Here is a 111,880-nt window from a genome sequence, read left to right on the forward strand (position 1 = left end):
GCGCTCACCACGGTTGTACGACGGACGCTCGTTCCGGTCCGGACGGTTCTCACCGCGGTTGTACGCGGGGCGGTCGGAGCTGCGTGCGGCAGGAGCGTCATAGCGCTCGTTGCGTGGCGCGCGCTGTTCGCGCGGCTCGTCCGAGTGACGGCGGGCGGCACGCTCGTCGGCGTTCCAGCGCGCCTTCTTGGGGGCGTCACCCTCGACGGGGCGGTACCCGCGGTGTCCGGCGCTGCGGCTGCCCGGAGCTCCTGCGGGTCCACCACTCTTGCGGGCGTAGCCGGGATCGAAGTTCTTGGCGGGGCGTCCGCCAACTGGCTTGTTGTTTTTAGGCATAGTACTTTCCGGGTTTTAGATATGCATGAATCGCAAGCGCGCGCAGAAAAACCGCGGCATTCTTATACCCGAGCAGTCGATGGCCGGGACCGTTTCACATCGTGTGAATACGTACGCGTTATCGCGACGTACAACCGGCCCACCAGACTTACAAACCCTTCCGCGGTACATTCCGCGGTGTCCAGAGCCGACCCGGCAATATTACCCGAGTTCGACCGTCCTGTCACGTGAAGAACCCAAATAGACCCGAAAGATCACATATTCGCGGCGAATCCCCAGAATCGGGGCCATCAGCGGTATCCTTCAGTTACACCCGCCTAACCCGGCGGCGAACCCGAGTCCCGGGCTCGGGACGACGTACTGAACAAATGGAGGTGGAGCTTTGAGCTTCCTCGCGTTTCTTCTACTCGGTCTGATCGCTGGTGCGATCGCCAAGGCCATCCTTCCTGGCAGGCAGGGCGGTGGCTGGTTCATGACGCTGCTGCTCGGTGTCGTCGGAGCTTTGCTCGGCGGCTGGCTGGGCGGGCTACTGTTCAATGTCGACCTGCAGGAGTTCTGGAGCATCCAGACCTGGCTCGTCGCCATCGTCGGTTCCATCATCGTGCTCCTCATCTACGGACTGCTTACGCGTAACTCGCGGAAGGCCGCGTAACTCGCGACCTACTCGACGGATGCCTCCCCGCACACAGCGGGGAGGCATCCGTTTTCTAAGCCTTCATGTGCTGGATGTTCATGTGAATGGCCTCCGAACTCAGCCGAGATGTTGAGATCGGCAACGTGGTGCGGAAGGGTGGGACACTTCTATTCGCCAACCGGAAGGACGCACATGCTCACCCTCACCGAGAACGCAAGCACGATCGTACGAACCATCACCACCCAGACCGCCGGAGCTGAAGAGGGCGGACTGCGCATCTCCAGCCCCGCACCCGAAAGCACCGACCTCGCCGTCGCCGTCGCGCCGGCCCCCGAGCCGCAGGATGAGGTCGTCGAGGCCTCCGGTGCCCGCATCTTCCTCGAGGAGAACGCCGCAGCCCTGCTCGGCGACAAGATCCTCGACGCCGACGTTGATGAAGCCGGAGCGGTTCGCTTCGCGATCGGCGAGCAGACCGCCCAGGCGTAAGCCAGCAGCTGCATATCGAGGGCGGCCCCGCGTTCAGCGTGGGGCCGCCCTCGTGCGTGCGGCCAGCACTTTCGGACAGCACCGCGCCCACATGTCGTCCGCTGGTCTGACACCGGCGATACCTGCGGTGGACTCTCCAGAACTCCCGCATCTCTAGCGTCGAAGACATGGACTTGATCTCCGACGCCATCCTGCAGACAGTCGCCTCCCCCTGGATCTACGCGATCGTCTTCGCCGTCGTCGTGATCGACGGGTTCTTCCCGCCCGTGCCCAGCGAGACCGTGGTCGTCGCGGCAGCGGCACTGGGCGTGTCCACCGGCGCACCGAACCCCTGGCTGATCGTCGCGGTCGCTGCCGTCGGAGCGGCCATCGGTGACAACATCGCGTTCGCGCTTGGCCGATCGATCGGTACCCGGCGGTTCGCGTGGATGCGGCATCCCCGCACCGTGCGCGCCTTCGACTGGGCGGCTCGTGGCATCCGGCGCCGGCCTGCCGCACTCATCCTGACCGCTCGGTACATCCCGGTCGGCCGGATCGCCGTGAACATGACCGCGGGGGCCGTTGGGTTTCCCCACCGCCGGTTCTGGCCGCTCACACTAATCGCAGGGGCCACCTGGGCCGTGTACTCCGTACTCATCGGCGTCCTGGCCGGTCACTGGGTGAAGGACCAGCCGCTCCTCGGCGCCGCCATCGGCGTGGTACTCGCCATCGTGCTCGGGATCCTCGTCGACCGCGTGATGATGCGGATATCCCGCAGACGAGAAGAACGCGCCACTCAGGACCGGCCGCTGATCCGACGGGACAACTCGGACGCCGCTGCCGAGACATCCCCCGCGAGCCCGGACGGCTCATGGCCGGAGGGGAAGGTCACGGCGATGGCAGCGGCCGGCCAGCCGACGTGGTCGGTGACGGCAGCGGCGACGGATGCCATCCCTTCCGTCACTTCTCCATCCTCCGTCGCGATCCCGCCCGCGCCGACGGCATCGAGCAGTGACCGCAACTCGCGATAGCGGCTGGGGCCGACCCCTGTGCGGTCGACGAAGGCGGCGGCATCCGGGAACAGTGCCCGGACCTGCTGCCTCGGGAGCCGCGCGAGCATTGCCCGGCCGGACGCCGTGAGGTGCGCTGGAAGCCGGACTCCGACGTCGGTGACGAGGTGGGGCCTTCGCGGAGCGCGCTCCTCGACGAGGTAGAGCACGTCGCGTCCGTGGAGCACCGCGAGGTGGGCGCTTTCACCAACCCGGTCGACGAGCTCGGCGAGCAACGGATGGCCGAGCCGGCTCAGCGGCTGCTGCCGTGCGAAGCCGCCGGAGAGCTCGAACGCGGCGACACCGAGCCCGTACCGGCGTGCTTCGGGCAGGTGGACGACGAACCCGCGCTCCTGAAGCACAGCGAGCAAGTGATAGACCGTTGACCGCGGCAGCTCGAGCGCCGCGGCGATGGACGCCGCCGCGACCGGACCCCGCTGGGTTGCGAGGTGGCTGAGAATGCGCAGCGTGGCATCCGCAGCCGGTACCTTCGAGTCGGTCATGGACGCCCCTATCGTCTGGGATTCCGGACTCCTCCGAGCATACGGCTGTTGCCGCGTGCCCGACGGGCTGGTCGACTCGAATCATGCTCAGCACCACAGATTCCGCCGCAACCTCGACGCGCTCCGTCACCATCGGAGTCGGCGGCGTCTCGTTCGACGAGATCGTCGCCGTCGCCCGCGGCGGAGCGCGCGTCGAGCTCGATTCGGCCGCGCTCGACGGCGTCAGCGCCACCCGCCGGATCATCGACGACCTCGCCGCCGACCCGAAGCCGCACTACGGAATCTCGACCGGTTTCGGCGCACTCGCGACGACATACATCGACGCCGACCGGAGGGCACAACTGCAGCAAAGCCTCATCCGCTCCCACGCGGCAGGCTCTGGCGCCGAAGTGGAACGGGAAGTCGTGCGCGCGCTCATGCTCCTTCGCCTCTCGACCCTGATGACCGGACGCACCGGAGTCCGCCCGACGACCGCCGAGGCTTACGCCGCGATGCTCAATGCGGGCATCACCCCGGTCGTACGCGAATACGGCTCGCTCGGCTGCTCGGGCGACCTCGCGCCCCTCGCCTCCTGTGCCCTGGCCATCATGGGCGAGGGTGACGTCCGCGACGCGGCGGGCGCTCTGGTTCCCTCAGTTGTCGCCCTCCGCGCCGCCGGCCTGGCACCCGTGCAACTCGCCGAGAAGGAGGGGCTGGCCCTCATCAACGGCACCGACGGGATGCTCGGCATGCTGGTGCTCGCCCTCGCCGATCTGCGGATGCTGCTCACGACCGCCGACATCGCCGCAGCGATGAGCGTGGAGGCACTCCTCGGAACGGATGCCGTCTTCGCGGCGGACCTGCACGCGTTGCGACCCCAGCTGGGGCAGTCGCTGTCGGCGGCCAACCTCCGATCGCTCCTCGACGGTTCCGCGATCACCGCCTCCCACGCCGGACCGGAATGCACGACGGTCCAGGACGCGTACTCGCTGCGCTGCAGCCCGCAAGTGCACGGAGCCGCTCGTGACACCGCCGACCACGCAGCCACCATCGCGAGCCGCGAACTGGCGAGCGCCGTCGACAACCCGGTGGTGACCGTCGACGGACGGGTCGAGTCGAACGGGAACTTCCATGGCGCCCCGATCGGGTATGTGCTCGATTTTCTTGCGATTGCCGTTGCCGATATCGCGTCAATGTCCGAGCGTCGCACCGACCGGCACCTCGACGTCGCGCGCAACAAGGGCCTGCCGCCGTTTCTCGCCCACGAAGCCGGTGTCGACTCCGGGCTGATGATCGCCCAGTACACCGCAGCGGGCATCGTGTCCGAGCTCAAGCGGCTCGCGGCCCCGGCCTCCGTCGACTCGATCCCGTCATCAGCGATGCAGGAGGATCACGTCTCGATGGGTTGGGCCGCCGCCCGGAAACTGCGGCGCTCGATCGACGGGCTCGCCCGCGTCCTCGCCATCGAGGCGATGACGGCGGCACGTTCGCTCGACCTGCGTGCTCCGCTCACGCCTGCGCCTGCGACCGCCGCTGTGCGGGACGCCATCCGCACGGTCGCTGCCGGACCCGGCCCCGACCGCCACCTCTCCCCCGAGATCGAGGCCGTGTACGACCTCGTCCGCACCGGATCGATAGCGGATGCCGCGGCATCCGTCACGAAAGGACTCGCATGAGCACGCCCCGCCCCGTCCGCGCTGCCCGCGGTAACACCCTCTCGGCGAAGAGCTGGCAGACCGAGGGCCCGCTCCGGATGCTCATGAACAATCTCGACCCGGACGTCGCCGAACGCCCCGACGACCTCGTCGTCTACGGCGGTACCGGGAAGGCGGCGCGCGACTGGGCCGCATTCGACGCGATCGTGCGCACCCTCGAGTCGCTCGAGTCCGACGAAACGCTCCTGGTGCAGTCGGGCAAGCCGGTCGGGGTCTTCCGCACCCATGAGTGGGCACCGCGCGTACTCATCGCGAATTCCAATCTCGTCGGCGATTGGGCCACCTGGCCGGAGTTCCGTCGGCTGGAGTCGCTCGGGCTGACCATGTACGGGCAGATGACCGCAGGATCGTGGATCTACATCGGAACGCAGGGAATCCTGCAGGGCACCTATGAGACCTTCGCCGCCGTCGCCGCCAAGCGGTTCGGCGGTTCCCTCGCCGGCACCCTCACCCTGACCGGCGGCGCTGGTGGCATGGGCGGCGCCCAGCCCCTCGCCGTCACGATGAACGACGGCGTCGTGCTTCTCGTCGACGTCGACGTCACCCGGTTGCAGCGCCGCGTCGACCACGGCTACCTCGATGAACTCGCCCCATCGCTCGACACCGCTGTCGAGCGTGCACTAGCGGCGAAGGCATCCAGGACCCCGCTGTCGATCGGCGTGGTCGGCAATGCAGCGACGGTGTTTCCCGAGCTGCTCGACCGCGGCGTGCCGATCGACGTCGTGACCGACCAGACGAGCGCTCACGACCCGCTCTCATACCTGCCCGAGGGTGTCTCGGTCGAAGCGTGGCACGCTCTCGCCGCAGAGGATCCGGCCGCATTCACCGAGCGTGCCCGGGCGTCGATGGCGAAACACGTCTCCGCGATGGTCGGATTCCAGGACGCCGGAGCCGAGGTCTTCGACTACGGCAACTCGATCCGCGCGGAGGCACGGCTCGGTGGATGCGAGCGGGCGTTCGACTTTCCCGGGTTCGTGCCCGCGTACATCCGTCCCCTCTTCGCGGAAGGCAAGGGCCCGTTCCGCTGGGCGGCGCTCTCGGGCGACCCCGCCGATATCGCCGCGACTGACAGGGCAGTGCTCGACCTCTTCCCAGACGACGAACACCTGCACCGCTGGATCACGAAGGCGCAGGAAAAGGTGCAGTTCGAAGGGCTGCCGGCCCGCATCTGCTGGCTCGGCTATCAGGAACGGCACCTCGCCGGGCTCAGATTCAACGAGATGGTGGCGTCGGGCGAGCTCTCGGCACCGGTCGTGATCGGCAGGGACCACCTCGACTCCGGGTCCGTCGCCTCGCCCTATCGGGAGACCGAGGGAATGGCAGACGGCTCGGATGCGATCGGCGACTGGCCGCTTCTCAACGCTTTGCTCAACACGGCATCCGGGGCGACCTGGGTCTCGATCCACCACGGCGGGGGCGTGGGCATCGGCCGGTCGATCCATGCCGGACAGGTGATCGTCGCCGACGGCACCCCGCTTGCCGCGGAAAAGATCGCGCGGGTACTCGTCAACGACCCAGGCACAGGGGTCATGAGACACGTCGATGCGGGATACGACCGAGCGGCAGAGGTCGCGCGCGAACGCGGGCTGAGGGTGCCCATGCTGGAGTCGGAATGAGTGAGCTCCTCACCGGCATCGGGCAGCTCGTCACGAACGATCCCGATCGAGGCGGCACCCTCGGCACGATTTCCGACGCCGCCCTGGTGATCGAGAAAGACCGCATCGCCTGGGTCGGGCGAGCGGTCGACGCTCCGGCAGCGGATACTCGAACGGATGCCGGGGGCGCTGCGGTCATGCCCGGTTACGTCGACAGTCATACCCACCTCGTGTTCGGCGGCGACCGCGCGGCGGAATTCGACGCTCGCATGACCGGGCAGCGGTACTCGGCCGGCGGCATCCGCAGTACCGTTTCGGCGACCCGCGCCGCGACGGACGACGAGCTTCGCGCCCGCCTGGCCGGATTCGCCACGGAACTGCACGCCCAGGGAACCACGACCGTCGAGATCAAGAGCGGGTACGGGCTCAGCGTCGCCGACGAGGAGCGGCTCGTCCGGCTCGCCGCAGAGGTCACGTCCGAGGTCACCTTGCTCGGGGCGCACGTGGTCGCCCCGGAGTTCGCAGGCCGGGCAGACGACTACGTCGACCTCGTCACCGGTGCCATGCTCGACGCGTGCGCGCCACACTCCCGCTGGATCGATGTGTTCTGTGAGACCGGGGCGTTCACGGTGGAACAGTCCCGCCGTGTGCTCGAGGCCGGAGCCGCTCGGGGGCTCGGCGTGCGCGTGCACGCCAACCAGCTGGGGGCGGGTGGCGGGGTGCTCCTCGCCGTGGAACTCGGCGCCGCGAGCGTCGACCATTGCACCGTGCTGAGCGAAGACGATGTGGCCGCACTCGCGGCATCCGACACCGTGTGCACGCTGCTGCCCGGCGTCGAGTTCTCGACGAAACAGCGGTATCCGGATGCCAGGCGACTGATCGACGCGGGCGTGACCGTCGCGCTCGCGAGCGACTGTAACCCCGGCTCGAGCTTCACGTCGTCGATGGCGTTCTGCATCGCGCTCGCCGTTCGCGAGATGGGGATGACGCCGGAGCAAGCGGTCTGGGCGGCGACGGCCGGTGGAGCGGCCGCACTGCAGCGGACGGATATCGGGCGGATCGGGCCGGGGGCGCGTGCGGACGTGCTGCAGCTGCGTGCCCCGTCCGTCGGGTACCTCGCCTACCGGCCTGGTGTGCCGCTCGTCGCGCGGGTCTGGAAGGACGGAGCGCTCGTCGTCGGCTGATCCGCTCAGCGAACCGTGAGTCCCGCTGCCACCTCGAGCACGCACAGGGCAGCAAGCCGGACGGTGCGGCCGTCGGGGGCATCGGCGAGCGCGTCCACCTCGGTGATATCGACCGAACGCACCCGGGGGTCGGCGCCGGCCGCACGGGCAGCCCACCGCAATTCGTGTGCAGCGATACCGCCGGGAACGGATGCCGGGCAGCCGGGAGCGACGGACCGGTCGCAGACGTCGACGTCGAGATTTACATGCACCGGCCCTCCCCCCGCCCCGGCGATGTCGAGAGCTTCGGCCATCACGTCGGCCATCGGTCTGGAGTGAAGGGCGCCTCGCGGGACGACGGTGATCCCGAGGTCGCGCGCGCGCTCGGTATAGACCCGCGAGTTCGCGAAGTCGGCGATGCCGACCTGCACCACCCGCCGTCCGTCGAGGCCAGCCTCGATCAGTCTGCGCACCGGCGAACCGTTCGAGATTCCATCCCGCAGGTCATGGTGGGCGTCAAGGGTCACCAATCCGGCGGAGCGGATCGTGTCACCCCACGCCCCGAGAGCCGCGGGAACGGTGGCGGCGTTGTCACCGCCGAGCGCGACCGTCACCCTCGATCGTGCGACAGCATCGGCCATGAATCGGCGCGCAGTCGGTTCCCCGTCCGGACCGTCGGGTTCGACCGCATCCCCGAAATCGGCGAACACGAGCTCGTCCACGTTCCGCCCGTCCGCCGTCGCGGCGAATGGGGTGAACCGGCGGAGCGCCGCGCGAACCGCGGCCGGGGTGGCGTGTGCAGAGGTGGGCGACAGCGATGTACGCCAGGTCGGGATTCCGATGAGCGCGAGATCGATCGGTCCGTCGACGTCGCGCGGCCAGTCGCCCGCGCGCGGCCAGAGCGGATCGGTCGGCAGCGCGGGAGTAACCATGGGGGAACGTTAGCAATCGGATGCAGCGCCGCGACAGCATCCGTTCGTCACCCGCGTCTGCGATCCCGGACGGTGAGCAGGAACCGGCCCGCCCCCGAACGCGGTCCTCGGCCCACCGCATTCGAGGCCCTAGGCTGCGGTCATGGACGCAACGGTGCAGCCGCTCGATCGGAGAACCCTCGCGAGGTATGCGATCGGTTCGCTCGGAACCGGTGGGTTCGCGACCCTTCCAGGACTCGTGCTCGTCTACTACCTGACGGACACTCTCGGTGTCGCCGCGCTCGCCGCCGGCCTTCTCGTCGCCGTCGCGAAGATCTGGGACGTCGTCATCGACCCGGTGATCGGAAACCGGAGCGACCACAGCCTCGCGACGACCGGATCCCGGCGACGGTTCATGCTGATCGGCGCGCTTGCCCTTCCGGTGTTCTTCGCGCTCACCTTCGCGGTACCTGCCGCACTCAACCCGGCAGCGTCGATGGCCTGGGTCGCGGTCGCGTTCCTCGGCTGTGCGACGGCATTCAGCCTGTTCCAGGTGCCGTACATCGGTCTGCCCGCCGAACTCACCCGACGGTACGACGACCGGACCCGGTTGCTCACCTGGCGCGTGGTCGTCCTGACCATCGCCATCCTCCTCTTCGGAGCGGGAGGACCGATCCTCCGCGGGCTGAGCGACGATCCGCGCGTGGGGTACCTGCTCATGGCCGTCGTGGCTGGGGTCGTCATCGGAGCCGGGCTCCTCGTCTCGACAACGATCGCACCCCTGAATCCACCGATCGCACGCCGCTCGCCGAACGCTCCCCTCGCCGAGAGCTACCGCGCCGCTCTCGCGGCGCTGCGGCGCAGTGTTCCGTTCCGCACCCTGCTGGGAACCTTCGTCCTGCAGGCGGTCGCGACCGGAATGATGCTCGCAGGCGCCCAGTACGTCGCGACGTGGGTCCTCCGCTCCGAGGCTGCGGTGACCCTGCTGTTCGTCGCACTCATCGCTCCCGCCCTGCTGTGCGCACCGCTGTGGGGCCGGTTCGCCCAACGGGTCGGCAAGGAGCGAGCGTTCGCCCTCTCCAGCACCGTCTTCGCGGTCGCAGCGCTGTCCCTTCTCGGCATGCTGGTGGTGCCTGGCTCGTGGGTGTACGTGCCGGTGGCCGTGGCCGGTGCCGCGTACGCTGGCATGCAATCGCTGCCGCTCGCGATGCTTCCCGACGTCATCTCGGCGGACGCCAGGACCTCGGGCGACGGTCACGCGGGAACCTTCAGTGGGGTCTGGACCGCGGGCGAAACGATGGGGATGGCCTTCGGCGCGACGGCGCTCACGCTCGTCCTCGCCGTCACCGGCTACGCCGAACGGATCGCAGGCGAGACCGTCGAGCAGTCCGGCACCGCGGTCACCGGGATCATTCTGAGCTTCAGCGTCGTTCCCGCGCTGCTCATCGTCACGAGCCTGCTTCCGCTCCGCCGGTACCGCCTCCGCCGGGCGGACATCGACACCATCGCCCCACTGAACCGCCAACGGAAAGACGCTTCATGACATCCGCCCTGTCCGACCGATCCACAGACATCCTCGCCCGGCTCACAGCACTGAGGCAGGCCGATGCTCCGACCCACGGCGGCCGGGTCCTCTCCTACGTCTATGACTCCGGGCTGGCAGAACTGGACGAACTCGCGGCCGAGGCGATCCGCATCATGCAACCCGTGAACGGACTCGACCCGACCACCTTTCCGTCGGTCGCGGCGATGGAACGCGACCTCGTGGGGTTCGCACGACGGATGCTGCACGGGGGCGACGACGTCACCGGCTCTGTCACCTCCGGCGGCACCGAAAGTTGCCTTCTCGCCGTGAAGACGGCGCGTGACGTGTGGCGCGCCGCCGGAGGCGCGGGTGCGCCTCGCCTGGTCGCACCCGTCACCGTGCACGCCGCGTTCTCGAAGGCAGCGCAGTATCTCGGTCTCGATCTCGACCTCGTGCCGGTCAGCGCAGACGGCCAGGTCGCCGCTGACGCCCTCACCGCACGGTTCGGTCCGGATGTCGCGCTCGTCGTCGTGTCCGCACCCGCATACCCCCATGCGTCGCTCGACCCGATTGCCGCGGTGGCCGCGGCTGCCCAGGCGGCTGGCATCGCGTGCCACGTCGACGCCTGCATCGGCGGCTGGGTGCTCCCGTGGTGGTCGCCGGACGACCCCCTGCCGACGTGGGATTTCGCCGCCCCCGGAGTCACGAGTATCTCTGCCGACCTGCACAAGTTCGGGTACGCGCCGAAGGGAGCATCCGTTCTGCTGCATCGCGGCCGTGACCGCCATCGGGCCCAGTACTTCGCCACGAGACGCTGGCCCGGTTATCCCGTCGTCAACGCGACGATGCTCGGATCCAAGTCGGCGGGCGCGCTCGCCGCCGCGTGGGCGATCGTCGAGCGGCTCGGCGAATCCGGTTTCGCGGAGCTCGCCGCCTCCTGTCGCCGGTCGACGGATGCCGTCACCACCGCGATCGACGCCATCGACGGTCTCCGTGTGGTCGGCTCCCCCGTCGGGCCGCTGTGTGCGGTGGCGACGGACGAGTCCCTCCCCGCCCAGCGGCGCGTCGATCCCCACCACTGGGCCGACCGGGTCCGTTCCCACGGCTGGTTGCTGCAGTTGCAGCCGGGGCATCTGCAGTCGGACGGCAGCCGGCTGCCCCACACCACCCACCTCACCATCACACCGGTGACCGAGTCGGTGCTCCCCGACCTGGTCGCTGCCCTCCGCACCGCAGCCGATGAGGTTCGCGGGGTGCCTGCGGTGACCGCGGACGACGTGCTCGGTGCCCTGCCGGTGGGGTTCGGCGACGTGCTCGGAAGTCTCGCGAACCGGAGCCGGCCGATCGACTCGGCCGAGGCATCCGCTCTGCTCGCCGGGATCGGAATTCGTTCCGGCGGCGCGCTCCCCGAGCGGATGGCGCCGCTGCTTGCGCTGCTCGAATCCCTGCCCGCACCGCTGACCGAGCGCCTGCTCGTGGAGTTGCTCGCGGGCCTCGTCGACCCCTGAGCGCGCCCGCAGAGCCGGCGTTTTCACTCCTCCCGGACCGGAACACCCGGTACGCCGGGTGATTCCGTCCGGGACGGGTGAAAACGTGCGAGCGGATGCCGCCTACGCGTCTCGCGCGGCCCGTCGCGCGAGACGTCGCTCGCGGGCGCCCTCGACGAGGTTGTAGAGCGTCGGCAGCACGATGAGCGTGAGGAACGTCGACGATACGAGCCCGCCGATGACGACGATCGCGAGCGGCTGCGAGATGAAGCCGCCGTGACCGGTGATGCCGAGAGCCATGGGCACGAGCGCGAAGATCGTCGCCAGCGCGGTCATGAGAATCGGGCGGAGCCTGCGGCTCGAACCGTGTCGAACCGCATCGGCGACGGCCATGCCCCTGTCCCGGTACTGGTTGACGAGGTCGACGAGCACGATCGCGTTGGTGACGACGATTCCGATGAGCATGAGCACACCGATGAGGGATGCCACGCCAAGCGGAACACCGGTCAGCACCTGCAGGCCGATCGCACCGGTTGCCGCGAACGGCACGGACACGAGCAGAAGCAGCGGCTGCCGCAGCGACCGGAAGGTGGCCACCATGACGACGTACACGATGAGGATCGCGGCGAGCAGGGCGAGTCCGAGCTGCTGGAATGCGGTCGACTGGTCGGCCGTCACGCCGCCAAGGGTCGCCGTGGCTCCGCCATCGAGGTCGAGCTCGTCGACCGCTGTGGCGACCTCCGCGCTCGCTGTGCCGATGTTGTCGCTCGCCGGTGTGATCGCGACGGTTGCTGACCGCTGCCCGCGCACCGTCGTGATCGACGACGGTCCATCGACCTCGCCGACGGTCGCGAGCGAGTCGAGACGTACCGGGCCGAGCACCGTCGGAACGGTGAGGGCCGAGAGCTCATCGACGGACGCGGGCGGGTCCTCGCTCGCGAGGTAGATGCTCACGGTGGTCTCGTCGATGACGACGGTACCGATCGTCGACGGCTGCATCGCGGCAGACACGAGTCCGCCGAGCGCGACCTCGGAGTAGCCGGCCTCTGCGGCGCGAAGCCGGTCGACCTGCACCGCGATGTATGGCCGCGAGTCGCTCAGGTTGTTGGTGACCTGGCGCATCCCCTCGAGGTCTCGCGCCGCTTCGGTCACGGCATCCGTCGCCTCGCGCAGGGTCTCTTCGTCCGGAGCGGTGATGTCGACCTCGATGTCGCTGGACGCACCGAACCCACCGGATGCCGCCACCTCGATCTCGCCAGCTCCCTCGATCTCGGCGAGCTCATCGCGCACGCGGGACTGAAGGGCTTCCTGGTCGGCGTCTTCGTTCGTGGTGATCGAATAGGTGATGCTTCCTGAGCCTCCGCCGACGAAGGCGTCGCGGATCGAGCTGCCGGAGGACCCGATCGAGAGCTGGACGCTTTCGATGTCGTCGATGTCGCGCAGGGCGTCCTCGACGAGGGTCGCCGCGGCATCCTGCGATTCGAGGCTCGCGCCGACCGGGAGGGTCTGCGACACGTTGAGCGTGTTCTGACCCGAGTCGCCGAGGAAGTTGGTCTTCATGAACGGCACGAGAGCGAGGGTCCCGCCGAGGACGAGCACGGCGAGGAGAATCGTCACGACCGAGTGCTGGAGCGTCCAGTTGAGAACCGGGAGGTAGCCCTTCTGCAGTCGCGTCGGCGAGTCGAGTTCGTCATCGATGTCACCGCCGTTCCTGCGGCCGCGGCGCGTGACGGCGCCCGAGGGAGTCGCGGACGCGGTTTCATCGGCGGAGAGCACGGCGACGGCGGGCGACTCGGAGTTCGTTGTCGCCTCGGCCGCAGCGGCAGCACCGGTGCGTTTGGGTGCCGTCAGGTGCTCGTCACCGACGATCGCCGGTGACGCGAAGACCCCGGCGGGAAGGTCGCGCGCGGTCTCTGCGGCCGGCTCGACAGGTGCGGGGGCGGCATCCTCTGCGCTCGCCGTGGCCTTCGCGACCGTCGCGGCCTTCCTGGCCTCGGCGCGGGAGACGCGCGCGGGGCGGACCCCAGTAGCCTCGCCCTTCGACTCTTTGGCGCGGAGGAACCAGTACGCGAGTACCGGCACGATCGTGAGCGAGACGAGGAGCGACGCGAGCAGTGCGATGGTCACGGTGAGCGCGAACGGGCGGAACAGTTCCCCGGTCATGTCGCCGACGAAGGCGAGCGGGAGGAACACCGCAACGGTGGTGATCGTCGACGCGGTGATCGCGCCGGCGACCTCACGCACAGCGGTGAGAATCGAGAAAGCACGGCCGTCAGGGCTGCGGTCCCTGGCGTTGGACATGTGGCGCTTGATGTTCTCGATGACGACGATCGAGTCGTCGACCACCCGGCCGATCGCGATCGTGAGAGCACCGAGCGTCAGGATGTTGAGGGTGTAGCCGGTGGCCTGCAGGCCGATGAACGTGATGAGCACCGACGTCGGGATGGAGATGGCGGTGACGAGCGTCGCGCGGACGTCGAGGAGGAACACGAGGATGATGAGCACCGCGAACACGAGGCCGAGCAGCCCCTCGGTCGCGAGAGCTTCGATCGATTCCTCGATGTACGGCGCCTGGTCGAAGACGATGGCGAGTTCGACGTCACTGCCGAGCGATTCTTCAAGGCCGGGGATGAGAGCGCGGACGCCTTTCGACACATCGACGGTGTTCGCTGCGGGGAGCTTCGTCACCGCGATGGTGAGCGCTGGCTGCCCGTCGACGCGCGAGATACTCGTGACGGGGTTGTCGGTGAGGGCGACGGATGCCACGTCGCCGAGAGTGCGGACCTCACCCGACGACTGTCCGACGAGCGGCAGGGCGGCGATGTCCTCGACGGAGCCCAGCTTCGACCCGGTCTGCACGGCGAAGGTGGTGTCGCTCTCGGTGATGTCACCGGCCGGCTGGAGAACACCGTTCTGCTGGAGGGTTCGGCTGATCGCCGCGGTGGTGAGGCCTGCACCCTGCAGCTCGGCGGCATCCGGGGTGATCGTGACACGCTGGCCGACGTTGCCGACCACGGCGGCTTCGCGAACGCCGTCCACGTCTTCGATGTCGGGAACGGCGGTACGGGCGAGAGCATCGGAGAGGGCGTCCGTGTCGCCATCTGCTCCGGTGGCAGCGAGCTGCAGCACGGGGAGATCGTCGAGGCTGCCCGACAGGACCTGGGGGTCGACGTCGGCGGGGAGCTGGGACTTGATCCGGTTGATCGCCTGGTTGATCTTCTGCTCAGCGGTCGCGAGATCGGTGCCGTAGGTGAACGTCGCTGAGATGAGGCTGAGGTTCGTCGACGATGTGGCCGCTGTCGATTCGAGGCCGGCGACGCCCTGGATGGCCGTCTCGATCGGCGTGGAGACGTCGTCGTTGACCACGGCCGGCGCTGCACCGGGGTAGTTGGTGATCACGGCCAGCTGCGGGAACTGCACGCTGGGTGCGAGCTCCTGCTTGAGGCTCGTCAGCGCGATACCGCCGAACACGGCGGCGACGATGGTCACGAGCGCGATGAGCGCACGGTTTTTCATGCTCAGAACAGCGAGGGCGTGCACGATTCTCCTGAAGGCCAGCGAAGGATGCCGCGATCGCGACGGAGCGAGCGATCTTTCGGCCGCTCAGCCTGTAAAAGTCTGTCACAGCGGCGGGTCGGCCCAGCACCGTTTGCCCGGCGAATCCGGTACCTCAGGGGATGCTCCCAGTTCAGACCATCTCGGAGAGGAGCGCTGCGTCCGGAACCGGCGCCCGCATGATGGATTGCCAGGCACCGGCGAGGGCGTCGAGGGCGCGTTCCGTGTCTCCGACGGCATAGGTGATGGGGATGCGAAGGAACCTCTCGAAGGCACCGTCAACACCGAATCGCGGACCCGCCGCGATGAGAAGGCCCTGGCTGCGGGCCGCGAGGACGAGTTGCGAACTCACCGGTGCGCCGAGGCTCGTCCAGATCGCGAGCCCGCCCTGCACGTGCGGAACATCCCAGTGCGGCAGACGGTCGGCGAGGATCTCTTCGACGCGGTCCCTCGTCGCCGCGAGCTGCCTGCGCCGACCGGCGAGGATCGCATCCATCTCTGGAAGCAGTTCGAGCACGGCGAGTTGCTCGAGCACAGGCGTTCCCAGGTCACCGACGCTGCGGGCGGCGACGAGTTTTCGGATGACTCCCCGATCGGCGCGGATCCAACCGACCCGGAGTCCGCCCCAGATGGTTTTGCCGACAGACCCGATGGTGAGGATCTTCGCCCCGGCATCGTCGGAGGCGGCGAACGGGACGAACGGGGTCCCCCTGTCGATGTCGAGTTCGGCCGTGGTTTCGTCGATGACGAGGACGGTGCCCTGGCGTGCGGCCGCGCGGCATACCCGCCGTCGGGTTCCGGCGGGCATCGTCGCGCCGGTGGGATTGTGGAAGTCCGGCATCAGGTATGCGAGCGTCGGTGACGACCGGTCGATCGCCTGCTCCAGCTCATCGGTGTCCCAGCCGCCGTCGGTCGTCACCGCAACGGGAACGAGGCGGGCTCCCGCCGACCGCAGCGCGTCGTGCGCATGCGGATAGGTGGGATGCTCGATCACGGCACGGTCTCCGCGCGAGAGGTGCGTCCTCGCGATCAGGCCGATCGCGTGCTGGGCGCCGAGGGTGACGAGAATCTCGTCCGGCGAGGTCGGCAGCCCGGCGTCGATGTACCGCTCGGCGATCGCCGCTCGAAGTTCCGGGAGCCCGATCGTGTCGTAGTCGAAGGAATCGAGGTAGTGCGGCAGCTTCAGCGCGGCGCGTTGCGCGGCCTCCACCAGGCGGGGATCCGCCGGGAGCGCCGCCTTGCTGAAGTCCAGATACCCGAAGGCACTCGACGGCCCTGGTCCCGGTCGCGCTCCTGGCAACTGGGCAACGCTGCCTGATCCGCGCACGCTCTCGAGGTAGTCGCTGTCACGAAGTTCGCGGTACGCAGCCGTGACGGTCGTCCTCGAGACGTCGAGACGCTCGGCGAGGTCGCGTTCGGCGGGAATACGGGTACCAGCGGGAATCCGCCCGTCTACGATGAGGAGACGGATGCGACCGGCCAACGAACGATAAGCGGCTTCGTCGTCGGTGCGCCACCTCCCCAGAAGGGCGGCGAGCGCTCGGGCCGTGATGTGGACCTCTGACATGAGGCCACTCTAGATCGATTGGCCTCTTGTCGAAAGGCCAATTTTGAAATTGGATTGTGATCATGCTCCGACGCGCCCTCCAACTGCTGATTGGCCTCTTCCTGTACGGCATCGCGCTCGCGTTGATCGTGCGCGCCGCCATCGGCGTCGCCCCGTGGGATGTCCTGACGCAGGGTCTCTCGCTCAAGACCGGCTGGGGCTTCGGCGCGCTGACGATCGTGATCGGCGTGATCGTCCTCGTTCTGTGGATCCCGCTCAAGCAGAAGCCGGGAGTGGGAACCGTGCTCAACGTGCTGCTCGTCGGCCCGGCCGCCGACTTCGGGCTCTGGTTGATTCCCGAGGGCCTCGACCTGTGGCTCCGCATCCTGATGTTCCCTGCGGGACTGTTCGTGCTGGCTCTCGCAACGGGCCTCTACCTTGGTGCCCGTTTCGGCGCCGGCCCGCGCGACGGCCTCATGACCGGCATCCACGAGCGGACCGGGTGGCCGATCTGGGTCGGTCGCACGCTCATCGAAGCCTCGGTGCTCGCCGCCGGCTGGGTTCTCGGCGGCAACGTCGGTGTCGGAACCGTGCTGTTTGCTCTTCTCGTCGGACCGCTCTGCAACATCACCATCCCGTGGTTCCGGATCGAGCTTCCCCGCGAGGAGAAGCGGGAACTCGAAGGCTCCGTCAAGCCGAGCGAACCGTTCGTCGACTCCCCCGCCAACTGAAGCGGCATCCGCTCGTCGCGAGGAAGAACGGATGCCGCTCGCCCCGACTCCTACAGGTGGCGGTCTGCGTACACCGCGAGGGCATCGCGCACGAATTCGGCGCCGGCGACCCCGCCGTAGTTCGCAGCGAAGCGCTCGTCGGCGACGTACATGTCGCCGAGGCCCGTCACGTATTCCTTCACCGCTCCCGGGGTTCCGGGAATCGATGAGAGCCACTGGACGTGACGCTCGGCAAGAGTCTGGGCACCATCGCTGTCCGGGGCGATGCCGGATTCCGCTGCCGCCGCCCAATCTGAGCCGAGAGCGGAGACCCGCTCCTGCCACTTCGCCTTCTCCGCGTCACTCATCGAGCGCCACCACGCGTCGCTCGTCGCGTAGGCCTCCTTGCCCCAGCGTTCTTCGACCTCTTCCTGGTACTGGGTGTGGTCGAATCCGTCAAACATTTTCTCTGCCATCAGTTGTTCACCTCCCTTCAGTGCTTTCAGGGTTTCCTCAACGGCTGCGATTTGGCGCGCGAGCCTGTCTCGCTCGCGGCGTAACCAGTCCAGATGGGTCCCAAGCGCAGCGACCGGTTCCGTCGACGCCGTCAGTACGCCGGCAATCGCCGGCAGCCCCAGCCCGAGATCGCGAAGGAGCAGGATCCGCTGGAGCTTCACGAGCGCCTGCTCGTCGTAATAGCGGTACCCGTTGGATCCGATGCGGCTCGGCGCCAGCAATCCGATGTCGCCGTAGTGCCGCAACGCCCGGCTCGTGGTTCCCGCATGGCGGGCGATCTCCTGGATGGACCAGTCCATGGCATCCCTCCTCTCTGTTCCTCCGACGATAAAGGTTTACGCTGCGTCAAGGTCAAGTGAGGCTGCAGAATTGCGGATGCGTGTCCGCTCACGAATAATCACACGGACACCCCTGCAGATTGGACACCATGGACACCATCACCGTCGCCGAGCTCGCCGCCCTGAAGGACGCTGCCATCATCGACGTGCGCGAGCCAGATGAATTCGCCGCTGTCCGGGCGGTCGGCGCCGTCAGCATCCCGATGAGCCAGTTCGTTGAGCGCATCGGCGAGCTTCCCGCCGACGAAACGTTCTACCTCATCTGCGCGTCGGGCGCACGAAGCGCACGGGTGGCCGAGTACCTCGAGGATCGCGATTACCGCGCCGTCAACGTCGAGGGCGGAACTCACGCCTGGCAGGACGCGGGGCTTCCCACCAGCCAGGGCTGACCCCGTTTCCTGAGTCTTCCTCGATACCTCTTGATGTCCCGCTATTCGCGATATATCGTGTCTGTCAACGTTGCGATATATCGTGACTTCGAATTCGGCCGTCGGCCGGCACAGAAGGAAGAACAATGGCATTGGAAAAATGGGTCATCCTCCCCGGGGAATCCCGCGTCATCGACGTTGAACTCGTACGGAAGCTCAAGGTCGGACTCATCGGGGGCCAGATCGACATCATCGGCCACGACGAGGACTCAGCTCGCATCGAAGTGCACAGCGTCACGGGAAAAGACCTGAAGATCTCCATCGACGGCGACGTTCTCGAAATCGACCACCCGCAGCTCGGCTGGGAGAATTTTCTCGACGTCTTCAAGTCGTTCGGGCAGAACTCAGCAAAAGCCGAAATCAGCGTCCTCGTTCCGCGCCGGGTGGCGCTGACATTCGGGATGGTGTCGGCGAACGCGCTGGTCTCCGGCCTGACGACGAGCGCCAGGCTCTCGACGGTGAACGGCGAGCTCCAGGTCGAGGGGATCACGGGCGACCTCGACCTCAACAGCGTCTCCGGCGAGATGAGCGTGCAGTCCCACACCGGAGCGATCAACGCCCACACCGTCTCCGGCGACATCACGGCATCGGGCAACATCTCGAGGTTCTCGAGCGACGGCGTCTCAGGCGACGTCTTCGTCGACGCCCAGGGGCACTGCGACCGGATTTCGACCAACACGGTCTCCGGCCACCTGACCGCGCGCCTGTCGGCCGACGTCGGCACCCGCTACGTCGTCAACACGGTGTCCGGAAAACTGCAACTCGACAGCTCGGTGATCAAGGGCACGCGTGGGCGTGGATTCAGGAGCACCACGGAGGGTGACGGCAACTTCTATACCGATGTCGTCGCCAATTCCGTCTCCGGCAACGTCACGGTCATTCGCCGGGCGGATACCTCTTCGGCCTCTACCGACGACGCTTTCTCGACGGAAGGCATGGCATGAGCCCCGTCTTCAGCCACGGCAGCCTTCGCCTGTACCTGCTGAGCCTCCTCGCCGAGGGGCCGAAGCACGGCTATGAACTCATCCAGTCGCTGTCCGAACGATTCGGTGGGACATACTCACCGAGCGCAGGCACGATCTATCCGCGTCTCGGCAAGCTCGAAGAAGAGGGGCTCGTGACGAAGGAAAGCGACGGGCGCAAGACCGTCTATTCGATAACGGATGCCGGCCGTCGCGAGCTCGAGGAACGCCGCGGCGATCTCGATGCGATCGAACTCGAGCTCACCGATTCGGTCCGCCGGCTCGCCGATGAGGTCAGAATAGGGGTCACGGATGCGATGCGGAGCCTCAAAGCGGATCTCGCGTCCGCCGCGCGGCAAGCCACCCAGGCAGCTTCGGGAGCTCCGTCCGTCTCGACCGAAGAGCCCGACCTCCGCACGCGCAGCCGGATCGCCCTCCACGATGCGGATACGGTCATCGCCCAGTTCCGCCAGCAATTGCGCTCAGACCTGCGCGGGCAGGTGGAGACCGGTGCACTGACGGATGCTACGGTTCGGCAGTTACGTGACGATCTCGATCGCGTGCGGAACGGCATCCGAGCGACCTTCGGAACGACGACCGAATAGCATCGCGTCCACCAGCACGCGCTCAGGCCGGGATCCGGGAGGGTTCCGGCCTGCGCCTGTTCCGCCGCGCACCGCCCAGCAGCGGCCTTTCACGGCGGGCCGTCATGCTAAGATCGAGGTTAGTCTTTATCGTTCCCTGGTGGGTGAAAACCATAGGGCGGATCTTCACCGCCCCGCTACTAATTCGTAAGGGGGTCTCGCATGGGGCGTGGCCGTCAGAAGGCAAAGCACACCAAGATCGCGCGTGAGCTGAAGTCGTTTAGTCCTGATGTGAACTACGACGCTCTTGAGCGCGAGCTCACGGGCCATTCACACGACGACACTTACAGTGACGAAGCGGCGAAGTGGTCGGAATACACCGACGACTTCCCCGCGGGCGAGCCCAAGCGGGCCTGATCTCGGCGTTGCCTGGTTACTGAGCCTGTCGAAGTACGATCACCGGGGCGCCCTATGCTCGGGCCGTTTTCCGGGAGTTCCACCATGCCCAGAAACGGGCGAGGAGTCGCTTGAGTGCGTTCGCGGCCCGTTTGGCCCAGCGGAACTCTGTTCCGAGGATGGCGAGACCGAGGAACACCACGAGCCAGCCCGGTCCAGGCAACGGCACGAGTAAGAGCCCGAGAAGCGCGATGCCTCCGCCGAGGATCCCGACGGTGAGTCGGTAGATGCTCCTGAGGCGGGGCCGGGTGTCGATCCAGGTGCGGAGTCTCCGGAGCGACCTGCGAAGGGGCCGGTCAGGGCTCTCGCCTGCGGCGATGTCGTCGTTCAGTTCGGCTTGGGAGACCATGGCCTCACGCTAGAGCGTGGAACTGGGATTTTGCGGCGAGATCAGGCTGTCGTCGCGACGACGGTCCAGGCGATTGCTGTCGCGACCGAAAGGATGCCAGTAGCGCCCGCTGCGACCATCAGGAGTTCGTCCCGTGCGGCCTCGCGCACCTCGCTGAATACGCTCGTGCGTCGTTCGTTGTGCCGTGTAATGATGCTCATGTGTCCTCACTCCCTCGTAAACGACTGTTTCACGATTGAGGAGCATCACCGCAGCATTGACAGTGGAGCGATCTTTACGATACGGCTCGCGCCGAGCCGTTTTCGCCGCTAGGAGAGCTGGTTGCGCTCGACCCACTCGAGGTATTCAGGGGTCACGGTTCCGGTGACGTAGTCACCGGTGAAGCAGCTCATCTCGAGTTCGGTGACAGAGGATCCCTGAATGATTGCCTGCTTCATGTCCTCGACCTCCTGGTAGATGAGGCGGTCAGCGCCGAGTTCGCGGGCGATCTCCGGGATCTTGCGATTATGGGCGACGAGTTCCGACCGCGACGGCATGTTGATGCCGTAGACGTGCGGGTAACGCACGGGAGGGGCGGCCGAGGTGAACGTCACTTTGTTGGCGCCTGCCGCGCGGGCCATGTCGACGATTTCTTTCGACGTCGTGCCGCGCACGATCGAGTCGTCGACGATGAGGATGTTCTTGCCCGCGAACTCCGTCGACATCGCGTTGAGCTTCTGCCGCACGCTCTTCTTACGCTGCGCCTGGCCGGGCATGATGAAGGTGCGGCCGACGTACCGGTTCTTGTAGAACCCTTCGCGATACTCGATGCCGAGCTTCTGGGCGACCTGCATCGCCGCCGGCCGGGATGAGTCCGGGATCGGCATGACGACGTCGATGTCGCCCATCGGCGTGTACTCGGCGATGGTGTCCGCGAGCCGGTCTCCGAGGCGGAGCCGCGCTTCGTAGACCGAGATGCCGTTCATCACCGAGTCGGGACGGGCAAGGTAGACGTACTCGAACGAGCAGGGTACGAGCCGCGGGTTCTTGGCGCACTGGCGGGAGTACATCTCGCCAGACGTCGTGATGAAGATCGCTTCGCCCGGCGCGACCTCACGCACGACTTCGTAGCCGGCACTTTCGAGCACGAGGGACTCCGAGGTGACGATCCACTCGTCGCCGAGCAGACCGGCGGCGCGGCGGCCGAGGATGAGCGGGCGGATGCCGTACGGGTCACGGAAGGCGAGCAGACCGTGGCCGGCGATCATGGCGATCGCCGCGTACGACCCCTCGACGCGCTCGTGCACCTGCGACACCGCGGTGAACACCTGGTCCGGGTCCAGCTCGAGCCCGGTGATCTGGGACTGGAGTTCGGTGGCGAGCACGTTCAGGAGCATCTCCGTGTCGCTCGTGGAGTTCACGTGACGGCGGTCGATGTGGAACAGGTCATCAGCCAGTTCGCGGGTGTTCGTGAGGTTCCCGTTGTGCACGAGGATGATGCCGTACGGCGCGTTCACATAGAACGGCTGGGCTTCCTGCTCGTTGTCGGCGAGGCCCTTGGTGGCGTACCGCACGTGGCCGAGGCCCATCTTGCCCTGGAGCGAGCGCATGTCCCGCGTGCGGAACGCCTCCCGCACCTGGCCCTTGGCCTTGTGAATGTGGAAGGTGGGGCCGTCAGCGGTCGCGATCCCCGTCGAGTCCTGGCCGCGGTGCTGCAGCAGCAGCAAAGCGTCGTAGACCTGCTGGTTGACCGGTTCCGGTGAGACGATTCCGACGATGCCGCACATACCTAGCGGACTCCTTGCGTGGGGGTGATGTTTCGTGGGGTGATGTTATTGGGAGTAGCTTCCGACGAGGCGCACGGCGCCGCCGTCGACACCCTTCGCGCCCTGCTCGAAACCGGTGAGGTCCCTGGTCGAGGTGTGTACCGTTCCGACCTGCCAGGCGGGGATACCGCCTGCGGTGAGATCCGCGGTGATCGCACTCGCGGCATCCGCGGAGACCACGGCGAAGAATCCGATGCCGAGGTTCCAGGTCCCCTCCGCGCTTTCGAGCGTGGAGCCGGCGAGGTCGCTGAGCGCCCGGAAAACGGGAGCGGGCGACCAGGTGGTGCGATCGACCTCGACCCAGCTCCCGACGGGAAGCACCCGCGCCAGGTTGGCAGCGATACCGCCGCCGGTGACGTGGGAGAGCGAGTGGACGGCACCCGGGTGACGGCCGATCAACTCGAGCAGCGGCGAGGTGTACAGGCGCGTCGGCTCGAGGAGCACTTCGCCGACGACACCGCCCAGCTCGGCCGACGTGTCGGTGAACGAGATGTTCCGTTCGGCGAGGATGTGCCGCACGAGCGAGTAGCCGTTGGAGTGGAGCCCGGAGGATTCGAGCGCGATGACCGCGTCCTGGTCCCTGACCAGGTGGGCACCGAGCAGGTCGTCTGCTTCGATCACGCCGGTGGCTGCGCCGGCAACGTCGTAGTCATCGGGGCCGAGGAGGCCGGGGTGCTCGGCCGTCTCGCCGCCGACGAGGGCGGTGCCCGTTGCTGAACAGGCGCGGGCGATGCCGGCGACGATGTCGGCGATCCGCTGTGGGACCACCTTGCCGCACGCGATGTAGTCCGTCATGAACAGCGGCTTCGCTCCGACGACGACGATGTCATCGACGACCATGCCGACGAGGTCCTGTCCGATGGTGTCGTGCTTGTCGATTGCCTGGGCGATCGCGACCTTTGTGCCGACACCGTCGGTCGAGGTGGCGAGCAGCGGCCGCCGGTACGAGGTGAGGAACGAGACGTCGAAGAGACCGGCGAATCCGCCCACTCCGCCGAGGACCTCGGGGCCGTGGGTATTCGACACGGCCGACTTCATCAGCGAAACGGCGAGGTCACCGGCGGCGGTGTCGACACCAGCCTGCCGATAACTCGAGGAGGAGTCGTCGGCCGGGGTGGATGTGCTCACGCTTTGCCCTCGTTCGTGGTGGGGTATGCCTGCGGGGGATTGTGCTCGATGGCCGGTGCGTCTGCCGCGTCGACGGCATCCGTTTCGATGTCGGCGGACGGGACGGGAGCCTCGCGCACGTCCACCCTATCCGCTTCGACGTAGCGCCTCTTCTTGCTGCTCCTGCGATCGAGCAGGATCGCGATCGTCAGCGCGATGGCGATGCCGACGACGACGCCGATGAGAAGAAGGAAACCGAAGATCTGCATTTGCGAGTATTCGGCGAAGCCGTTGGCGCGGGCATACTCGAGATCCTGGGGAATCGACACGGTCAGGATGAAGGCAGCCACAGCGCCGAGGAGAGCACCGAGCATGGCGAAGTTGGCGAACTTCGGTGAGCGCCTCACGGCCACACGCTGACGACCCTCCGGAATACCGGAGCTGTTCGATGATGCGGGTGGGGAGTCTGGCGCAGGACGGGCTGGCTCAGTGTTCATACTCCTATTGTCGCCCATGAAACCGAGCGTGCGCTCCGCCGGGCGCTACCCTGATTCCATGACGGGCACGACGACCAAGACCGGGTTTCTGGCCGGCTTCAGCATGGGCATCCGCCTGCTCGGACGGGGCTTCAGGGTGTGGAGCACGTCACCGCGACTGATGTTCATCGGCGCGATCCCCGGGCTCGTGACGCTCGTCCTCATCCTCGCGGCAGCGACGGTGCTCGTGCTCAACCTGCAGAACATCGCGACGACGGTCACTCCGTTCGCCGAGACCTGGGACGAGGTGTACCGGAACGGGATCCGGGTGCTCGTCATGGCAGCTCTCGCCGGCGCGGGCCTCCTGATCTTCGTCTACAGCTATACGGCGATCACCCTGCTCATCGGCCAGCCGTTCTTCGAGAGGATCTCCGAGCGGGTGGAACAGTCACTCGGTGGCGTCCCGCACGAGGTCGCGGCACCCCTTCTCGCGTCGATCGCCCGGGGAATCGGAGAGTCGCTTCGGGTCCTCGTCGTCACCGTCGCGATCGGCCTCGGTCTCTTCCTGCTCGGGTTCATTCCCCTGATCGGGACGATCCTCGCCTGGATTCTGGGCGCGATCACCGGCGGCTGGTTCCTCGCCCTCGAACTGTCGACGCCGGCGTTCGAACGCCGCGGCCTTGCGCTCAAGCAGCGACGGACGGCACTCGGCGCCCAGCGCTCCACGACGCTCGGCTTCGGGATCGCCGTGTTCCTGCTCTTCCTCGTGCCGTTCGGTGCCCTCGTCACCATGCCAGCGGCCGCAGCGGGAGCGACGCTTCTCGCCCGCCGTTCGCTGGGAGAGACGCACAAACCCTGAGTGCTCGCCCGTTATGTTGCGATGCCGCGCGCAACGGGGATGTGACCGGTGAGGTCGGCGCGCGAGCCGGACGCCAGCACGGATCCGGATGCCGCGGCGTCCGTCCACGACAACGCCCCGGTCGCGAGTGCGAGCCAGGTCTCGGCATCCGTCTCGATCACATTCGGCGGGGTACCCCGCGTGTGCCTGGGCCCCTCGATGCACTGGACGGCGCCGAACGGGGGAACCCGCACCTCGAGGGTGTTTCCGCTCGAACGCTCGGCGAGCAACTGCAGGGTGTAGCGAACCGCCGTCGCGATCTCATCGCGCGACGCTGCCTCGCGAACGGCCCGATCGACCGCCTCGCGCCCCACGTCATCAGGAATACGGGCACGTGCCATGCGCTCTAGGCTAGTACTCGTGAAGATCCTTGTCCTCGGCTCGGGTGCGCGAGAGCACGCCATCATCCTGTCCCTCCTCGGCGAAGAGGAAGGACACGACATCGTCGCTGCCCCGGGTAACGCGGGTATCGCGCAGGTCGCCGAAACCGTCGCGCTCGACCCGAATGATCCCGTCGCCGTCGCGAACTTCGCGATCGCCGAAGCCATCGCCCTCGTCGTGATCGGGCCGGAGGCCCCCCTCGTCGCGGGAGTCGCTGACGAACTGCGGGAGCAGGGAATCCCCGTCTTCGGCCCCGGCCGGGCCGCCGCCGAGCTCGAGGGCTCCAAGACCTTCGCCAAGCGAGTGATGGATGAAGCCGGGGTTCCGACCGGGCGGGCCCGTCGCGCGGGAACGCTCGCCGAGGCAGAGGCGGCCATCGACGAGTTCGGTTCGCCCTACGTGGTGAAGGCGGACGGCCTTGCCGCCGGCAAGGGCGTCCTTGTCACCACCGATCGCGACGCAGCCGTCGAGCATGCCCGCACCTATCTCGATTCCGGCAGCGTGCTCGTCGAGGAATTCCTCGACGGCCAGGAGGTGTCGCTGTTCTTCGTGAGCGACGGGCACACCGTTGTCCCGCTCTCCCCCGCGCAGGATTACAAGCGCCTCGCCGACGGCGACGAAGGCCCGAACACCGGCGGCATGGGTGCGTACTCACCGCTCCCCTGGCTCGATGAGACCTTCGGCAGCGAAGAAGCCTTCGTCACCGAGGTTCTCGAGACCATCGCGAAGCCCGTCATCGCGCAGCTCGCAGAGGAGCAGACGCCGTTCATCGGCCTGCTGTACGCCGGACTCATCCTGACCTCGCGCCGCGAGAATGACGCTGATCGCGGCATCCGTGTCATCGAATTCAATGCTCGCTTCGGTGACCCTGAGACCCAGGTCGTCCTGCCCCGCCTCACGTCGCCCCTGTCGTCACTCCTCTACGCAGCCGCGACCGGAACCCTTGCCCAGAGCGACCGTCCGACCTTTGCGGCAGCATCAGCCGTGACCGTCGTGCTGGCGAGCGAGAACTATCCGGGAACCCCCGTCACCGGACGTCCGATCAGCATGCTCCGCGATGCGGATGCCGTTCCCGGCGTTCATCTTGCCCACGCTGCAACCGCGCAGTCGGGCGACAAGCTCGTGTCGACAGGCGGCCGTGTACTCAGCGTTGTCGCGCTCGGCGACGACTTCGCCGAGGCTCGGGCCCGTGCCTACGACGTGATCGGCAACATCTCACTCGAGGGTTCCCAGTACCGGACCGACATCGCGGCCCGCGTCGCCGACTGACCCGCTGCTACCGGCCGGCAGTCGAGCGGCGAGCGGCGACGGCGCTGAGCCCGATGACCAGCCACAGGCCCCCGCCCCACCACACGGCGAGCACGAGGAGCCCGGCGTCGAAGACGGCAAGCCCCATGATCGCCACACCGAGCACGCCAACGGTGACGTCGATGAACCGCACCCGCAGTGCGAACAGCACGCTCACGCCGATCGCCAGGATCGTAACGATCCAGAACGGTGCGCCGGGGTCCAAAAACGTTCCGGTCAGGGCACCGCCGATGCCGAGAAGCGCGGGCGCGACCATCAGGAGCGCACCGACGATGCGCCACGAACGCCCAACCACAGGGGATGCTCCGCGACGGATCCACAGGGGCACGAGAACCGCGGTCCACATCAGGAGAGCAAGCGGGACGAAGAATCCGCCGATCGATAAACCAGCAACGATCGAGAAACCCGTCACAAGCACCGCGCCCAGCCACGAGACCGGCAAGCGGAGTGAACCGGAGAGAAGTGGGAGTAGCGCGAGGAGCGCAGGCACAAGCGGCAGCAAGGCAACCCCGAGGCCGTACTGCTCGAACAAGCCCGTCGCCGTTTGGAGAGTGGAGCCGGTGGAATCACTACTGACGCCGCCCTCTTCGGTGGCGTAGGACGGCAGGATGAAGGCAACGAACACAGCAGTGACGACGGCGAGAATGACCGCGGCTCTGTGCAGCATCCGTGAGGCACGATCGGCAGGATTGTCCTGCCTGGACGGATCGGCGCTGATCCCGAACTGCTCCCGTGCGTCTCGCGCGACGTCCTTCGGGCTACCGAGGGCCGCAAGCACTTCATCGGGTTCACGGCCGGCGTCGACCGCATCCGCGACGTGGGCTCGCACGTCGTCGATGATCGTTTCGCGGGATGCGTTAGGCACGCGCTGAAGCTCGGAGTTGAGAGCGCGCAGGTACCGCTGAATCGCGGGGTGTTCCTGGATCATGATTCCTCCTGCAATAGGGCGCCGACCTGCGGCACGATGGTGCGCCAGACGTCTGCGAACGCACGCAGTTGGTCATGGCCGCGAGCGGTGATTGTGTAGTAACGACGTGCGCGGCCGACATCCGGAGCGTTCCACCGTGTATCGACGGCACCTGAATCGCGGAGCCGTGCGAGCAGCGGATAGAGACTTCCCTCGCTCGCGGTCAGGCTCCGTCCGACGAGCTCATTCGCGAGCTCGAGTCCATACATCTCCCGGCGAGCGAGAAGCCCGAGCACGCAGAATTCGAGCACTCCCTTACGGATGTTGGTCGCGATCCGCTCCTCGTCTTCGTTCATGATCGAGACCATACCTTGTATAACAAGGCTTGTACAGCATGGGCTCCGATCGGGTGCGTAAGTGCAATCTCGCCGGCGCCCTCGCCGGCGACCGCACACGCGATAATGGAGGGGTGAGCACATCGACGAACCTGCCCGGCTGGACCCACCTCTACTCGGGCAAAGTCCGTGACCTCTACGAGCGCCCGGACGACTCCGATGCCCTTCTCGTCGTCGCGAGCGACCGGGTCAGCGCGTTCGACCACGTGCTCTCCCCCGGCATCCCCGGAAAGGGCGAACTGCTCACCGCGCTCAGCCTCTGGTGGTTCGACCGCCTCGACGTACCCAACCACCTCCTCGCCGAGAAGATGCTTGGTGACGACGACACCATGCCCGGCCTCATCCCGGCGGAGGTGGCCGGCCGCGCGATGCTCGTGAAGAAGCTCGAGATGTTCCCGGTCGAGTGCGTCGTGCGCGGCTACCTCACCGGCTCCGGCTGGAAGGAATACGTCGCTTCCCGGAGCGTCTGCGGCATCCCGCTCCCGGACGGCCTCCAGAACGGCGACCGTCTGCCCGAACCCCTCTACACCCCGGCATACAAGGCTCCGATGGGCGAGCACGACGAGAACATCTCGTTCGAGCAGAGCATCGAACTTGTCGGCGAAGCGGATGCCACGGCGCTGCGCGACACGTCCCTCGCGATCTACGCACAGGCATCCGCCATTGCCGAGGAACGGGGGGTGATCCTCGCAGACACCAAGTTCGAATTCGGTCGCGACCCGGTCAACGGCGTCCTGACCCTTGGCGACGAGGTGCTGACCTCGGACTCGTCGCGGTACTGGGACGCAGACATCTACGCGACAGCGGGAACCGCCGAGGACCGCATGGCGAGCTTCGACAAGCAGATCGTGCGCGACTGGCTCGCCGCGAACTGGGACCAGGTCCAGGACCCGCCCGAACTGCCGAACGAGATAGTCGAAGAAACGACGGCGCGCTACCGCGAATTACTGGAGCGACTGACGGCGTAAGGTTTCGAGAGATGTCTGAACTCTCTCCAAACGAAGCAAGCGCCAACCGCGTCAAGTGGGAAAGCTTCTGGGTCTGCGCCGGTGTGGCGAGCCTCACGATCCTCGACCTGTCCAAGGTCAACGTCGGACTGCCGTCGATCGAGGAGTCCCTCGGCGGCGGTGCCACCGAGTTGCAGCTCATCGTCGCGGGCTACGCGCTCGCGTTCGGCCTCGCTCTCGTTCCCGCCGGCCGACTGGGTGACATCCGTTCACGACGCAACATGTTCCTCATCGGCCTGACCTCGTTCATGCTCGCGAGCCTGCTGTGCGCGATCGCCCCCACCATCGAGGTCCTCGTGATCGGCCGGATCCTGCAGGGTGTTGCCGCGGGTATTCAGATGCCTCAGGTCCTCGGCCTCATCCAACAGTTGTTCCAGGGCAGGGAGCGCGGCAAGGCGTTCGGGCTTTTCGGCGCGACGATCGGGCTGTCAACGGCCTTCGGGCCAACGATCGGCGGTCTGCTCATCGCGGTCGGCGGACTGGAGAACGGCTGGCGGCTCCTGTTCTGGATGAACATCCCGCTGGGGCTCATCGCCATCTGGTTCGCCTGGCGACTCCTGCCGCGCCAGCAGGTGCACGACGCGGACGTGAAGAGTCTCGACGTCACCGGCATCCTTCTCCTCGGTGCCGCGACCTTCAGCCTCATGCTGCCGTTCGTGCTGACCACGGGAGGGCCCGATGACGATCCGAACCGCTGGTTCTGGCTGATCGGCTTCGTCGTCGCAGCGGCCACTTTCGTCTGGTGGGAACGCCGGTACCTGCGCATCGGGAAGTCACCCGTCGTGCACTTCGGGCTGCTGCGTCTCTCGTCGTACCGGAACGGCATCCTCATCGCCACCGCTTACTTCGCAGCGATCCCGGCGATGTTCCTCATCGTCACGCTGTTCCTTCAGCAGGGGCTCGGGCTCGAAGCGGTGTTCGCCGGCATGGTCTCCATCCCGTTCGCGCTCGCCTCCGCCGTCACGTCCTGGCTGGGTGGGCGCATGGTGAACACCTACGGCCGCCCCATCGTCGTCCTCGGTGTTGCGCTCGCCGGAATCGGTATCGGCGCCACCCTCCCCATCGCGGCTTTCGCCTCCGAAGAGTGGACGCCGTGGCTCATGGCCGCCGTACTCACCGTCGCGGGTGCCGGTGGCGGATTCGTCATCTCGCCGAACCAGACCCTCACCCTTCAGGATGTCCCGGTCACCCAGGGCGGCGTCGCCGGCTCCGTTGCGCAAGTCGGCCAGCGGGTCGGAACCGCGATCGGTGTCGCGGTCGCGTCGAGCACGTTCTTCGCAACGCTCTACGCCGAGCAGGGACTCGCCAACCCTGTGACGATCTACCGGGATGCCTACGGGCGCGGGACCGCGATCATCGTCGCCCTGCTGGCGCTCGCGTTGATCCTCAGCCTGCTCGACGTGCGTAAACGCGCCGCGGCTTCGGCCTGACCTTGCCTTGCCGAACGAATCGCCACTCGTCGTTGTCCGCCGCGAGTACTCCCACCCGGACACACGGGAACTGATCCGTCGGCTTCAGGAGTTGTACACCCGGATCTATGGTGGTCCGGATGGCAGCCCGATCCACGAAGCCGAGTTCGTGCCGCCTCGCGGGGCCATCGCTATCGGATACGTCGACGGCGAAGCGGTGGCCATGGGCGCGTGGAGGCGGGTCGGCGAGGGACGGGGCGAGTTGAAGCGCATGTTCGTCGACGACCGACATCGGGGAACAGGCCACTCCCGCACCCTGCTCCACTGGCTCGAGGACTCGGCGCTCGAGCACGGAGTCTCGTCCATGATCCTTGAAACCAACGAGAACCATCCGGAAGCGATCGCCCTGTACCGCTCAGCCGGCTATGCCGACATCCCGAACTACGGCCACTACGCCAACAACCTGAAAACGGTGTCGCTCGGCCGGGAGCTTCGGTAACAACGCCGGGGCTTGCTAAATGTTGTTGCTACAACTATTGTAGATGACATCATGAACACGACACCGACCGCAGACAAGCTCGCCGCCGACACCGCGATGGGACCCGTGACCCTCCTCGTGGCCGACCTCGACGCGATGACGACCTACTACACGGATGCCGTCACCCTGCGTCCCCTCTCGTCGACCGGAAACACCGTGACGCTCGGTCGCGGCGGCGTACCGGCCGTGATCCTGGAACACGCCCCCGAGCTCAAGCACGCCGCTCCCGGCTCTGCGGGCCTGTTCCACACCGCGATCGTTTTCGAGACCCAGGCAGCACTCGCTGCCGCGCTGTACTCGGTCGCCCGCAAGTCACCAGGAACCTTCACCGGCAGCGCCGACCATCTCGTCAGCCAGGCGTTCTACTTCACCGACCCCGAGGGCAACGGTGTCGAACTGTACTGGGACCGCGACCGCACCGAATGGAGCTGGGTCCACGGCCAGGTCGAGATGGCCACGCTGTACCTCGACCCCAACGAGTACCTGTCCGAGCACCTCACCGAGCAGGGGCAGACCGTCCCCGGCGATGAATCCGTCTTCGGCAGCGCCCGCATCGGGCACGTCCACCTCTCCGTCGGCGACGTCGCATCCGCCCGGTCCTTCTACGTCGACACGCTGGGCTTCGACGCCACGGCGTCACTCGGCAACCAGGCCCTCTTCGTCTCCGCCGGCGGCTACCACCACCACATGGCGATGAACGTCTGGAACTCGCGCGGCGCAGGCCCTCGCATGCCGGCGCTCGGACTCGGCCGCATCGACATCCAGGTTGGCGAGACGGATGCCGTCGGCGAACTCGCCGAGCGGCTCACGCATCACAGAATCCAGACCCGCGATGACGGGCGCACGCTGAGCTTCGACGACCCGTGGTCGAACCTCATCCGCGTGACCGTCTAGACCGGCCAGCCTTCCATTACACCCGCGGGTCGATCCCGACCCGCGGGTGCGGACCGGACGCCGCGCACTCGAGGGCGTCGTCGAGCAGCGCGAGCGGGAAGGTCTCCCCGACGAGATCCGCAAATGGATGACTGTGCCAGGCATCGCTGAGATAGTCGATCGCCTGCTGCAGGTTCCTGCCCGAGTAGTTGTGCACGCCACGCACCGTCAACGCGTTCCGCACGAGCACCTCCGGATCGAGGGTGACCTCGGCTCCGGGAGACACACTCCCGACGAGCACGACGATCCCGCCGATTCCTACTGCCCGAAGGGCGGAGCGGAACGCCGCGGGCGACCCGGACGTCTCCAGAACGACGAGCGGTTCCGCGGCACCGGCAGCGGCGGATGCCGCGAGCACTCCCCCGAGCCCGGTGACCGCGAGGTAGCCGACCCCCGGGTCCGCGACCGCAGCCGCCCCGAAGTCGAAGGCAGCGCTCCTGCGCGCGGCAACCGGGTCCGACACGATCACGTGCGCACCGGCATCCGTCGCCATCGCGGTCGCAGTGAGCCCGGACATCCCGGCGCCGAGAACGAGCACGGTAGCGCCGCGAAGAGGAGCGTGAGCGGATGCCGCCTCGAGCGCGGCAGCCACGGTGGCGGTCGCACACGACGCCGGCGCTGCGACACGGGCGGGCATGCTCTCACCGACGAGCACAACGGCGGATCCGGCACGCACCTGGACGTGGCTGGCGAAACCCCCGCTCAATTCCCACCCACGGTGCACACGGTCGTGGCCGTATCTGGCAAGTGTGCGGCACTTCTGCGTCAGGCCGCGCGAGCACCGATCGCAGTTTCCGCAGCTGACCGTGACCGACCAGGCCACGCGCATCCCCGCGACAATCGGCGTTCCCGTCCAGGTGACGGCACCCTCCCCGACCGCGACGACCCTGCCGACCTGCTCGTGCCCGAGAATCACGGGCGCCGGCCCTTCCCTCTGGCCGAGCACGGTGTGGACGTCTGAGCGGCAGATGGTCGCAAGTTCCACCTCCACCAGCAGCTCGCCTGGACCGAGCGCCACCCCGGGAACGGCGAGCGCCTCGTGCGGCGAACCTTTGCCCTGCCACACCATCGCGAACGGTGACGGGCGAACGAGAACGTCGCGCCCCACCTCAGAAATCAGTTGCCGCGTCATTGCGATCTCCCCCCTTGTTGCACATCACGCTAGACAGCCCGGCCCAACGGCACCTCATCATCGGGTAAAGCGCCGGTGAATCAAACGAGACGTCTCGGCGTCAACCGGCCCTGCCAGACGGACCGGGGTTGATACTGTCGAACCCCACGAGATGAAGGGGAACCCGTGCCACTCGATCCGTACTTCCGCGACATGTACCTGGCCCGGCGGCGCGACATGATCGCCGAGGCACGAGGCGTCGTCACCGGATTCCTGGCGGCTGCTGCCGCGCGACTGGCCCCCTGGCGGCGAGGTGCCTCCAGGCGTGCGCTCGTCGAATCGCCGTCGCGAACCGTCGGAACCACAGCGGCGGGGACAGCGGTCGCCGGCGCGGAAGCATCCCGGGCACCCGCCGGCAGTGGGCCGAAGCCCCCGCTCTCGCCCGAAGAGAAAGCGAAGCGCAAGACTCCCGGGTGGAAGAGACGCAACGCGAAGAAATGGGATACCAAGCTCTACGGCCGCGTCGGCCTCACCCCACCAGACGTCGACATGACGGATGCAACGGTGGACGTACGCGGTTACCCCGCGGTCCGGGTGCGGGTCTACCGCCCGCTCGGCAGCGGGAATGAACGTTTGCCCGCTGTGCTGGCATTCTTCGGCGGGTCATTCCAGCTCGGAGGGGTCGACTACACCAGCGTCGACGCGACGTTCCGGATGCGCACCGCCGACGCCAATGTCGTCCACGTCGCTGTCGACTACGCGCTGGCCCCCGAACACCGGTACCCGACCCAGATCGAGCAGGGTCATGCCGCTCTTGACTGGTTGTTCCGCTCGAGCGACGAGCTCGGCATCGATGCGGAACGAATCGGGATCAACGGCACGTCGTCCGGAGGCAACATCGCGGCGGCGGTGACGCTGCTCAACCGGGATCGTGCGAACCACCCCCTGCGGCTCCAGATCCTCGAAGTGCCGGTCACCGACCTCACTGGCCGGAGCATCGACCTCACCCCGATCCGCGAGATGCGCATCCCCGTGATCCTCGCCCGTCGCGAACTGGTTCAGGTCGCCAACGCGTACCTCGGTGACCGGTCGCGCGCCCGGCAGCCGTATGCCTCGCCGCTTCGGGCGTCGTCGCACGCCGGCTTGCCGCCCGCTGTGATTCTCACCTCGGAATATGACGCGCTCCGCAAGGATGGTGAAGCCTACGCGGTCGCCCTCCGCTCGAGCGGAGTCGAGGCAAGCGCCGTCCGTTACGCGGGCGCAACACACGAGGCAGCGATGTACACGAAGGTCGTGCCGCTCGCCCGCCGTTGGCACGCTGACGTCGTCACCGCCCTGCGCACGCTGCACGGCTAAGCGGTTCAGGCGGGTCGGATGTAGCCGCGTTCGCGAGCGGATGCCACGGCAGCGGTTCGCGACGAGACCTGCAGTTTCGTGAAGATGTGCACGAGGTGACTCTTCACCGTCGCCTCGGACAGGAACAGGGTGCGGGCGATATCGCGATTGGAGCGTCCATCGGCAACGAGGCCGAGCACTTCCGCCTCCCGGCTGGTCAGCGCTTCGTTCGCCGAGTTCTGCCGCGCTTCGAGCCGGCCGGCGACGGCGGGGGCGAGCGCGCTCTCGCCGCTGGCGGCGGACCGCACGGCTGCAATGAGTTCGACGGGAGGCGCGTCCTTCAGCAGATAGCCGGACGCGCCGGCCTCGACCGCCCCGAGGATGTCGGCATCCGTGTCGTAATTCGTGAGCACGAGGACGTGCGGCGCTCCCGGCGCTTCGCGGATGCGGCGGGTCGCCTCTGCGCCCTGCATGCCCCCGCCGAACTGCAGGTCCATCAGGACAATGTCGACGCCCGTCCTGCTTTGCTCGACGGCGTTCTCGCCTGTCGCTGCTTCCCCGACGACGTGGAGGTCGGGTTCGGTGGCGAACAGGGCTCGAAGACCGGCACGCACCACGGGATGGTCGTCCGCGATCAGCAACCGGATCATGCGCGAACTCCCGGCAGGGACGAAGAAACCGGGGCGGTCTCACGGACCGGGACGGTCACAGCGATGGCGGTGCCCTCGCCGGGGACGGATTCGACGCTGAGAACCCCGCCGAGCGAGTCGACGCGCTGGCGGATGGCGCGTAGACCGAACGAATCATCGGTGTCGCCGACGGGAGCAGCGCCCGGATCGAACCCGATGCCGTCGTCCACGATGTCGAGCGACACACTGTCGGACTGGTAGGTCAGGGTGATGTCCGCCCTGGTCGCTCGCGCGTGCCGTACGACGTTGGCGATCGCGCCCTGAGCGATCCGCAGAAGTGTGGCGTTGACGTTCATCGGCAGCGGCGCAGGAGCACCCTCGAGCTGGAAGTTCACCGCGGCGGGTGTTCCGGATGCACGCAGGGTGTCAGTGGCGGAGCCGGCGAGCCGCGCCAGAGCCCCGGGCAACGTGCGATCGTCGAGCGCGGGCGGGGTGAGTTCCCGGATGATCCTTCGGGTGTCGACGAGAGACTCAGCGGCCGTCTGACGGGCGAGCTGCAGTTGCTCGAGCCCCGGCCGATCGCCGTCGAGCCGTTCGGCGGCGTGGAGGAGGAGCTGGATGCTCGACAACCCCTGGGCAACGGTGTCGTGGATCTCGCGGGCAAGTCGCTCACGTTCAGCGAGCACCCCCGCGGCTCGCTCGGCGGCGGCCAGTTCGCCGCGGGTGTCGACGAGTTCCGTGATGAGCTGCTGGCGTTCCTCCGCCTCACGGTACAGCGAGCGGTACCCGAACCCGATGGCAACGGCGACACCCGCCCCGATCATCGGGCCGATCACGCCGCCGATCACGAACTCCGAATGGAGACCGATCGCGACGATCGACAGGGCGGTCGATACGGCAACGGCGCCAAGAGCCACCCGGGAAGGAAGTAACTGCAGATAGAGGAAGAAGAGCGGGAAGACGATGAATGCGGCATCCGGAGTCAGCCACATCAGGCAGACCCAGAGCCCGCTCAGCGCCCCGACCCAGAGCCAGGGAATCCACCGCGCCGAGCGGATGGTGGCCGGCCGCAGGTGGGCGAGGAGGGAACCACCGAGGTACACGGCGAGAAGCGTCGCGGCGAGGGCGTGGATCTGGGCGCTGTTCGGCGCATCGGTGAGAACGGAGCGCACGAGAACCACCGCGATGAGTGCGATCAGCAGCGAGTGCAGCGACCAGCGCAGGCCCGCGAAAACGGGAGTGAGGGCGGAGTGGTTCATGGTCTCCCTTTCTCCGAGAGCTTACGTGTGGGAGCGTCAGACGGCATCCATCGATAGTTCGAGGTGCCGGTAGGATGAGAAAACCCCCTACCTCGAACACCCGGGAGTCACGCCGTGCCCACAATTCTCGTCGAAGTCATGCCCAAGGCTGAACTGCTGGACCCGCAGGGTAAGGCCGTTTCAGGTGCACTGACCCGGCTCGGCAAGTCCGAATTCACCGACGTGCGGATCGGCAAGCGCTTCGAACTCACCGTAGACGGCCCGATCACGGATGCCGTTCGGAACGATGTGCAGAAGATCGCCGATGAGATCCTGTCGAACTCGGTCATCGAAGACGTCGTGGCGATCACGTATCCGGAGGCCGAGTAGTCATGCGCATCGGCGTCATCACTTTTCCGGGCTCGCTCGACGAGCGTGACGCCCAGCGGGCGATCCGCATCGCCGGTGCCGAACCCGTCGCTCTCTGGCACGGCGAGCACGACCTGCACGGCGTCGACGCCCTCGTTCTTCCCGGTGGATTCAGCTACGGCGATTACCTGCGTGCCGGTGCGATCGCATCCGTGTCCCCGATCATGGCGGAGGTCATCGACGCCGCCAACAAGGGGATGCCCGTGCTCGGCATCTGCAACGGATTCCAGATGCTCACCGAGGCACACCTGCTGCCCGGCGGGCTCATCCGCAACGAGAGCGGCCACTTCGTCCGTCGCGACCAGAAACTGCGGGTCGAAAACGCCGACACAGCGTGGACGGCCAACTTCACCGCGAACGACGAAATCGTCATCCCGCTGAAGAACGGCGAGGGCGGCTTCATCGCGTCCGAAGACGAACTCGACCGGCTCGAGGGCGAGGGCCACGTCGTCTTCCGCTATCTCGAGAAGAACCCCAACGGTTCACTCCGCGACATCGCCGGCATCACCAACGACCGCGGTAACGTCGTCGGGCTCATGCCTCACCCCGAGCACGCCGTCGAACCCGGTTTCGGCCCGGACACCACGGATGCCATGCGTTCGGGAGTCGACGGACTCACGCTGTTCACGAGCGCGATCGCTCAGCTCCAGGCGGTCTAGAGCGCCTCACGCAGACACCGCAAAGGGCTCCCTGCCCGCGACTTCCGTCGTGGCAGGGAGCCCTTCTCGCGTTGTCGTGACCTACGTCACGTCACGCTTCCACGACACGAAGTAGCCGAGCACGGTGAGCACGAGCGCGAGGGTACCGAGCAGAAGGCCGCCCTGCCACCACTCGAGCGGGTCCGGACCTCCGGCTGCCATGCCGGCGTTGAAGAGGCTGGGCGCGCCGACCAGTGCGTCGCTCGCTGCGCCGGGCAGGAAGCGGCCGAGGGACGCAGCCCAATCGGCGAACATGACGACCGCCCGAAGGGTTGGCTCGACGAACTGCGTGAACGCGAGGATCACAACGATCGCCGCGACCTGGTTCGGGATGAGCGCCCCGAGACCGACTCCGATGATCGCCCATAGAGCGAGGGCGAGCACTCCCCTCCCGATCATCGCCCAGGTATCACTGTCGCCGAGCTGCGTGTCGAGGTCGAAGAGCGCGAGCGCTCCCGCTCCGAGACCCACCGATGCGATGACCCCGATCAATCCATAGAAGAGCCCGAAGAGGAAGAGCGCGAGAGACTTCGCGCCCAGCACGATGCCGCGCTTGGGTGTCGCAAGGAACGTCGGCGTCAGCAGCTGGTGCCGGTATTCGGTCGTGACGGCCAGGGCGCCGAGCAAAACAGGGAAAACGTAGCCGAACGTGCTGACCGATCCGTAGAGCATCGGAGCGAGGAACTCCGTCGGAGGCGCCTCATCCCCCATGCCGGATCCTTCCGACGTGGTGAAGAACCCGAACAGCGCCCCGATCCCTCCGGAGACAGCACCGATGTAGAGGAACAGGATGATGGCGAGAATCCACCAGGTCCTGGTGGTGAGAAGCTTGGCGATCTCGGCACGGAAGGCCGCGAAGAACATGCTCACAGCGATCCCCCCTCTCCGACCAGCGCGAGGAACGAGTCCTCGAGTCCCGACTTCTGTCGGTGCAGCGAACTCACCTCCACTCCTGCCATGAAAGCGATATGGCCGACCTGCCCCGGTTCGAGACCGGAGACGAGGATTCCGGCACGCGCGACCTCGAAGGTGGCGGATGCCGCGGCGAGCGCCGCCATCAGGGCCTCCCGGTTCGGAGAATCAACGATCACCCGGGTGGCGGCTCCTTCGATCTCGAGGCTCGACAGCGGACCACGGTGAACGAGTTCACCGCGGGCGATGATGACGACCTCATCGACGCTCTGCTGCACTTCGCTCAGCAGGTGCGACGAGATGAGCACGGTGCGCCCCTCGTTGGCGAGTTGCCGGAGGAACCCACGGATCCACTTGATACCTTCGGGGTCCAGACCGTTGATCGGCTCATCGAGCACGAGCACGCCCGGGTCGCCGAGGAGGGCGAAAGCAAGACCGAGTCGCTGGCGCATACCGAGTGAGTAGCCGCCGACCCGACGTTTGCCGTGTTCGCTGAGTCCCACGGTGTCGAGCACCACGTGAACGCGCTTCGGATCGATCCGCGCCGCCTTCGCGTACACGGCGAGGTGATCGTGCGCTGTCCGGCCGGGGTGGAAGCTCGCGGCTTCGAGGGCGGAACCAACCGACCCGAGCGGTGACGGCAGGTCCTTGTAGCGCACACCACCGATGGTTGCCGAGCCGGCCGACGGCGCGACGAGACCGAGCAGCATCCGGAGTGTTGTCGTCTTCCCGGCGCCGTTCGGGCCGAGGAAGCCGGTGACGCGGCCCGGTTCAACCGTGAAGCTGAGGTCGTTGACCGCGGCGACCTGGCCGAACCGTTTCGTGATTCCGGCGAATTCTATGGGGACTCCCGTTGGCATTCTGCTCCTGAAGTAGATGGGCGGGGGTGCGCTTCTACCTTGGCAGGGTTCTTCGCTCCCGAACATCCCCCGCGCGGCGGAGATGACGGCGGATGCCGCCAGCTCCGTCTTTCGGACGACGCGACGCCCGCTGCGGCCCTGCGAGAATGGAGTCATCCCGACTGCCGCGCCCCGTGGCATCCGCTCTGCCCCACCTCCCTGGAGTTTCTTCCGTGTCTCCCCGCCTCTTCTTCCGCACGCTCGCGATCGCTGAGGCGGTGACCTGGACGCTCCTCATTCTCGGGCTGCTGATGAAGTACGTCTGGCAGCTCGGTGAGCTGGGCGACCTGGGTGTGCGAATCGGCGGAACGATCCACGGGTTCGTCTTCCTCGCCTACGGCATGACCGCCGTCCTTGTCGGCCTCAACCAGCGCTGGAAGATCCCGACCATCGCGCTGGGCGTCGTCACAGCGGTCGTACCGTACGCGACGATCCCGTTCGATCTGTGGGCAGACCGCACCGGACGGCTCGACGGTTCCTGGCGCAGGGTCGAGACCGACGACCCGCGCGACAAGACCTGGGTCGATCGTCTTCTGCGCTGGTTCCTCACCCACCCGGTGCTGCTCGCCGTGATCTTCGTCGTCGCACTCGTCGCCATCTTCGCGACGCTTCTCGTGATCGGCCCTCCCGGCGGCGACCACTGAGAAAGAGGGCTGCCAGACGGCATCCGTTCGCCCGGATAGAATCGAGGCATCCGGCATCCCTCGATCTAGGAGCCCTTTCCCCGTGAGCATCCCCGCAACTTCGGTCGCCGACACCGTCTCCAACGCCATCGCCACTCCTGAAAAGGAGCAGCCGTACGCGGCACTCGGGCTCAAGCCCGACGAGTACGAGAAGATCAAGGAGATCCTCGGCCGCCGCCCCACGTCTGGTGAGCTCGCGATGTACTCCGTGATGTGGAGCGAGCACTGCTCATACAAGTCGAGCAAGATCTACCTCAGGCAGTTCGGCCAGAAGGTCACCCCCGCCATGAAGAAGAACCTCATGGTCGGTATGGGCGAGAACGCCGGCGTCGTCGACATCGGCGAGGGCTGGGCCGTCACCTTCAAGGTGGAGAGCCACAACCACCCGAGCTACATCGAGCCGTTCCAGGGTGCTGCGACCGGAGTCGGCGGAATCGTCCGCGACATCATCTCGATGGGCGCACGCCCGGTCGCGGTCATGGATCAGCTTCGGTTCGGAGCGATCGACGACCCGGATACCGCGCGCGTCGTGCACGGTGTCACGAGCGGCATCTCGTTCTACGGCAACTGCCTCGGGCTGCCGAACATCGGTGGAGAGACCTACTTCGACAAGGTCTACCAGGGCAACCCGCTCGTCAACGCCCTCTCGGTCGGCGTGCTCCGCCACGAAGACCTGCACCTCGCCAACGCGTCCGGGATCGGCAACAAGATCGTTTTGTTCGGTGCGCGCACCGGTGGCGACGGCATCGGCGGAGCGTCAATCCTCGCCTCCGACTCGTTCGACGCCGCCGGTCCGACCAAGCGCCCCGCCGTTCAGGTCGGCGACCCGTTCGCCGAGAAGGTCCTCATCGAGTGCTGCCTCGAGCTGTACAAGGAGAAGCTCGTCGAGGGCATCCAGGACCTCGGTGCAGCGGGCATCTCCTGTGCCACGAGCGAACTCGCCGCGAACGGCGACGGCGGCATGTTCATCGAGCTCTCGCACACGCTGCTGCGCGACCCGTCGCTCACTCCGGAGGAGATCCTCATGTCGGAGTCGCAGGAGCGCATGATGGCCGTCGTCGAACCCGACAAGCTCGAGGGCTTCCTCGCGATCACCGCCAAGTGGGACGTCGAAACCTCCGTCCTCGGTGAAGTGACCGACACGGGTCGCCTCATCATCAACTGGCACGGTGATGAGATCGTGAATGTGGATCCATCGACGGTCGCGGTCGACGGCCCCGTCTACGAGCGCCCGGTCGCGTACCCGACCTGGCTCGACGCGCTGCAGGCCGACACGGCATCCGCTCTCGAACGACCGACGGATACCCAGGAGCTCCGTTCGCAGTTCCTCTCGCTGCTCGGCTCGGCGAACCTCGCCGACAAGAGCTGGATCACCGACCAGTACGACTACTACGTCATGGGCAACACCGCGCTGGCGTTCCCCGATGACGCAGGGATGATCCGCGTCGACGAGGAGTCGGGGCTCGGCTTCTCGATCGCGACCGACGCGAACGGCCGCTACTGCCAGCTCGACCCGTCACAGGGCGCGAAGCTCGCTCTCGCCGAGGCGTACCGCAACGTGGCCTGCACCGGCGCCGTTCCTGCGGCGGTCACGGACTGCCTCAACTTCGGATCCCCAGAGAACCCCGAAGTGATGTGGCAGTTCTCGCAGGCCGTCGAGGGTCTCTCCGACGCGTGCCTCGAACTCGAAGTTCCCGTCACCGGCGGAAACGTCTCGTTCTACAACCAGACCGGCGACACCCCGATCTTCCCGACGCCCGTCGTCGGTGTGCTCGGCGTGATCGACGACGTCGCCCGCCGGATCCCGAGCGGATGGCAGGATGACGGAGACAACATCTACCTGCTCGGCGTCACGAGCGAAGAGCTCTCCGGATCGGCGTGGGCTGGCACGATCCACGACCACCTCGGCGGGCTCCCGCCGGCCGTCGACTTCGACCGCGAAAAGGACCTTGCGGCTCTGCTGCACGCCGGCTCCCAGTCCTCGATCATCGCGTCAGCGCACGATCTCTCCGACGGTGGCCTCGCACAGGCCCTCGCCGAAAGCGTTCTGCGTTTCGGCGTCGGCGCGCGGGTGTGGCTCGGCGACATCCTCGAGCGTGACGGCGTCGACGTCGCCACGGCGCTGTTCTCGGAGTCGACCGGCCGCGTGCTCGTGTCCGTGCCGCGCGAGGACGACGTCAAGTTCCGAGGGCTGTGCGAGGGGCGCAACTACCCCGTTCTCCGCATGGGCGTGACCGACAAGGCGTCGAACTCGCTCGAGATCCAGGACCTCTTCACCGCGACGATCGACGAGCTGCGCGCGACCCACACGGCGACGCTCCCGGCCGCGTTCGGATAGTCGGTTGACGACCGGCGGATGCCATGGCATCCGCCTGTCGTCGTTGCTCGGTCGCTTATGGTCGGTTCCCGCGCCGCCGTTCGACCATTGTCGACCGAGCAGGGTGACTGACCAGCCAAAACCGACCGAGCAGCGCACCCGGGCGGTACCCGGGCGGCCGATACGATGAAGTTTTCACAGTGAAGGGCCCGCATGACGATCACCGCAGCCGCAGACGGCTCCGCCCTCGGCAACCCAGGGCCGGCCGGCTGGGCCTGGTACGTCGACGACCTGCACTGGGCGGCCGGCGGCTGGAAGCACGCCACCAACAACCAGGGTGAGCTCAAGGCGGTGCTTGAACTCTTCCGTGCGACAGCGCATCTCGACGACGACCTGCTCGTACTGTGCGACAGCCAGTACGTGATCAACACCGTCACCAAGTGGATGCATGGCTGGAAGGCGAAGGGCTGGCGCAAGGGTGACGGCAAGCCCGTCATGAACCTCGAGCTCGTCAAAGAGCTCGACGAGGCGATGGCCGGTCGCCGCTACAGGTTCGAGTGGGTGCGCGGCCACGCCGGGCACCCGATGAACGAAGCCGCCGATGCCCGCGCCCGCGCTGTCTCCGAAGCGTTCCAGGCCGGTCGCCCGATTCCGCACGGGCCCGGCTGGCCGCGCGAGGGCGACGAGAAGGATGCCGCACCGCCCGCCACACGCGCAACCGAGCCCGTCGTCGATGAGGCAGTTCCTGCCGACGACGACATCGACGCCGAGGCTCCCGCACTGTTCTCGCTCGACGACCCTGACCTCCACGAGGTCACCCTGTGGCTCACCGACGATGAGCATGTGCGGTTGCACGAGCGCGCGCGTCAGGCCGGGATCAGCGCCGAGGAACTCCTCCGCACCCTGATCTGAGCGCTCAGCTGATCGGTTCGGTCAGCGCGTGCACGAGCGCCGGCAGTGCCGCGCGCGCGAGCGGAGGGGCGGAGACGGAGTCGCCGTCGTCTCCCTCGAGGATCGCGGCCTGCATGGCCGATTCATAGAGGTTGACGATGATGCCGATGGCTTCGATCGGCTCGATCGTGAACCGCAGGCCGACGGAGCCGACGGCCGCATCGATCTGCTCGGTCAGCTGCTCGAGGAAGTTCCGCTGGTAGGCGACATAACTCGCGGCGACCTGCGCGTTCCTCATGGCGAGCAGTTTGAACTCCGACTGCACGATGCACCAGCGGCGGTCGTCCGACTGCAGCTCGAGGAACCGGGTGACGAGTTCGCCGAGGCTGCGCTCGGTCAGAGCTGCCTCTCCCACCTGGGGGAGGATGACGTCGACGCCCTCCTGCAGTCGCTCGAACCGGATGCGGTTCTCCCGTTCAGCGAGCGCGAAGAACAGCTCCTCCTTCGTGGCGAAGTTGGAGTAGAACGCGCCCCGGGTGAACCCGGCGCGCTCACTGATCATCTCGACGGATGCCGCGTGGACACCCGTCTCTGCGAACACCTCATACGCGGCGTCGATAAGTCGATCCCGCGTCTTTCGACGCCGGGCGCTTTCGACCTGGGCGGTCTCAGCGGTCTCAATCTCCGGGGGCATCCTGACACCTTACTGGGAACATTTTGCGATACATCAGTGTATCGGATACATTCGTGAAGCGGATACAACGGTGTATTTCCCGAACGCAAAACGCCTCTCCATCCCTCATTTTCAGGAGCCCCTGTGTCCTCTCTGCTGTATTCACTTGGACGATGGGCGTTCCGCGCTCGCGGAATCGTCGTGGGTGCCTGGATCCTCATCCTCGCGCTCATCGGCGGCGGCGCCCTCCTCTTCAACCAGGGCCTCGACAACGCGATCTCCATCCCCGGCACCGAATCCCAGGCAGCGCTCGACTCGCTCTCGACGACGTTCCCCCAGGTGAGCGGGGCGAGCGCCCAGGTGATCGTCGTCGCAGCGGACGGTGACACCGTGACGGACCTCGAGTCGCAGATCGAGGCATCCGTCGACGCCCTCTCCGACCTCGACCAGGTTGCCGGCGCCGTCTCACCGTTCGACGAGAACGTTTCTGGCGCGGTCAACGAGGACGAGACCGCCGGGCTCATCAGCATCCAGCTCGATGGTGAGACCGCCGACATCACCGCGGATACCAAGGACGCGCTGCGCGCCGAGATCGATGACCTCAAGGAAGCCCTCCCGGATGGAGCGGTCGCTGAGCTCGGCGGCCAGCTGTTCAGCAACAACCTGCCGACCCTCTCCATCGTGGAACTCGTCGGTGTCGCCGTCGCGCTCGTGGTGCTCATTCTCACCTTCGGCTCGTTCCTCGCAGCCGGGATGCCGCTTCTCACCGCCCTGCTCGGTGTCGGCATTTCAATGGCCCTGATCTTCCTCGCGACGGCGTTCAGTTCGATCAACTCGACGACTCCCATGCTCGCGCTCATGCTCGGACTGGCGGTCGGGATCGACTATGCCCTCTTCATCATCGCGAGACACCAGGAACAGCTCCGAGGAGACATGTCTGCCGAGGAATCGGCGGCGCGCTCCACCGCGACGGCCGGTTCCGCCGTCATCTTCGCCGGCCTGACCGTCATCATCGCGCTGCTCGGCCTCGGCGTCGCCGGCATCCCGTTCCTCACCACCATGGGTGTCGCCGCCGCGGCAGGAGTCGCCGTCGCCGTGCTCGTCTCGATCACACTCATCCCCGCACTGCTCGGCTTCGCGGGCGACCGGCTGCGCCCCAAGCCGAAGAAACCGTCGCGCCGGAAGCGCAAGGCCCACGCCGCAGCCGCGGCGTCGGCCGAAGCACCCGTCGCCGCCCCGAAGGCCGAGCACCGCCCGAACCGGTTCTTCACCGGCTGGGTTCGCGCCGTCACCCGGTTCCCCATCGTCACGATCCTCGCCGTCATCGCCGTCCTCGGCATGGCAGCCCTCCCCGCTCTCGGGTTGCGTCTCGCGCTGCCGGATGCCGGTGGGTTGCCTGCGGACGATCCCGCCCGCGTCACCTATGACCTCGTCTCGGACAACTTCGGTGAGGGATTCAACGGACCCCTCATCGTCACCGGTTCCATCGTCACTTCGACCGACCCGCTCGGCCTCATGGACGACCTCAAGAACGAGATCGAGGACCTCGACGGGGTCGTCGCCGTCCCCCTCGCAACACCGAACGAGACCGCGGACACCGGAATCATCCAGGTGATCACCGACGGCGCCCCTGACTCCGAGGAGACCAAGGCCGTTGTCGCCGAGATCCGCGAGATGCACGACTACTTCCTCGAGGAGTACGACGTCGACCTCTCCGTCACCGGGTTCACCGCCGTCGGCATCGATGTCTCGGACAAGCTCGGAAACGCACTGCTGCCGTTCGGTCTCATCGTCGTCGGACTCTCGCTGATCCTGCTCACCATGGTGTTCCGGTCGATCTGGGTGCCGATCAAGGCGACCCTCGGCTACCTGCTCAGCGTCGCCGCATCGTTCGGCATCGTCGCGCTGGTCTTCGAATACGGCTGGTTCGCAGACGCGCTCCACGTCTCCCAGGGGCCGGTGATCAGCTTCATGCCGATCATCCTCATGGGTGTGCTGTTCGGCCTCGCGATGGACTACGAAGTCTTCCTCGTCGCCCGGATGCGCGAGGACTACGTCCACTCCGGCAAGGCGCGCGAATCGGTCGAGACCGGTTTCGTCGGCTCGGCCAAGGTCGTGACCGCAGCCGCCGTGATCATGTTCGCCGTCTTCGCCGCGTTCGTTCCCGAGGGCGACGTCAACATCAAGCCGATCGCGCTCGGCCTCGCCGTTGGTGTCTTCGTCGACGCCTTCATCGTCCGGATGACGCTGGTCCCCGCCGTCCTCGCGCTCCTCGGCGAGAAGGCCTGGTGGATCCCCAGGTGGCTCGACCGCAGCCTGCCGTCGTTCGACGTCGAGGGCGAGGGGCTGCACCGCGAGATCGAGTTGCGGGAGTGGCCGACGGCGTCTTCGACGGACATCGTCAGCGCTGAGGGCCTGTTCCTCGCCGGCGCTCGGGACCCGCTGTTTGCGGGCGTCGACGTCTCGCTGCCCGATGGCGGCACCCTCATCGTCTCCGGCAGCAGGGAGGCGAGCGTCACCGCTCTGCTCCTGACGCTCTCCGGACGCATGAAAGCCGACGACGGGAAGCTCAAGGTTGCCGGATACGTTCTGCCGGTTCGCACGGCATCCGTCCGCGCACGGGTCGCGTTCGTCTCGCTGAGCGAGGCCCTCGACCCCGTTCGCACGGTCACCGACGCCCTCCGCGAGTCGCCGCGGATCATCACTCTCGATGGCATCGACACGGTGACGGATGCCGTCACTCGCCGCAATCTCCGCGACGCCCTCTCGGATGCACAATCCGAGGCATCCGCGAATGAACGGCCCCTCGCCGTCGTCGTGGGCACCGCGTTCCCGGACGCACTCGCCGAGGTTGTTCCCGGAGCAGCCGGCGCCGTCCACGTCGCCCTCACATTCTCAGACCTGTCGCACGAAGCAGAGGTACCCGCATGAGCACTCCACTCGCACGATTCGAATCAGCCCGCGCCTCAGGCCGGGTGACCTGGCTGTCGATCCTCGGCATCATCCTCGTGCCGCTCGTCGTCGCCGGGGTGCTGGTGTGGGCGTTCTGGAACCCCCAGGACCGGCTGGAGCAGGTGAACGGGGCGATCGTGAACAACGACTCCCCCGTCGAACTCGACGGCCAGACGGTTCCGCTGGGGCGCCAGCTCGCCGCGGGTCTCGTCGGAGGCGACGAGTCGAGCGATACCAACTACTCCTGGGTGATCACCGACGAAGAAGACGCAGCGGACGGCCTCAGCTCCGGCGAGTTCGCCGCCGTCGTGACCATTCCCGAGAACTTCTCCGCTGCAGCCACCTCATTCTCCGGTGAGGCTTCTGCCGCCGAAAAGGCGACCATCGACGTGACGACGAGCGACAAGAGTCGCCTCGTTGATGACGCTGTCAGCCAGGTCATCACCACAACGGCCGCCGGACTCGTCGGAAACGAGCTGACCACGACGTACCTCGAGAACATCTACGTCGGATTCAACAGCCTCGGCGACCAGCTCGGTACGGCGGCGGATGGTGCAGCCGAACTCGGCGACGGTGCCGACACTCTCGCAGACGGCGCTGCAACGCTCGCCGATGGAACGACCGAGCTCGCCGCCGGAACCGCCGAGCTCTCCACGGGGGCTTCGGGCCTCGCGACCGGAATCACCTCCTACGTGGGCGGTGTCTCGCAACTCTCGGGTGGACTCGCCGATCTGAACAGTTCGACGAGCGCCCTCCCGACGCAGGTGCAGGGCCTTGCGACCGGTGCCGCCGGAATCGCTACCGGCGTCGACAGCCTCATCGGAACCGTCGAGGAACAGAGCGGGCTTCTCGCCCAGGTGGCTCAGGGATGTGACCCGCTCACGGATTCGTACTGCCTCGCCGTACTCCAGTACCTTCAGGCCGCGCAAGAGGCCAACGCCGCGAACCCCAATGCGGCGGCCCAGCTGAGCGCGGGTGCACAGTCCGTCGCCTCCGGTGCGCAGTCGCTCGCCGACGGCATCCCCGCCCTCACGGGTGGAATCTCGCAGCTCGCGACCGCCGCTTCGACTCTGTCCACCGCCGGCACGGAACTCAGTTCGGGTGCGACGCAACTCTCGAGTGGGGTCAGCGAGCTGAGCACTGGCACGACGGGTCTGGCCGAGGGAGCAACCGGTTTGTCCGAAGGTGTGACAGGTGTCGCCGGCGGCGTCAACAGCCTGGCCGATGGACTCGCGGAGGCGGTCGAGGCCATCCCGAGCTACTCGGAATCCGACCGCAGAAACCTCGCCGACGTCGTCGCCGAGCCTGTTGTCACCGACGGCGAAGACGCCCTCTCACTCGGCACGGCAGGCGTTCCGTTCTACGCGGCGCTCGCCCTCTGGCTCGGCGCCTTCGGCAGTCTCATCGTCCTCCGGGCGAAGCCCGTGCGGTCGCTCGGGTCCACCCGGCCATCGATCCTGCTCGCCCTTCGCACCTGGGCCCCGGCCGCTGCGGTCGGTGCTGTGCAGGGCGTTCTCGTCGCCGGCATCCTCCAGCCGCTCCTCGACCTCGAGGTCGGCGCGTGGATCGGGTTCGCCGCGCTCGCGGCCCTCACCGGCATCGCCTTCTCGGCAGCGAACCAGGCCCTCAACGCCGTCTTCGGAGGCGCAGGCCGGTTCGTGTCGATGATCGTAGCCCTCGTGCTCATCGCGACGAGCATCATCGCCACGGTGCCGGCGGCCCTTGATCAGGCTCTGACGTTCCTGCCGGTGCAACCAGCGGTGAACGCGTTCCACGCGGTGGTCACTTCCGGTGGAGGCCTCGGCGCCGCCATCGTCGGGCTCGTGCTGTGGACGGCTGGATCCCTCATCGCGACGACGATCGCGATCGCGAAGTCCCGAACGGTGACGGTGCGCCAGTTGGTGCCACGCACCGCTTAGGTCCCATGGAAGACAACGACCAGCGCGACCGCCCCCGGGGTGGTCTTGCTGGAGTGGCCGAACCTAGAGGAGCGTCGTGCCGGTCGCGACCTCGGCCTCGGCCCAGATCGCCCGGGCGGTTCGCTCATCTGTCGTGATCGGGGCGGGCTTCACGAAGCGGGCTTCACCCTTCAGCAGGAAGCGCGGCCCGAGAGAGGAGCCGCCAGCGGCATCCGGGTCGGTGATCGCCCGCAGCACGGGTTCCGCGCCCTGGTTCTTGCCTTGCGTGAATGGGCCCTGCAGCGCGTCGACGAAGCGTTTGAGCCGGCTCGGCTCGTTGACGCCGGGGACTCGTGGAGTCCGACCGGAGATCGAATATCCCGGGTGCGTGACGAGGGAACGGATGCCGCTCCCCTGCGCGCGCAAGCGGCGATCGAGTTCGAATCCGAACGACGACAGCATGATCTTCGACTGGGCGTAGGCCTGCCAGCTCGAGTAACGTCGCGTGAGCTGGAGGTCGTCGGTCCGCAGCGACACCAGCATGCTCGCGATGCTGCCGAGCGAAACGACACGTGAGTCTGGCGTCCGGTCGAGGGCAGGCAACGCGGCGGCCGCCAGCGCGAAGTGCCCGAAAAAGTTCGTCGCGGCGATGAGTTCGAGGCCGTCAGCGGTCTCGGCGCGGTGCTTCGGCGGGTGAACGATTCCCGCGTTGAGAACGAGCGCGTCGAGACGGGCGAGCCCGCCCAGGTGCTCCCCCGCAGCACGCACCGACGAGAGGTCGGCCGTGTCGAGTTTCAGAACCGACAGGTCCGCGTCTGGGACGTGTGCACGGATCGCCCGCACCGCGGCATCCGCTCGCCCCTCGTCCCTGCACGCGAGGACGACGGATGCTCCCGCACCCGCGAGCGCGTACGAGGTCCAGAATCCAAGTCCCGCGTTCGCTCCCGTGACGGCAACGGTGCGTCCACTCTGAGAAGGAAGCCGGGCAGGATCCCAGCTCACCGGTGTCCGCTGGCGATCTGTTCGTGGTGGTGGATTACCTCAGCGACGACGAAGTTGAACCATTTCTCGGCGAAAGCGGGGTCGAGATGCGCCTCTTCGGCGAGTCCGCGGAGACGGGCGATCTGACGTTTCTCGCGCTCGGGATCCGCGGGCGGGAGACCGTGCTCGGCTTTCAGCGTTCCGACCTGCTGAGTCGCCTTGAACCGCTCAGCCAGCATGTGGATGAGGGCGGCATCGATGTTGTCGATGCTCCGTCTCAGACTGGTGAGCTGCGCGGTTACTTCGTCATCGGCCATGCTCTCAATCTACCGCCAGCGCGCCTGCGACTCCTTCGACAGGCCCGGACCCCCCGGGCGGGGGGTTTACATCACCGGGCAAAGAGAGGACAAATGCTTCTCAGAGGGGGTTCTATGGCCGTGGCGTCTGAGCCTCGGCCCGGAGAGAGGCCATCCCGTGAAAACCTTCCGCGCCCTTGTCACCGTCACCACGATGGCGGTTGCTGCCGTCCTGCTGACCGCGCCACCCGCCTCAGCGGCGGACACTGTCGTGAGTGCGTCCGCTGTCGCCGATACGTATACGGCGTCGTCGTCGCCGTCGACGAACTACGGCACGAGTGCGTCGCTCGCCGCCTACTCCACGCCGGGAATCACGTCGCTTCTGCGTTTCACCATTCCCGCGACACCCGCAGGCCAGACCCTCACCGGGGCCGTCCTGCGACTGAGCACGACGAACATCACCTCAGCCGGATCAGCGAACCCGGCCAACGTCCGCACCGCCGCAGACACCTGGTCCGAAGCGTCCACCATCTACACCAACCGTCCCGCCGTGTCCGGCCCGGTGCTCGGCACCCTTCCCGGCGGCACAGCCCCGAACACCCGCTACGCCGTGACCCTCACCCCCGCGGCACTGGCCGCAGGATCGATCACCCTCGCGATTGAAGGAACCGGCACCGACAGCCTCTGGCTCTGGTCCCGCCAGGCACCAGCCACCGCCACCCGCCCCGTCCTCGACCTCACCTACACCGACGATACGGCTCCACCACCCGACACCACCGCACCGGGTGCTCCCGCCGCACTCGCGGCATCCGTCACCGGCACCACCGTGGCGCTGAGCTGGCAGGCGTCGACGGACAACGTCGGGGTCACCGGGTACACCGTGCACCGCTCGTCCACGGCGAACTTCACCCCGACCGCGGCTACGGTGATCGCCACCGTCCCTGGCACCAGTTTCTCGGATACCGACCGGCCAGCGGGAACCTGGCACTACCGCGTGACGGCAGGCGATGCTGCCGGCAACACGAGTGCGCCGTCATCTCCGGCGAGTGCGACCGTGTCACCCCCGGCTCAGCCGACGACGGCAAGCGTCGCCGCTGTCGCCGATACGTACACGGCATCGTCGTCGCCGTCGACGAACTACGGCACGAGTGCGTCGCTCGCCGCCTACTCCACGCCGGGAATCACATCGCTTCTGCGTTTCACCATTCCCGCGACACCCGCAGGCCAGACCCTCACCGGGGCCGTCCTGCGACTGAGCACGACGAACATCACCTCAGCCGGATCAGCGAACCCGGCCACCATCCGAACCGCCGCAGACACCTGGTCCGAAGCTGCCACCACCTACACCAACCGACCCGCCGTGTCCGGGCCGGTGCTCGGCACCCTCCCCGGCGGCACAGCCCCCAACACCCGCTACGCCGTGACCCTCACCCCCTCGGCACTGGCCGCAGGATCGATCACCCTCGCGATTGAAGGAACCGGCACCGACAGCCTCTGGCTCTGGTCCCGCCAGGCACCAGCAACCGCCACCCGCCCCGTCCTCGACCTCACCTACACCGGAGGAACCCCGCCTCCCCCGCCGGAGACCGCAACGATCATGGCGGTCGGCGATATCGCGTGCCAGTCGGGAACCGCCATCACGTCGACGGCCTGCAGGCACGGAGAGGTGGCATCCCTCATCCGGGCAGCGAACCCCGACCGGTTCATCGGGCTCGGAGACCTGCAGTACCAGCAGGCGACCTACGCTCAGTTCATGGCATCCGGCGCCTATAACGACACGTTCGGGCCACTCAAGCCGATCACCCTGCCGGTGCTCGGCAACCACGAGTACCTCGACTCGACGAACGGGTACTTCGATTACTTCTATGGCAGCGGGGTGTCGTCCGGTCCGCTTGGCAGCCGGCCGAACGGCTACTATTCGACGCAGATCGGCTCGTGGACCTTCATCGGCCTGAACACCGAATGCGGTACCGGCGGGGTAACGGGCGGATGTGGCGTCGGCAGCCCGCAGTACACCTGGCTGCAGGACCAACTGGCGTCGTCGAGCTCCTGCACCGTCGTGGCGACGCACCGTCCGCGCTGGTCAACCGGCGCGAGCCACGGCTCCTACCCGCAGATGTCCGCACTGTGGGATCTGATGGCTGTGAACGGTGTGGACATCACGATCAGCGGTCACAACCACGTCAGCGAGATCTTCAAGCCGATCGGGGTCTCAGGATCAGGGTCGACCCCTGCAATGGATGCGAACGGAATCCGCGCGTTCACTGCTGGGGGCGGCGGTGCCAACATCCAGGGCCTCACACCGACGACGGACCCGCTGATCTCAGCGCTGGAGGCCCGAAGCCGGGTGGCGTTCGGGCCTCTCGAGCTCGTCCTCGGTGATGGCGAGTATTCGTGGCGGTTCATCCCGATCTCCGGGATGACCTTCACCAACAGCGGCACCACCGGGTCATTCTCCGGATCGGATGACTGCCACTGATCACATCCGTTCCGGCTCCGACAGAACCCGCGTCATCACCGGTGCGGTGGCTTTGATCGTTCCCCACACCATGAGAACACCGGCGACGAGGCAACCGACGATCACCACCAATGACACCGGCGCGAAGATGAGCGCGAGCGAGGTGAGCGGGAAGACGAGGACCCCACCGACAAGCGCCGAACCGAACGTCGTGAAGCGCAGCGGTCCGAGGATCGCACGCGACCGGGACTGCTCGATGACGCTGCGCGGCATCCCGAGCCGGTCGAGGCTGACGTACAGGTCACGACGGTCGAGGATCCCGGCGGCCTGATTCACACCCACCGAGCATGCGACCATGAGGAATGAGATCAGGACCGTCACGAGGATGCCGGTCCTGATGTCAGCCATGAGCATGCGGGTGGGAGCGTCGTAGTCACCCTGGAACTGGTCCATGAACGAGACGCCTGTGCCGGCGACGACCGCGATGAAGCTCGTCATCGCGACACCGGAGACCTGCCTCCACGTCGCCTTGGGCGATTCGAGAATGGACCGGGCTGCGATGAGTCTGGACGCGGTCTTCGCCCGGCGGAGCGCAAGGCGAGCGGCCATGCCGATGGCCCACGGACCGATCAGATTGAGGATGCCGACACCGATTCCGAGGCCGGTTCCCAGAACGATGATGGTGAGCATCCAGTCGCCGCTGGAGCCAAGTGAACCGAGCATCACGTACGCAGCAAGAATCGCAACGACGCTGACGACGACTCGCGACCAGTGCAGTCGGGGAGCCGACTGCCTGGTCCGGACACCGAGCGGCGAGATCGTCACCTGGCGCAGACCGATGGCAGCGCTGACCGCGGCGAGGGCCGCGACCGCGAGGATGACGAGGAGAATCGCGCCGGGGCCGACCCACAGCGCTCCTGCTCCGATGGGCTCACCCTGGAACGGCAGAAGCCCGACGATCGGCATGGCGATGAGGTAGAGAACGACACCGGCGAGAGCGCCGAGGGTGGCGACGGCCGTCGACTCGAGGACCGTCATGCGGGTGACGACCCCCGGCGTTGCACCGATCAGCCGCAGTGTGGCAAGCCGGTCGTCGCGCCGGCGGGCAGACAGGCGTGCCGCGGCGCCGCCGAGGGCGATCAGCGGCACGATCAGGAGGACGAGCGCGATGACGCTGAGCATCTGGTAGAGGTCGGCGTCGGCGATGGTCCACCGCCAGAACATCATGACGCCGCCGAGCACGATGAGCAGTAGTGCGGTCGTCACGGCGAATGCGATGGCTGGCAGCGCCAGCACGGCTTTGGTCTGCGCGGTCGGTCGAGACAGCAACCAGGTCAGTCGGCCGATAGGGGCGCGTCCGGAGCGAGAAGCGGATGCCGGTGGCGGCGGCGCGAGAGTCGTGGCGGTCATGCGGTCACCGCGTTCGAACCGAAAGTGGTACCGACTGCCGTGTGAGACAGCACGCGACCGTCGCGCAGCCGAACGACGCGAGAACACCGCGCGGCGACGGTTTCGTCGTGGGTGACGACGACGAGGGCGTGACCCTGCCCGACGGTCGATCCGAGGAGGGCGCTCATCACGTCTTCGCTTGTCGCCGAGTCGAGGGCACCCGTCGGTTCGTCGGCGAAGACCACCGTTGCTCCGGTGACCTGCGCCCGGGCGATCGCGACGCGCTGGGCCTGACCGCCGGAGAGCTCACCGATGCGGCGGGTTTCCATCCCCCCGAGGCCGAGTGCGACCAGCCAGTGCTGCGCACGACCTTCGGCCTCCCGACGCGGATAGCCCGCGAGCATGAGCGGGAGTGCCGTGTTCTCGAGAGCCGTGAGTTCGGGAATGAGCAGTCCCTGCTGGAACACGAAACCGAACGCTTCTCGGCGCAACCGGGAACGTTCGCTCTCGTTCATCGCGGTGACATCCACCAGGCCGGACGCGGAGTAGAACCCGACATGTCCGGAGTCCGAGGGCGTGATGCCGGCGAGCGTGTGCAGAAGAGTCGTCTTGCCCGAGCCGGAGGCTCCCATGATGGCGACGGATTCGCCCGCGGCAATGGCGATGTCCACTCCGGCGAGCGCGGTGCTCGAGCCGTAGGTCTTCACGAGGGAGGAGCCGGTGAGGATCGGCGGGCGCTGCGCGGAATTCGCGGGCGGCATGGCGTTCGTGGGCTGTGGGGGCGTGAAGAAGTTCATGTTCCCACCCTCCCCTGCCCGGGGCATCCGCACATCGTGCGCCCGGCTGATCCGGCGTCATCCTCCCGGGTGACGTTGGGTCAGGCGACGGTACCCCGGTGCAGCCGGATGCGCTGCTGGGTGAGCAGAATGCCCACGAAGACGAGAACCGCTCCGAGCGGCTCGTGCCAGCTGAGCGACTCCTGCAGCAGAAGCACCCCGAGGACCACTCCGACGACCGGTGTGACGTAGGTGACCCCGCTGGTGGCCGTTGGACCCCACGCGGTGAGGACGTTCATGTTCCAGATGTAGACCACACCGGTTCCGAGCACGCCGAGTCCGACGAGGCTGAGCACCACCCAGAGGTCCAGGGACACCGGATGCCACGCGACAATCGGGGTGAGGACGGCCATGATCGCCGCGGCGAGGCCGATGTACATGAACGCGGAGGTGATCGATGGGACCTTGTACGGTGCGAGGAACTTGCGCAGGTAACCCAGCGCAAAGCCGTAGCAGGTGACAGCTCCCAGGCAGGCGAGCTGGCCGCGCCAGTCGCCGAGCAGCGTGCCCACCTGCCACGGGGCGACGATGACGAGCACACCGACCATCCCGAGGAGCACGCCGAGGACCTGGCCGAGATTGAGCTTCTCGACCCGGAATGCGAGCGTGGCGAGGACCGCCGTCGTGATCGGGGTGACGGCGTTGAGGATCGAGGCGAGGCTCGACGAGATGTATTGCTCCGCCCACGCGAACAACAGATACGGCACGACGCAGAACGTGACGGCGATGACCGTGAAGTGGAACCAGATGATGGGCCTGCGCGGCAGGCGTGCCCGCGTGACGAGGGCGATGATGCCGAGGGTGAGCGCGCCGAGCATGATCCGGGTCCAGGCCACTTGCCCGAAGGAGACACCGGTCAGCGCAACCTTCATGAAGAGAAAGCTGGATCCCCAGATCAGTCCCATTCCGACGAATTGCAGAACGATTCGTGGCTGCGCCGCGGGCAGCGGTGCGGTCGTGGGGCCGTCGCCGAGTCGGGCGGGAGCGGTGGATGTTTTCACTCAGTCAATCTAACGACAGCGGATGCCGCGTACTGGCGGATTCCGGCCACGTCACCACGAATTCCTGCCCTCGTTCAGCGGTCTGTGAGGGCGACGGGCTCATCGATGCGCGCGAGTCTCTTCTCGAGCCCCGCACGAATCGCGGGCCACTCCTCGACGAGAACCGAGTAAACCGCGCTGGTGCGCCAGCTTCCGTCTGCCCGCCGCTTGTCCCGGCGGATCAGCCCTTCGAACGTCGCGCCGATTCTCGCGATCGCGGCACGGGACTGTGCATTGCGTTCATCGGCCTGCAACTTCACCCTCCCGAAGCCGGAGTCGAATGCCAGGCCGAGCAGGAGAAGTTTCGCTTCCGGGTTGACCGCCGTTCCCCAGACGCGCGGGTCGTATGCGGTCCAGCCGAGATGGGCGTGCTCGTTTGCTTCGTCGAAGTCGCCGAGGGTCGATGTGCCGACGATGAGCCCGTCCGACTGTCCACCGACGAGCCGGATGGTGAACGACTGGTTCGTGCCCCCGTTGTAATAGCCGGCCGCGAACGAGGCGAACTCGTCGAGGTCTCGGGGCAGCCCTGCTGCACCGCCGCCGTAGCCGCCGGCGAAGACCTCGGGTTTGGCGACCGCGTCGAAGAGCCCCGGGTAGTCGTCGGCCGTCATCGGGTCGAGGCGCACGAAGTGGCCGGGGAGCGGTGCTGGTTCGGGAACGGTCGCTGTCACTCGCCCAGTTTAGAGTCGGGCTCGAACGAGGCAGGTCGGTGAACCGGCCTCGACGGCGCCGATCTGCTTCGACGGCACCCCGCGGGCATCCAGCCGGAAACTCGATACGTGACCGGATCTCTCATTCGCGACGTGCAGGTACTCTCCCGACTCGACGTGGTGCCTCGGCCAGTTGCCGCCGCTCTCGACGTCGCCGACCGCACGCAGCGTCGATCCGTCCCCCGAGATCGCGAGGGTTGCGACCCGGTTGCTTCCGCGAATCGACACGTGCAACGAATCGCGCGACGCCGCGAGAGAGATCTCTGAAGCGTTGTCGCCGTCTTCGATCGAGTCTGCTGTCGCGAGGACGGATGCCACGACGCGCCATTTCCCATCGTCGCTCCGTCCGAGCGTGAAGACCTCGTTGGAGTATTCGGTCACGAGGTGAACGTGGCCTGACGGGTGAGCCACGAGGTGGCGCGGCCCGACTCCGAACGGCAGGACGATCTCCTGGCTCGGCAGCAGCCGGCTGCCGACGCGAGCCCAGATCCGCACCGTGTCGTGTCCCAGGTCCGTGGTCGCGATTCTGCCCTCGGGCAGGACGAGCGACGCGTGCGCGCGGGACTGACGGTCCACAGCGGCGTCGCTGATCGCTTTGGCGAGGGCGAGTTCCGCGAACGGGTCGTCGCCGAAGTCCACCGGCTCGTCGGATGCCGCCTGCGCGGCGAGCGGGTTCCCGTACGGGTCGTGCGACGCATCCGCGACGACGCCGTCGGCCGCGAACGATCCGTTCGCAGCGAGCGCGAACACGACGACACGACCGTCGCCGTAACAACTCGCGATGAGCGCGGAACCATCCGGGGCCACGGTGAGCTGGCACACCGATTCGCCCGCTTCGATCGGTCTACCGAGCGGCACAAGCCCGAACTCGCCGCGGCGTGCGAGGGCCTCGACCGTGCCGGAAGGCTCGAGCGCGGCGTACACGACAGGGAGGGTGGGATGGGTGGCGACGAATGACGGGGAATCGAGGGCGGAGGATGACAACGGATGCAGCGTCCCGCGCTCTTCCTGGCGCAAAGCCGTGATCCCCGCCCCGCTTCCTCCGGCATCTTCTGTATACGAGCCGAGCCAGAACAGGGGGTGGGGAACGTCAAGCTGAGCCATGCTCTTCAGTCTGGCAGCAGTTTCTGCCAGCATGAAGCATGGGCACAGCCTCCAGCTTCTCTCGCGCAGCAGACGCTTTCGTCGATCTCGTCCGTGGCATCCGTTCCGACCAGTGGGGTGCCCCCGGTCTCGGCGTCTGGGATGTGCGATCACTCGTCGGGCACACCACCCGCGCACTCATCACTGTCCGCGACTATCTCGAACTCGACCCCGCCAACCAGGTCGACATGGAGACCGCGGGCGACTACTACGGGCAGATCTACCTCGTCTACACGAACCCGCAGGCGATCGCGCAACGCGGCATCGACGCCGGCATCGCCCTCGGTGACGACCCAGTGGAGCGAATAGAGGCGCTCAAGGCGCGGGCGCTCGAGCTGATCCTCGCGCAGGAGCCGTCACGGCTGGTGTCACTCGGCGGCATGGGCATCCCGCTCGACGAGTACTTGCGCACCCGGGTGTTCGAGTTGGTGGTGCACTCCATCGACATCGCGAGAGCGACCGGGCAACAGCCGCTTCTCGACCCGGACCTCATCGAGGAGTCGGCAGCGCTCGCGGGCGGTATCGCCGCACGGAAGGGCGACGGTGAGCAGGTGCTGATGGCGCTGACTGGTCGCGAGAGACTGCCTGAGGGATTCAGCGTCGTCTGACGCAGCGAAATTACCTCTTGACCGCTGAGCGTCGAGGAGTACGGTCGAAGGATGAATTTCGTTGAGGCCGTCGGCCTCACAAAGACGTACACCCCCAAAGGCGCTGAGCCGGTCCACGCTCTGGACGGGCTTGATCTCTCTGTGCCGCGTGGAACCATCACGGCGATCCTGGGGCCGAACGGGGCCGGCAAGACGACTGCGGTCAAGGTCCTGACGACGCTCATCATCCCCGACAGCGGCACTGCCACCATCGGCGGCATCGATGTCGTGAAGCGGCCCGACGACATTCGACCGATCATCGGGGTCTCCGGCCAGTACGCTGCCGTCGATGAGAACCTGACCGGCTTCGAGAACCTCGACATGGTGGGCAGGCTCTACCACCTGGGGGCTAAAGCTTCACGGGCCAGGGCGAAGGAACTCATCGAACTCTTCGATCTGACCGAAGCGATGAACCGGCCGGTGAAGGGATTCTCGGGTGGCATGCGACGCAGGATCGACCTCGCCGGGGCGCTCGTCACTCAACCCGAGGTTCTTTTTCTCGACGAACCGACAACGGGACTCGATCCGCGATCCCGGCTCGGCATGTGGGACATCATCCGGTCGCTCGTGAGCCAGGGAACCACGGTCCTGCTCACGACCCAGTACCTCGAGGAGGCCGACCAGCTCGCCGACGACATCAGTGTCATCGACGGGGGAAGGGTGATCGCGAGGGGCACGGCCGACGAGCTGAAGGCATCCGTCGGTGGGCAGCGTGTCGAGCTGAACCTCGTCACTCCGGACGACACCGCTGCGACGGTCGAGGTGCTGCGACGCTACGGGAACGCGGAACCTGCGGTGTCGAACGACGCACGCACCGTGACGGTGAGCGTCGCGCGAGGACCCGAAGCACTGCAGCTCGTGTTGCGTGACCTCGAGCAGCGGAACGTCGCCCTGTACGACGCCGGGATGCGGCGGCCGACACTCGACGACGTCTTCCTCCGGCTGACCGGTCGCACCACCGAAGAGACCGACTCCGAGGAGTCGAAGGAGAAAGCACGATGACCGCCTCGACGGCCACACGAACGGATGCTCCCCCGCAGCCGGGTCCCGCTGCACGCTGGTTGAACGACGGCTGGATCACCACCCGCAGGAATCTGATCAAGATCAAGCGAGTTCCTGACATCCTCGTCTTCACGACACTGCAGCCGATCATGTTCGTGCTGTTGTTCACCTACGTGTACGCGGGCGTCATCGACATCCCGGGCAGCACCTACAACGAATTCATCATGGCGGGCATCTTCGCGCAGACCGTCGTTTTCGGGTCAACGTATTCCGGCTCCGCGATGGCGCAGGATCTGAAGGACGGCATCATCGACCGCTTCCGGACGCTGCCGATGAGCCCTTCGGCCGTGCTGATCGGGAGGACCAACGGCGACCTCCTCATCAACAGCATCTCGATGGTGGTCATGATGGCGACCGGGTTCATCGTCGGGTGGCGGGTGCGCTCCAGTCTCATCGAAGCGATCGCCGGCGTCGGGCTGCTCCTGCTTTTCGCGTACGCACTGTCGTGGGTCATGGCGTTCCTCGGAATGATGGTGCGGAGCCCTGAGGTCATCAACAATGTGTCGTTCCTCATCCTGTTTCCGCTCACCTTCATTTCGAACGCGTTCGTTCCTGCAGAGACGCTCCCCCCTCCGTTACGCGTATTCGCCGAATGGAATCCCGTGACCTCTCTCGTGCAGGCCGCGAGGGAGTTGTTCGGCAACGTTCCTGCAGGCACACCGATCGGCGACAGCTGGGTGCAGCAGAACCCCGCTTTCGCTGTCCTCATCGGCGTCGCTGTCATCCTCATCGTTTTTGTCCCGCTCGCCATTCGTCGTTTCTCACAGGTCACGTCACGCTGATTTCGCCAATTCAGCACGTCCCCCAAAGAGGTGTCACAAATGTGTGCCAGAACTTGGGCGAAACTTGAGCAAGGATGGACTGAAAACCTGATTTTGGCGATGCAGAATCTAACTAAGCGGCAACCCGAATGCCGCTCTACGGGCGGATGCCCGGTGATACGACTCAGGATTGGCAGGCGTGGTGAATACCCCCCTCATCACCACGACTCATCCTGACGACACCGGCCATCCGCCCCTTCTCGATCCTGCCGCTCTCGATTCCCTCCTCGACTCGCTCGAGTCGGACGAGTCGGCGCTCGACGGGTTCGTCGCGAGATTCATGGGCCACTGGCCGGCGCGACTGCAGCGAGCAGAGCTGAGCATCCGGTCCCTCGACACCGTCGCGGCTCAGGATTGCGCATTGAGCATCAAGGTCGCCGCCCAGATGGTCGGTGCGATGCAGCTCGCTGCATACGGGGCAGCGCTGGAAAGCCTGGCCCGAACCGGCCGGCTCCACGAAGCCGAGCCGTTCCTGCCTGCCTTGCAGGCGGTCGGCGATGCGACGCTGCGCGAGCTGGCTGTGCTCCGCAAACTGGATCTCGCGGCCTGAACCGCGCGGCGATCAGTCGCGGTTCGGCGAGAGCCGGTAGCCGACGCCACGCACGGTTTCGATCCAGCGCGGATGCTTCGGGTCATCTGACAGCTTGCGCCGCAGGTTGGCGAAGTGAACTTCGATCGAACGTTCTTCGGACTCGCTGACGAAATCGTTGGCGACGTACGCTTCGTCGCGGAGTTCCCGCACGAGGTCCGCCTTGGAGCGCACGCGCCGTTTGCTGTGCAGCAGTGAACGCAGGAGGTCGAACTCGGTGCGAGTGAGTTCGAGCTCGTCTCCCCCGAGCTCGACCGTGCGGGTGTCGGCATTGAGACTCAAGCCATTGTGGGTGTAGACGAGCTCGTCGTCGTTCGCGGGAACGTCTGGCGCTGGAATGGGAGCCGGAGTCTCGGGGACCGGGGCCGGAGCGGCGGCGGGCGCGGGAGCATCCGTGTCGAACTGGCTTGCGGCGCGGGGGCGGCGCAACATAGCTTCGATGCGGGCGCGCAGTTCACGGGGACGGAACGGTTTGATGACGTAGTCGTCTGCACCGGATTCGAGGCCGAAGAGAAGGTCGGCTTCGTCGGACTGTGCGGTCAGCATGACGATGTAGCAGTCGGTGAAGAGGCGGATGCGGCGGGCAACTTCGAGTCCGTCGATGTCGATGAGGCCGATGTCGAGTGTGACGACGGTCGGCTTCTTCTCGCGGACGAGTTCGACGCCTTCTGTTCCGCTCGCGGTCGATGTGACTTCGAATCCGGCCTGGCGCAGCACTGTTTCGACGAGACCGCGAATGTCGGCGTCATCTTCGATGACTACGGCGGTGCGGCGTATGTCCTCTGCCATGTGGTGCTGTTCCCCCGGAAGTGCTGTGCACTCCGATGAGCGCCCCTCGATGATCCGATGGAATCGGACCAACAGTCACTCTAGTGGGGGTCTACCGCTTCGTCACGCCGATTGCGTTTACCGATAAGGAGCAGTCCGATGCAGGTGACGACGGCTGCGGCGATGAGGATGTCGCGGACCGACGCCCCTGTTGAGGGCAGGGCGGGAGGGGCAGCTCCGTCTGCAGCCGGGATTTCTGTGCCCGGGGTGGGTGCCGGCGTCGGGTCTGCGGGAGGAGCCGGTGTCGTCGGATCGGCAGGGTCCGTCGATGTGGGGATGTCTGCGGCGACGACCAGAAGGGCCAGGTCGATGGACTGCTGCTGGGTGGCGTTACTCGACGCAAACGGAAGCTCGAAGGTGACGTCGATGGGAACCGTCGCTGCCGCACTGCGGCCGAGGTCGAGCATGACGTCCCCGTGCATGAGTGCGGCCGCTGAAGAAGCGAGTTCGATGCCGTTGCTCGCGACGGTGATGACGACATCCTCTTCGACGGGAGTCGGGGTTGCTTCACGGTCGGACCGGTTGTTGCCGAGAGTGATCATGAGGCTCGATTCGCCGCCACCGGTGCGGTGGGCGAGAACGGTGGTGCTCACCTTGTCGCCGGGAACCATGGTCCAGTCGGTGAACAGAGTTCCGACGGGTGATCCATCCGTGCGTGTGATGCTGAGGCTGCGTTCACCGGTGTCGGCGGTGGCGACGGATGCTCCGCCGAGCGTGAGTGCAAGAGCTGCGGCGCTCGCGAGCAGGCCGGCGCCGATGCGGGTGAAGATTGTCATTTGACGAACACCTCGACTTCCAGGTCTTCCGGCGGCGTTCCCGCACCCCACCATTCGAGGACGACGTACTGAACCTTTGTGCCAGTGGTGTCGCGCAACAGAGAATCGACGGAACTCGAGCCTTTGGGAAGAACCACCGTTGGCGTGGCGGTTGGCGACGCATCTGCGGTCACCGTCACGTCGATTTCTCGGGATTGGTACTGCGTCCAGGTGCTGCTCCTCGGGCACGCCGTAGAGCTGTTGTACCAGTTGTCTCTCCAGTCCTCCCACAAAAGCTTGGAGCGACACTGCAACTGCTGGACGGTTGTCGTTGTCGTTGGCCACGCGCCCGAAGCTGAATAGTACTTCTCCGCGAGGTAGGTCGTTGAGTTCCGGTGAACGGCATTGGCTGCCGCCGCAGTGTCGACGCCCGAGAACACGTTGTTGTAATTCGTGGCTCCGGATCCACCATCAACTCGGCACGTCTTACTCGCACAGAACGGATCATTCGCGAAATCGGCGTTCTTGGTTCGACCGTTCGTCAGCATCCAGCTGTAGCGCATAGTCAGGGGGTCGGCATTCGCGCCGGACTGTCCACCAAGCCTGTTGATACCTCGGTGGGCGTCTCGAAGTTCCACTCCGGGCCGGGTCGAATTGGTCGTTGAGCCGTTGATCGCCAGAAGCGCGTCGGTGTTCAGGCGCGCGCGAGCGAACGGTACGGTTGCACTTGGGGCGGCGTCCCATACGAAAGCGCTTGCTGCCGTTGTGGCGTAGTTACCGCGCCAGGCAGTCAGCTTGATCGACTGGGTCGCACTCATTCCGGGCGTGCAGCTCCACAGCCTCACGCCGAGCTGGTTCTCGACGCCGCCGATGTGAGGGGCCAACGGCTCGACCGGCTCGAAGCTGCCATCGTTGACGACGGGCACAACGAGCATTCGAACGGTCGTTTTTCCGGCTCTCGGATCCGTCGTGCTCTCCGGCGCCTGGATTTCGGTGAACTCGCTCAGCTTATAAACGTTCGACGCAACAGCGGGGTTCGGAACCGAACACCAGGTGCCCACGCCGGACGAAGCGTGAACCACAGCCGCCTTTATCGTGAGGTGCGCGCCCGTTGTCGAGGCGGGCAATCCTATGCCGATCATCGTGACGACCGCTGCTGCAGCGACGATCGCTGTACGCGGAACCGTGCGGAAGGAGATCCTCATCAATTTTCCTCTGCCCGGGGCACCTGCGCGAGTGTTGCGTTGGCCGCGAAATCGACCAAAGGGTTCAACGATGCCGAGCCGCGCAGATTCAACAGTGCGCGTGAAACATCGACATTCTTTCCGGAGATGTTCGCAACCGCAGGAATGGAGAGGGTTACGGTGACCTTGCAGCTTTCGCCCGGTTTCAACGTCTGGCCAGGCGCGTTTCCTATGACCCAGCTCGGGGCGCCCGGGGTTTGATTCACCGTGCACTCGCCGACTGTTTCAGCGTTCACAGCAAGGTAGCCCTTGCTGTAGATCTCCGTCCAGACGCTCGTCGCTGGAGCGCTGATCGAACCGAGGATCCGGCTCTGAACCGCATCGCCCGATCCACTGGCCAGCGTGTAGGTGATTTTCTGGCCGCGTTTGCCGGGGATCAGACCTTGCGCGCTCGGCGCGGAGACAGTCGACGCGACGTCGGAGGCGGACGCGAGGTCGAAGTAAGTCGCGGTGATTCCGGCGGTGATCGAGAGCAGACCAGATTCGATTTGCTGCGGAGTTTGCTCGGTCGCATCGTTCCAGTACGCCATTGTGACTGGTCCACCGATGAGAGCCGCGGCCGCGACGAGTGCTGTGAGCGCGAGTGCCACCGGTTTGGTCACCGGCGCACGAAGTTTGCTTGAGCGGGTTGCCATCGGGATGCTATGCGGGGATCTGCTCGAGCGTGTATGTGGCGCCGAGCGAAACCTTGCCACCCATCGCGTCGTTGTATTGGCCAGCCGTCGCGCCCCAAGGGAACGAAACGTCGACCGTGACCGGGATATCGCGCTTCGCAGTGGAGCTCAGGATGACCGACTGCGCGGCGTCAGCGACACCAGCAAAGTTCGTCTGTTCCACCTTCTTAATGGTGATGGTCATCGCAGAAGCGAGCGCGGTGTCCGCCTCAGTGGCTGTTGTGTTGACCGCTCCGGCTGTCTTCGTCGGCGCAACGCTGAAGCGGGCCTTCATGTTCTGACCGATCAGGGTGACGGGAATGCTCACCGTCGCGGTGACGACGTCCCCGGGAACAAGAGGTCCGCCGGAATAAGCTCCGGACGCGCTGCACGAGGTGGGCGAGGTGCAGTTCTTGATCGTGGGGGTCGCCCCGATCTTGACCTCGGAGGTCGAACCGAGGTCAAGTGTTCCAGACGAAATCGTCTGAGGGGTGCTGGTCGAAGAATCAGACCAGAAAGCGAGTGAGCCCGCACCGCCCAAGAGGAGTGCGACGCCAAGGGCTGCTGCAACGGATGAGGCGATCAGAGTGCGGGTTGGCTTCTTCATGATGGTCCTTCCGTAGCAGTAAGAGTTAGGGGTGATGCGGTCGGGTGTTGCGGGTGTTGCGTGTGCTGCCTGCGGAGATGTGGGCCCTGCCGTGTCGGATACTCGACAGGGCCCTGGGATCAGCTCAGCTGATCCCGCCTCCGCTGCAAGGTGAAGGTATTACGGCGTGACAGTTCCCGCGGCGACCTGCGTCAGTGTGTAGGCGGCTCCGAAGTTGTAGTTCGAGATCAGCTTCGTGGCGTTCGTGGCGTTCCAGTCGAAAGTCACGACGAGCTTGATTGTGGCGTCCGTCGTAACCTTGACCGGGGCGGTTACCTTGGTGCCGTTGACAAAGACTTCCTGTGTCACAGCGCTGGTGAGAGCGGCGGGCACTGCGATGGGAGCGACAGTCAGCTCAGCTGCGATGTTCTGGCCGACAAGCGTCACCGGAAGCGTCAACTGACGTGTAAGCACGTCACCTGGGACGATTTTCATCGTGTCTGGCTTGAAGTCCACCGATGCGGTCTTCTTGGTAACGCTGGGAGTGCCAGTCGTGACGACCTGCTGAATTTTCCAGGTGTCATTCGCAATGGTCCCAAAGTCGAGGTCACCAGACGAAATGGTCTGGGCGGTCGTCTCGGCATTGTCAGACCAGTAGGCGAGGGTGCCGGCTCCACCGAGGAGGAGGGCTGCTCCGACTGCTGCTGCGACTGCTGCTGCGGTGGTCTTCTTCATGTTGAACTTCTTCATGGTGTTTCCCTTGGGCTGGCAGCGGAGGAGCTGCGGTGATGTTCTTGCCTTGCGCTTCGAACAAGATTGATACTTCCGAATGAAACCCAAGATGCGACCAGTGCTCCCGCAAGGTTCGGAAAATTCCGGGTCGTTTCCGAAAGACTTGCTCAAGATCGACGCAATTTCGCGTCTTTGCAACGATGAGAGCGCGATCACGCGTGCGGCGGCATCCAACAATTGATGCTCATTTCGTGACCTTGGTGCTCTCCCGCAGCGGGAGCCTCAGGCGTACCATCTGCGCTGAGGGGGCTGAACCTTAAAGGAGGGGACCGCGATGAAGCGTTCCTTTGCATTACTTCTCAGCGTGCTGCTCGGCGCAGTGTTTCTTGTGTCGACCGGTCCCGCTGCCACCGCCGCTCCATATTGCGGCATCACCTGGGGCTCGCTCGCCGAGACCCAGCGGATCGGCTCGCCGGAGGCCTATCCGACCGGAGTCCGTGCCGGCCAGCACGAGTGCTTCGACCGCATGGTCATCGATATCAACGGGAAGGTCCGTGGATTCGATGTTCGATACGTCAGTTCCGTAAAACGAGACGGATCCGGAGCCGTGGTTCCACTACGCGGCGCCGCCGACCTGCAGGTCATCGCTCTCATGGCCAACTACACCTCGACGGGCCAGCAGATCTGGAGAGCGGGCAACCCCAACGAGCTCGTTCCCCTGACCGGGTTCTCGACGTTCCGTCAGGTCGCCTATGCCGGGAGTTTCGAGGGGCAGACGAACTTCGGACTTGGTGTTCGCGCACGACTTCCCTTCCGTGCCTTCATCCTTGATGGGCCACTTCACACAAGCCGGCTCGTCATCGACGTCGCGCATCGGTGGTGATCGTTGGGGAGGATCAGGCGCCTTGGTCCTCCCCAGAGAGGTGTTCCGAGCTAGCTTGCCCACAGAAGCCCTGACTCTCGATTTATTGTCGGTGGTCAGGTGTTAACTTGAGGCATGGAAAGCACCGACGCTGCCCCAGACGACTCCCCCGACGAGAGCCCCGACGAGCCCACGCTCGACATCCACGTCGAGCCCACCACGGCCGCGATCATCGCCGATACCTCCCTCGCCCTGCTCGGTGCCGTCTCCCAGATCGATCGCCTCGAGGCTCGCCAGTCAGCTTGGAAAGCGGAGTTCATCGATCAGGCCCGTCGCATCGCGCTCATGACCGAAGAGGCTGTCATCACCGTTGGCAAGAACTTCTCGCCCGCCCAACGCCAGGACCTCGCCCGCCGAGCCTTCATCTCCGAGGTTGCGTGCGAACTCCGCATCCCCGAGCGCAGTGCCATCGCCCTGATCGACGAGAGTGAAGCACTCATGCACCGCCTGCCGCTCACTCTCGCCGCGCTCCGCGAGGGCGAGATCACCTATCGTCACGCCCAGTACCTCATCGACGAGACAGCAACTCTCGATCCGGATGCCGCGGGGCAACTCGAACGGGGAGCCCTCCCCTTCGCGCGCAACCTGACGCCGGCCCGGTTCCGGCAGAAAGCACGAACCCTCCGTGAGAGGCTGCGACCCGAGTCTGCCGTCGACCGGCGCGAGAAGTGCTCGAGCGACCGCAAGGTCGAGTACATCCCGGCGCGTGACGGTATGGCCTGGCTGAGCCTCTACACGACAGCACCGGTTGCCGGGGCACTGTTCACTTCCATCCGAACCCAATCGGTCAGCCTCCAGGGGCCGGCCGAGTCGCGCACGCTCGGGCAACTCGATGCCGATGTTTGTGCCGACGCCCTGTTCGATGGCTTGACGGGCACGCTGGGCGAGGCGGGCGAGCAGGGCGCGCCCGAATGCGCCGACCCCTCTTTGTCAGCCGGCGCTGACGCTGCCCAAGCTGCGCCAGGCTCAGGACCGGGTTCGAAACCGGGCGCCGCGCTCCGCAGGATCACGCCGAACGTGACGGTGACCGTGCCGATACTTTCCCTGCTCGGAAGAAGCGATGAGCCGGCCACCCTCGATGGCTTCGGACCCATCGACATCGAAATGGCCCGCAAGCTCGTTGGTCAGGCCACTTCGTTCACAAGAATCCTGACCGACCCCGATTCCGGCGCCGCCGTCGTCTGGGGAACCAGGAGATACAAGCCGACAACGACGATGAAGAAGTTCCTCCGGTACCGCGATCAACGGTGTCGCTTTCCTGGGTGCAACCGCGTCGCCGAGTTCTGTGACATCGATCACACGATTCCCTACGGCTTTGGTGGCGAGACCGAGCTCGACAACCTCGCGGCGCTGTGCCCCAAACACCATCGAATGAAACATGACACCACCTGGAAGGTGGAGCAACTGGGCGGCGGACGGCTTCGATGGACATCACCGAATGGGCGCACCTATCCGACGCATCCCGAAAACGAGGTGAGGCCCTTCACTCCGAAGACAACGGCACCGTCGTCGGATCCTCCGCCGTTCTAGCGGATCGACGTTCTTGGCGAGTTAGCGTTCTCGTCGGTTGATTCTGCGGAGTCTTCCGTAGATGCGGACGCTCCATCGCCACCGCGCTTCTTTTTTCCCCGAACCGCAACAACCACGAGGGTCACGACCGCGTACCCGATGAGCCCCACTCCCAGGCCCTGGGCGAGCCAGGTGCGGGCGTCGCTCGTCACACCGTTGGTGACGTAGCCGATCACCGGAAGCCAGTACCAGGCCTTGCCGCGGACCTGTTCTTCGCGCACCAGTTCCTGGTCGGGAATCGGGTTGGCATCGCCCTGTGTCTCGAGTCGCACACCGTCAGGAGTGACGTTGACACCGATCACCCTGTGAGTGACGACATCCGGTTCGCCTGAGCGGATCTGGTAGGTGATCACATCACCAACCGTGATGTCCGCAAAGTCGATCGGCTTCACGACCACGGTGGTTCCCGGCGGCATGGTCGGCCGCATCGACCCGGTCAGCACTGTGTACGGCGTCGACCCCGTCACCCGTGGCACGAGCACAAACCCGATGATCAGGGCACCGCACACGATGAGCACGATCCAGCTGACACTCTTCAGCAGGATGCTCCCGATCCGGCCGATCACGGACGGTCGCTTCTCCGGTCGCTTCTCTGTTCCGGATGCCGACGTTGCCCGAGGCGATCCAGTAGCGCGAGCAGCCCGAGCAGCACGCCGCGTGGGGGCCGGTTCGTCCGCTTCCGGACTTGCTGCTTCCCTGCCCAGCGTCTCCCCGCCCGGCGATTCCCCGGTCAGCGACTCCGCCACGTTCAGTCGATCAGGTCGTGCCGCACGACGATCGCATCCCGGCCCGGGCCGACACCGATCGCGGAAATCCGCGAACCGCTCATCGCTTCAAGAGCGAGAACGTAGTCCTGCGCGTTCTTCGGCAGGTCCTCGAATCGACGGCATCCGGAGATGTCTTCCTTCCACCCCGGGAACTCCTCATAGATGGGAGTCGCGTGGTGGAAGTCGGACTGAGACACCGGCACTTCTTCGTGACGCACACCGTCGACGTCGTAGGCGACGCACACGGGAATCGTGTCGAGCTCGTCGAGGATGTCGAGCTTGGTCAGCACGAAGTCGGTCACACCGTTGATCCGCGCCGAGTACCGGGCGATCGGCGCGTCGTACCAGCCAACGCGACGCGGACGCCCGGTGGTGGTTCCGAATTCGAAACCGCGCGACCGCAAGTGGTCACCGGATGCATCGAACAACTCGGTCGGGAACGGACCAGCGCCGACACGAGTCGTGTACGCCTTGACGATGGCGATGACCCGGTCGATCCGGTTGGGCGCGATACCGGAACCGGTCGCAGCTCCACCGGAGGTCGCGTTGGAAGACGTGACGAACGGGTACGTTCCGTGGTCGACATCGAGCATCGTGGCCTGGCCGCCCTCGAACAGCACGGTCTCGTTCCGCTCAAGCGCCTGATGCAGCTCCAGGGCGGTGTCGGCGACCATCGGACGCAGTCGCTCCGTGTACGAGAGCAGGTCTTCGACGATCTCGTCGGCCGAAATGGCACGACGGTTGTAGATCTTGAGCAGCATGTGGTTCTTGACGTCGAGAGCGCCTTCGACCTTCTGCCGCAGGATGTTCTCGTCGAACAGGTCCTGGATCCGGATGCCGACCCGGTTGATCTTGTCGGCATATGCGGGGCCGATTCCACGGCCGGTGGTGCCGATCTGTCGCTTGCCGAGGAACCGCTCCGTGACCTTGTCGAGCGTGCGGTGGTAGTGGGTGATCACGTGGGCGTTGGCCGAAACCTTGAGCCGTGACACGTCGACACCACGAGCGCTGAGCGCTTCGAGCTCGGAGAACAGCACCTCGAGGTCGATGACGACACCGTTCGAGATGACCGGGGTGACCCCGGGAGTCAGGATGCCGGACGGCAGCAGGTGGAGAGCGTATTTCTCATTCCCGACGACGACGGTGTGGCCGGCGTTGTTTCCACCGTTGAATTTAACGACATAGTCGATGCGGCTGCCGAGGAGGTCGGTTGCCTTTCCCTTGCCCTCGTCGCCCCACTGGGCGCCGACGATCACGATTGCTGGCATGGCGGATGCTCCTTCTTGGCGGAAAAAATTATGGTGCGCCGGCAGGCGACCGGATCGGCCTAGTCCTGGCCCCGGATGAAGAAAACTTCGGTCGAGGGCGGCGGTTCAAGTGGCAGACCCTCGGTTTCGATCCGGGCTGCCGCGGTCTCGTCAGCTCCACGGAGGAACTCGGTCAGCCGCTCGACTTCGTCGACCTCGCCGATGGCATCCGCAGCGTTACGGAGCGCGTACAGCGCGCGCAGGAATCCCTGGTTCGGCTCGTGCGACCACGGCACAGGACCCTGTCCACGCCAGCCAGCTTTACGCAAAGCGTCGAGCCCGCGGTGGTAACCGACCCGGGCATATGCGTAAGCGGCGATCGGGTGAGCAGAATCGAATGCCGCCTCGGCCAGACGCGCCCAGGCCAGCGACGACGTGGGATGCGCGGCGGCGACGGCAGCGAGATCATCGACAGTTGACGACCGGTCGATGGCGTCAACGACCTCGGGTTCCGCCGGCAGGCGTGTCTCCGGTACTCCGAGCAGGTTCTCTCCAGTCACGCGACCAGCCTACCGCGTCACTCGATGCACGGGCAGCGGAAGCGTTCTAGATCGAGACGCCGCGGGCGCGGAGGAAGGGAGCCGGGTTGGTGTGACTTCCGTAGACCTGGATCTTGAGGTCGAGGTGGCATCCGGTAGCGACGCCGGTCCGACCGACGTTTGCGATGAACGAACCGGCTTTCACGTAGCTTCCGACACCGACACGGTACGAGCCGGACTGCAGGTGACCGTAGACCGACTCAACGCCGCCACCGTGGTTGATGATGACCCGGTTGCCGAACCCACCGGCGTTGCCGACGAAGGTGACGCGACCGCCGGCGACGGCACGGATGGCCTTGCCACAGGGGTTCGCGAAGTCGATACCTGCGTGGAATGGAACGGAGCAGCCGGTACCGCCACACTTGATCGCGCGCGGGCCGTACCACGAGCTGATGTAGCCGGGCAGCGGACGCCACCAACCCTGTGCGGACGGCTGGAAGTATGTTCCGGTCGCGCCGGCGTTGGAACCGCCGCCACCACCGCCACCGCTGCTGCTTCCGCCACCGCTTCCGCTGTTGTTCTTGGCTGCTTCTGCTGCTGCTTTGGCCGCTGCCGCACGTTCACGTGCAGCACGCTCCTCGGCTGCTTTCTTCGCCGCGGCGACTCCGGCGGCATAGCCGGCTTCGACGGTCGCGGTCCGGCCCTCGAGATAGGACAGCTGGCCGAGGAGGGTCTCCTCGTGCTTCTCCTGCTCGGCGACGGCGGCCGCTGCGACAGCGGCGGCGTCCTCGGCTGCCTGGAGTTTCACTTCGGATTCAGCGCGGGCGGCTTCGAGCACCTCTGCGGCGACGACGGCCTGTTCACTCAGCGACGTGACCTGGTTGGCATCCTGCTTGGCATCATCAAGAAGCTGGGACGACAGGCCGGTGAGCTTGTCGATCGCACCGAGCTTGTAGAGCGTGTCATCGGCGTTCTCGGCGTCGACGAGCAGGCTCGCGGTGACGTCGAACGAGTTCGTCCTGCCCATGCGGGCGAACATCGATCCAGCCTGCTTGGCCGACGCTTCGGCTGATGCCTGAGCTTCTTCGAGCTGGATCTTGAGATCCGCGGATTTCTGTTCGGCGGCTTCTGCGACGATCAGCGCGTCCTGGTATTCGGCTGCGGCAGTGGCCGCCGCTTCCTGGGCTGCCGCTGATGCGTTACGCAGGTCCTCGATCAGCTTCTTGACGGAGTCGATCTGCGCCTTCTTGGCGGACTCGCTGGCCCGGGCGTTCTTCACATCTTCCCAGCTGGGGTAGCTGACTGCGGCTGCCGCGGGTGCGGAGATACCGACCGCTGACACCACAACCGCGAGTGAAACGGCAGCGACAAGGGATCGGAAACGCAAACGCATTTCTTCATGGTGGCAGAAAAAGAGCGATCTGTCTGGTGGGGTTGGGTGAGTCGCGTGGACCCAAAGCGGGTGACCCCCATTCTCCGCTTCGGGTCCGACGCGACTAGAAGAGGTCCTTTTCAGCGAGCCAGTCGGCAGCGAGAGCCTCGGGTGAGGCCTTCTCATCACCCTGGTTGCGACCATTGAGTTCGATCAGGTCCTCGGTGGTCAGTTCGGCTGAGACCGCGTTCAACACCTCTTTCACCGTGTCGGACGCCTTCTCCGAATTGATGAGCGGGAGAACGTTCTGCGGCAGGATCATGTTCTCGGGATCCTCGAGCGTCACGAAGTTGTTCTCCTTGATCGACGGGGTGGTCGAGAAGATGTCGGCGATGTTCACTGTGCCGTCGAGCAGGGCCGCCGTGGTGAGCGGTCCCCCCGAATCCGAGATCGGAACGAACTGGATGTTCGCTGCATCGACGCCGTAAACCTCGGTCAAGCCCTGCGGACCGTATGGTCGCTCAGCCAGTTCGGGGTTGCCGCCGACGATGAGCGGAACGTCGAGGTTCGCGAGATCAGCGAGGCTCGTGACGCCGTTGGATTCGCTGAATTCCTGGGTGACGTTGTAGCTGTCCTTGTCTTCCGCCTCGGCCTGGTCGAGGACTTCGAAGCCGTCCGGAAGCGCGTCGGGGAGGGCAGCGAAGACCTCCTCGCTCGACTTCGCGTCTGAATCTTCATCGAAGAACTGCAGCAGGTTTCCGCTGTAGTCGGGGATGAGGTCGATCGAGCCGTCCTCGAGAGCGGTGATGTAGACATCCCGCTGACCGATCTGGCCGGCGAACTCAACGGTGACGTCGTTCGCCTCGAGAGCCTGGGCGAAAATCTGGGCGATGATTTCCGACTCGGCGAAGCCGGCCGAGCCGACAATGATCGTTTCGCCGTCACCGGACGGCTCGCTGCCGGGCTCCAGTGGGTCGCCCCCCGCCCCGCAACCGGTGAGAGCGAGAACGGTGCCCGCCGCGAGGATTCCTGCGGCGAGACGGCCGCGTTGTGAAGTGAACATGATTTTCCTTACTGTGTGGTTGGTGCGTCGCCATCAGGCCGAGCGGGTTGCACGGACTCCGGCGGGGACGGTGAGTCGCTGGATCAGAATGAGGATGCCCTCGAGCGCCAGGGCGAGCAGGGTGACGAGAAGCGCTCCGACAAGCACTTTTGTGTAGTCGCGCACGGGAAGAGCGTCGATGATGTAGCGGCCGAGACCGCCGAGCGAGATGTATGCGGCGACCGTCGCCGTGGCGACAACCTGCAGCACCGCTGAGCGGATACCGCCGATGATGAGAGGCAGCGCGAGCGGAATCTCCACCTTCCACAGGATCTGCCATTCCGTCATTCCCATCGACCGCGCCGCATCCACCGTTCTCGGATCGACCGATTCCACCCCGGAGTATGCGCCGGCGAGGAGCGGCGGAATGGCGAGGACGACGAGCACGATGATCGTCGGGATGAGAGCGAGCCGGATCCCGAAGCCGAAGGCGATCGCGAGATAGGTGAGCAGGCCAAGTGTGGGAAGAGCACGCAGTGCGCCCGTTGCGCCGATCGAAATCCCGCGGAAGCGTCCGGTGTGACCGATGTACAACCCGAGTGTGACGGCGAGAAGCACGGCGATGAGAACGGTGAGCCCGGTGTACCCGAGGTGTTCGGCAAGTCGGGTCGGGATGCCGTCGGGCCCGGTCCAGTGGGCGGGATCGCCGATCCACGCCACCGCTTCGGCGATCGCATTCATGCGGTCACCGCCTTCGTGGTTGCTGTCTTCGCGTTGCGGCGGGCCGCAGTGTCGACGCGCGCCCACGGCAGGAGCATCCGTCCGAGTATGACGAGCACGACATCGAAAACGATGGCGATGAGTACCGTGCCGACGATGCCGGTGAGGATCTCGGTAGCGAAGTTCCGCTGGTAGCCGTTGGTGAAGAGGTAGCCGAGGCCGGACATCCCGACGAGGGCTCCGAGTGTGACGAGGCTCACGGTGCTCGTGGACACGACACGCAGGCCGGCGAGCAGCACGGGCCCGGCGAGCGGAAGTTCGACCTGCCAGAACCTCCGCCAGCCGCCGAACCCGACTGCCGTCGCGGACTGGGTCACGTCCTTCGAGACCGCATCGAAAGCATCCGTCGCTGTTCGCACCATGAGGGCGATCGCGTAGATCGTGAGAGTCACGATGAGGTTCGCCGGGTTGAGGATTTTGGTACCGAGCAGGGTAGGCATCGCCACGATGAGGGCGAGTGATGGGATCGTGTAGAGCAGACCGCATACAGTGAGCAACACGCCCCTCGACACCCGGTAGCGGTGGGCGAGCCAGCCGATCGGAACGGCGAGAAGGAACCCGACGAGGATCGGCGGAACACTGAGCAGAATGTGGTCGAGGGTGAGCGACCAGATCTGCTCGATGTTCGCCAGGACCCAGGTCATGTCGGGGTGCCGTCGTTCAGGATGCCGGCGATCCGCCCGGTTCCGTCGACCACCACCTGGCGGCCGGAAACCTGTTCGATTCGGAGCGCGCGTCGCCCACGGTCAGCGCCGACGAACGTGTTCACGAAGTCATCGGCGGGGTTGGCGAGAATGTCAGCCGGCGTGCCCACTTGCGCGATCTTGCCGCCGGTCTTGAGGAGGACCACCTGGTCTCCGAGCAGGAACGCTTCGTCGATGTCGTGGGTGACGAAAACGATCGTCTTGGCGAGGTCCTTCTGAATGCGCACCAGTTCCTGCTGCAGTTCGCTCCGCACGAGCGGGTCGACGGCACCGAAAGGTTCGTCCATGAGGAGAATGTTGGGATTCACGGCGAGGCCGCGCGCGACTCCCACCCGCTGCTGCTGACCACCGGAGAGCTGGGACGGGTATCGCTCGGCGAGCGATCGGTCGAGGCCGACGGTGTCCATCAGCTCGAGCGCCTGGGTTCTGGCGGCGGGTCGCTTCACCCCGGAAAGCAGCGGGACGGTGGCGATGTTGTCCGCGACGGTGCGGTGCGGCAGCAGGCCCGAATTCTGCATGACGTATCCGATACTGCGCCGAAGTTTCACGGGTTCGAGCGTCGAGATGTCGTCGTCATCGATCCGGATGCTGCCCGCCGTGGGATCGACCATCCGGTTGATCATCCGCAGAAGCGTCGTCTTGCCCGATCCGCTCGAACCAACCAGAACGGTTGTGGTGCGAGACGGAAGGGTCAGGTTGAAGTCGTCGACCGCGAGAGTCCCGTCGGGGAACCTCTTCGAAACCGAGTCGAATGTGATCATAGTTACCCCCTCGAGCGACGTCGTTCGAGGGAACTGCGCATGATTTCAGCGTAGACAGTGCGGCGCGGAGAACGCCACCATTGTTACGCCGGGGTCTGCTGGTGTAGGGCGATGTGCCAACTGCCACCGCCGTACAGGTACGTGGTCGACATACGCAGTTCCACAGTGTCTTTCCCACGCCGCGCGATGGCGCGGTACGCGACCGTCCCGGCACGGTCACCGAGCCGGATGATCGCCGGCTCATGGATCTCATACGAGTCCCACGGATCGACCCCGGCGAAAGAGGCAGCGATGCCGTCCCGGCCGATCGCCGCACCCTCGACGATCATGAGCGCATCGCGCGTCATCGCTCGTGCATAGTGTTCACCGCCACGTCCCTCGAGGATGGCCTTCCAGCCGGCGTGCTCCTCGCGCAAGAGGATGGCGGGCAGATCGTCAGTGATCTCAGTCATGGCTTCACGCTAGTGCGTCGGGGATGCCACCGGACCATTTGCATCGAAACTGACGTGTTGCATCACCCAGGTGTGCATGGTGACAGCTGCCGCCGCCGAGGCGTTGATCGACCTGGTCGACCCGAACTGGCTGATCTCGAGCACAGCATCGGATGCCGCGATCGCCTCGGGAGACAACCCAGGGCCCTCCTGGCCGAAGAGCATCAGGCAACGCTCAGGCAGGCGGAACGTCTCGATCAGCACGGAGCCGGGCACGTTGTCGATTCCAAGGATCGGCAGGTTCTCCGAGCGAGCCCAGTCGACCAGCCCCGCGACATCCGCATGGTGCAGCACGTGCTGGTAGCGGTCCGTCACCATCGCACCGCGTTTGTTCCAGCGCCGGCGCCCGACGATGTGCACCGTGTCGGCACCGAACGCGTTGGCCGTACGCACGATCGATCCGATGTTCATGTCATGCTGCCAGTTCTCGATGGCGACGTGGAACGGATGCCGGTGCTCATCGAGGTCCGCGACGATCGCCTCGAGCTTCCAGTAACGGTAACGGTCGATGACGTTTCGGGTGTCACCGTGGGTGAGAAGGTCCGGGTCGAAGTAGTGCTCTTCGGGCCACTCCCCCTGCCACGGTCCGACACCGTTCGTCGACAGCTCGTGGCTGGGGTTCTCGGCAGGAGGATGAAGCATCCTTCCAGCCTACGGGCGATGTCGTCTGGATTTTCGCGCCACCAGAGTCTTTTCGGTGTACCGAAAGATTGCTACAGTTTCGGCATGCCGAAATCTGTCGTCGCTGCCCCGGAGCCGACACCGCTCCGTCAAGCGAAGCCGCCACGGCTGCTGTGGCTCCTCGGTCCCGCCCTCGTTGCCGGTGTCGCTTATCTGGACCCGGGCAACGTCGCGAGCAACATGACGGCAGGGGCACAGTACGGCTACCTGCTCGTCTGGGTGGTCGTCGCCGGCAACATCATGGCCTGGCTGATCCAGTACCTCTCGGCGAAGCTCGGCATCGTCACCGGCAGGAGCCTGCCCGAGATCCTCGGCGAGCGCCTGAAGTCCCGGCCAGGGCGGCTCTCGTACTGGCTGCAGGCGGAACTCGTCGCGATGGCCACCGACGTCGCCGAGGTCATCGGCGGCGCCGTCGCCCTCTACCTCCTGTTCGACCTTCCACTCATCGTGGGAGGCATCATCACCGGGGCAGTCTCGATGGTGATGCTCACCATCCAGTCCCGTCGCGGCCCGCGCGCATTCGAATTCGTCATCGCAAGCCTGCTCATCATCATCGCCATCGGGTTCAGCGCGGGTGTCTTTCTTCATCCCCCGGATGCCAGTGGCGTCGCATCCGGTCTCGTGCCCCGCTTCGAGGACACGAACTCCGTGCTCCTCGCCGCTTCGATCCTCGGCGCAACGATCATGCCGCACGCCATTTACGCGCACTCCGCGCTCACCCGCGACCGATTCGCCGTCCGTGCAGCGGGGCTGACGACCGCGCGGCTCCTCACCGTCACCCGCTGGGACGTGTCGATCGCCATGATCATCGCCGGGAGCGTGAACCTGGCCATCCTGCTCCTCGCGGCGACCAACCTCGCCGGTGTCCCAGGGACGGACAGCCTCGAGGGCGCCCATGCCGCCCTCGAAACCTCCATCGGCCCTGTCGTCGCGACGCTCTTCGCCGTCGGACTGCTGGCCTCAGGGCTCGCGTCGACCTCTGTCGGCGCGTATGCGGGGGCCGAGATCATGCAGGGTCTCCTGAAGGTACGCATCGCCCTCCTCACCCGTCGGCTGATCTCGCTGATTCCGGCGCTCGTCATCCTCGGGATCGGATTCGACCCGACCGCTGCCCTCGTCCTGAGCCAGGTCGTCCTGTCGTTCGGGATCCCGTTCGCCCTCATCCCCCTCGTGATCCTCACCGCCAGGTCGAGTGTTCTCGGCACGTTCGCGAACCGGTGGCTGACCACGGCGGCCGGGGTCGTGGCATCCGTTCTTCTCGTCTCACTCAATGCGGTACTCCTCTTCCTGCTCTTCACGGGCGCTGCGTGAAGCGCGGATACGCTGGAGGTCCCATGAAGCCGTCGAAACCCGTTGTCGAGGACTACCTCAAGACCATCTATGCCCACACCGAGTGGCAGGCGGATGCCATCACCCCCTCCGCGCTCGCGGTGAGACTCGGGCTCGCACCGTCGACCGTCACAGAGATGGTCAAGAAGCTCGCCGCCGCCGGACTCGTCTCCCACGTGCGTTACGGGGCCATCAGCCTCACGGAGACGGGCAGGGCCAAGGCCGTGGCCGTTGTCCGCCGGCACCGTCTCGTCGAGACCTGGCTGGTCCGGGAGATGGGGTACAGCTGGGACGAGGTGCACGACGAAGCCGAAGTTCTTGAACACGCCATCAGCGACCGCCTGCTTGCGAGCATCGATGAACGGCTCGGGCACCCGGACCGCGACCCGCACGGCGACCCCATCCCCGCGGCGAACGGATCGGTGCGCCGCGAACGTGCCGTGCTGCTCGAGGAGGCCGAGCGCGGTCATACCGGAACGGTGCTGCGGATCAGCGACCGCAGCTCTGCGTTGTTGCGCGACCTGGAGGCATCCGGAATCGATGTCGGTTCGACGGTGTCGGTCGACGAGGGCGCCGTTCTGCTGGGTTCGACCCGCGTGGAGCTGCCCGCGGACGCCGGGACGGCCATCTGGCTCAGTGCCTGAGCCCGCCACCCTAAACTGGCTTCGAGCGAAGGAGTTGCGGCATGACGAGACGCGATGAAGTTGAATGCTGGCTGACCGACATGGACGGCGTGCTGGTGCACGAAAACCGGCCACTGCCAGGAGCAGCGGACCTGCTGCAGCAGTGGCGCGACCAGAACAAGCCATACCTGGTGCTGACCAACAACTCCATCTTCACTCCCCGCGACCTCAGCGCACGGCTTCGGGCATCCGGTCTCGATGTTCCCGAGGAGTTCATCTGGACCTCCGCCCTCGCGACGGCTGCTTTCCTCAAGGACCAGATGCCCGGCGGTTCCGCCTTCGTCATCGGTGAGGCGGGAATCACGACGGCCCTCCACGAGGCCGGCTTCATCATGACCGAGACGGCACCCGACTACGTCGTCGTCGGCGAGACGCGCAACTACTCGTTCGAAGCCATCACCAAGGCGATCCGCCTGATCAACAACGGTGCCCGTTTCATCGCGACGAACCCGGATGCCACGGGGCCGAGCGCAGACGGCCCGATGCCCGCGACCGGCGCGATTGCGGCGCTCATCACGAAGGCCACCGGCAAGGAACCATACATTGTGGGCAAGCCGAACCCGATGATGTTCCGTTCCGCCCTCAACAAGATCGGTGCCCACTCGGAGAACACCGGAATGATCGGTGACCGGATGGACACAGACGTCGTCGCCGGGATCGAGGCCGGGCTGCACACGATCCTCGTGCTCACCGGGATCAGCGACGAGGCGGAGATCAACAAGTACCCGTTCCGACCCTCAGAGATCCTCGGCGGCGTTGTGGATCTGCTCGAGCCGCACCCGATCGAGTCAGAGGTCGTCTGACCGGACGGACTGCCCCTCGCTCAGCCCTGCGCTGTCGCGAGGGAGCCGGTGAGCTGTTCCCCGCTTGAACGGCTGACGAAGCAGTAGTAGTTCCGCTCCCCGCTCGCCCACTGCTCTTCGGTCACCGGGTACGTTCCCTGGACCTGCAGGTCGTCATACTCGCCAGCAGCCTCGGCGTTCAGGACCCCCGGAGCACTGCACCACAGCGAGAGCTGGGCTAGGATCGCTTCCTCGCCGGGATAGGCGGCAGCCGGGTCGGCGTTCACCGGTGCGGTGAACACCATCTGGGCGGTGTGCCCTGCTCCACAATCGACGACGGTGAATGTCTCGGCCCACGGTGTCGAGTACGGCTCGAGGCATTCGCCGCCGCCGAGGGCGGTCCAGTCCTGTTCGCCCGGGGCGGCAGGACCGACGGGAGCAGCAGGAGCGGTGGGGGTCGGCGTCGGCGTTTCCGTCGGGGTAGGGCTGGGAGATGCGGTCTCGGTCGGCGCAGGCCCGGCAAGCAGGCGTGGCAGTTGTGAGCCGAGGAAGAACAGCCCACCGAGGACCAGGATCGCGACAAGTGCGATGGCAGCGATGATCACCGGTCGCGGCGCGCGGGCCGCTGCGGGGCGCGTCGGCCGAGCCGGGCGGTCAGCCGGCGGTTCGTCCGATCCGCCGGTGCCGTCCGTCGCTGCTGCCGGTGTTGGCACGGCCGACTTCCGCCGTAAGCCGGGGGCGATCGCCGGCTCGGCGAGGGGCGCGATGATCACCGGCTCTGGTGCCTGCTGCTGCTCCGCCTCCTGCCGCAACTGACGGCGGGACGGCAGCCCGGTGTCCGTGTCGTTGACGGCGTTGTCTGCGTCGTCAGGGTCCTCCGGCCGCGGGGCCTGAACAGGAAGCACAGCGGTCGCGTCGTCCGGGGGCGCGTCGACGGGGCTGGATGCCCCCTGGGATCCGGGCGCTGAATCCGGCGTGTGGATGAGCGGGTCGAGCGCGTCGTTGGGGGTGAGTTTCCAGCTGAAGTTGTCGAGATCCTCTGTCTCGTTCTCGGATTCGTCGGACGAGTTCCCGGTCATCGGCCCGTCGGCGGTGACGTCGTCATCCGTGAGTTCCGGAGCGGGAGCAGACGCGGGAACGACGTAGTCCGACTGGGCCTCCTCCTCGATGATGTGTTCGCGAGCCGACCGCGGCTTGAAGAGCGGCGGCTCGGCCGAGGGGATCAGCCCCGTCTCGGCCTCATCTGCCGGGCTCTCGTCGATGTCGACCTCGCCTGCTCCGTCGGCATCCGCTTCGTCCACGTCATCCGCTTCATCGACGATGAGCGGTTCGGGGGTGAAGACCGGGGCAGGAGCAGGAGCGGGCGGTGGAACGAAGGCGGGTTCGGGCACGAAGCTGAAATCGTCATCCCGGGTCGGTTCGGCAGCGACCTCAGACCGCGAGTCGGCGACGGGCTCGTCACGTGGAGGCTCGAATCGCGCCGGCTCGGGCAGGTCGGGTTCGCTCGGGTTCTGCTCCGAAGAGTCAGCGGCCTCGCCTTCGGCATCCCGCGGGGCGCGAGCCTCAGGGTTCACGATCGCTTCAGCGGCGATGAGCTTCTCGCGCCACCAGGCCATCACGGGCCGGTCGGCTTTGCCGGTGTTGCCGACCTCGTCGTCGGCGCCTGCATCGTCGGCGCTTGGGCGCCCTGCGTCATCCGCGTCGTGCGAGGCGGGCCGGATGGCATCCATCTGACCTGTCGGTTCCCCGTCGAGCTGGGAGAGCAACCAGTCAGCACCGACGACGTCTCCCTCTCCTGTCGGCGGATCGACCGGAGTGTCGTCTTCGTCGCCGCGGCGTCCGGAGTCGTCAGACATTATTCGAGTCCCAGGTCAGAGAGGCCGATCGCGGCGAAGTAGGGATAGCCGGCGTTCTCGATGATCTCGCGAGCACCGGTGTTGCGGTCGACCACGACGGCGACGCCGGCAATTTCAGCGCCCACCTTCTTGAGCGCCTCGATCGCTGCCAAGGGCGATCCGCCCGTCGTGGACGTGTCCTCGAGAACGATGACGCGCTTCCCGGCCAGTTCGGGCCCTTCGACCTGCTTGCCGCGACCGTGATCCTTCGGTTCCTTGCGCACCACGAACGCGTCGTAGGCGAGGCCGCGGGCGGCACCCTGGTGCAGAACGGCGGCGGCGACCGGGTCCGCTCCCATCGTCATCCCGCCGACGGCGACGACATCCGGCACATCCGCGATGAGGTCGAGCATGACCTGCCCGATGAGCGGAGCGACTCGGTGGTCGAGGCTGACCCGGCGCAGGTCGACGTAATAGCTGGCCTTCTTGCCGCTCGTGAGCGTGAAGTCCCCGTGGAACACGGCATCCGCCGTGATGTACTCGATAAGTTGCTTACGCGCGTCGGTCACGTCCGCCAGTTTAGCGATGCACGGTTGCGGGCAGCGAATACCCGTATGATGCCGCGCCGCGCACAACGAAATCGCGCCCGCCCCGGGGACTCTCGCATCTGGCGCTGCGGGTCACCCGGGAGGGCGCGAAAACGGTGAACTGCCTTACGGCAGCAGAGCATAGGTGCGCGTAGGCACCCGACGATATCCGTCGCGCTTCACGACAACGAAGCTACCGACGACGGCGGCAGCACTCAGGGCTGCCATGCCTGCAAAGAATACGAACATGAGGATTCCAGTCCCTTCCGTGGGTGAAATGCGGCGGTCGCCGCTGGATACTCTTCAATACTGCCCGCTTCAACTATTCAGGACAAGCGCACAAAGCTTGACTGACTCAGTAGCATTGCTACATGGATGTTCGACGTCTCGACCTGCTCCGTGAACTGGCCGACCGCGGGAGCATCGCCGCCGTCGCCGCGGCTACACACCGAACACCGTCAGCCGTGTCCCAGCAGTTGAAAGTGCTCGAACGCGAGGCGGGCGTTCCGCTCACGGAACGCAGCGGGCGTGGCATCCTGCTGACGGATGCCGGTCGCGCGCTCGCCCGCAGCGCAACCGATATCGCTGTCGCCATCGAACGCGCGGGCGCGGTCTGGGACGAGTATCGCAACGACGCCACGGGAACGGTGAGCGTCGCGACGTTTCCGACCGCCGGGCAGATGCTCCTGCCGAAGGTGCTCGCCTCCCTGCGCTCGACCCCCGGCCTCGACGTGACGATGGCGGATCGCGATCCGGAAACCGAGGACTTCCCGGCACTCACCACCGATTTCGACATCGTGCTCGCGCATTCCGTGCCCGGAGGCCGGTCCTGGAGCGGGCGCGGACTGCGCAACCTGTACCTGCTGAGTGAACCGCTCGACATCGCGCTCCCGGTCGGACACCGGCTCGCCGGCGTGAGCGTCCTCACTCCCGAGCACCTCATCGATGAACCCTGGATCGGCGTGCCGGAGGGGTACCCGTTCGACCGGCTGCTGCACGAGATCGAAGCGGTGACCGGGGCGTCACTCGACGTGGTGCAGCGGGTCACCTCCAGCCGCATCACCGAAGCTCTCGTTGCCGCGGGAATCGGAATCAGCATGATTCCGCGCTACACGGCATCCGGGCCGGAACGTGGCATCGTGACCCGCCCCCTCACCGGCGTCGACATGTCGAGACACATCGTGGCGTTGATGCGGCCGGACAAGGCCGAGCGTCTCGCGGTGCGGACGGTGGCGGAAGCACTGCAGAGGGAAGCCACCGCCCTCCAGCAGACGCACGACCCGGTCGACGATCCCGCGCCGTTCACGTCTCCGCGCTGGACCTAGAAACACGAGTTGCCCGGTCTCGCGGGTCCGGAGCTCCGGACACCCACGAAACCGGGCAACTCGATCGTCTGATCAGTCGTGCTCGGGGAATCCGAGGTTGATTCCACCGTGGCTCGGGTCGAGCCACCGGCTGGTCACCGCCTTCTCACGCGTGAAGAACTCGACACCGTGCGGCCCGTACGCCTTCGCGTCGCCGAACATCGAGTTCTTCCAGCCACCGAACGAGTGGTACGCGACCGGGACAGGGATCGGCACGTTGATGCCGACCATGCCCACGGTGACCTCACGCTGGAACCGCCGTGCTGCCCCACCGTCGTTCGTGAAGATGGCGGTGCCGTTGCCGTATTGGCTGTCGTTGATGATGCCGAGTCCTTCGGCGTAGCTCGACACCCGCACCACCGAAAGGATCGGACCGAAGATCTCGTCGCTGTAGACGGTCGACGATGTCGGCACATTGTCGATGAGTGTCGGGCCGAACCAGAAGCCGCCCTCGTCACCGTCGACCTCAGGGTTCCGTCCGTCGACCACGACGGTGGCGCCATCCGCTGTCGCAACGTCGACGTATGAGGCGACCTTGTCTCGGTGCACCTCCGTGATCAGGGGGCCCATGTCACAGCCGCGGCGTCCGTCTCCCGTCTTGAGCGACGACATCCGTTCCGTGATGCGGGCGACGAGGTCGTCGGCGATGGTGTCGACGGCGAGCAGCACGCTGATCGCCATGCACCGCTCCCCCGCCGAACCGAAACCGGCGTTGACGGCAGCGTCTGCGGCGAGGTCGAGGTCGGCGTCCGGCAGCACGAGCATGTGGTTCTTCGCCCCGCCGAGCGCCTGGACACGTTTGCCGTGGTGGGCCGCGGTCTCGTAGATGTAGCGGGCGATCGGCGTCGACCCGACGAACGAGATCGACTGGACGACGGGATGCTCGAGCAGGGCATCGACGGCTTCCTTGTCGCCGTGCACGACATTGAACACACCGTCGGGGAGCCCCGCTTCCGTGAGCAGTTCGGCCATCCAGATGGCAGCCGACGGGTCCTTCTCACTCGGCTTCAGCACGACCGTGTTACCCGCAGCGATTGCAATCGGGAAGAACCACAGCGGAACCATGGCCGGGAAGTTGAACGGGCTGATGATGCCGACAACACCGAGCGCCTGCTTGAGGGTGTAGACGTCGACGCCGGTGGAGACGTTCTCCGAGTACTCACCCTTGAGCAGGTGCGGGATGCCGGTGGCGAAGTCCACGACTTCGAGGCCGCGCGCGATCTCCCCGCCGGCATCCGACAGAACTTTGCCGTGCTCGGAGGTGAGGATCTCGGCGAGTTCACCCTTGCGGGAGTTCAGCAGCTCACGGAAGTTGAAGAGGACGGCCTGCCGCTTCGACAGGGAGGCGTCGCTCCACGCCGGGAAGGCGGCGGCCGCTGCCTGGACAGCGCTGTCGACGTCGGCAACGCTGCCGAGGCGGACCTCTTTCTCGACGACCCCGGTCGCCGGGTTGAACACGGGGGCTGTGCGTGACGAGTCCCCTTCGGCTGCCGATCCACCGATGAAGTGGTTGATGTATGTGGTCATGCGTGTCCTCCCTGGACGGTGGTGAAGACGGCGTCGTAGGCGGCCAGGGCCTCGGCTACCTCGTCGTCGGTGACGGTGCACGGCGGCACCACGTGGATTCTGTTGTCCTGCACGAACGGCAGCAGGCCGCGCCCGACGAGGGCTGCCTTGATCTGTCCCATGGTCGCCGCCGGCAGCGGCTCGCGTGTGGCCCGATCGGCGACCAGCTCCATCGCCCAGAACACGCCCTCGCCGCGCACTTCGCCGATGACGTCGTGCTTGTCGGCGAGATTGGCGAGGCCGGGGCCGATCGCCTCACGGCCGACCCGCGCCGCGTTGTCGACGATTCCCTCGCCGGCCATCGCATCGAGCGCGCCGATGATCGACGCCATGGCGAGCGGATGCCCCGAGTAGGTCAGCCCGCCCGGGAACACCGTTTCGTCGAAATCGGCGGCGATCGGGTCGGAGATGACGACGCCGCCTGCGGGGACGTAGCCGGAGTTGACCCCCTTCGCGAAGGTGATGAGGTCGGGAACGACGTCGTACCCGTCGAAAGCGAACCAGCGCCCGGTGCGACCGAACCCGGCCATCACCTCGTCGAGGATGAGCACGATGCCATACCGGTCGCACAGGGCTCGGACCCCGGCGAGATACCCGGGCGGCGGCACGAGGATGCCTGCGGTTCCCGGAACGGTCTCGAGCATGATGGCAGCGATGGTCGCTGCGCCCTCACCCTGGATGACCCGCTCGAGGTGATGCAGTGCGCGCTCCGTCTCCTGTTCAGGCGTCGTCGCCCAGAACTCAGAGCGGTACAGGTATGGGCCGAAGAAATGCACGTGCCCGCGCGCGTATTCGTTGGGCATCCGGCGCCAGTCCCCGGTCGCGACGATGGCAGCACCGGTGTTGCCATGGTACGAACGGTAGGTCGAGAGGACTTTGTCGCGTCCGGTGTGGAGGCGAGCCATCCGGATCGCGTTCTCGTTGGCATCCGCACCGCCGTTGGTGAAGAAGACCTTGTTGAAGCCGTCTGGAGCGCGATCGGTGATGCGTTTCGCCGCTTCTCCCCTGGTCAGGTTTGCCGTCGACGGCGCGATGGTGGTGAGCAGGTCTGCCTGTTCCTTGATCGCCGCGATGACGGCCGGATGCTGGTGACCGATATTCACATTCACCAGCTGGCTGGAGAAGTCGAGGTACTCCGTGCCCTCGAAGTCCCACACTCTCGTTCCGAGACCACCGGCGATGACCAGGGGTTTGAGCGAACCCTGCGCTGACCAGGAATGAAAGACGTGGGCGCGGTCGAGGTCGAGTGTGTGCTGATTGCTGTCTGACGTGAGCGGAAGTGCCACGACATCTCCTTTGTTGCGTGTTACCGATGGGATCCCGGGTGGACGGACGGTGTCCGCCCACCCGGGGGGGAACTACTGGCCGCCCTCGTTGAGGGTGACCTCGATGGGTTCGAAGTTCTCGCCCGTCACGTCGACGCCCTCTTCCTCCAGTGCGTCGAGGGCCTGCTGGATGTAGTCGTTCGTCCAGACGCCGGCCGGCGGCTCCTCGGTGATGAGGGCCGCGCCACTTTCGTTGACGGCGGAGAGCGCGCCGGCGACGGTACGTTCGAACGCTGCCTGGTCGATGAAGCCGATGCCGTTCTCAGCCGGCCAGATGAGCTTGTTCGTTTCGTTCACCATCCACAGTTCGTGGCTGGGGCCCCAGCCGGAACCCTCGGCGAGTGTGATCTCGGCAGCGTCCTCCGGGTTCTCCGCCGCGAAGATCCAGCCCTTGATCACGGCTTTGAGGAACGAGACGGTGGTGTCCTGGTAGTCCTCGTCGTTCTCGAGCTTCTCCGAGTCGGCCCAGATGGCATCCTGCAGCATCGCGCCGACGGTGTCTTCGTAGCTGATGACGTTGAAGTCGTCCTCGGTGTAGAGCTCGCCCGTGTCAGGGTCCACGGTCTCGAGCAGCTGCGCGTATTCGTTGTACGTCATCGCCTGCGCCGCGTCGATATCACCCTGCAGGAACGCGTTCATGTTGAAGTCCTGAGTGATGATCTCGACCGTGGAGGAGTCGAGACCCTCTTCGGCCATGGCGGCGAAGATCTCCCACTCGTTTCCGAAGCCCCACGAGCCGATCTTCTTGCCCTCGAAGTCGGCGACGCTTTCGATGCCCGAGTCGGCCCACGACACCTGAAGGGTCCCTGACCTCTGGAAGATCTGCGCGATGTTGGTGACGTTCGCGCCGGCCTCAATCGAGCCGAGGACCTTGGGAACCCACGCGATGGCGTAGTCGACGTCTCCGTTGGCGAGTGCGTCCTGAGGAACGATGTCACCTCCGGACGGGATGATTTCGACGTCGAGGCCCTCCTCTTCGAAGTAGCCCTGGTCGAGCGCGGCGAAATAGCCGGCGAACTGTCCCTGCGGCAGCCACTGCAACTGCAGTTTCACCTCGGTGAGTTCGTCGTCGCCCCCGCCGGTGTTCGATCCTGTCCCGGAGTCGGCTGGTCCTGAACATGCGGAGAGTACGAGCGCTGCCGAGACGGCAAGCGCACCAACCGTCGCGAAGCGACGTGTGCTGTGTTTCATGGTCTGTCCTTTCATGCGTGCGTGGGGTTTGACCGTCGGTCCGGGCGGACCGGGGACATTCATGTGCGCTGCCTGCCGCGGGTTGCGAGGCGTTCCAGAGCGAGGGTGGCGAGGAAGAAGATCAGTCCGAGGGCGATCGACGCGAGCACGTATGCCCACGCCCTGGGGTAGGCGCTCGACGCGGCGGAGGTCGAGATGAGACCGCCGAGCCCACCGCGCGGGCCACCGAAGTATTCGGCGACGAGAGCGGAAATCACCGCGAGTGACGAGGCGATGCGGATGCCGGTGAAGACGAACGGGACGGCCGTCGGCAGCGTCACGGTGCGAACGATCTGCCCGGATGACGCGGCGTAGACCTTCATGAGGTCGCGGTGCACAGGAAGGGTTTGCCGAAATCCGCGGAGCGTGTTGATGAAGACGGGCACGAACGACGCGAGACCGGCGATCGCCTGCCGCCCGAACTGGCTGTCCGCCCCGAACATCGAGTTCAGCACCGGGGCGAGGGCGACGATCGGGATGACGGCGAGAGACGCGACGATGGGCGCGCTCATCTGGTCGATCGGGCGCCAGCCGGCCGCAAGAGCAGCCAGCAGGATGCCGAGAATCGAGCCGATCACGAGGCCAAGCAGCGCGTTCAGTCCTGTGATCATCGTCGCTGAGACCATCGACGGGAAGAACTCGACGAACTGTTCCACGATCGCAGCGGGACTCGGCAGGAGGTAATCGCTGACGCCGACGACGCTCACGAGGAACTGCCACACTCCGAGCACGAGCACGCCGACGGCGACAGGGGCGACGATCCGGAGTGTCGTGTCTCTTTTCGCGGAGGGGGCCGAGCGGCCCGAAAGCGTCAGGGCCATCAGCGGTTCTCCACTCCCCGCGCCCCTGTGGGAACGGGAGATCCGGTGTGCAGGGCTTCGCGCACCGCGGTGACTCCATCGAAGAACGCCCGTTCCTCACGGAGCGCCTCGGCGTGAGCCGGATCCCGGTTGAGACCCATCGGGACGATCTCCTGGATGCGGCCCGGTCGCGGCGACATGACGACGACACGGTCGGAGAGGTAGACCGCCTCGGGGATCGAGTGGGTGACGAACACGACGGCCGCGCCGGTTTCGGCGCAGATCCGCAGCAACTCGGTCTGCATCCGTTCCCTCGTCATTTCGTCGAGCGCACCGAACGGTTCGTCCATGAGCAACAGGTCAGGCTTCTCGGCGAGCGCTCGAGCGATAGCGACGCGCTGCTGCATGCCGCCCGAGAGCTGGTCGGGATACCGATCGGCGAAGTCGCTCAGCCCGACCATGTCGAGGAGTTCACCGACCCGCGCGGTCCGGTCACGACCGGATGCCCCGTGGAGCTCGAGCGGGAGCCCGACGTTCGCCGCGACGGTTCGCCAGGGGAGCAGACCGGCCTGCTGGAATGCGATGCCATAGTCCTGGTCGAGCCGCGCCTGCTTCGCCGACTTTCCGAAGACCGTCACCGTTCCCGCTGTCGGCTGGTCGAGGTCGGCGATGAGCCGCATCAGGGTGGATTTTCCGCAGCCGGACGGGCCGATGAGTGAGATGAACTCCCCCGCCGAGACAGTGAGGTCGATCCCGGTGAGCGCGTCAACCTGTCCCGAGCGGGTATCGAAGGTCTTGTCGACACCCGTCACGGTGACGGCGTCGACCGTGCGGGTCGGTGCAACTGGGGTTTCGGGTAGCTGAGTCACGCGTTGATCTCCACACGTCGGTAGTTCCTGAGGATGGCGCCGAGGATGGCGACCGAGCCTGCCGCTGCCAGGCCGAGCACGATGGAACCGAAAATGGGTCCCCATGCCTTGGACGGATCACCGCTGGCCTGGCCGGCGTACTGGATGAGGATGCGCCCGATTCCGCCCTGCATTCCCGTCGAGACTTCGGCGACGACGGCACCGATGACGGCGTTCGCAGCGCCGAGGCGAAGGGCGGGGAGCAGGTACGGGATGGATGCGGGGATCCGCAGCTTGACGAGCGTCTTCCACCAGCCGACCCCGTAAGTTCTCATGAGTTCGGTGTGGATGGTGTCTGGCGACTGAAGTCCCTTGAGAGCGCCGACAGCGATCGGGAAGAACGCGAGGTACGACGCGATCACCGCGACGCTCATCCAGTCCTGCCATTCGAACGCACCGATCTCGATGCGTGACCCCCAGCTGCGAACGACCGGAGCGAATGCGATGAGCGGAACGGTCTGGCTGAGGATGATCCAGGGCAGGAGACCCCATTCCGCGAGTCGCCACCGCTGCATGATCAACGCGAGCGCGAAGCCGACGACGATGCCGACAAGCCAGCCGACGGCAGCGATCCCGAGCGTGACGAGCGCGGCGAGCGCCACTTCGAGCCACAGCGGGTTCGCCGTCGCCGAGCGGGTGACCGGGTCGAACAGCCTGGCGATCATGTCCCAGGTGTGGGGCATCGCGAGATCGGTGGTGCGCGGAAGGATCCGGGCATCGCCGATCACGACTCCGTCGGACGGACCGAGCAACTTGTAGAGCTCCCACGCCGCCGCAAGGACGAGAATGCCGAGCACCCCGTACGCCCAGCGCGCCAGCTCCCTGGCGGGCGCACCACGGCGCCGCCGGATCGCCGGGGCCAGGGTTTCGGCGGTCATGCCGTCGCCACGATCTTTTCCCGGAGCGCTGGAATCACGGCCTCGCCGTAGACCCGCAGCGTTTCTTCCTTGTTGTCGTGCTGGAGGTACCCGGCGAACTGGTCGACGCCGATGCTCTTCAGCTCTTCGAGCTTGGCGATGTGCTCGCTCGCCGTGCCCATCACGCAGAACCGCTCGACGATCTCGTCCGGAACGAAGGCAGCGTGGGTGTTGCCGGCCTTGCCGTGCTCGTTGTAGTCGTACGACTCCCGGCCCTGGATGTAATCGGTGAGGGCCTGGGGGATCGCCCCTCCCGTTCCGTATTTGGCGACGATGTCGGCGACGTGGTTGCCGACCATGCCCCCGAACCACCGGCACTGGTCGCGCATGTGCTCCCAGTCGTCGCCGATGTACATGGGCGCCGCGACGCAGAATTTGATCGACATCGGATCGCGTCCCGCCTGCTCCGCGGCATCCCGAACCGTCTTGATCATCCATTTGGCGATGTCGACGTCGGCGAGCTGCAGGATGAAGCCGTCGCCGACCTCACCCGTCAGTTTGAGGGCGAGCGGCCCGTATGCCGCCACCCATACGTCGAGTTTCGACCCGACGCTCCACGGGAACTGCACGGTCGCACCGTTGTACTCCACCGGCCGGGAGTTGCCGAGTTCGCGAATGACGTGGATCGATTCGCGCAGCGTCTTGAGCGTCGTCGGTGCGCCGTTGGTGGTGCGGACCGCGGAGTCTCCCCGTCCGATGCCGCAGATCGTGCGGTTTCCATACATCTCGTTGAGGGTGGCGTAGGTGGATGCCGTCACCGTCCAGTCCCTGGTGGCCGGATTAGTGACCATGGGGCCGACGGTGATCCTCTTCGTTTCGTTGAGGATCTGGCTGTAGATGACATACGGTTCCTGCCACAACAAATGAGAGTCGAACGTCCACACGTGACTGAAACCGTATTGCTCGGCGAGCTTGGCGAGGTGGACGGTTCTCGAGGCGGGCGGGTTGGTCTGGATTACTGCTCCGAAGTCCATGGATGCCCTTAGATCAGGTACTGGCTGAGGCCGCGGTGGACGTACTTGCCGTCGCCCTTGGTGCCCAGGTACTGGTTGTCGTCGACGATGACCTTGCCGCGGGAGAGCACGGTGTCGACGTGGCCGTCGATCTCGTATCCTTCCCAGGCGGAGTAGTCCATGTTCATGTGGTGCGTCTTGCCCACTCCGATGGACGTGTGGCCGTTGGGGTCGTAGATGACGACGTCGCCATCCGCGCCCGGCTGGAGCACACCCTTCTTTCCGTACATACCGAACATGCGGGCCGGAGTGGTGGAGGTGATCTCGACCCAGCGTTCGAGCGAGATCTTCTTGTCTACGACGCCCTGGTAGAGCAGGTCCATCCGGTGTTCGACACTCCCGATCCCGTTGGGAATCTTGGAGAAGTCCCCGATTCCCATGTCTTTCTGCCCCTTCATGCAGAACGGACAGTGGTCGGTGGACACCATCTGGATGTCGTTCGTACGCAGGCTCTGCCACATGTGGTGCTGGTGCCCTTCGTGCTTGGATCGAAGCGGCGTCGAGCACACCCATTTGGCGCCCTCGAAGTCTCCCCACTCCTCGCTCGATGCACCGAGCTGGTCTTCGAGTGAGAGGTACAGGTACTGCGGGCAGGTCTCCCCGAACACGTTCTGGCCGTTGTCCCTCGCCTGGGCGATCTGCTCGACGGCTTGCTTGGCGCTGACGTGAACGACGTACAGGGGAGCACCGGTCAGGTTGGCCAGCATGATGGCCCGGTGAGTTGCTTCTTCTTCTGCCTGCCAGGGCCGCGTCATGCCGTGATAGTACGGCGTGGTGTTTCCGGCCTGGAGTGATTGCTGCACGAGGAGGTCGATGACGCTTCCGTTCTCGGCGTGCATCATGATCATCGAGCCGTTGTCGCTCGCGCGCTGCATGGCCTTGACGATCTGTCCGTCGTCGGAGAGGAACACACCCTTGTAGGCCATGAAAAGCTTGAAGCTCGACACTCCCTCGCGAACGAGTTCGTCCATCGCCGTCAGTGACGAATCCTGAACGTCGCTGAGGATCTGGTGGAACCCGTAGTCGATCGCGCAATTGCTGCGCGCCTTCTCGTGCCAGAGCGAGAACTGGTCGAGCACGTTCTCGCCGGCGTACTGCACGACGAAGTCGACGATGCTCGTCGTTCCGCCGTGCGCGGCGGCGCGGGTTCCGGTCTCGAAGGTGTCGCTCGCGAAAGTGCCGCCGAACGGCATCTCCATGTGGGTGTGTGCGTCGATCCCGCCGGGGATGACGTACTTGCCGGCAGCGTCGATCACGGAGTCGACATTGTTCTCGACGTCGAATCCGAGCAGGGTCGACCCGGGGGCGAGCACGGCGGCGATGGTTTCACCGTCGATGAGCACATCGGCCGGGGCTGAGCCGGTCGAGTTCACGACGGTGCCGTTCTTGATGAGGGTTTTCATGGTTTTCCTCTCTCGGTACCGACCGGCTATGGCTTGGGGATCGACGTGTAGGACTCCGGGCGACGGTCACGGTAGAACTGCCAGTCGTCGCGGACTTTCTTGATCATGTCGAGGTCGAGGTCGCGGATGACGATGTCCTCGTGTTCCGAACTGCCGCGTTCGCCGACGAAGTTCCCCTGGGGGTCTGCGAACTGGCTCGTGCCGTAGAACGTGACAGCGAGGTCGCCGTATTCGTTGTCCTCGGTACCGACGCGGTTCGGCGCGGCGACGAAGTAGCCGTTTGCGGCTGCGGCCGTCGCCTGTTCGAGGTCCCACAGCCTGTTGGAGAGGCCCGGCTTCGTGGCGTTCGGGTTGAAGACGATCTGGGCACCGTTGAGTCCGAGTTCACGCCAGCCCTCCGGGAAATGGCGGTCGTAACAGATGTAGACGCCGACGGGGCCGACAGCGGTGTCGAACACCGGGTAACCCATGTTCCCCGGGCGGAAGTAGAACTTCTCGTAGAACTTTTCGAGGTGGGGGATGTGGTGCTTGCGGTACTTGCCGAGGATGGTTCCGTCGTTGTCGACGACGACGGCGGTGTTGTAATACACGCCGGGCATGTCTTCCTCATAGATGGGAAGAACCATCACGAGGTTGAGTTCCTTCGCGAGCTTCGCGAAGCGCTGGACGATGGGGCCATCGGCCGGTTCTGCGAACTCGTAGTACTTCTTGTCTTCGGTGATCCCGAAGTATGGGCCGTAGAACAGCTCCTGGAAGCAAATGATCTGCGCTCCCTGAGCAGCAGCGTCCCGAGCGAACTGTTCGTGTTTCGCGATCATGGATTCTTTGTCGCCGGTCCAGGTTGTCTGGGTGATTGCGGCGCGAACTACCGTCATCTCTAGCCTCCGTATCGTCATTGAGCGGTGGGCGCATTACGCCTGATGTGGCGTCCTCTTACCGAAGTGGTAAACCCCGGTCCGGGGACTGTTTTACTGTTCCGCTCATTTGTTATTATTTGAGTTGAACATTTCTCTATTGTTTCCCTTCGTGACGCGTGAGTAAATACCCAGTTTGGGCGGAAGGCCGACTTATGGATCTGGCGTACGGGGAGATCATCGACGACCGCTCCCCCCGGGGGATCGCGGCGGCCATCGCGAGACTCATCACCGCGGGGACCCTCGCACCGGGCGACCGGCTGCCGACGGTGCGTGAACTCGGGGCTGAGCTCGGCGTCAGCCCCGCGACCGTCAGCCAGGCCTGGCAGGCAATGGGCAGCGTCGGGCTCATCGTTTCGAAGGGCCGCAGCGGGAGCTTCGTCCGATCAGCGCCGGTTCCGTGGCTGACACCGCGGGTGCAGTCGATGGCCGGGCACCTCGGTGACGCGAGACTCGATCTCTCCCGCGGAGCACCGGACCCGCTCCTGCTGCCTGACCTCACCCTGGCTCTCTCCCGGGTATCCGAGTACGCGGGAACGTTCAGCTATCAGGAACTGCCGGTGATTCCGCCGCTGCTGAAACACCTGCAGGATGTGTGGCCGTACGACGTCGAGGCGATCACGGTCGTCGACGGCGCACTCGACGGGCTCTCCCGCTCGCTCGAGCAGGTCATCCGGTTCGGTGACCGGGTCATCGTCGAGGACCCGACCTTCCCCCCGTTCTTCGACCTGCTGGACCAGCTCGGCGCCGTACGCATCCCGGTTCCCGTGGACGCACACGGGCTCGATCCCGCTGCGCTTCGCCAGGCCCTGAAGCTGGGCCCCGCAGCACTCCTCCTTCAGCCGCGGGCCCAGAACCCGACGGGAATATCGATGAGCGTCGAACGCGGAGAGGAACTCGCCCGCATCATCGCCGCCAGTCGGCAGGCGAGCGGGCTCATCGTGATCGAGGACGACCACTCAGCGGGGATCAGTGCGTCGACAGAGATCAGCCTCGGCCGGTGGATCCCCGAACGAGTGCTTCACATCCGCAGTTATTCGAAGTCACACGGACCCGACCTGCGGATCGCAGCCCTCGGTGGACCCGAGGCCCTCATCAACCAGGTCGTTGCCCGCCGGATGCTCGGCCCTGGGTGGACCAGCAGAATGGTGCAGACGATCCTCGTCGAGCTCCTCACCAACTCCGATGCCATGAGCACCGTCGCTGCCGCGAGGAGCGTCTACTACTCGCGTCAGCGCATGTTCGCCGAAGCCATGCGCGACACCGGCCGGGCGGTTGCCGAGACGGACGGCCTCAATACCTGGGTCGAAGTCGACGACGAACGCCACGCCCTCGTCCAGCTGGCGGCATCCGGCATCCGGGTGACCGGCGGAACTCCCTACCTGTCGGCGCCGGGTGACCGCCAGTTCGTCAGGGTCACCGTCGGGATGCTCCGCGAGGGTCACGCGGACGTCGCGGCCGCGCTCGCGACCGTCGCTCCCGGACGCTGAGGCTTTGCCGTACCCGGGTGTCATTTGCCCTTTCGCGGCGTAGCATCGACAGCATCCGTTCCAGACAAAGGATGTATCGTGTCGCGCTCGTCCCGTAAGTGGCTCCCGGCCATCGTCGTTCCGGCCCTTGTCGTGGGAGGAATAGCCCTCGTTCCGCTGTCTGCCGGTGCATCCGTCGACCTGCCGGACAAGACCGCAGACGAGGTTCTCCAGCTCATCGCTTCGAGCACCGAGGACTCCTTCTCGGGGACGGTCGAGAAGAACGCGGACCTCGGGCTGCCGACGCTTCCGGAGGGAATGCCAGGCGCCGGCGAGACCATCGGCTCCGCTTTCGAGATGTTGAGCGGGTCGCACGAAGCGCGAGTCTTCGTGAACGGCTCGGAGAACGTCCGGGTCCAGATCACCGACCAGCTTGCCGAACGCAATGCCATTCTGAACGCCACGGATGCCTGGCTGTACGACTCCGAAACCAACGTCGCCACGCACGTCGCGATTCCCGCCGACGCCCGCGACGCCATGCGCGATAAGGTCACGGACGCAGCGGGGGCTGTGACCCCCGCCGAGCTCGCCGAGCGATTCCTCAATGAACTCGGCCCCAGCACGAGCTTTTCCGTTGGAACGGATGCCACCGTGGCGGGCCGCACCGTCTACGAACTCGTGCTGACCCCCAAGGCATCGGACACTCTCGCCGAGTCCGTCTCGATCGCCGTCGACTCCGAAACCGGCCTCCCGCTCCAGGTGTCGGTGCACGCGGACGGTCAGGAGGACGCCGCCTTCTCGGTCGGCTTTACCTCGATCGACCTGGCTGAGCCATCGGCCGATCTGTTCACCTTCGCCCCTGGCGACGGAGTCACGGTCGAAGAGAAGCCGTTCCCCTCAGCGCCGAGCGACACCGACTATTCCGACAAGCGTTCCGAGGACGTGGATCCCGGCGAGAAGCCGCGTGTAATCGGAACCGGCTGGGATGCCATCGTCGAAGTGAGCATGCGAACCGCAGGCGGCGATGCGGAAGCCGACCCGCTCCTCGACCAGCTGACCACGAAGGTCGACGGGGGCCGCGTCTTCTCGACCACGCTCGTCACCGTCCTGCTCACCGATGACGGCCGCGTTCTGGCCGGCTCCGTTCCGCTCGAACGGCTTCAGGCCGCGGCCGCCGAGGGATGACCGCTCCCGACCTCGCGATCGAAACCCGGGCGCTGACGAAGACCTTCGGTCGCCAGAGGGCCGTGCAGGGGATCGACCTCGCGGTGCCGCGCGGGTCGGTGTTCGGGTTCCTCGGGCCGAACGGGTCAGGCAAGACGACGAGCATCCGGATGCTCCTCGGACTCGCGGATGCCACGAGCGGCGAGATGTCCGTTCTCGGCGAATCGATGCCTGACCGGATCCTCGACGTCCTGCCTCGCGTCGGCGCCCTCGTCGAGGGCCCCGCTTTCTACCCCTTTCTTTCCGGTGAGGACAATCTCCGCCGCCTCGACAGCGCCGATCGACACGCGTCACCCCGGACGCGAACCGAGCGCGTCCGGCGGGCGCTCGAGCGGGTGGGCCTCAGCGCGGCTGCGAAGAAGAAGGCCGGAGCGTATTCACTCGGGATGAAACAGCGCCTCGGGATCGCCAACGCACTTCTCCAGCCGCGCGAACTCCTCGTGCTCGATGAACCGACGAACGGCCTCGACCCACAGGGGACGCGAGAGGTCCGCTCACTCGTCCGGTCATTCGCCGCCGAGGGCACGACGGTGTTCGTGTCGAGTCACCTGCTCGCCGAGGTGGAACAGGTGTGCACCCACGCGGCGATCATGAGTGCGGGGTCCCTCGTCGCGCAGGGTTCGCTCGACGAGCTCCGTGGGGCCGGCGAGCGGCACGTGCGTGTGCGTACAGCGGATGCCGGCCGAGCGGCATCCGTGCTCGCCGGTTTTGGTCTCGAACCGTCATCGCAGGACTATGACGCCTCCAGCGCAGACGTCACCGCTCTGCTCCCGGCCGGGTTCGCCGCGTCGAACGACATCGTCGCGGCGCTTGTCACAGCGGGGGTCCGCGTCCAGGGGTTCGCCGTCGAGGAGCCAAGCCTTGAGGATCGCTTCGTCGATCTCACCGGGGAGGGCTTCGATGTCGTCCGCTGATCCGAAGGTGAAGCACGGCGCCGGGCTCTCGCTCCTCGCTTCCGAGCTTCGGATCCTCTTCGGCCGGCGCCGGACCTGGGCGATGCTTGCTGCCGTTGCGCTCATCCCGATCCTGCTCGCTGTTGCGCTGCGACTGACCTCGGCCGGTGTCGAGCCGGGGCAAGGCCCACCGTTCCTCGACCGGGTCACGCAGAACGGCCTGTTCGTGAGTTTCACGGCGATGGTGGTCGCGATCCCCCTGTTTCTCCCACTCACCGTGGGCGTCGTCGCTGGCGACACCCTCGCCGGCGAAGCGTCGCATGGCACGCTGCGCTACCTGCTCGTCGCCCCGGCAGGGCGGCTTCGCCTGCTGATCGTGAAGTTCGCCGGTGCGATCGCGTTCTGCATTGCTGCCACCCTGACGCTCGTCGTCGCCGGCACGATCATCGGGGCCCTGCTGTTCCCAGTCGGTCCGGTGACGCTACTGTCCGGCGACGTCATCAGCGTTCCCGAATCCGCGGTCCGCGCCCTCCTGGTCGCCGCCTACGTCAGTCTCTCCCTGCTCGGGCTCAGTGCGATCGGACTGTTCATCTCCTCGCTGACGTCGGTGCCTGTCGGAGCGATGGCCGCGACCGTCGTCGTGTCCGTGGTGTCCCAGATCCTCGGAGCCCTCCCGCAGCTGGAGTGGCTGCACCCGTGGTTGTTCACCGACACCTGGCTCGGTTTCTCCGGATTGCTGAGCCAGCCGATGGATGGGACGGCCTTCGGCGCGAACGCCGTTCTGCAGGGCGGTTATGCTGCGGTGTTCTTCGCACTGGCGTACAGCAGATTCACGACCAAAGACATCCTCTCGTAACACCACGGGTGTACTCTCGAACCTGACCACCGGTCGGTTGTGACCGGGTGAGCTTGCCCGGATTTGGGTGGCAGGTCGTACCGCATTCCGCGCTGCACCGTGCCCGCTTCTCCCTATCCGAGGCCTCATGACTTCCCGCTCCCCCTTCACCGCCCGTCGCATCCTCCCCCGTCGCGTCCTCGCGGCGGCCGGTCTTCTCACCGGCCTTGCCGCCCTGACCGGGTGCACCGCCGCTCCGGTCCCTGAGCCAAGCGACTCGCGCGAGCCGACGGCATCCGCGTACCCGCTCACCATCGACAATTGCGGCACCGAGCTCACGATCGAGAAGGCGCCTGAGCGCGTGCTGACGATCAAGTCGACGTCGACGGAGATGATGCTGGCGCTCGGTCTCGAGGACCGGCTCATCGGTCACGCGTTCCCCGACGGCCCGATCCCTGACGAGCTGGGCGGTGAGGACGTCCCGGTGATCAGCGACAAGGTGCCGGGCCAGGAAGCGGTTCTGACGCTCGAACCAGACTTCATCTTCGCGGGCTGGGAGTCCAACTTCTCGGCGGACGGCGCAGGGGATCGTGACTCCCTCGCTGAGCTCGGAGTGAACACCTACGTGTCACCCGCCGCCTGCCAGTCGGCCGAGAAGCCGGCCGAGCTGAGGTTTGAGGACGTCTTCGACCAGATCGCCGAGGTGGGCTCGATCTTCGGCGCTGACGAAGAGGCCACTGCGCTTATCGCCGAGCAGCGGACGGCGCTGGGCGAACTGACCGCAGCCGCCGGAACCACTGCGCTCTGGTACTCGAGCGGCTCGGATACCCCGTTCGTCGGCGCCGGCGCCGGCGCCCCGCAGATGATCATGGACGCCATCGGGATCGAGAACATCGCCGCAGGGGTGAATGAATCCTGGACCTCGTTCAACTGGGAGGCCGTCGTCGATGCGAACCCGGATGTCATCATCCTCGTCGAGTCGGACTGGGGCACCGCTGAGAAGAAGATCGGCGTCCTGCGGTCGAACCCGGCAACGGCGAAGCTCGACGCCGTCGTGAACGAACGCTTCATCACCGTTCCGTTCGCAGCGACGGAGGCCGGCGTTCGCAATGTCGAGGCGGCACAGATCATCGCTGAGCAGCTGGAGGCGCTCGGATTGTGACGGCGACGATGACGACGCGGCCGGCCGAAGCGGCATCCGCCCGGCGGGAACGCCGGCGCGTGCCCACCGTCGTGCTCGTTCTCGTGCTCTCCGGAATCCTGCTGCTCTCCATCGTGCTCAGCGTCACCCTCGGCCCGGCAGACATTCGCCCCGCCGAGGTGTGGGGGTCGCTCCTCGGCCATCTGGGCTTCGACCCGACGCTTCTCGGCGGGGACGTCCTGTCGCCACTGCGCGACGGCATCATCTGGGAACTGCGGATGCCACGGATCCTCACCGCCGCCGCGGTGGGCGCCGGTCTCGCCCTCTCCGGTACCGTCATGCAGGCGATCACGCGTAATCCACTCGCCGACCCGTACCTGCTCGGGCTGTCGTCCGGAGCGTCGCTCGGCGCTGTCGCGGTCATCCTGCTCAGCGTCGGTGTCCTTCTTCCCGTCGCGGCATTTGCCGGCGCCATCGTCGCGTTGCTTGCAACCCTCCTTCTCGCCGGTGCCGCCGGCGCACTGACGCCGACCCGTACCGTTCTTGCCGGCCTCGCCGTGTCGTCGTTCCTCGGCGCCCTGACGAGCCTCGTCATCTTCTGGTCTGCGACAGGCGACACCTACCGCGAAATCCTCAGCTGGCTGCTCGGCTCCCTGAGCGGAGCACGCTGGCCCGCCGTCGCGATTGCGCTCGGAGCGTTGCTGCTCGTTGGAATTCCGCTCATGCTCACCGGCCGGACGCTCGACGCGTTCGCCTTCGGCGACAATGCGGCATCCGCTCTCGGTGTCGGGGTGAACTCAACCCGGTGGCTGCTGCTCAGCGCGACGGCGTTGCTCACCGGCGCGATGGTCTCGGTCTCGGGTTCGATCGGTTTCGTCGGGCTGATCCTGCCGCACGCTGTGCGGCTCGTGGCGGGGCAGCGGAACCGCGTCGTGCTCCCCCTGTCTGCGCTCGCCGGGGCCATCTTCCTGATCTGGATCGACACCGGTGCCCGCACCCTGTTCGACCCGCGCGAGTTGCCCGTCGGTATTCTCACCGCCGTCGTTGGAGCTCCCGTGTTCGCTCTGCTGTTGCTGAAGGCCAGGAGGATCCGATGACGACGACAAACCCGTCCGCCGACATCGTCGACGCTCTGTCCGCGCCCGGGCAGGACTCTCTCAGCGCGAGCAGGTTGACCTTCACGCGCGAGGGAAAGCTTGTCATCGATGGCGTCGACGTCTCCCTGCCTGTCGGATCGTTCGGTGCGGTGATCGGTCCGAACGGCGCGGGGAAGTCGACGCTCCTCCAGTTGCTCGTCGGTACCCTTCCCGCGGATTCCGGTGCCGTGCTGTTCGACGGCGACGATCTGCTCGCGATGAAGCGGCGCGACCGGGCGCGGCTCGTCGCCCTGAGCGAGCAGCACGGCGACGGTGACACCGGGCTCCTGGTGACCGATGTGGTGCTGCTCGGCAGGACCCCGCACATCCCCAGGTGGGCGTCAGAGGGGCCGGCGGACCGGCGGGTCGTTGCCGATGCGTTGACCGCTGTGGGCATGACGGAGTTCTCGAACCGCCCGTTCGACACCCTCTCCGGCGGGGAACGCCAACGGGTGCAGCTCGCTCGCGCCCTCGCCCAGGAGCCCAGGCTGTTGCTCCTCGACGAACCGACCAACCACCTCGACGTGCGCGCCCAGCTCAGCCTGCTGTCGCTCGTCCGTGCTCAGACAGCGGCGGGGCTGACCGCGCTCGCGGCACTCCACGACCTCAACATTGCGGCTGCGTACGCCGATTCCGTGATCGTGCTGAAGGCGGGTGCCGTCGTCGCTGCCGGGCCGGCGGCATCCGTTCTCACCGGTGACCTGATCAGCGACGTCTATGGCGTGCGGGCCGATGTGCTCGAGCACCCGCGAACAGGGCGTCCCCTGATCGCTTTCGACACGACCTAGAGTGACTGTCCCGCGCCCGCCGTGAATCCTGCGGCGTATGCCTCGTCCGAGCCGAGCCGGAACATGTCCTTCTCAGCGCTGCGGACGAGCGCTCGGGCGCCTGGCCCATCCTCGTCTGTGACGAGGTGCGCGAGACCTCGGACGACGGCGACCGGGCGACCGGACGCCTTCCCCTTGACCAGGTCCGCGGCTCCGGCGAGTTCGTCGGCGACTGCGGTGATGGTGACGGTGAGCGGGCGACCGGACGCATCCGTCTGTCCTCGCAGGTCGTCGACGACACGGATGCCGGCGGCCCCGATCGCGATGTCGGTCTGCCCTTCCCGCCATGGGCGGCCAACGGTGTCGGTGATCACGATGCCCACACGGAGGCCGATGGTGCTGCGCACTGCCGAGCGGAGCGCGCGCGCTGAGGCGTCCGGGTCCACCGGCAGCAGGAGAACGGTGCCCTCGTCGGTGTTGCTCGAGTCGACGCCCGCAGCGGCCATGACGAGACCGAGCCGGTTCTCGACGATCCGGGTGACACCGTTCGGATGCTCACGACTGGCGACCACGCGAACGGTTTCGTCGGTAATCGCCTGTTCCCGGTCGGCGGCGAGGATGCGTCGCCCCTCGGCCTTCGACACGATCTTGGACGTGATGAGGAGAATGTCTCCGTCCTCGAGGTCCGGGCCGACGGCATCCGTCACGATTCTCGCCAGGTCGTCGCCTGCGGTGATCTCGCCTATTCCGTCCGGCGCCCAGATCGACAGCATCAGCGCACCAGTTTCGGGAGGACGTCGCGGCCGAACGTTTCGATCCAGTCGCGCTGGTTGCGGCCGACGTTATGCAGGTAGATGCGGTCGAAGCCGAGGTCGGCGAAGCGCTGGATGTGGGCGCGGTGCACGTCGGGATCGGACGAGATGACCATGCGGCCCTCGAAGTCCTCGGGGCGGACCATCTTCGCCATCTGCTCGAATTCGAACGGGGAGCGGATGTCTGCCTTAGGGAATCGCATGCCGCCGTTGGGCCATTCGACGAGGGCATTGCGCATCGCTTCCTCGTCTGTTCGCGCCCATGACAGGTGCAGTTGCAGAACCTTGGGCATGGTGGATGCGTCGCGACCGGACTCCCTGGCGCCCTCGGCGAACCGCCCGAACAGCATCGAGATCTTCTCGAGTGGCGCACCGACGGTGATGAGACCGTCCACATGTTTTCCCGCGCGCTTCGCTGTGACGGGGCCCGCCGTAGCGACGAGGATCTCCGGCGCCACCTCTGGCATGGTCCACAACCGGGTCGACTCGAGTTTGAAGTGCTGACCGGTGTGTCTGGTGTCGCGCCCGGCGAGAGACGCCGCGAACAGTTTCTTGATGATGTCGGCTGCCTCGAACATACGTGAGATGCGTTCGGCGGGTTCGGGCCAGTACTGGCCGACGACATGCTCGTTGAGCGCCTCACCCGAGCCGAGGCCGAGCCAGTGCCTTCCCGGATACATCGAGGCGAGGGTCGCGGACGCCTGCGCGACCATCGCCGGATGCAGGCGGAACGTCGGCGCGGTGACCCCGGTGCCGAAGTCGCCGGTCGTCCGCTCCCCCAGTGCCCCGAGCACACTCCAGACGAACGACGATTGGCCCTGCTGGGGAACCCACGGCTGGAAGTGGTCTGTCGCCATCACCCCGGTGAACCCGTGCTGCTCCGCGAGCGCGCTCAGCGCTACCGCTTCCCGCGGTTCGAACTGCTCCAGCATCGCGGCATAACCGACCGAGAGAGAACCCATCCCCCCATCCTTGCGCACACTGTGCTGTCGCCGGGGTCGGATAGCGTTGAGTCCATGCGCATTGCCACCTGGAACGTCAACTCGATCCGTGCCCGCGTTCGCCGAACCGTCGACTGGATGGTGCGCGAAGACATCGACGTGCTCGCCATGCAGGAGATCAAGTGCCGGCCCGACCAGTTTCCGGCCGACGTCTTCGAGGAGGCGGGCTACGAGCTCGCGATCCACGGACTCAACCAGTGGAACGGCGTCGCGTTCGCCAGCCGCCTTCCCATTGAGGACGTCGTCACCGCGTTCACCGACATGCCCGGTTTCCTCAAGGGCGAGGAGGGTCCCGGCCTTCCGCTCGAGGCCCGCGCGATGGGCGCGACGATCAATGGAGTTCGGCTGTGGAGCCTGTACGTGCCCAACGGCCGGTCGCTCGAGGACCCGCACTACATCTACAAGCTCGACTGGCTCGCCCGGTTGAAGACGGATGCCGCAGCGTGGCTGGCCGCGAACCCCGGTGTTCCGTTCGCCCTGATGGGGGACTTCAATGTCGCACCGTTCGATTCGGACATGGGCGACCCCACCGTCATCCCGGGGCTCTCGACCCACGTCTCTCAGCCGGAGCGTGACGCGCTCGCTGCGTTCGGAGAGATCGGGCTGACCGACGTCGTTCGGCCGATCGTTCCTGAAGGCTTCACCTACTGGGATTACAAGCAACTCCGCTTTCCGCGCAACGAAGGCATGAGGATCGACTTCATCCTCGGCTCCCCCGACTTCGCAAACCTCGTGACGGATGCCTCCATCCACCGCAATGAACGCAAGGGCGAGGCACCGAGCGACCACGTGCCTGTCGTCGTCGACCTCGATCTGCCGACCGAAGATGATGACGACCGGCCGATGATCTTCTAGAGCGCGGCTCGTTCGAGGCGTCTAGTTCGTGACGATGGCGAATCCGCCGGGCTGAACGGTGACAGTGGCCGGGCCGGAGATGTTGTGTGACGCGACGAGTTTGCCGCCGGCGTTGTAGCTGCGGAGGGTACCGGCGCCGCCGTCGGCGTTCATCTGCACGCGCTGCGGGATCGCGCTCGACGAGTGCGCGAGTTCGGTCCGCCCGGCGTCGCCGGTGAACACGAGGCGACCGACGACAGGGCGCACGATCAGCGCGTCGATCGACACGGTGCGGTTGAGCGCGGTCACGGATACCGAGGAATGTTTGGCCGGCACGGAGATCGCGAGCGGCTGCGGCAGGAGAGCACCGGGCACCGCCGAAATCCCCTGAGCACCGACGCCATGTTTGAGCACACCGAGCGGCAGGACGCCGCTCCGCCAGAGGGACCTCGCCTTGCCGTTCTCGGCGTTGAACGCGACGGGTTCGACGATTCGGGGAGCTGTCGCCGACGGGAGCCGGAACGACGCTGTCTCACCCCGGCTGAGCTCGAGATAACCGGTTCCTGAATAGAGGGATTCTCCGGTCCAGAGTGATTCGGGGGTCACGACCGAGCCGGTCGATGTCGCCGTTTCTGCTTCGACCGTGGTCAGCCCGGACCGCGACTGCACGGCGTTCACGCCCGTCGCCTGTGCGGCGACATCGGGGTGGTCATCTAGGGCGAGCATCGAGAGCTGACCGTGGATGGTGCTCTCTGCTCCGCTGTTGCGGTTGATCTCGCCCGCCGCTGACACACCGTCGTACGTGACGCCGGTGTCCGGGTCGTACATTGGTTCGCCGGACGCGTTGGTTCCGAAGTACCAGCTTCCGACCAGGGAGGCGAGTTCATCGAGTCCCGGCAGCTTCGCGACATCCGCCACGGCCAGCAGGGACTGCAGTCGCGAGTCGACACCGTAGGCGATCTGGGTGCGATCCGTCGGGGTGGGCTGCCAGCCGTTGTCGGGGCCGCCCGCAGTCAGCAGGATCGGGTCGAAGACCGCGGAGTCGGTGATCGCCGGGCCGAGCAGACTCCTGGTGCTGAGGGTCGCGGATGCGGCGGCGAGGGCTGCGGGCATCTGGGACCCCCAGGCGTGCCACACCGTCCGCGATTCGGCCCACGGCAGGATCGCTCCGTACGGCCACGTGCGCGCATTCCCTGCGCCCATCTTGGCGATGCCCTCAGCCAGTTTTGACAGGGCGGCGCGAGCGGCAGCATCCGTTGGCGCTGCGGAAGCGTACGCGGCGAGCCCGAGAACGGCCTCTGCGCTGGCGTCGGCGCCGTTGGCGATGAGCCACGACGGCAACTTCACCCCGTCGACGACGTGATAGGTGCCGTAGGTGTCGAGCACCTGCCGATCGACAGCAGCGACGCTCAACTGCAGCCGATCCTGGAGGAAGGCGGCGAACTCCGGGTCGACATCCCGGAAGGCTGCGTACCCCTCGCCGAGAGCCCACAGCGTGCGGGCGAGCCAGTAACTCTCAGCCGAGTCGGACGGATCAGGGAGTTCGACCGGCTCGGCGCTGGGATTGAGAGTTCCGTCGTCCTGCATCCACAGCACGACGTTTCCTGCGTTCGGTCCCGTCGCGGTCTGGAGGTAGGCGACCGAGCGGAGGAGTTCGTACGCCTTCTCCCTGGACGAGGTGTCTCCGAACTGCTGCCAGTGGCGCAGGTAGACGACGGCGGTGCGGGTCACGTCGTCGGCGTTGTATGCGCCCTGCCCCCAGTGTCCGGTTTCGGGGTCGAGCGGCCCGCCGCCGACGCGTTCGAATGTGCCGCCGTCCCTGGCGTCTGCGTAGGTCCACGGCATGACGAGCTGCGGTTCGTCGGCGAGCCGGTATGTGGTGTGCTCGGCGGTGTCCGCGGGCGCCACCTCGTCGAGGAGGAAGTCGAGATGCGAGAGGTTCGTGAGCGGATCGGGCGCGGCCGCGGCGGGTGAGGCCACCCCGAGTGCGCCGATGGCCAGAGCCCCGACGGTCAGGACCGCGGCGATTTTGCTTCGCGCCCGTGAGAACATCCGCCACTCCTCTCAAGCTCCGGTGCTGTGAGTATCCGTCAGCTTACGCTCTCCAGCCGGGCAACACCGATCTTCGAGTCTGCCATGCCATAAAAGACGAAGTGCACTTCCCCGACCTTCTCGATCGCGGTCGGGAAGACGACGTTCGGAACGATGCCACTCTTTTCATCGTCGGTCTCGGCGGAAAGGAGCGGTTCGGCGCTGCGCGCCACGACTTTCCACGGCTCGTCGGCGTCGAGGAGGATTCCGCCAGCGGCGTAGTTGACGTTCTGCTGCTGGTCGAATGCGCGAGCGAGCACGCCGGTCACGCCGTGGTGAAGCAGCAGCCAGCCCTCAGGAACCCGGAGCGGCGCTGGCCCTCCCCCGACCTTGACCGCTTCGAAAGCGAACTCGGGGCCGGCGAGGAACCGGTGACCTCGCCAGAGCGTCAGTGCCCTGATGTCGCGTTCAACCTCGTCGACCGGGACGAAACTGATCCAGATACTCTGCCGTTCGTCCTCCACCCCCGCGGGGACCCGGATGCCCTGACCCGGTTTGACCTCGTCGAGATCCCACATCGGACGGTGCAGCACGGCGAAGCTGCGGACACCGTCTGGCGCGGTCACCGCCTCGGGGAAGAACACGGTGTCCTTGTTGTGGAACAGGTTGAGATCCATGTCGAGGTCCTCGTCGTAGGCGAACAGCACCGGTCCGAGGCGGGTCCAGGTGCGGAGGTCCGTCGAGGTGGCGATGGCGCTCCGCGGGCCGAGCGGCCCATAGGCGACGTAGGTCATCACGTGCAGACCGAGTTCCTCGATCCAGGTGATCCGCGGGTCTTCGACGCCGGCGTTGCCGACTCCGCGTTCCCAGCCGCGGTCGGGTGCGAGAACGACTCCCTCTCGCTCCACCGAGACGGGCACGCCGTCTTCGATCACGACGCGCGCGAGGCCCACGCGTGAGACGTTTCCCGCCTCGACCATGCGGGGAAGCAGGTAGAGCTCACCGTCCGGCCCGCGACCCGAACCGGGGTTGAGCACTCCTTCAGCTTCCAATTCGTTCCCGGGCTCCGGCGTCATGACGACGCCGACTCGGGTGAGCTGGTAGGGGAATCCGGTGGACTGAACTGACATGTTTAACCTTTCACGCCGGACCCGATGTCCGTGGAGATGAAGAACCGCTGGAAGAAGATGAACAGGATGACGACGGGTGCGGCCAGAACGACAGCGCCGGCCAGCATCGCACCGAACGGGTTCGCCGTGGATGCCGCGACGGTTGAGATGTAATTCGCGAGGGAGACGGCCAAAGGCTGCAGGCTCGCTTCCTTCGTGATGAGGAACGGCCAGAGGAACTCGTTCCACGGTCCGATGAAGGTGAGCAGGATCACGGTGACGAGTGCGGGCCGCACCAGCGGGATGGCAATCTGCCAGAGCACGCGCAACTCGCCGGCGCCGTCGATACGCGCAGCGTCGAACAGCTCCTTCGGAATTTGCAGGAAGTACTGGCGGAAGATCACGACGGCGGTCGAGTTGATCAGATACGGCAGGATCATGCCCAGGTGGGTGTCGCCGAGACCGTAGTCGCGGGCGATCATGACGTAGAGCGGGATCATCAGCAGCTGGAAAGGAACGACCTGCACGAGCAGGGCGAGAGCGAAAACGGTTCCCCGCCCTCGCCACTTGAGGACCGCGAGGGCGTAACCGGTCAGCATCCCGAACACAACCGTGCCGAGCACGACAGCGCCGGCGAAAATGCCGGAGTTGACGAGGCCCGTCATGAGGTTGATGCGCTCGTTGATGGCGACGTAGTTCTCACCGGTGATGTTCGCCGGGTTCGGGAAGATCCCGCCGATCGAGGTGTCCGGATTCGTCTGCAGCGACCCGATCACCATGTAGTAAAACGGGAAGAGGAACACGAGTGCGCCAACACCGAGCACGACGCCACGGAGGATCGTCTGCCCGCGGCTGAGTTCGCCGGGGGCGCGGCGACGAATGGCCATCACTGCTCCTTTCCACCGGCGAACCGGTTCTGCAGCAAAGCGATGATGAGAACGACAATGACCAGCACGACACCGATGGCAGCCGCGAAGCCGGGTTTCCCCTGCTGCAGACCCTGCTGGTACATCAGGAAGACCGGAGAGGTCGACGCGCCATTCGGCCCGCCGCCCCCGGTGAGGAGGTACGGCTCGGTGAACAGGTTCGCGCCGGTGATCGTCGCGAGCACCAGAACCAGGACCGTGGCCGGTCGCACTCCGGGAACCGTGACGGAGAAGAAAGATCGCACCGGTCCTGCCCCGTCGGTCGACGCCGACTCGTACAGCTCGTTCGGCACGTTCTGGAGGGCGGCGAGGTAGAGAAGGATGAAGAAGCCGAGCTGCTTCCAGGTGACGAAGAGGGCGATGGTGGGCATGGCGAGGGTCGGGTTGATGAGCCAGGACGGGTCAGGAGCGATCGGTCCGAGCACCGTGTTGATCAGCCCGCCGCCACTGAACATGAACAGCCAGACACCGACGACCGCGACGCTCGCCGTGACGTACGGCACATAGAAGCTCACGCGCAGGAACGCCCGGAGGTGGACCACCCGGTTGAGCGCGGTCGCGAGCACGATCGAGAGCACGACGGTGAGCGGGACGTTGATGATGAGGAAGACGCCGACGTTGAGGAACGAACGGAGAACTTCGGGATCGGTCAGCGCTTCGACATAATTGTCGATTCCGACGAACGGCCGGTCGACCGTCGCCCCTGGAGCTGAGAAGAAGTAGTCGTGCAGCGACATGTACACGGCGAAGATGAGCGGGTACGCGAAGACGAGGGCGACGAAGAGCAGGTATGGCGCGCTGAGCAAAGCGCCGAGCGGGTTCTTGCCGAACACCCGCTGTGTCGCCGGAGGCTTACGTCCTGCGCCCCCGGCCGGGCCGCGGGGGTTGGTGACCCCCGCGGAACGGCCGAGCGTTCTGGATGACATGGCTTAGCCCTCTTCGGCCAGAGCGTCGACCTTCTCTGCCGCTGCCGTGAGCGCTTCCTCGAGATCGCCTTCACCGGAGATCACTGCGCGGGTGTATGCGTCGCGAAGATCCTGGAGCATCTCGACCGTGTTGCTTCCTGCAGGGACCTCGACGGTCCGCGCCGCCTGGTCACCGAACTGGGTGTACGCCGGGTTCGCCTCGAAGTAATCCGGGTACGTGTCGGGAAGGTTCGCACGCAGTGGCATCTGTCCGGTCAGTTCGAGGAGCTGGCCGTCCTGTTCCTCACTCGTGGCGAACTTGAGCACGTCCCACGCGGTCGCCTGGTTCTCGCAGGCCGAGTACAGGCCGACATTCTTGGCATCGCTGAAGGTGTAGGTGTCCTCCGGTGCTGTGCCGTCGCTTGTCGGAACAGGAACGGCTCCCCAGTTGACGGCATCCTGATAGACGGAAACCGCCCACGGGCCGACGATCGCCATGGCTGCCTCCCCGTCGGCGAACGCGTCGCCCTGGTACTGCTCGCGACCGGAGAGACCCTCGTCATAGAGCGTCTTCCAGAACTCGGCGACAGCGATTCCCTCGTCGCCGGCGAATGTGGCCTTGCCGTCCTCGACGAGTCCCATACCGCCAGTTTCAGCGGCGAACAGGGGCAGGAAGTCGAATTGCGTCTGGAAGAACTCGCTCGTGGGCGCCGGGTTGATGGCGAAGGGGGCTGCTCCGGATTCGACGAGCGTCCGCGATGTCGCGAGGAAGTCGTCGTAGGTCGACAGCTCCGGGTTCTCCGGGTCGAGTCCCGCGGTGGCGAACATGTCCTTGTTGTAGAAGATCATGACGGGGTTCGACTTCCACGGCATCTGGAAGTAGCCACCATCGGGTGCTTCGTATTGAGCGGCCGATTCCCCGCTGCGTTCCTCGATGTACGAGGCACCGTCTTCGAACGACGCCAGGTCGACGAGGCCGCCCTGTTTCTGGAACTGGCCCACGGCGGATGGCGCGGTGTTGAACACGAGGCACGGCGCGGTGCCTGCGGTGATGGCAGCGCCGATGACCTCTTCACTCGACTTGCCCGCCGGGATCTCCTGCCCGGTGACCTGTTCGTCGGGGTTTTCGGCGTTCCAGGCCTCGACCATGGCTTTGCCCCAGGCGACTTCCTGCTCGTTGTTCGAGTACCAGATGGTGATGTCTCCCCGGGCGGAGACGGCGTCGCTGGCGCCACCTCCACCACCTCCTCCACCCGAACAGGCGGTGAGTGCGAGAAGGGCGACGGCTGCTGTGGCTGTCGCGGCGATCCGAGTGCGTCGTTGCACGGTGTTTCTCCTTATCGGTGGGCGGCGTGGTGGCCGCTGTCTGATGGTGCTGGGCCGGTGGAGGCCCGGATGAGTAGTGAGGCTGGCGGAAGTTCGACGCTCTCTGCTGAGCCGGAGCCGATGAGCTCCAGCAGAGTGCGTGCTGCAACCATGCCCCACTCCACCGGGTCGCTCGTGATGGTGGTGAGGGCAGGAAAGACATAGCCGGAGATGTCGGTACCGTCGAAGCCCGTGATCGACAGATCGGCGGGAACGCGAAGTCCCCGCTGCTGTGCGACGCCGAGCCCGGCGATCGCCATCGGGTCGTTGGCGTAGACGATCGCTGTCGGAGGGTGGGAATTGTCGAGGAGCCGTTTCGTGGCATCCGCACCGTTGGAGGCGGAGAAATCGGTGTCGATCACAAGCGACGGGTCGAGCCCTGCCTCGCGCATTGCTTCGTCGAATGAGCTTCGGCGACGTCCGCCGTGCATCATCATCGGGTCGCCGGCGACGTGCGCGATGCGGGAATGACCAAGCGAAACGAGGTGTTCGACGGCGCTCGCGATTCCGTGGGTATCGTCGACCTGGACGAACGGCATGTCGTCACGCCCTGTGGGGTGACCGAGGGCGACAGCGGGTAGACCGAGGTCGGCGAGGACGGCGAAGCGCTCGTCGTTTTCCCGGAGGTCGGTGAGGAAGACGCCATCGACACGGTTGTCGCCCGCGAGGGTGCGGTAGGTGCGGAGTTCGGCTTCGGCGTCGGGGACGACGCTGAGCACGAGCGCCCTGCCCTCTTCGGTGAGGGCGGATTCGACTCCCGCGATGAAAGCGGGAAAGAACGGGTCCGCGCTGATGACTTCGGCCTTGCGGCGAATCACGAGACCGAGAGCGAACGAGGTGCGCGTCGACAGGGACCGAGCGGAGAGGCTGGGTCGCCAGCCGAGGTCGCCCGCCACCTCGAGGATGCGTTTGCGCGTCTCAGGAGAGACACCCGGCTTGTCGTTGAGCGCGAAGGAGACCAGGCCTTTGCTGACTCCGGCGGTGCGTGCGACATCCGTGATGGTCGGCTTGCGAATCGCCATGACGCCTCCACACTGAGTAACGGATGCCGCGGTGCAGCTTAACCGGTTTAGGTTCAAGCTATACCGGTTTAGGTGTTGGGTCAAGGATTCCCATCGAACTTCCGTTTCTCTTCAGGATGTTTGGGCTTGAAAATCATCCACAGCCGGGTCTTTTCACCGGCTTCATATCGGCGGAATGTCGGTGGTCGCCGGAAGAATTGAGGCATGGAAGAACTCCACGACGACAGTAACGAGAGGCGCGCTGAACGGCAGCCGAACCTCTCATCCAGATCGCCGCTCGAGTGCGACGACGTGGAGTTCGTAGGCACCTGGCCGCCTCTTCAGGAGTTCGACGACGCGGCGACCGACGACCTCGAGGCGCCTGCCCCGCAACTCATCGAGTCGACCTACACCAGAGTCCTCGCCGAAGGCTGCTCGAGCATCGTGGATGAGATCGCGGCGGTCGAGCGGGCAGACGCCAGGCGGCAGGCATGGAAGGTCGAGCTCATCGATGAGGCGAGGCGCGCATCCGAGGCGACGCTGCACGGGGTGCGGGTGTTCGGCTCGACGCTGTCGCCGGCGAAGCTGCAGGAGATGGCGCGACGATCGCTCGTCGCAGAACTCGCCTGTGCGTTGAGGATGCCGGAGGCCACGGTGATCGGGATGATCACCGAAGCGGAGGCGTTGACGGGTCGGCTTCCAGAGACCATGGCTGCCCTGAGGGCCGGCGACGTCTCGTATCGGCATGCTCGAGTGATGGTCGACCAGACTGCCACCCTCGGGGACGATGCCGCCCTGGCGCTCGAGGAACAGGCGCTGCCGCATGCGAGGGCGCTGACGGTCACCAAGTTTCGCGCGAAGACGCGCCTGCTGCGCGAGAGACTCGACCCGGAGTCGGTCACCGAGCGCGTCACCCGCTCCGCGAAGGACCGCCGCCTCGAATTTGAGTCCGCCGACGACGGGATGGCGTGGCTGAGCCTGTACACGACCGCCCCGGAGGCCATCTCGATCTTCGGCGCCGCACGCCAAGCCGCGACAGCGCTGCGGGATCCTCGTGATCCGCGCACGCTTGCCCAGCTCACGGCAGATGTGTTCACCGATGCTGTGTCGGCAGGGCTCTCCGGCGACATTGCGCCGACGCCAGGGGGAACGGAGGTCGGGGCTGCGCTTGGCGCCGGGGCTCCCCTTGGCTCCGGCTCCGCCTTTCGCCGTATCTCGCCGACCGTGACCGTGACGGTTCCCGCCCTCACCCTTCTGGGGATCACGGACTCCCCGGCCGTTCTCGAGGGCTACGGTCCGATCGACGCTGACAGTGCCCGGGCTCTCGCCCGGCAGTCCACAGTTTGGTACCGGATGCTGACCGATCCGAGAACGGGTGCCCCGATTGCCCTGGACAGTACTCAGTACCGTCCGACCGAATCGATGAAGCGGTACCTTCGTTACCGCGACGGAACCTGCAGGTTCCCGGGGTGCAATCGAGCCGCGACACACTGTG

Annotated in this window: 107 protein-coding genes and 2 pseudogenes (1 of these 109 cut by a window edge); 47 read left to right on the forward strand and 62 right to left on the reverse strand. The window is 66.1% G+C overall.

The window, feature by feature from the left end:
* A pseudogene (locus D9V29_RS02290) lies at positions 1-336 on the reverse strand (DEAD/DEAH box helicase); the annotation flags it as partial.
* Between the two features lie 382 nt (positions 337-718).
* On the opposite strand from D9V29_RS02290, the gene D9V29_RS02295 reads away from it, so the two are divergent.
* The 3 genes and pseudogenes from D9V29_RS02295 to D9V29_RS02305 all read left to right on the forward strand — a co-directional run.
* Entirely contained in the window at positions 719-988 is a 270-nt protein-coding gene (locus D9V29_RS02295; protein WP_121671719.1) for a GlsB/YeaQ/YmgE family stress response membrane protein, read from the forward strand.
* Between the two features lie 174 nt (positions 989-1,162).
* Positions 1,163-1,456 carry a Fe-S cluster assembly protein HesB gene (locus tag D9V29_RS02300; protein WP_121671720.1) on the forward strand — a complete coding sequence of 98 codons (294 nt, stop codon included), beginning with the start codon at positions 1,163-1,165 and terminating at the stop codon, positions 1,454-1,456.
* Between the two features lie 167 nt (positions 1,457-1,623).
* Positions 1,624-2,037 (forward strand): annotated as a pseudogene (locus D9V29_RS02305) (DedA family protein); the annotation flags it as partial.
* A gap of 194 nt (positions 2,038-2,231) precedes the next feature.
* On the opposite strand, the gene D9V29_RS02310 reads toward D9V29_RS02305, so the two are convergent.
* On the reverse strand, positions 2,232-2,987 hold the full coding sequence (locus D9V29_RS02310) for an IclR family transcriptional regulator (RefSeq protein WP_121671721.1): 756 nt from the start codon (positions 2,985-2,987) through the stop codon (positions 2,232-2,234).
* Positions 2,988-3,070: 83 nt separating this feature from the next.
* On the opposite strand from D9V29_RS02310, the gene hutH reads away from it, so the two are divergent.
* The 3 genes from hutH to hutI are packed head-to-tail and all read left to right on the forward strand — an operon-like array spanning position 3,071 to position 7,460.
* The gene (hutH, locus tag D9V29_RS02315; protein WP_121671722.1) at positions 3,071-4,642 is read left to right on the forward strand and encodes a histidine ammonia-lyase; all 1,572 of its coding nucleotides are present in this window, start codon (positions 3,071-3,073) and stop codon (positions 4,640-4,642) included.
* A complete protein-coding gene (hutU, locus tag D9V29_RS02320) occupies positions 4,639-6,297 on the forward strand; it encodes a urocanate hydratase (protein WP_121671723.1) in 1,659 nt (552 codons plus the stop codon). The genes hutH and hutU overlap by 4 nt, the downstream gene beginning before the upstream one ends.
* Positions 6,294-7,460, forward strand: a complete 1,167-nt coding sequence (gene hutI / locus D9V29_RS02325) for an imidazolonepropionase (protein WP_121671724.1) — start codon at positions 6,294-6,296, stop codon at positions 7,458-7,460. Before hutU ends, hutI begins: the two co-directional genes overlap by 4 nt.
* A gap of 5 nt (positions 7,461-7,465) precedes the next feature.
* Here the strand turns inward: hutI and D9V29_RS02330 are convergent, their stop codons facing one another.
* The gene (locus tag D9V29_RS02330; protein ID WP_121671725.1) at positions 7,466-8,371 is read right to left on the reverse strand and encodes an arginase family protein; all 906 of its coding nucleotides are present in this window, start codon (positions 8,369-8,371) and stop codon (positions 7,466-7,468) included.
* A gap of 142 nt (positions 8,372-8,513) precedes the next feature.
* On the opposite strand from D9V29_RS02330, the gene D9V29_RS02335 reads away from it, so the two are divergent.
* Positions 8,514-9,893 (forward strand): MFS transporter, encoded by a 1,380-nt coding sequence (locus D9V29_RS02335; protein ID WP_121671726.1) that lies wholly within the window; start codon positions 8,514-8,516, stop codon positions 9,891-9,893.
* Positions 9,890-11,383 (forward strand): pyridoxal phosphate-dependent decarboxylase family protein, encoded by a 1,494-nt coding sequence (locus D9V29_RS02340; RefSeq protein ID WP_121671727.1) that lies wholly within the window; start codon positions 9,890-9,892, stop codon positions 11,381-11,383. The genes D9V29_RS02335 and D9V29_RS02340 overlap by 4 nt, the downstream gene beginning before the upstream one ends.
* 102 nt (positions 11,384-11,485) lie before the next feature.
* On the opposite strand, the gene D9V29_RS02345 is transcribed toward D9V29_RS02340, so the two are convergent.
* Positions 11,486-14,902, reverse strand: a complete 3,417-nt coding sequence (locus D9V29_RS02345) for an efflux RND transporter permease subunit (protein WP_121671728.1) — start codon at positions 14,900-14,902, stop codon at positions 11,486-11,488.
* Between the two features lie 148 nt (positions 14,903-15,050).
* Positions 15,051-16,484, reverse strand: coding sequence for a MocR-like transcription factor YczR (yczR, locus tag D9V29_RS02350; protein ID WP_121671729.1), 1,434 nt, complete (start codon positions 16,482-16,484; stop codon positions 15,051-15,053).
* Positions 16,485-16,546: 62 nt separating this feature from the next.
* Here yczR and yczE point away from each other — a divergent pair, with 62 nt between their 5' ends.
* Entirely contained in the window at positions 16,547-17,194 is a 648-nt protein-coding gene (gene yczE / locus D9V29_RS02355) for a membrane protein YczE (protein WP_220699918.1), read from the forward strand.
* 50 nt (positions 17,195-17,244) lie between these two features.
* Here yczE and D9V29_RS02360 read toward each other — a convergent pair whose 3' ends face one another.
* On the reverse strand, positions 17,245-17,988 hold the full coding sequence (locus D9V29_RS02360) for a MerR family transcriptional regulator (RefSeq protein ID WP_121671730.1): 744 nt from the start codon (positions 17,986-17,988) through the stop codon (positions 17,245-17,247).
* A 128-nt stretch (positions 17,989-18,116) separates the two neighbouring features.
* On the opposite strand from D9V29_RS02360, the gene D9V29_RS02365 reads away from it, so the two are divergent.
* The 4 genes from D9V29_RS02365 (at position 18,117) to D9V29_RS02380 (ending at position 20,418) form a co-directional block, all read left to right on the forward strand.
* Positions 18,117-18,416, forward strand: coding sequence for a rhodanese-like domain-containing protein (locus D9V29_RS02365; protein ID WP_121671731.1), 300 nt, complete (start codon positions 18,117-18,119; stop codon positions 18,414-18,416).
* A 125-nt stretch (positions 18,417-18,541) separates the two neighbouring features.
* Positions 18,542-19,399 carry a DUF4097 family beta strand repeat-containing protein gene (locus D9V29_RS02370; RefSeq protein WP_121671732.1) on the forward strand — a complete coding sequence of 286 codons (858 nt, stop codon included), beginning with the start codon at positions 18,542-18,544 and terminating at the stop codon, positions 19,397-19,399.
* Positions 19,396-20,022 (forward strand): PadR family transcriptional regulator, encoded by a 627-nt coding sequence (locus D9V29_RS02375; RefSeq protein WP_121671733.1) that lies wholly within the window; start codon positions 19,396-19,398, stop codon positions 20,020-20,022. Before D9V29_RS02370 ends, D9V29_RS02375 begins: the two co-directional genes overlap by 4 nt.
* Positions 20,023-20,223: 201 nt before the next feature.
* Complete coding sequence (locus D9V29_RS02380; RefSeq protein ID WP_121671734.1) at positions 20,224-20,418, forward strand: DUF3073 domain-containing protein; 195 nt, start codon at positions 20,224-20,226, stop codon at positions 20,416-20,418.
* 52 nt (positions 20,419-20,470) lie between these two features.
* Here the strand turns inward: D9V29_RS02380 and D9V29_RS02385 are convergent, their stop codons facing one another.
* The 5 genes from D9V29_RS02385 to D9V29_RS02400 form a co-directional block, all read right to left on the reverse strand.
* Complete coding sequence (locus D9V29_RS02385) at positions 20,471-20,806, reverse strand: TIGR02611 family protein (protein ID WP_121671735.1); 336 nt, start codon at positions 20,804-20,806, stop codon at positions 20,471-20,473.
* A gap of 41 nt (positions 20,807-20,847) precedes the next feature.
* Positions 20,848-21,006: a hypothetical protein gene (locus D9V29_RS14855; protein WP_183084891.1), complete on the reverse strand. Its 159-nt coding sequence runs from the start codon at positions 21,004-21,006 to the stop codon at positions 20,848-20,850.
* A 108-nt stretch (positions 21,007-21,114) separates the two neighbouring features.
* A complete protein-coding gene (purF, locus tag D9V29_RS02390; RefSeq protein ID WP_121671736.1) occupies positions 21,115-22,572 on the reverse strand; it encodes an amidophosphoribosyltransferase in 1,458 nt (485 codons plus the stop codon).
* Between the two features lie 45 nt (positions 22,573-22,617).
* Entirely contained in the window at positions 22,618-23,739 is a 1,122-nt protein-coding gene (gene purM, locus D9V29_RS02395) for a phosphoribosylformylglycinamidine cyclo-ligase (protein ID WP_121671737.1), read from the reverse strand.
* Positions 23,736-24,125: a potassium transporter Trk gene (locus D9V29_RS02400; protein WP_147436210.1), complete on the reverse strand. Its 390-nt coding sequence runs from the start codon at positions 24,123-24,125 to the stop codon at positions 23,736-23,738. The genes purM and D9V29_RS02400 overlap by 4 nt, the downstream gene beginning before the upstream one ends.
* A gap of 148 nt (positions 24,126-24,273) precedes the next feature.
* On the opposite strand from D9V29_RS02400, the gene D9V29_RS02405 reads away from it, so the two are divergent.
* The gene (locus D9V29_RS02405; protein WP_183084892.1) at positions 24,274-25,053 is read left to right on the forward strand and encodes an EI24 domain-containing protein; all 780 of its coding nucleotides are present in this window, start codon (positions 24,274-24,276) and stop codon (positions 25,051-25,053) included.
* A gap of 11 nt (positions 25,054-25,064) precedes the next feature.
* On the opposite strand, the gene D9V29_RS02410 is transcribed toward D9V29_RS02405, so the two are convergent.
* Positions 25,065-25,433 carry a sterol carrier family protein gene (locus D9V29_RS02410; RefSeq protein ID WP_121671740.1) on the reverse strand — a complete coding sequence of 123 codons (369 nt, stop codon included), beginning with the start codon at positions 25,431-25,433 and terminating at the stop codon, positions 25,065-25,067.
* Between the two features lie 19 nt (positions 25,434-25,452).
* Here D9V29_RS02410 and purD point away from each other — a divergent pair, with 19 nt between their 5' ends.
* Entirely contained in the window at positions 25,453-26,742 is a 1,290-nt protein-coding gene (gene purD, locus D9V29_RS02415; RefSeq protein WP_121671741.1) for a phosphoribosylamine--glycine ligase, read from the forward strand.
* A gap of 7 nt (positions 26,743-26,749) precedes the next feature.
* On the opposite strand, the gene D9V29_RS02420 is transcribed toward purD, so the two are convergent.
* Positions 26,750-27,709 carry a DUF1700 domain-containing protein gene (locus D9V29_RS02420; RefSeq protein ID WP_121671742.1) on the reverse strand — a complete coding sequence of 320 codons (960 nt, stop codon included), beginning with the start codon at positions 27,707-27,709 and terminating at the stop codon, positions 26,750-26,752.
* The gene (locus D9V29_RS02425; protein WP_121672016.1) at positions 27,706-28,044 is read right to left on the reverse strand and encodes a PadR family transcriptional regulator; all 339 of its coding nucleotides are present in this window, start codon (positions 28,042-28,044) and stop codon (positions 27,706-27,708) included. The genes D9V29_RS02420 and D9V29_RS02425 overlap by 4 nt, the downstream gene beginning before the upstream one ends.
* Positions 28,045-28,157: 113 nt before the next feature.
* Here D9V29_RS02425 and D9V29_RS02430 point away from each other — a divergent pair, with 113 nt between their 5' ends.
* The 4 genes from D9V29_RS02430 to D9V29_RS02445 are packed head-to-tail and all read left to right on the forward strand — an operon-like array spanning position 28,158 to position 31,931.
* Positions 28,158-29,051: a phosphoribosylaminoimidazolesuccinocarboxamide synthase gene (locus D9V29_RS02430; protein WP_229790446.1), complete on the forward strand. Its 894-nt coding sequence runs from the start codon at positions 28,158-28,160 to the stop codon at positions 29,049-29,051.
* A gap of 11 nt (positions 29,052-29,062) precedes the next feature.
* Entirely contained in the window at positions 29,063-30,520 is a 1,458-nt protein-coding gene (locus D9V29_RS02435; RefSeq protein WP_121671744.1) for an MFS transporter, read from the forward strand.
* A gap of 7 nt (positions 30,521-30,527) precedes the next feature.
* Positions 30,528-30,998 (forward strand): GNAT family N-acetyltransferase, encoded by a 471-nt coding sequence (locus D9V29_RS02440; protein ID WP_229790445.1) that lies wholly within the window; start codon positions 30,528-30,530, stop codon positions 30,996-30,998.
* A 51-nt stretch (positions 30,999-31,049) separates the two neighbouring features.
* A complete protein-coding gene (locus tag D9V29_RS02445; protein WP_121671745.1) occupies positions 31,050-31,931 on the forward strand; it encodes a VOC family protein in 882 nt (293 codons plus the stop codon).
* 16 nt (positions 31,932-31,947) lie between these two features.
* Here D9V29_RS02445 and D9V29_RS02450 read toward each other — a convergent pair whose 3' ends face one another.
* Positions 31,948-33,102 carry an alcohol dehydrogenase catalytic domain-containing protein gene (locus D9V29_RS02450; protein WP_121671746.1) on the reverse strand — a complete coding sequence of 385 codons (1,155 nt, stop codon included), beginning with the start codon at positions 33,100-33,102 and terminating at the stop codon, positions 31,948-31,950.
* A gap of 165 nt (positions 33,103-33,267) precedes the next feature.
* Between D9V29_RS02450 and D9V29_RS02455 the strand changes: the two genes are divergently transcribed.
* Entirely contained in the window at positions 33,268-34,437 is a 1,170-nt protein-coding gene (locus D9V29_RS02455; protein ID WP_229790444.1) for an alpha/beta hydrolase, read from the forward strand.
* Positions 34,438-34,442: 5 nt separating this feature from the next.
* Here D9V29_RS02455 and D9V29_RS02460 read toward each other — a convergent pair whose 3' ends face one another.
* Both D9V29_RS02460 and D9V29_RS02465 read right to left on the reverse strand, forming a co-directional pair.
* On the reverse strand, positions 34,443-35,066 hold the full coding sequence (locus D9V29_RS02460; RefSeq protein WP_121671747.1) for a response regulator: 624 nt from the start codon (positions 35,064-35,066) through the stop codon (positions 34,443-34,445).
* A complete protein-coding gene (locus D9V29_RS02465) occupies positions 35,063-36,304 on the reverse strand; it encodes a sensor histidine kinase (RefSeq protein ID WP_121671748.1) in 1,242 nt (413 codons plus the stop codon). Before D9V29_RS02465 ends, D9V29_RS02460 begins: the two co-directional genes overlap by 4 nt.
* A 114-nt stretch (positions 36,305-36,418) precedes the next feature.
* Here D9V29_RS02465 and purS point away from each other — a divergent pair, with 114 nt between their 5' ends.
* Both purS and purQ read left to right on the forward strand, forming a co-directional pair.
* Entirely contained in the window at positions 36,419-36,673 is a 255-nt protein-coding gene (gene purS / locus D9V29_RS02470) for a phosphoribosylformylglycinamidine synthase subunit PurS (protein ID WP_121671749.1), read from the forward strand.
* 2 nt (positions 36,674-36,675) lie between these two features.
* Entirely contained in the window at positions 36,676-37,371 is a 696-nt protein-coding gene (purQ, locus tag D9V29_RS02475) for a phosphoribosylformylglycinamidine synthase subunit PurQ (protein WP_121671750.1), read from the forward strand.
* Positions 37,372-37,452: 81 nt separating this feature from the next.
* On the opposite strand, the gene D9V29_RS02480 is transcribed toward purQ, so the two are convergent.
* Both D9V29_RS02480 and D9V29_RS02485 read right to left on the reverse strand, forming a co-directional pair.
* Positions 37,453-38,274 carry an ABC transporter permease gene (locus D9V29_RS02480; protein WP_121671751.1) on the reverse strand — a complete coding sequence of 274 codons (822 nt, stop codon included), beginning with the start codon at positions 38,272-38,274 and terminating at the stop codon, positions 37,453-37,455.
* Between the two features lie 2 nt (positions 38,275-38,276).
* Positions 38,277-39,182 carry an ABC transporter ATP-binding protein gene (locus D9V29_RS02485; RefSeq protein ID WP_121671752.1) on the reverse strand — a complete coding sequence of 302 codons (906 nt, stop codon included), beginning with the start codon at positions 39,180-39,182 and terminating at the stop codon, positions 38,277-38,279.
* Positions 39,183-39,394: 212 nt separating this feature from the next.
* Here D9V29_RS02485 and D9V29_RS02490 point away from each other — a divergent pair, with 212 nt between their 5' ends.
* The 3 genes from D9V29_RS02490 to D9V29_RS02500 all read left to right on the forward strand — a co-directional run bounded on the left by D9V29_RS02490 (position 39,395) and on the right by D9V29_RS02500 (position 43,133).
* Entirely contained in the window at positions 39,395-39,865 is a 471-nt protein-coding gene (locus tag D9V29_RS02490) for a DUF3817 domain-containing protein (RefSeq protein ID WP_229790443.1), read from the forward strand.
* Between the two features lie 82 nt (positions 39,866-39,947).
* The gene (gene purL / locus D9V29_RS02495; RefSeq protein ID WP_121671754.1) at positions 39,948-42,242 is read left to right on the forward strand and encodes a phosphoribosylformylglycinamidine synthase subunit PurL; all 2,295 of its coding nucleotides are present in this window, start codon (positions 39,948-39,950) and stop codon (positions 42,240-42,242) included.
* Positions 42,243-42,434: 192 nt separating this feature from the next.
* Positions 42,435-43,133: an RNase H family protein gene (locus D9V29_RS02500; RefSeq protein ID WP_121671755.1), complete on the forward strand. Its 699-nt coding sequence runs from the start codon at positions 42,435-42,437 to the stop codon at positions 43,131-43,133.
* Between the two features lie 4 nt (positions 43,134-43,137).
* Here D9V29_RS02500 and D9V29_RS02505 read toward each other — a convergent pair whose 3' ends face one another.
* The gene (locus tag D9V29_RS02505) at positions 43,138-43,806 is read right to left on the reverse strand and encodes a TetR/AcrR family transcriptional regulator (protein WP_121671756.1); all 669 of its coding nucleotides are present in this window, start codon (positions 43,804-43,806) and stop codon (positions 43,138-43,140) included.
* Between the two features lie 123 nt (positions 43,807-43,929).
* Here D9V29_RS02505 and D9V29_RS02510 point away from each other — a divergent pair, with 123 nt between their 5' ends.
* A complete protein-coding gene (locus tag D9V29_RS02510; RefSeq protein ID WP_121671757.1) occupies positions 43,930-46,716 on the forward strand; it encodes an MMPL family transporter in 2,787 nt (928 codons plus the stop codon).
* The gene (locus tag D9V29_RS02515) at positions 46,713-48,656 is read left to right on the forward strand and encodes a YhgE/Pip family protein (protein WP_121671758.1); all 1,944 of its coding nucleotides are present in this window, start codon (positions 46,713-46,715) and stop codon (positions 48,654-48,656) included. The genes D9V29_RS02510 and D9V29_RS02515 overlap by 4 nt, the downstream gene beginning before the upstream one ends.
* A 63-nt stretch (positions 48,657-48,719) precedes the next feature.
* Here D9V29_RS02515 and D9V29_RS02520 read toward each other — a convergent pair whose 3' ends face one another.
* A complete protein-coding gene (locus tag D9V29_RS02520; protein WP_121671759.1) occupies positions 48,720-49,637 on the reverse strand; it encodes an SDR family NAD(P)-dependent oxidoreductase in 918 nt (305 codons plus the stop codon).
* Entirely contained in the window at positions 49,634-49,933 is a 300-nt protein-coding gene (locus D9V29_RS02525; protein ID WP_121671760.1) for a chorismate mutase, read from the reverse strand. Before D9V29_RS02525 ends, D9V29_RS02520 begins: the two co-directional genes overlap by 4 nt.
* Positions 49,934-50,090: 157 nt before the next feature.
* On the opposite strand from D9V29_RS02525, the gene D9V29_RS02530 reads away from it, so the two are divergent.
* Positions 50,091-52,391 carry a CBM96 family carbohydrate-binding protein gene (locus tag D9V29_RS02530; RefSeq protein ID WP_183084893.1) on the forward strand — a complete coding sequence of 767 codons (2,301 nt, stop codon included), beginning with the start codon at positions 50,091-50,093 and terminating at the stop codon, positions 52,389-52,391.
* On the opposite strand, the gene D9V29_RS02535 is transcribed toward D9V29_RS02530, so the two are convergent.
* The 5 genes from D9V29_RS02535 to D9V29_RS02555 all read right to left on the reverse strand — a co-directional run bounded on the left by D9V29_RS02535 (position 52,392) and on the right by D9V29_RS02555 (position 57,449).
* The gene (locus D9V29_RS02535; protein ID WP_121671762.1) at positions 52,392-53,780 is read right to left on the reverse strand and encodes an FtsX-like permease family protein; all 1,389 of its coding nucleotides are present in this window, start codon (positions 53,778-53,780) and stop codon (positions 52,392-52,394) included.
* Positions 53,777-54,556, reverse strand: a complete 780-nt coding sequence (locus D9V29_RS02540; RefSeq protein WP_373294804.1) for an ABC transporter ATP-binding protein — start codon at positions 54,554-54,556, stop codon at positions 53,777-53,779. The genes D9V29_RS02535 and D9V29_RS02540 overlap by 4 nt, the downstream gene beginning before the upstream one ends.
* Before the next feature lie 80 nt (positions 54,557-54,636).
* Entirely contained in the window at positions 54,637-55,542 is a 906-nt protein-coding gene (locus D9V29_RS02545) for a DMT family transporter (protein ID WP_373294807.1), read from the reverse strand.
* Between the two features lie 128 nt (positions 55,543-55,670).
* Positions 55,671-56,306, reverse strand: a complete 636-nt coding sequence (locus D9V29_RS02550) for a GNAT family N-acetyltransferase (RefSeq protein ID WP_121671763.1) — start codon at positions 56,304-56,306, stop codon at positions 55,671-55,673.
* Between the two features lie 9 nt (positions 56,307-56,315).
* Positions 56,316-57,449: a lactonase family protein gene (locus D9V29_RS02555; RefSeq protein ID WP_121671764.1), complete on the reverse strand. Its 1,134-nt coding sequence runs from the start codon at positions 57,447-57,449 to the stop codon at positions 56,316-56,318.
* Positions 57,450-57,487: 38 nt separating this feature from the next.
* Between D9V29_RS02555 and D9V29_RS02560 the strand changes: the two genes are divergently transcribed.
* The 4 genes from D9V29_RS02560 to D9V29_RS02575 all read left to right on the forward strand — a co-directional run bounded on the left by D9V29_RS02560 (position 57,488) and on the right by D9V29_RS02575 (position 60,568).
* Positions 57,488-58,096, forward strand: a complete 609-nt coding sequence (locus D9V29_RS02560) for a maleylpyruvate isomerase family mycothiol-dependent enzyme (protein WP_121671765.1) — start codon at positions 57,488-57,490, stop codon at positions 58,094-58,096.
* A gap of 51 nt (positions 58,097-58,147) precedes the next feature.
* A complete protein-coding gene (locus tag D9V29_RS02565) occupies positions 58,148-59,137 on the forward strand; it encodes an ATP-binding cassette domain-containing protein (RefSeq protein WP_121671766.1) in 990 nt (329 codons plus the stop codon).
* Complete coding sequence (locus D9V29_RS02570) at positions 59,134-59,979, forward strand: ABC transporter permease (RefSeq protein ID WP_121671767.1); 846 nt, start codon at positions 59,134-59,136, stop codon at positions 59,977-59,979. Before D9V29_RS02565 ends, D9V29_RS02570 begins: the two co-directional genes overlap by 4 nt.
* A gap of 178 nt (positions 59,980-60,157) precedes the next feature.
* Positions 60,158-60,568 carry an Hpt domain-containing protein gene (locus D9V29_RS02575; protein ID WP_121671768.1) on the forward strand — a complete coding sequence of 137 codons (411 nt, stop codon included), beginning with the start codon at positions 60,158-60,160 and terminating at the stop codon, positions 60,566-60,568.
* A gap of 12 nt (positions 60,569-60,580) precedes the next feature.
* Here the strand turns inward: D9V29_RS02575 and D9V29_RS02580 are convergent, their stop codons facing one another.
* The 6 genes from D9V29_RS02580 to D9V29_RS02605 form a co-directional block, all read right to left on the reverse strand.
* Complete coding sequence (locus D9V29_RS02580; protein ID WP_121671769.1) at positions 60,581-61,396, reverse strand: response regulator transcription factor; 816 nt, start codon at positions 61,394-61,396, stop codon at positions 60,581-60,583.
* 80 nt (positions 61,397-61,476) lie between these two features.
* Entirely contained in the window at positions 61,477-62,211 is a 735-nt protein-coding gene (locus tag D9V29_RS02585) for a hypothetical protein (protein WP_121671770.1), read from the reverse strand.
* On the reverse strand, positions 62,208-63,395 hold the full coding sequence (locus D9V29_RS02590; protein ID WP_121671771.1) for a hypothetical protein: 1,188 nt from the start codon (positions 63,393-63,395) through the stop codon (positions 62,208-62,210). The genes D9V29_RS02585 and D9V29_RS02590 overlap by 4 nt, the downstream gene beginning before the upstream one ends.
* Positions 63,395-64,069 carry a SipW-dependent-type signal peptide-containing protein gene (locus D9V29_RS02595; protein WP_121671772.1) on the reverse strand — a complete coding sequence of 225 codons (675 nt, stop codon included), beginning with the start codon at positions 64,067-64,069 and terminating at the stop codon, positions 63,395-63,397. Before D9V29_RS02595 ends, D9V29_RS02590 begins: the two co-directional genes overlap by 1 nt.
* Before the next feature lie 7 nt (positions 64,070-64,076).
* Positions 64,077-64,694 carry an alternate-type signal peptide domain-containing protein gene (locus D9V29_RS02600; RefSeq protein ID WP_121671773.1) on the reverse strand — a complete coding sequence of 206 codons (618 nt, stop codon included), beginning with the start codon at positions 64,692-64,694 and terminating at the stop codon, positions 64,077-64,079.
* A 159-nt stretch (positions 64,695-64,853) separates the two neighbouring features.
* On the reverse strand, positions 64,854-65,423 hold the full coding sequence (locus tag D9V29_RS02605; RefSeq protein ID WP_121671774.1) for an alternate-type signal peptide domain-containing protein: 570 nt from the start codon (positions 65,421-65,423) through the stop codon (positions 64,854-64,856).
* A 316-nt stretch (positions 65,424-65,739) separates the two neighbouring features.
* Between D9V29_RS02605 and D9V29_RS02610 the strand changes: the two genes are divergently transcribed.
* Together D9V29_RS02610 and D9V29_RS02615 are read left to right on the forward strand one after the other, a co-directional pair.
* Entirely contained in the window at positions 65,740-66,288 is a 549-nt protein-coding gene (locus D9V29_RS02610) for an AMIN-like domain-containing (lipo)protein (RefSeq protein ID WP_121671775.1), read from the forward strand.
* A 114-nt stretch (positions 66,289-66,402) separates the two neighbouring features.
* On the forward strand, positions 66,403-67,857 hold the full coding sequence (locus D9V29_RS02615; RefSeq protein WP_121671776.1) for an HNH endonuclease signature motif containing protein: 1,455 nt from the start codon (positions 66,403-66,405) through the stop codon (positions 67,855-67,857).
* On the opposite strand, the gene D9V29_RS02620 is transcribed toward D9V29_RS02615, so the two are convergent.
* The 10 genes from D9V29_RS02620 to D9V29_RS02665 form a co-directional block, all read right to left on the reverse strand.
* Positions 67,854-68,462, reverse strand: a complete 609-nt coding sequence (locus D9V29_RS02620) for a signal peptidase I (RefSeq protein ID WP_183084894.1) — start codon at positions 68,460-68,462, stop codon at positions 67,854-67,856. The two genes, D9V29_RS02615 and D9V29_RS02620, sit on opposite strands and share 4 nt — an antisense overlap.
* A gap of 182 nt (positions 68,463-68,644) precedes the next feature.
* A complete protein-coding gene (locus tag D9V29_RS02625; protein ID WP_121671778.1) occupies positions 68,645-69,931 on the reverse strand; it encodes an adenylosuccinate synthase in 1,287 nt (428 codons plus the stop codon).
* A 59-nt stretch (positions 69,932-69,990) separates the two neighbouring features.
* Entirely contained in the window at positions 69,991-70,470 is a 480-nt protein-coding gene (locus tag D9V29_RS02630) for a DUF3151 domain-containing protein (protein WP_121671779.1), read from the reverse strand.
* 46 nt (positions 70,471-70,516) lie between these two features.
* Entirely contained in the window at positions 70,517-71,842 is a 1,326-nt protein-coding gene (locus tag D9V29_RS02635; RefSeq protein WP_121671780.1) for a M23 family metallopeptidase, read from the reverse strand.
* A 103-nt stretch (positions 71,843-71,945) separates the two neighbouring features.
* Positions 71,946-72,884 (reverse strand): ABC transporter substrate-binding protein, encoded by a 939-nt coding sequence (locus D9V29_RS02640; RefSeq protein ID WP_121671781.1) that lies wholly within the window; start codon positions 72,882-72,884, stop codon positions 71,946-71,948.
* 33 nt (positions 72,885-72,917) lie between these two features.
* On the reverse strand, positions 72,918-73,604 hold the full coding sequence (locus tag D9V29_RS02645; protein ID WP_121671782.1) for an ABC transporter permease: 687 nt from the start codon (positions 73,602-73,604) through the stop codon (positions 72,918-72,920).
* Entirely contained in the window at positions 73,601-74,287 is a 687-nt protein-coding gene (locus D9V29_RS02650; RefSeq protein ID WP_121671783.1) for an ABC transporter permease, read from the reverse strand. The genes D9V29_RS02645 and D9V29_RS02650 overlap by 4 nt, the downstream gene beginning before the upstream one ends.
* Positions 74,284-75,108, reverse strand: coding sequence for an ABC transporter ATP-binding protein (locus tag D9V29_RS02655; RefSeq protein WP_121671784.1), 825 nt, complete (start codon positions 75,106-75,108; stop codon positions 74,284-74,286). Before D9V29_RS02655 ends, D9V29_RS02650 begins: the two co-directional genes overlap by 4 nt.
* A gap of 83 nt (positions 75,109-75,191) precedes the next feature.
* On the reverse strand, positions 75,192-75,560 hold the full coding sequence (locus D9V29_RS02660; protein ID WP_121671785.1) for a DUF4440 domain-containing protein: 369 nt from the start codon (positions 75,558-75,560) through the stop codon (positions 75,192-75,194).
* A gap of 9 nt (positions 75,561-75,569) precedes the next feature.
* Positions 75,570-76,241: a TrmH family RNA methyltransferase gene (locus tag D9V29_RS02665; RefSeq protein WP_121671786.1), complete on the reverse strand. Its 672-nt coding sequence runs from the start codon at positions 76,239-76,241 to the stop codon at positions 75,570-75,572.
* A gap of 84 nt (positions 76,242-76,325) precedes the next feature.
* Here D9V29_RS02665 and D9V29_RS02670 point away from each other — a divergent pair, with 84 nt between their 5' ends.
* The 3 genes from D9V29_RS02670 to D9V29_RS02680 are packed head-to-tail and all read left to right on the forward strand — an operon-like array spanning position 76,326 to position 79,095.
* Positions 76,326-77,591 carry an Nramp family divalent metal transporter gene (locus D9V29_RS02670; RefSeq protein ID WP_121671787.1) on the forward strand — a complete coding sequence of 422 codons (1,266 nt, stop codon included), beginning with the start codon at positions 76,326-76,328 and terminating at the stop codon, positions 77,589-77,591.
* Between the two features lie 23 nt (positions 77,592-77,614).
* Positions 77,615-78,253 (forward strand): metal-dependent transcriptional regulator, encoded by a 639-nt coding sequence (locus D9V29_RS02675; RefSeq protein ID WP_121671788.1) that lies wholly within the window; start codon positions 77,615-77,617, stop codon positions 78,251-78,253.
* A 41-nt stretch (positions 78,254-78,294) separates the two neighbouring features.
* Positions 78,295-79,095, forward strand: coding sequence for an HAD-IIA family hydrolase (locus tag D9V29_RS02680; protein ID WP_121671789.1), 801 nt, complete (start codon positions 78,295-78,297; stop codon positions 79,093-79,095).
* Between the two features lie 20 nt (positions 79,096-79,115).
* Here D9V29_RS02680 and D9V29_RS02685 read toward each other — a convergent pair whose 3' ends face one another.
* Together D9V29_RS02685 and pyrE are read right to left on the reverse strand one after the other, a co-directional pair.
* Entirely contained in the window at positions 79,116-80,930 is a 1,815-nt protein-coding gene (locus D9V29_RS02685) for a hypothetical protein (RefSeq protein ID WP_121671790.1), read from the reverse strand.
* On the reverse strand, positions 80,930-81,478 hold the full coding sequence (gene pyrE, locus D9V29_RS02690) for an orotate phosphoribosyltransferase (RefSeq protein WP_121671791.1): 549 nt from the start codon (positions 81,476-81,478) through the stop codon (positions 80,930-80,932). Before pyrE ends, D9V29_RS02685 begins: the two co-directional genes overlap by 1 nt.
* A gap of 389 nt (positions 81,479-81,867) precedes the next feature.
* Here pyrE and D9V29_RS02695 point away from each other — a divergent pair, with 389 nt between their 5' ends.
* Entirely contained in the window at positions 81,868-82,821 is a 954-nt protein-coding gene (locus tag D9V29_RS02695; protein ID WP_121671792.1) for a LysR family transcriptional regulator, read from the forward strand.
* Positions 82,822-82,893: 72 nt separating this feature from the next.
* On the opposite strand, the gene D9V29_RS02700 is transcribed toward D9V29_RS02695, so the two are convergent.
* The 9 genes from D9V29_RS02700 to D9V29_RS02740 all read right to left on the reverse strand — a co-directional run bounded on the left by D9V29_RS02700 (position 82,894) and on the right by D9V29_RS02740 (position 92,897).
* Entirely contained in the window at positions 82,894-84,387 is a 1,494-nt protein-coding gene (locus D9V29_RS02700) for a CoA-acylating methylmalonate-semialdehyde dehydrogenase (protein WP_121671793.1), read from the reverse strand.
* Positions 84,384-85,712 carry an aspartate aminotransferase family protein gene (locus D9V29_RS02705; RefSeq protein WP_121671794.1) on the reverse strand — a complete coding sequence of 443 codons (1,329 nt, stop codon included), beginning with the start codon at positions 85,710-85,712 and terminating at the stop codon, positions 84,384-84,386. The genes D9V29_RS02700 and D9V29_RS02705 overlap by 4 nt, the downstream gene beginning before the upstream one ends.
* Positions 85,713-85,784: 72 nt before the next feature.
* A complete protein-coding gene (locus D9V29_RS02710; protein ID WP_121672021.1) occupies positions 85,785-86,942 on the reverse strand; it encodes an ABC transporter substrate-binding protein in 1,158 nt (385 codons plus the stop codon).
* A gap of 59 nt (positions 86,943-87,001) precedes the next feature.
* A complete protein-coding gene (locus tag D9V29_RS02715) occupies positions 87,002-87,802 on the reverse strand; it encodes an ABC transporter permease (protein WP_121671795.1) in 801 nt (266 codons plus the stop codon).
* Positions 87,802-88,650, reverse strand: a complete 849-nt coding sequence (locus tag D9V29_RS02720) for an ABC transporter ATP-binding protein (RefSeq protein ID WP_229790441.1) — start codon at positions 88,648-88,650, stop codon at positions 87,802-87,804. The genes D9V29_RS02715 and D9V29_RS02720 overlap by 1 nt, the downstream gene beginning before the upstream one ends.
* Positions 88,647-89,567 carry an ABC transporter permease gene (locus D9V29_RS02725; RefSeq protein WP_121671797.1) on the reverse strand — a complete coding sequence of 307 codons (921 nt, stop codon included), beginning with the start codon at positions 89,565-89,567 and terminating at the stop codon, positions 88,647-88,649. Before D9V29_RS02725 ends, D9V29_RS02720 begins: the two co-directional genes overlap by 4 nt.
* Complete coding sequence (locus D9V29_RS02730) at positions 89,564-90,580, reverse strand: TIGR03842 family LLM class F420-dependent oxidoreductase (protein WP_121671798.1); 1,017 nt, start codon at positions 90,578-90,580, stop codon at positions 89,564-89,566. Before D9V29_RS02730 ends, D9V29_RS02725 begins: the two co-directional genes overlap by 4 nt.
* A gap of 8 nt (positions 90,581-90,588) precedes the next feature.
* A complete protein-coding gene (gene hydA / locus D9V29_RS02735; protein ID WP_121671799.1) occupies positions 90,589-92,022 on the reverse strand; it encodes a dihydropyrimidinase in 1,434 nt (477 codons plus the stop codon).
* Positions 92,023-92,048: 26 nt separating this feature from the next.
* Positions 92,049-92,897 (reverse strand): nitrilase-related carbon-nitrogen hydrolase, encoded by an 849-nt coding sequence (locus tag D9V29_RS02740; protein ID WP_121671800.1) that lies wholly within the window; start codon positions 92,895-92,897, stop codon positions 92,049-92,051.
* A 194-nt stretch (positions 92,898-93,091) separates the two neighbouring features.
* Between D9V29_RS02740 and D9V29_RS02745 the strand changes: the two genes are divergently transcribed.
* From D9V29_RS02745 to D9V29_RS02775, 7 genes are all read left to right on the forward strand, one after another.
* Positions 93,092-94,426, forward strand: a complete 1,335-nt coding sequence (locus D9V29_RS02745; RefSeq protein WP_121671801.1) for an aminotransferase-like domain-containing protein — start codon at positions 93,092-93,094, stop codon at positions 94,424-94,426.
* Between the two features lie 78 nt (positions 94,427-94,504).
* Complete coding sequence (locus D9V29_RS02750; protein ID WP_121671802.1) at positions 94,505-95,590, forward strand: LolA family protein; 1,086 nt, start codon at positions 94,505-94,507, stop codon at positions 95,588-95,590.
* Complete coding sequence (locus D9V29_RS02755; RefSeq protein WP_121671803.1) at positions 95,587-96,543, forward strand: ABC transporter ATP-binding protein; 957 nt, start codon at positions 95,587-95,589, stop codon at positions 96,541-96,543. The genes D9V29_RS02750 and D9V29_RS02755 overlap by 4 nt, the downstream gene beginning before the upstream one ends.
* On the forward strand, positions 96,530-97,378 hold the full coding sequence (locus D9V29_RS02760; RefSeq protein WP_121671804.1) for an ABC transporter permease: 849 nt from the start codon (positions 96,530-96,532) through the stop codon (positions 97,376-97,378). The genes D9V29_RS02755 and D9V29_RS02760 overlap by 14 nt, the downstream gene beginning before the upstream one ends.
* Positions 97,379-97,505: 127 nt before the next feature.
* On the forward strand, positions 97,506-98,519 hold the full coding sequence (locus D9V29_RS02765) for a putative F420-0 ABC transporter substrate-binding protein (protein ID WP_121671805.1): 1,014 nt from the start codon (positions 97,506-97,508) through the stop codon (positions 98,517-98,519).
* 8 nt (positions 98,520-98,527) lie between these two features.
* Positions 98,528-99,595, forward strand: coding sequence for a putative F420-0 ABC transporter permease subunit (locus tag D9V29_RS02770; RefSeq protein WP_121672022.1), 1,068 nt, complete (start codon positions 98,528-98,530; stop codon positions 99,593-99,595).
* Entirely contained in the window at positions 99,592-100,422 is an 831-nt protein-coding gene (locus tag D9V29_RS02775) for an ABC transporter ATP-binding protein (protein WP_121671806.1), read from the forward strand. Before D9V29_RS02770 ends, D9V29_RS02775 begins: the two co-directional genes overlap by 4 nt.
* On the opposite strand, the gene D9V29_RS02780 is transcribed toward D9V29_RS02775, so the two are convergent.
* Together D9V29_RS02780 and D9V29_RS02785 are read right to left on the reverse strand one after the other, a co-directional pair.
* On the reverse strand, positions 100,419-101,174 hold the full coding sequence (locus D9V29_RS02780) for a coenzyme F420-0:L-glutamate ligase (RefSeq protein ID WP_121671807.1): 756 nt from the start codon (positions 101,172-101,174) through the stop codon (positions 100,419-100,421). The two genes, D9V29_RS02775 and D9V29_RS02780, sit on opposite strands and share 4 nt — an antisense overlap.
* Complete coding sequence (locus tag D9V29_RS02785; RefSeq protein WP_121671808.1) at positions 101,174-102,175, reverse strand: TIGR03557 family F420-dependent LLM class oxidoreductase; 1,002 nt, start codon at positions 102,173-102,175, stop codon at positions 101,174-101,176. Before D9V29_RS02785 ends, D9V29_RS02780 begins: the two co-directional genes overlap by 1 nt.
* 54 nt (positions 102,176-102,229) lie before the next feature.
* Here D9V29_RS02785 and D9V29_RS02790 point away from each other — a divergent pair, with 54 nt between their 5' ends.
* Positions 102,230-103,069, forward strand: a complete 840-nt coding sequence (locus D9V29_RS02790) for an exodeoxyribonuclease III (protein ID WP_121671809.1) — start codon at positions 102,230-102,232, stop codon at positions 103,067-103,069.
* Positions 103,070-103,090: 21 nt separating this feature from the next.
* Here the strand turns inward: D9V29_RS02790 and D9V29_RS02795 are convergent, their stop codons facing one another.
* From D9V29_RS02795 to D9V29_RS02820, 6 genes are read right to left on the reverse strand one after another with little or no spacing between them, the layout of a single operon-like run.
* On the reverse strand, positions 103,091-105,100 hold the full coding sequence (locus tag D9V29_RS02795; RefSeq protein WP_121671810.1) for a hypothetical protein: 2,010 nt from the start codon (positions 105,098-105,100) through the stop codon (positions 103,091-103,093).
* A 38-nt stretch (positions 105,101-105,138) separates the two neighbouring features.
* A complete protein-coding gene (locus D9V29_RS02800) occupies positions 105,139-106,209 on the reverse strand; it encodes a glycoside hydrolase family 130 protein (RefSeq protein ID WP_121671811.1) in 1,071 nt (356 codons plus the stop codon).
* A gap of 2 nt (positions 106,210-106,211) precedes the next feature.
* On the reverse strand, positions 106,212-107,075 hold the full coding sequence (locus tag D9V29_RS02805; RefSeq protein ID WP_220699919.1) for a carbohydrate ABC transporter permease: 864 nt from the start codon (positions 107,073-107,075) through the stop codon (positions 106,212-106,214).
* Positions 107,075-108,040 carry a carbohydrate ABC transporter permease gene (locus tag D9V29_RS02810; RefSeq protein WP_121671812.1) on the reverse strand — a complete coding sequence of 322 codons (966 nt, stop codon included), beginning with the start codon at positions 108,038-108,040 and terminating at the stop codon, positions 107,075-107,077. Before D9V29_RS02810 ends, D9V29_RS02805 begins: the two co-directional genes overlap by 1 nt.
* A gap of 3 nt (positions 108,041-108,043) precedes the next feature.
* Entirely contained in the window at positions 108,044-109,345 is a 1,302-nt protein-coding gene (locus D9V29_RS02815) for an ABC transporter substrate-binding protein (RefSeq protein ID WP_121671813.1), read from the reverse strand.
* An 11-nt stretch (positions 109,346-109,356) separates the two neighbouring features.
* The gene (locus D9V29_RS02820) at positions 109,357-110,406 is read right to left on the reverse strand and encodes a LacI family DNA-binding transcriptional regulator (RefSeq protein ID WP_121671814.1); all 1,050 of its coding nucleotides are present in this window, start codon (positions 110,404-110,406) and stop codon (positions 109,357-109,359) included.
* A gap of 204 nt (positions 110,407-110,610) precedes the next feature.
* Here D9V29_RS02820 and D9V29_RS02825 point away from each other — a divergent pair, with 204 nt between their 5' ends.
* A protein-coding gene (locus D9V29_RS02825) for an HNH endonuclease signature motif containing protein (RefSeq protein ID WP_121671815.1) crosses the window boundary here: on the forward strand, positions 110,611-111,880 show its 5' portion. The gene runs 305 nt beyond the window's last position; 1,270 of the gene's 1,575 nt are visible here — the first part of the coding sequence; it begins with the start codon at positions 110,611-110,613; its stop codon lies beyond the right edge, outside the window.

The sequence above is a fragment of the Mycetocola manganoxydans genome, assembly GCF_003667545.1.
Classification (GTDB): domain Bacteria; phylum Actinomycetota; class Actinomycetes; order Actinomycetales; family Microbacteriaceae; genus Mycetocola_A; species Mycetocola_A manganoxydans.

What these genes read in the sequence shown, in the direction of transcription:
- D9V29_RS02420 (WP_121671742.1), bottom strand. Translation starts at nt 27,709, where the DNA reads ATGATCCAGGAACACCCCGCGATTCAGCGGTACCTGCGCGCTCTCAAC.
- D9V29_RS02765 (WP_121671805.1), top strand. Translation starts at nt 97,506, where the DNA reads ATGACTTCCCGCTCCCCCTTCACCGCCCGTCGCATCCTCCCCCGTCGC.
- D9V29_RS02585 (WP_121671770.1), bottom strand. Translation starts at nt 62,211, where the DNA reads ATGACAATCTTCACCCGCATCGGCGCCGGCCTGCTCGCGAGCGCCGCA.
- yczE (WP_220699918.1), top strand. Translation starts at nt 16,547, where the DNA reads ATGCTCCGACGCGCCCTCCAACTGCTGATTGGCCTCTTCCTGTACGGC.
- D9V29_RS02635 (WP_121671780.1), bottom strand. Translation starts at nt 71,842, where the DNA reads ATGCGTTTGCGTTTCCGATCCCTTGTCGCTGCCGTTTCACTCGCGGTT.
- D9V29_RS02385 (WP_121671735.1), bottom strand. Translation starts at nt 20,806, where the DNA reads ATGGTCTCCCAAGCCGAACTGAACGACGACATCGCCGCAGGCGAGAGC.
- D9V29_RS02480 (WP_121671751.1), bottom strand. Translation starts at nt 38,274, where the DNA reads ATGTTCTTCGCGGCCTTCCGTGCCGAGATCGCCAAGCTTCTCACCACC.
- D9V29_RS02805 (WP_220699919.1), bottom strand. Translation starts at nt 107,075, where the DNA reads ATGGCCATTCGTCGCCGCGCCCCCGGCGAACTCAGCCGCGGGCAGACG.
- D9V29_RS02330 (WP_121671725.1), bottom strand. Translation starts at nt 8,371, where the DNA reads ATGGTTACTCCCGCGCTGCCGACCGATCCGCTCTGGCCGCGCGCGGGC.
- D9V29_RS02360 (WP_121671730.1), bottom strand. Translation starts at nt 17,988, where the DNA reads ATGGACTGGTCCATCCAGGAGATCGCCCGCCATGCGGGAACCACGAGC.
- D9V29_RS02310 (WP_121671721.1), bottom strand. Translation starts at nt 2,987, where the DNA reads ATGACCGACTCGAAGGTACCGGCTGCGGATGCCACGCTGCGCATTCTC.
- hutI (WP_121671724.1), top strand. Translation starts at nt 6,294, where the DNA reads ATGAGTGAGCTCCTCACCGGCATCGGGCAGCTCGTCACGAACGATCCC.
- D9V29_RS02485 (WP_121671752.1), bottom strand. Translation starts at nt 39,182, where the DNA reads ATGCCAACGGGAGTCCCCATAGAATTCGCCGGAATCACGAAACGGTTC.
- D9V29_RS02610 (WP_121671775.1), top strand. Translation starts at nt 65,740, where the DNA reads ATGAAGCGTTCCTTTGCATTACTTCTCAGCGTGCTGCTCGGCGCAGTG.
- D9V29_RS02685 (WP_121671790.1), bottom strand. Translation starts at nt 80,930, where the DNA reads ATGTCTGACGACTCCGGACGCCGCGGCGACGAAGACGACACTCCGGTC.
- D9V29_RS02405 (WP_183084892.1), top strand. Translation starts at nt 24,274, where the DNA reads ATGACGGGCACGACGACCAAGACCGGGTTTCTGGCCGGCTTCAGCATG.
- D9V29_RS02465 (WP_121671748.1), bottom strand. Translation starts at nt 36,304, where the DNA reads ATGAACCACTCCGCCCTCACTCCCGTTTTCGCGGGCCTGCGCTGGTCG.
- hydA (WP_121671799.1), bottom strand. Translation starts at nt 92,022, where the DNA reads ATGAAAACCCTCATCAAGAACGGCACCGTCGTGAACTCGACCGGCTCA.
- D9V29_RS02700 (WP_121671793.1), bottom strand. Translation starts at nt 84,387, where the DNA reads ATGACCACATACATCAACCACTTCATCGGTGGATCGGCAGCCGAAGGG.
- purQ (WP_121671750.1), top strand. Translation starts at nt 36,676, where the DNA reads ATGCGCATCGGCGTCATCACTTTTCCGGGCTCGCTCGACGAGCGTGAC.
- D9V29_RS02775 (WP_121671806.1), top strand. Translation starts at nt 99,592, where the DNA reads ATGACGACGACAAACCCGTCCGCCGACATCGTCGACGCTCTGTCCGCG.
- D9V29_RS02645 (WP_121671782.1), bottom strand. Translation starts at nt 73,604, where the DNA reads ATGAATGCGATCGCCGAAGCGGTGGCGTGGATCGGCGATCCCGCCCAC.
- D9V29_RS02590 (WP_121671771.1), bottom strand. Translation starts at nt 63,395, where the DNA reads ATGAGGATCTCCTTCCGCACGGTTCCGCGTACAGCGATCGTCGCTGCA.
- D9V29_RS02660 (WP_121671785.1), bottom strand. Translation starts at nt 75,560, where the DNA reads ATGACTGAGATCACTGACGATCTGCCCGCCATCCTCTTGCGCGAGGAG.
- D9V29_RS14855 (WP_183084891.1), bottom strand. Translation starts at nt 21,006, where the DNA reads ATGAGCATCATTACACGGCACAACGAACGACGCACGAGCGTATTCAGC.
- D9V29_RS02790 (WP_121671809.1), top strand. Translation starts at nt 102,230, where the DNA reads ATGCGCATTGCCACCTGGAACGTCAACTCGATCCGTGCCCGCGTTCGC.
- D9V29_RS02770 (WP_121672022.1), top strand. Translation starts at nt 98,528, where the DNA reads ATGACGACGCGGCCGGCCGAAGCGGCATCCGCCCGGCGGGAACGCCGG.
- D9V29_RS02605 (WP_121671774.1), bottom strand. Translation starts at nt 65,423, where the DNA reads ATGAAGAAGTTCAACATGAAGAAGACCACCGCAGCAGCAGTCGCAGCA.
- D9V29_RS02715 (WP_121671795.1), bottom strand. Translation starts at nt 87,802, where the DNA reads ATGGCCCTGACGCTTTCGGGCCGCTCGGCCCCCTCCGCGAAAAGAGAC.
- D9V29_RS02625 (WP_121671778.1), bottom strand. Translation starts at nt 69,931, where the DNA reads ATGCCAGCAATCGTGATCGTCGGCGCCCAGTGGGGCGACGAGGGCAAG.
- D9V29_RS02755 (WP_121671803.1), top strand. Translation starts at nt 95,587, where the DNA reads ATGACCGCTCCCGACCTCGCGATCGAAACCCGGGCGCTGACGAAGACC.
- D9V29_RS02800 (WP_121671811.1), bottom strand. Translation starts at nt 106,209, where the DNA reads ATGTCAGTTCAGTCCACCGGATTCCCCTACCAGCTCACCCGAGTCGGC.
- yczR (WP_121671729.1), bottom strand. Translation starts at nt 16,484, where the DNA reads ATGTCAGAGGTCCACATCACGGCCCGAGCGCTCGCCGCCCTTCTGGGG.
- D9V29_RS02525 (WP_121671760.1), bottom strand. Translation starts at nt 49,933, where the DNA reads ATGGCCGATGACGAAGTAACCGCGCAGCTCACCAGTCTGAGACGGAGC.
- D9V29_RS02675 (WP_121671788.1), top strand. Translation starts at nt 77,615, where the DNA reads ATGAAGCCGTCGAAACCCGTTGTCGAGGACTACCTCAAGACCATCTAT.
- D9V29_RS02810 (WP_121671812.1), bottom strand. Translation starts at nt 108,040, where the DNA reads ATGTCATCCAGAACGCTCGGCCGTTCCGCGGGGGTCACCAACCCCCGC.
- D9V29_RS02780 (WP_121671807.1), bottom strand. Translation starts at nt 101,174, where the DNA reads ATGCTGTCGATCTGGGCGCCGGACGGAATAGGCGAGATCACCGCAGGC.
- D9V29_RS02600 (WP_121671773.1), bottom strand. Translation starts at nt 64,694, where the DNA reads ATGAAGAAGCCAACCCGCACTCTGATCGCCTCATCCGTTGCAGCAGCC.
- D9V29_RS02555 (WP_121671764.1), bottom strand. Translation starts at nt 57,449, where the DNA reads ATGGCTCAGCTTGACGTTCCCCACCCCCTGTTCTGGCTCGGCTCGTAT.
- D9V29_RS02445 (WP_121671745.1), top strand. Translation starts at nt 31,050, where the DNA reads ATGAACACGACACCGACCGCAGACAAGCTCGCCGCCGACACCGCGATG.
- D9V29_RS02370 (WP_121671732.1), top strand. Translation starts at nt 18,542, where the DNA reads ATGGCATTGGAAAAATGGGTCATCCTCCCCGGGGAATCCCGCGTCATC.
- D9V29_RS02655 (WP_121671784.1), bottom strand. Translation starts at nt 75,108, where the DNA reads ATGATCACATTCGACTCGGTTTCGAAGAGGTTCCCCGACGGGACTCTC.
- D9V29_RS02335 (WP_121671726.1), top strand. Translation starts at nt 8,514, where the DNA reads ATGGACGCAACGGTGCAGCCGCTCGATCGGAGAACCCTCGCGAGGTAT.
- D9V29_RS02760 (WP_121671804.1), top strand. Translation starts at nt 96,530, where the DNA reads ATGTCGTCCGCTGATCCGAAGGTGAAGCACGGCGCCGGGCTCTCGCTC.
- D9V29_RS02680 (WP_121671789.1), top strand. Translation starts at nt 78,295, where the DNA reads ATGACGAGACGCGATGAAGTTGAATGCTGGCTGACCGACATGGACGGC.
- D9V29_RS02665 (WP_121671786.1), bottom strand. Translation starts at nt 76,241, where the DNA reads ATGCTTCATCCTCCTGCCGAGAACCCCAGCCACGAGCTGTCGACGAAC.
- hutH (WP_121671722.1), top strand. Translation starts at nt 3,071, where the DNA reads ATGCTCAGCACCACAGATTCCGCCGCAACCTCGACGCGCTCCGTCACC.
- D9V29_RS02710 (WP_121672021.1), bottom strand. Translation starts at nt 86,942, where the DNA reads ATGAAACACAGCACACGTCGCTTCGCGACGGTTGGTGCGCTTGCCGTC.
- D9V29_RS02730 (WP_121671798.1), bottom strand. Translation starts at nt 90,580, where the DNA reads ATGGACTTCGGAGCAGTAATCCAGACCAACCCGCCCGCCTCGAGAACC.
- D9V29_RS02505 (WP_121671756.1), bottom strand. Translation starts at nt 43,806, where the DNA reads ATGCCCCCGGAGATTGAGACCGCTGAGACCGCCCAGGTCGAAAGCGCC.
- D9V29_RS02725 (WP_121671797.1), bottom strand. Translation starts at nt 89,567, where the DNA reads ATGACCGCCGAAACCCTGGCCCCGGCGATCCGGCGGCGCCGTGGTGCG.
- D9V29_RS02380 (WP_121671734.1), top strand. Translation starts at nt 20,224, where the DNA reads ATGGGGCGTGGCCGTCAGAAGGCAAAGCACACCAAGATCGCGCGTGAG.
- D9V29_RS02785 (WP_121671808.1), bottom strand. Translation starts at nt 102,175, where the DNA reads ATGGGTTCTCTCTCGGTCGGTTATGCCGCGATGCTGGAGCAGTTCGAA.
- D9V29_RS02535 (WP_121671762.1), bottom strand. Translation starts at nt 53,780, where the DNA reads ATGACCGCCACGACTCTCGCGCCGCCGCCACCGGCATCCGCTTCTCGC.
- D9V29_RS02375 (WP_121671733.1), top strand. Translation starts at nt 19,396, where the DNA reads ATGAGCCCCGTCTTCAGCCACGGCAGCCTTCGCCTGTACCTGCTGAGC.
- D9V29_RS02615 (WP_121671776.1), top strand. Translation starts at nt 66,403, where the DNA reads ATGGAAAGCACCGACGCTGCCCCAGACGACTCCCCCGACGAGAGCCCC.
- D9V29_RS02745 (WP_121671801.1), top strand. Translation starts at nt 93,092, where the DNA reads ATGGATCTGGCGTACGGGGAGATCATCGACGACCGCTCCCCCCGGGGG.
- D9V29_RS02580 (WP_121671769.1), bottom strand. Translation starts at nt 61,396, where the DNA reads ATGGCAGAGGACATACGCCGCACCGCCGTAGTCATCGAAGATGACGCC.
- D9V29_RS02460 (WP_121671747.1), bottom strand. Translation starts at nt 35,066, where the DNA reads ATGATCCGGTTGCTGATCGCGGACGACCATCCCGTGGTGCGTGCCGGT.
- D9V29_RS02340 (WP_121671727.1), top strand. Translation starts at nt 9,890, where the DNA reads ATGACATCCGCCCTGTCCGACCGATCCACAGACATCCTCGCCCGGCTC.
- D9V29_RS02500 (WP_121671755.1), top strand. Translation starts at nt 42,435, where the DNA reads ATGACGATCACCGCAGCCGCAGACGGCTCCGCCCTCGGCAACCCAGGG.
- D9V29_RS02435 (WP_121671744.1), top strand. Translation starts at nt 29,063, where the DNA reads ATGTCTGAACTCTCTCCAAACGAAGCAAGCGCCAACCGCGTCAAGTGG.
- D9V29_RS02540 (WP_373294804.1), bottom strand. Translation starts at nt 54,556, where the DNA reads ATGAACTTCTTCACGCCCCCACAGCCCACGAACGCCATGCCGCCCGCG.
- D9V29_RS02450 (WP_121671746.1), bottom strand. Translation starts at nt 33,102, where the DNA reads ATGACGCGGCAACTGATTTCTGAGGTGGGGCGCGACGTTCTCGTTCGC.
- D9V29_RS02795 (WP_121671810.1), bottom strand. Translation starts at nt 105,100, where the DNA reads ATGTTCTCACGGGCGCGAAGCAAAATCGCCGCGGTCCTGACCGTCGGG.
- D9V29_RS02560 (WP_121671765.1), top strand. Translation starts at nt 57,488, where the DNA reads ATGGGCACAGCCTCCAGCTTCTCTCGCGCAGCAGACGCTTTCGTCGAT.
- D9V29_RS02640 (WP_121671781.1), bottom strand. Translation starts at nt 72,884, where the DNA reads ATGTTCACTTCACAACGCGGCCGTCTCGCCGCAGGAATCCTCGCGGCG.
- hutU (WP_121671723.1), top strand. Translation starts at nt 4,639, where the DNA reads ATGAGCACGCCCCGCCCCGTCCGCGCTGCCCGCGGTAACACCCTCTCG.
- D9V29_RS02740 (WP_121671800.1), bottom strand. Translation starts at nt 92,897, where the DNA reads ATGACGGTAGTTCGCGCCGCAATCACCCAGACAACCTGGACCGGCGAC.
- D9V29_RS02650 (WP_121671783.1), bottom strand. Translation starts at nt 74,287, where the DNA reads ATGACCTGGGTCCTGGCGAACATCGAGCAGATCTGGTCGCTCACCCTC.
- D9V29_RS02300 (WP_121671720.1), top strand. Translation starts at nt 1,163, where the DNA reads ATGCTCACCCTCACCGAGAACGCAAGCACGATCGTACGAACCATCACC.
- D9V29_RS02425 (WP_121672016.1), bottom strand. Translation starts at nt 28,044, where the DNA reads ATGAACGAAGACGAGGAGCGGATCGCGACCAACATCCGTAAGGGAGTG.
- D9V29_RS02570 (WP_121671767.1), top strand. Translation starts at nt 59,134, where the DNA reads ATGACCGCCTCGACGGCCACACGAACGGATGCTCCCCCGCAGCCGGGT.
- D9V29_RS02820 (WP_121671814.1), bottom strand. Translation starts at nt 110,406, where the DNA reads ATGGCGATTCGCAAGCCGACCATCACGGATGTCGCACGCACCGCCGGA.
- D9V29_RS02670 (WP_121671787.1), top strand. Translation starts at nt 76,326, where the DNA reads ATGCCGAAATCTGTCGTCGCTGCCCCGGAGCCGACACCGCTCCGTCAA.
- D9V29_RS02410 (WP_121671740.1), bottom strand. Translation starts at nt 25,433, where the DNA reads ATGGCACGTGCCCGTATTCCTGATGACGTGGGGCGCGAGGCGGTCGAT.
- D9V29_RS02515 (WP_121671758.1), top strand. Translation starts at nt 46,713, where the DNA reads ATGAGCACTCCACTCGCACGATTCGAATCAGCCCGCGCCTCAGGCCGG.
- D9V29_RS02365 (WP_121671731.1), top strand. Translation starts at nt 18,117, where the DNA reads ATGGACACCATCACCGTCGCCGAGCTCGCCGCCCTGAAGGACGCTGCC.
- D9V29_RS02565 (WP_121671766.1), top strand. Translation starts at nt 58,148, where the DNA reads ATGAATTTCGTTGAGGCCGTCGGCCTCACAAAGACGTACACCCCCAAA.
- D9V29_RS02595 (WP_121671772.1), bottom strand. Translation starts at nt 64,069, where the DNA reads ATGGCAACCCGCTCAAGCAAACTTCGTGCGCCGGTGACCAAACCGGTG.
- purF (WP_121671736.1), bottom strand. Translation starts at nt 22,572, where the DNA reads ATGTGCGGCATCGTCGGAATCGTCTCACCGGAACCGGTCAACCAGCAG.
- D9V29_RS02695 (WP_121671792.1), top strand. Translation starts at nt 81,868, where the DNA reads ATGGATGTTCGACGTCTCGACCTGCTCCGTGAACTGGCCGACCGCGGG.